The organism is Pseudomonas sp. CFBP2511 (assembly GCF_030209255.1).
Lineage (GTDB): Bacteria > Pseudomonadota > Gammaproteobacteria > Pseudomonadales > Pseudomonadaceae > Aquipseudomonas > Aquipseudomonas avellanae.
Map to the genome: position 1 here is coordinate 164,714 of NZ_JARVSI010000006.1, position 115,343 is coordinate 280,056.

The window sequence follows — 115,343 nt, forward strand, 5'->3', positions numbered from 1 at the left end:
GCGTCATGAACTGTAAACAGGACATCGACCCAGACGGAAATGACTACTCGCCACAGGAACTGTTCGCCGGGCTCTGGACGATGATCAACGGCGACGGCTCATGGCGATCGAACCCGTGGGTCTGGGTCGTCGAGTTCAAGCGCGTGACGCCGTGAGCCTACCGCACGATAAAGATCAGCTCTCCCCTGTCAGTCATCGCCATACCGTACTTGAGCCGGCCCAGGTACTGCTCGTGCATTGAGTAGACCCGGTCGTCGATGATTCTGAAAATCAGAATTCTGCCCGACCAAATGTTGCCGTCAGCACCGCGCTGACCCAGCTTGGCGTTATACGGCCCGTAAACCTCGTTCGTGGTTGTGGTGCATTCCATGACCATGCATCTCCTTGATGCTACCCCAGCTCCTGCTGGCTGCCTGGACGATAGCAGTGATCGGCAACACCTGCCTGATATCCCCTTTCCCTTTACAGCCTGCCGCATCGGCGGGCGAGGTATTTTTATGGCCAGTCCAAAGCACCACCTGCGCGAAGCAATCATAAATGCCCTTCCTGACATTGCCGTGCAACTCCCACTCGACTGCGAGCTGTTCGTAATCGCTGTTCGCCCAGGCAGTGACGACTTCGACCTGGTCCTGCCATCGCCGGAAGCGAACCTGAACAACGCTTTTGATGCTCTCCGCCGAAACGGTCTGAGCATTGACGGAGACAACGCGTACAAACGCGATCTTCTGGATGCGGCAGTGGGCGCGATGGGGTTTGGCTTTCAAGGCACGAATCCACCACCTCCCGGCCACTGGGGTGAGCGCTTCTATGATCTTGGACGCGCCGAGGCGGAGTTGCGTGAAGAACTGGTGGCAGCACTAAAGCTCACACGAGAAAACCTCCGCGCATGCCAGGCAACCATCCACCTGCGCGGCGGCTTCGATCCCGCCTACGTCAACGATGCGCAGGCGGCCATGAAAGTGGCTGACGCCGTGCTGAGCAAGACACCTCAATAATCCTTCCCTACAGAGCCTGCCGGTGATCGGCGGGCGAGGACTCCACATGCCTACCATGCAAATGGCCTACATCATCCCTGCCGCGATCAAGTGCCCGAAGTGCGATTACAAGGGGCACGGCCAGCTTATTACGACCCGCGCCGTTTACTGCCCTCAATGCTTCGACGACTTCATCCGTCAGCACGTACCCGTACTGGTGCCAGACCCCGAAGGCAAGCCGTTCGATCCGAGCAGCCTAACCGTCAATCTGTAACCCCTTCCGCCGCCCAACGCGGCCCGGAGCAATATCATGAGCAAAGTTACCCTCGACGAGTGGGCGGCAGACCAGTTCCGGACGCCGCCCAGTCTAAACACACTGCGAAAGTGGGCCCGCGAAGGCCGGATAGCGCCAGCGCCTGTGAAGCATGGCCGCAGCTATTATGTCGAAGCCGAGGCGCAATACAGCGAGCCTGAAAAACCCGTTGTCCGTATTACGGGCGGCAGCCTGATAAGCCGAATAGAGAGTGCACGTAATGGTCCCAAGGCCGCGTAACGCTGGGTCGAAAGACCTGCCGCCCAACCTTTACCGTAAAACCGATAAGCGTAACGGGCACACCTACTACACATACCGAGATCCGGTTACCGGGCGAATGTTTGGCCTGGGCAAGGACAAGGCGGCAGCAATCATGGAGGCTGTTGCCGCTAATCATGCCGATGTGCTTAAGCCGACGCTGCGAGAGCGTCTTGCCGAGCCTATTGCAGAGCAGGACCGAACATTTGCCGATTGGCTTGTTGAGTACGATCTGATCTACCCAGAAAGAGGATTGAGCTCGCATACGACTCGCAGCATCAAAAGTAGGCTCAAAGCACTCAAAGATGCATTCGGTAGCAGATACTTGCGCAGCATACGGACGATGGATATTGCTACATTTCTCGCGACCTTCACCAAGGCAGGGAAAGCGCCAATGTCCAAGGCTTTACGGTCGCTACTGCGAGATGTTTTTACCGAAGCCATTGCAGCTGGATGGTGCGACCTGAATCCGGTTGATGCGACGAAGGCGGCACGCTCAAAGGTGAAACGCTCACGCTTGAGCCTTGAGCTCTGGAAAGCTGCGCATGCGGCTACCGATAGACCTTGGCTGAAAAGAGCAATGGAGCTTGCCCTGCTAACGGGCCAGCGCAGGGATGATATTGCTTCGATGCTGTTCAAGGACGAGTACGACGGCTTCTTGCACGTCGTTCAATCAAAGACCGGCGCTCGTCTGCGGATCAGCACGGCCCTCAGACTCGAGGCGATAGACCTTGATCTGTCGAGCGTCGTGCGAATGTGCCGAGACAGGGTTTTGTCAAAGCACCTGGTCCACCACACGAGGACAGTCGCAGTTGCAAAAGCAGGGAGCCCAATAAAGCTGACCACGTTGACTCTTGCGTTCGCTCAGGCCAGGGACAAGGGTGCCGCAGCTCTCGGAATAGACCTTGGGGAGAACCCGCCAAGCTTTCACGAAATGCGCTCGCTTGCTGCACGACTCCATTCGGCAGAAGGCCGTGATCCTCAGAAGCTGCTGGGTCACCGCAACGCAGCGATGACTGAGATGTACAAGGATGGTCGCGGGTCTGAGTGGATCGACGTCGCGTGATTCGTTTTAGGGATATATTGGGGGAGTTTTGGGGAGGATTTTATGCCCTTTAAAATCAATTAGTTACGCCATCGTGATGTTCCCGACTGCAACATGCCGATCATGAACGGCTATGACATGACCTCGGCACTGCGCACTCATGAAAGCGTGACGGAGCAGCCACGCTGCCCCGTGTGGGGTTTCACGGCCAATGCCCAGCCTGACGAGATCGAGCGCTGTCGCGCAGCAGGCATGGACGACTGCCTGTTCAAACCCATCAGCCTGTCGATGCTCAGCGAGCGGTTGACGGCGATCTCTCCACTGGCACGTGCGCATCCTCCGTTCAGCCTAGACAGCATCAGCAGCCTGACCGGCAACCGCCCGGAAATGGTCGAGCGCCTGATCACGCAATTGCAACACAGCAACCATGAAGATCGGCTGGTGCTCGCCAGGCTGATGCCTGACAACGACCGTATCGAAACACGTGAGCTGGCCCACAGAATCAAGGGCGCTGCGCGCATTATCAGTGCGGCCAGCGTGGTACGGGCCTGTGACGCGCTTGAACTGGCCTGCGAACCGGACGTGCCGGATGAGCATTTCCACACCTGCAAGCAGATTGTCGAACTGGCGATGATCGAACTTGAGGACGCGCTGATGCTGCAACAGGCGAAGACCTGACTGCAAAGCGCTGGAGAAGACGTAAAAAACGTTGAAACGGCGGGCTTTAACGGGGGGGAGGAACAGCCAGGGAAGCAGGCGTTGGCCTGCTTCCCTGTTACATCAGGCGGCCGGATTGATTTCTTTTTCCGGGTACCAGACGTCGATCAGCGGGCTGACAGTAACTTCTGTCAGTTCGCTGCGGCCTTTGAGCCAGGCTTCAACAGCAGCACGCTGCTCTTCGCTGACCGAGCCGCGCTTGCTCAGGCAAACCAGACCGAAGTCGTCGCCGCCCACATAACCAAGACCGTTGGCTTCCATTGCTTCTTTCAGGAAAGCATCAAGGAACGCATCGATTGCCTTGTCATCCAGCTCTTGCTTGAAGTCCAGGTTCAGTTCAAAACCCAATTCCTGGAACTCGTCCACACATAGTTTTTTGCGCAGACGGCGGGAGCGGTTAGTGGCCATGGGACAATCCTCATCAATAAATATCGGGCGGCACTTTACCAGCTTGGCGACTTAAAAGCCCGACAATTGCGGTGTACAACGCACACAGACCATTTTCGGGGCCATGCAAGCGGGCTCGATAAAAAATAGCGTTAACTGGGGTGCCCCACGTCACAAGCCTGCCCCGCTTGGGGCATAATGCGGCTCGTTTCATGCGTGGCATTCGGTGTTACAAAAAAATCGCCGCGCATTCACTACTATAGTTGCCGATATCGACGAAAAAGTTACCGAGGGAATTCATCCATGCCCTCTTTTTTATCCCCCTCTTTGCAGTAGGGTTTTATTCAATGATCAAATCGCTCCGTCCATTGTTGCTCGCCTCGATGCTTCTGCCACTGGCTCTGCCCTCCTACGCCGCCGTCATCAACACCACGCTGCCCCCAAAGGTTCAGCAGGCCCTGAAAGCCAGCAAGCTTGGCGATGATGCGCTCTCGCTGGTCATGTTGCCGCTCAATGGTCCCGGCACACCCACCGTGTTCAACGCCGATGTGTCGGTGAACCCGGCGTCGACCATGAAGCTCATCACCACCTACGCCGCGCTGGAAATGCTCGGCCCGACCCATCAGTGGAAAACCGAATTCTTCACCGACGGCACCCTGAGCAACGGCGTGCTGCGCGGCAACCTTTACCTCAAGGGGGGCGGCGACCCCAAGCTGAACATGGAAAAGCTCTGGCTGCTGATGCGTGACCTGCGCGCCAATGGCGTGCAGCAGGTGACCGGCGACCTGGTGCTGGACCGCAGCCATTTCGTGCAGCCGCAATTGCCTGAGTTCAATGACGACGGCAACGATGAAAACAAGCCGTTTCTGGTCAAACCCGACGCATTGATGGTCAACCTCAAGGCGTTGCGCTTTGTGACGCGCAACGATGACGGCAGAATCCTCGTGTCTGTGGAGCCGCCAATTGCCACCATTCGTGTCGATAACCAGGTCAAGGCCATTGCCTCGAAACAATGCACGGGCGATGTGCGTTACAACCCGGTGACTCAGGCTGACGGCAGCGTCAATGTGACCGTGACTGGCCAGTTGGGCAACGGCTGCAACTCCCAGACCTACCTGTCGCTGCTCGACCACCCGACCTACGCCGCAGGCGCGGTGCGGGCCATCTGGCAGGAACTGGGCGGCACCATTCTGGGCAAGGATCGCGTCGGCGTCGTGCCGACCAACACCAAGCTGCTGGCCAAGGCGTTCTCCCCGGACCTGGTCGAAGTCATTCGCGATATCAACAAATTCAGTAACAACACCATGGCCCAGCAGCTGTTCCTGAGCCTGGGCGAAGAATTCCGCAACGAAGCCGATGGTGACGACGGCAAGGCCGCGCAGCGGGTGATTCGCCAGTGGCTGGCGAAAAAAGGCATTACCGCGCCGCATCTGGTCATGGAGAACGGCTCGGGTCTTTCGCGTGCGGAGCGGGTCAGTGCCCGCGAGATGGCGATTATCCTGCAGGCCGCCTGGCGCAGCCCGTATGCCGCCGAATTCATGAGTTCGATGCCGCTGGCAGGGCTTGACGGCACCATGCGCAAACGCCTCAAGCGTACGCCGCTACTGGGCGAGGCCCACATCAAGACCGGCACCCTGAACACCGTTCGCGCGATTGCCGGTTTCAGCCGCGACAGCAATGGCAACACCTGGGCAGTCGTGGCGATCCTCAACGATCCGCGTCCGTTCGGGGCGTCTTCGATTCTGGATGAGGTGCTGATCGACCTGTATCGCCAGCCCAAGCTGGCCAACACCACGGTCTCGATCCAGCAGTAGCAGCCGCGGCAACCCGTTCACATATCGGGTTGCCGGCAGTTGCTCAGAGCTGCTCGGGCTCGACCCGATCCCGACCAGCCTGCTTGGCGGCGTACACGCCCGAATCGGCGCGCAGCAGCATCGTGTCGATCCCCTCGCCTGCGCGCCAGCTGGCAATCCCGAAGCTGGCCGTCACCACCTGATCAACGCCTTCGATCACCTGATTGCGCAGCCCTTCGCGCAAGCTCAAGGCCAATTGATAAGCCTGCCCGCCTCGGGTGCCTGGGCACACCACCATAAACTCTTCGCCACCCAGACGACAGAACACATCGTCGCTGCGCAGGCGCTGACTGATCTTTTCCGAAATAGCCTTGAGCACCTGATCGCCTGCGGCATGCCCGAAGCGATCATTGATGCGTTTGAAGTGGTCGATGTCGAGCATGATGATCGACAGGTTGCCCCCGTGCCGGTCGATTCTTTTCAGTTCGGCCTGCATGCGGTCCTGGAAATAGCGCCGGTTATAGGCACCGGTCAGCACGTCAGTCACCGACAGCGCTCGCAGTTCCTCTTCGACGCGCTTGAGGTCAGTGATATCGGACACAAAACCGTGCCACAGCACACTGCCGTCCGCCAGTTGCTCCGGCGTGGAAGCCGCGCTCAGCCAACGCGCGCCCTTGCGTGGCAGGTCGACACGGTACTCTTCGCTCCAGGGCGTCAGGTGCCTGGCGCTGGCAAGAATCGAGCTTCTGACCCGTATCAGATCCGCCGGCTGAATACGCCGCAGCACCGCCTCGGAGTCGCCCAGCAACTGCGCTTCTTGCACCTCGAAGAGTTCGCACATGCCCGCGCTGGCGTACCTGAAACGCGCACTGCCGTCCACAGCCAGGTGGTACTGATAAATACCGCCGGGCACCTGCGAACCCAGCTTCTTCAACAACTGCCCCTTCGCGGCAAGGGCTTCGTTGACGCGCTTGTGCTCGGTGACGTCGATGCACACGGCCAGATACCCGGTCCACAGTCCTTGGTCATCGCGCACGGCAGTGACCAGCATGTCCACCACCAGCGTGCTGCGGTCGCTGCGTTGCAGCGTCCACTCCTGCGACGGGTGAGTGCCGTCCTGTACGGCATCGAGAAACATAAGTTGCGAGGCGCTGATCGGCCGACCACGGTCTTTGCTCAGGGCGCTCGCGCGTGCCTCGAGTTCGGCGGACTGATAGAGGTCCATGAGCCGCAGATTGCCCACCACATCTTCTTCGGTGTACCCGAGCATTTTCTGGGCGCCGACATTGAAGGTGTTGATCAGCCCGTCCAGATCAGTCGCGATGATTGCCACTTCGGTCGCAGCATCGAGCACATTGCGCAGTTGCCCATGTGCGGCCCGCAACTGCTGCTCGCGCTGGCGCAGCTCACGGGTGCGTTGCGCCACACGCTGCAAGGCGCGCTGGCGCTGGCTGATCAGGCTGTACAACAAGGCACTGAGCATCAGGCTCAATAACCCGCCAAGCCACAGGACCCGGCCCGGCATGATGGTCTGATTGCTGAGGCTGAAAATTTCCGTAGGGCGAACCTCAACCAGATAATCCCTGTCGCCCAGGCTCAGCAGGCTGCTGGCATACAGTTGATTGTGCAGGCCGGCAATCGGCGACTGGTAAACCTGCTCGGGTTTTGCTGGCGAACTGAGGTCAAGCATGGTCACTGCGAGGTTGTCCTGCTCGGCGGTACCGACACTCATCAGTTGCGCCAGGCTGATGACCGCAGAGACATACCCTCTGAGCTCAGATGGCCGTTCAGAGGAGAACACCGGCGCGACCAGCAGGATCCCGTAAATGTCGGAAGGGTCCAGGGCCAGCAGACTGATGCGCGGCGTCGCGACAATGCGCTTGAGCAGCCGCGCACGTTCCAGCGCGCAATGGCGGATCGGCTCGGAGAACACATCGAAACCTGACGGTGCCGGAATTTTGCTGAGGGTCTGGATGAACCGCACCGGAAAATACTCATTCCGGACACCGGCCACTTTTAGTGCACCGTTCTCGTCCAGCTCGCGGATGGCGTACCCGGCGGCGCCTTCCTTACGCGCCTGCTCTTCAAACGCAGAACGCTCGGCCAGGGTCACTTTGGGGTTCCAGGCATACGCCTGGGTGCCGAGCAGCAACGGAGCGACGAAGCCGTTGAATTCCGACTGTTCTACCTGATGGGAAAAGACAAAGAAGCGGCCCAGTGTATCGAGCCGGGTGACCTGACGGTCCAGACGCTCCTGAAGACGGCTGAAGCGCTCCGCAGCCAACATGTCGAAGCGCTGACGCAGTTGCCGCTGATACAGCTCGTTGTCAGCGAGTGCCAACATGACGGTGAGCGCCGCGCCGACCAGAAATGCCAAAACCGCTACTGGCCACGCAGAGAGCTGGCCATTGATGAAGCTCAGCATTCTGAGCCTGAAACGTCTTGCTACCATAAACAGAAACTCATGACGCCAAGCTACTGAAGCGTCAGGCTGGCCATGAGTTCTGTTATAGCTACTCGCCAGTAATTTGCCTAGGGGACGATGAACAAACCTGTACAAATAGGCTACACATCAGTTCATCGCCCTGCGCTCCTTGCTCAGGCGCGCGCCGTGATTTTCCAGGCGCGGTGAATCTTGCCGTTGCGGGCGAAATCCGGGTCGATAGTCTGCGCGGTAATGTCCTCGACCGCATAGCGCTGGCCAAGGTTCTCATCGAGCACAAACTTGCGGAAGTTATTGGAAAAATACAGCACGCCACCCGGCGCCAGACGCGCCATCGCCAGGTCGATCAGCTCGACCTGATCGCGCTGCACGTCAAAAATACCTTCCATACGCTTGGAGTTGGAGAACGTCGGCGGGTCGATGAAGATCAGGTCGTACTCGTCGCGGTTGGCCTGTAGCCAAGCCATCACATCGCCCTGCTCCAGACGGTTCTTGTCGGAGAAACCATTGAGCGACAGGTTACGCCGTGCCCAGTCAAGGTACGTACGCGACAGGTCGACGCTGGTGGTGCTGCGCGCGCCGCCCTTGGCTGCATGCACACTGGCGGTCGCGGTGTAGGCGTACAGGTTGAGGAAGCGCTTGCCCGCGGCCTCGCGCTGAATGCGCATACGCATTGGCCGATGGTCGAGAAACAGGCCGGTGTCCAGGTAATCGGTCAGATTGACCAGCAGCTTGACGCCGCCTTCACTGACTTCCAGAAACTGCCCCTGCGCGCTCTGACGCTCGTACTGTTTGGTGCCGCTCTGACGCTCGCGACGCTTGATCACCACACGGCTCTTGTCGATGTTCAAGGCCTGAGGAATGGCGGCCAGTGCGTCGAACAATCGGGCCGAAGCCTTTTCCGGGTCGATGGACTTGGGCGCGGCGTATTCCTGAACGTGAACCCAGTCATGGTACAGGTCGATCGCCAGCGAATACTCGGGCATGTCGGCATCGTAGACGCGGTAGCAATCGATGCCTTCACGGCGTACCCATTTGCCCAGCAGCTTGAGGTTCTTTTGCAGGCGATTGGCAAACATCTGCCCGCCTTCGCTAAGACGCGCCTGCTCGACCACCACCGGCTCTGGCTTGATCGGGTTGCCGTTCTTGTTGAGCTTGCGCTCAACCACTTCGACTTCGACCGGGTTTTCGCGCTCGACCTGACGCTGTTCAGGCGTGCGACGCTCGCCCGTCACGAACTGGTCAGGCGTGACCTTGATCAGCAGCAGCTTGCACGGCAAGGCGCCGTTCCAGAACGAATATTGTTTGTGGCTGCGAATGCCCATGCGCTTGCCCAGATCAGGCGCACCCGTAAACACTGCGGCTTCCCAGTTCAGGCAGGCCTGACGCAGGCGCTCGCCGAGGTTCTGGTAGAGGTACAGCAGGCTGGCTTCATCACCCAGACGCTCGCCGTAAGGAGGGTTGCAGATTACCAGGCCTTTCTGGTTCTGGTCCGGGCGCGGCTCGAAGGTCGCCACTTCGCCCTGATAGACCTTGATCCAGTCGCTCAGCCCGGCACGCTCGATGTTGTTGCGGCCGGGCTGGATCAGACGCGGATCAGCCTCGTAACCACGAATCCACGACGGCGTTTTGGCCAGCCCCGCTTCGGCACGCGCCAGTGCTTCATCGTGCAGCTTGCGCCACAGCGTCGGAACGTGACCGAGCCAGGCCGAAAAACCCCAGCGCTCGCGTTTGATGTTCGGTGCGATGTCGGCGGCAATCATGCCAGCCTCGACCAGGAACGTACCCACACCGCACATCGGGTCAGCCAGTGCGCCACCTTCGGCAGCGATGCGCGGCCAGCCGGCTCTGATCAGAATGGCAGCGGCAAGGTTTTCCTTGAGCGGCGCAGCCCCCTGCTGCAGACGATAGCCGCGCTGGTGCAGGCTGTGCCCGGAAAGGTCCAGCGACAGAATCGCTTCACCACGATCCAGGCGCAGGTGAACGCGCAGGTCCGGGTTGATCTTGTCTACCGACGGGCGCTCGCCTTCGGGCGTACGCAGTTTGTCGACGATCGCGTCCTTGACCTTCAATGCACCAAAGTGGGTGTTGTCGATGCCCGAGCCGTGGCCGCTGAATTCCACCGCAATGGTGCCTTCCGGTTCGAGATGGTCATGCCACTCGACATCGAGCACGCCGTGGTACAGATCTTCGGCGTCCTTCATCGGGAAGCGCTTGAGTACCAGCAGCACGCGGTTGGCCAGACGCGACCAGAGACACAGCCGGTAAGCGGTCTCCATGTCGGCCGAGCCGCGAATGGCCGAGGTGTGCTCGCGGGTTTCTTGCAGACCCAGCGCCGTGGCTTCTTCGGCAAGCAGACCTTCGAGGCCTTTGGGGCAAGTAAGGAAAAGTTCGTAGCGATCCGACATGTGTCTTCCAGGGCCTGAGCCGTCAGCGGCGGGCAACGCATTGCCCGGCCAGATTTGAACAGGCGTCTTTCGTGGAGAACGCCTGGGTGGCACATGATGTGTGCCGGTCCACCGCATGATCCTGTCATGTCATTGCGGCAGTTATGGCGCGTATTAGAACAGATATCCGCCCGGACCATGTCGCCAATAAGCGGGCGATGGGTCGGCGATCAATGCGTGTCGAAAGCCATGAACGAAAAGTTGTGACTGAAAAGTCACATTTCATCGGCGCGCAGAGTGACCCTTCGTCGCCTTAACAGCCAAGGCATAGAGCCAGTATCTGAGCCTGATAAGCAATCTCAATCAACGCTCAAACCCCTATGTCAAAAGGGTTACGTCAGAAATCAGTCCTGAAACACTCGATTGCTTATTGCTCGACAGACCTGAATGTGACGTGCTTATGACAAAACGATCATTCACATCACCCTGCGCTTTGGTTAGAAATCAACTCAGGTCATTTCCGCAATGGTTATGGCATCAAGGCCCGCCACGCCGGCAGCGGGCCCCAACGGCAGAAGACTCTGCCCGACCCCACCACGGGGTCTCAGGGATATTACAGTCAACAGACGAGGGCATTACCCTATGAGAAGACTTAAGCGTGATCCGTTGGAAAGAGCTTTTTTACGCGGATATCAATACGGCGTTCATGGTAAATCCCGTGAGCTTTGCCCTTTTACTCTACCGTCAGTACGCCAGGCATGGATCAATGGCTGGCGCGAAGGACGCGGCGACAACTGGGACGGTATGACCGGCACTGCGGGCATCCACAGACTCAACGAACTTCACGCGGTCGGATGAGGCGATTCAAAGACTGAAAGACTGTCAGGCCTCGACGGGCCACTCACATGATTGACTGATTCACACCTGTACCATGCACGCCCGACCCGGGCGGCGGGCCAAAGCCCAGGGGCTCTCTCGAAGAGCCCCTTTTTTTGCCTGCGATTCAGCTCGCTGTGCGTGGCATCGCCGCGATGGCATCCACCGACTGGCGAATCAGCGCCGGGCCTTTATAGATGAAGCCCGAGTAGATCTGCACCAGGCTGGCGCCTGCGGCTATCTTCTCGGCTGCATGCCGGCCTTCGGTGATACCGCCAGCGGCAATGATAGGCATTCGGCCTGCCAGTTCGCCGGCCAGTACCTTGACGATGTGCGTGCTTTTCTCGCGAACCGGCGCGCCCGACAAACCACCCGCTTCGTCACCGTGCGGCAAGCCTTCGACACCCTGGCGGCTCAGTGTGGTGTTGGTGGCGATCACTGCGTCCATGCCCGACTCGATCAGGGCGGCGGCGACCAGCACGGTTTCTTCATCGGTCATGTCCGGGGCAATCTTGATCGCCAGCGGCACGCGCTTGCCGTGCCGCTGCGTAAGTTCCTGCTGGCGCAGGCTCAGAGCTTCAAGCAGTTGCTTGAGCGAATCGCCGAACTGCAGACTGCGCAGCCCCGGCGTATTCGGCGAGCTGACGTTGACGGTGACGTAGCTGGCGTGGGCATAGACCTTGTCCAGACAGATCAGGTAATCGTCCACCGCGCGCTCGACCGGCGTGTCGAAGTTCTTGCCGATATTGATGCCCAGAATGCCGCGATACTTTGCCGCTTCGACCCTCGACACCAGGTTATCGACACCCAGGTTGTTGAAGCCCATGCGGTTGATAATGGCTTCTGCGTTGGGCAGGCGGAAAATACGCGGCTTGGGGTTACCCGGCTGCGGACGGGGTGTCACAGTGCCGATCTCGACAAAGCCGAAACCCAGTTGCGCAAACCCGTCGATGGCGGCGCCGTTCTTGTCCAGGCCGGCGGCCAACCCTACCGGGTTAGGAAACTCAAGGCCCATGACGCTGACCGGCAACTTCGCCGCAGACTTGCTCAGCAAGCCGTTGAGGCCCAGCCGTCCACCGGCACCGATCAGGTCCAGCGAAAGGTCGTGCGAGGTTTCCGGGGAAAGTTTGAACAGTAACTGGCGGGCCAGGTTATACATGGCGGGATAGGCTCGTGAGCAGCTGAATTCAGGGTGGCGATTATAGACGTGTGTGGACGGCGCAGGCGAGGCACTCGATAAACTTCATGGCGTTGACGCTGGCATATGCCTTGCTTGAACCCGTTATCGGCACTCACTCCAACGACGGAGAGGTGCATGGACAACGGCGTCGTTTCGGCATTTGCACTGGCAAAGCGTCGAACGACGCCTTTTTTCTGGATGGACCTTTTATGAAGCACGCGCAATGAACGAACGAACCGGCAATGCACTGGACTGGGTGGCTGGCAGTGACGCCCCGGAAATGAACAGCCTGGACGTGGGCTTCATGGCACTGACCGACTGCGCCCCGCTGGTGGTCGCTGCCACCCAGGGGTTTGCCCAGCCTTACGGGCTGAGCCTGAACCTGAAACGCCAGACCTCCTGGGCCGGGCTGCGTGACAGGCTGGTCAGCGGGCAGCTTCAGGCGGCACATAGCCTGTATGGTTTGATCTATGCCGTGGAGCTGGGCATCAGCGGCGGCCCGGCGACCGACATGGCCATCCTCATGGGCCTCAACCAGAACGGCCAGTGCATCAACCTGTCCCGCGAGCTGCAGGATGCTGGCGTGATCACTCCTGAGGCACTGGACAAACGCGCGCACCAAAGCGGCTCAAAGCTGACCTTCGCCCAGACCTTTCCCACCGGCAACCACGCCATGTGGCTCTACTACTGGCTCGCCAGCCAGGGCATTCACCCGCTCGATGACGTTACCAGCGTGGTGGTGCCGCCCACACAAATGGCGCAGCACCTGCAGGCCGGGCGTATCGACGGGTTTTGTGTCGGTGAACCCTGGGGTGCCAGCGCGGTGCAGCAGCAACTGGGTTTCACCATGGCGACCAGCCAGGCGATCTGGCCTGACCACCCCGGCAAGGTGCTGGGCTGCACCCGCGAATTTGTCGAGCAGAACCCCAACACCGCCAGGGCGTTGATCATGGCTGTGCTCGAAGCCAGCCGTTTCATCGAACAAAGCGACCACAACCGGCGCAGCACCGCGCAACTGCTCAGCGGCGTGGATTACCTGGATGCCTCGCTGGACTGCATCGAACCGCGCCTGCTCGGCCAGTACAGCGACGGCCTGGGCAATCACTGGCAGGACCCGCATGCGGTGAGTTTTCACGACCAGGGTCAGGTCAACTACCCGTGGCTGTCGGACGGCATGTGGTTCATGACCCAGTTCCGGCGCTGGGGCCTGTTGCGCGAAGACCCGGATTACCTGGCCGTCGCCAGCCGCGTTCAGCAGCTGGACCTGTACCGTCAGGCCGCCAATGCACTGGGTATCGATGCCCCCAGCGCGACCCTGCGCAGTAGCCAGCTCATCGATGGCAAGGTCTGGGACGGCAGTGATCCCGCAGGCTATGCGCGAAGCTTCAAACTCCACTCGCTGGCCGATACCGCGCCTGCTGTTGCCAGTCGTTGACGGAGAACGTGACCATGCTGCGTATCCTGCTTATCAATGACACCGCCAGAAAAGTCGGACGCCTCAGGTCGGCGCTGACCGAGGCCGGGTTTGAAGTTATCGACGAATCCGGACTGATCATCGACCTGCCCGCCCGTGTCGAGGCCGTGCGCCCGGACGTCATCCTGATCGACACCGAATCGCCCGGCCGCGACGTGATGGAACAGGTGGTACTGGTTAGCCGCGACCAGCCGCGCCCTATCGTGATGTTTACCGACGAGCACGATCCGGGGGTGATGCGCCAGGCAATCAAGTCAGGGGTCAGCGCTTACATTGTCGAAGGCATTCAGGCGCAACGTCTGCAACCGATTCTCGATGTGGCCATGGCCCGCTTCGAGAGCGATCAGGCCTTGCGCGCCCAGTTGCATGCCCGCGATCAGCAACTGGCCGAGCGCAAGCGCATCGAGCTGGCCAAGGGGCTGTTGATGAAGATGAAGGACTGCAACGAGGAAGAGGCGTACACGCTGATGCGCCGACAGGCGATGAGCCGTCAGCAGAAACTGATACAGGTGGCGGAGCAGATCATTGCGATGAGCGAGTTACTGGGATAACCACGCAAGAACGCCTGCACGGGCAGGCGTTCTTTATGGGTCAGCGTCAGCAGTGTATTAGCTCAACGTAATATCCTTCATCGCCGGAATATAGCCATAGTCATACACCTCCTGCACGAACGAGCGGTCGCCTTTCAACAGGATCCGTACCGTCGGCGCCTCGGTGCCACCAATACGATAATCTTCGCCTGTGGTGGGCACGCTGTCGATGAACGACGTCACCAGACCGTTCGGCATCACACAGTGGGAATAGGTCTGAAACGGCTGCGCAGGCGGATTGCCGAGCACCAGACCCGAAGCGTTCATTGGCCGGTAAGGCCCGAACAGATGCTCGCCGACAAAACCGTACACGCCATCCGGCCCGGTTACACCATCGGCATAAGTGAACTTGTGGCTGATGGTAAACAAGTAATACTTGCCGTCCTGAAAGACATAATGCGGCCGCTCGGTCTGATCATTGACGCCCAATGCAGTGACCAGCGGCGGAAGTATTTCCCACTCTTCGCCACTGAGGTCTTTTGCAACCGCCAGACCAATACAGCCGACTTGAAACCTGGCACCGCCTATCTCTTCATGACCCGGTGGCACAGGGCCAAGTTCAGCGGCACCGACAGTATGTGAACCCCGCTCACCGGCCACATTACCTTCAAAGACCATGTACAACTTGCCATCATTGGGGTCGATGAATGGACTGGGATCGCGAAAGTTCCAGGTCGAGTTTTGCGCTTCGGTCTGATAGTAAGTTCCGTCGGCCTGGAAAAGAATCTTGACGTCGGTAAAGTCTTTCAATTCCACGCCTTTGTCTGACGTGACAATACGGCCGCGAACTTTGGCGATGGCCGCACCTGGCGTCACGCAGGTGTAATACAGGTCGATATCACCGTTGTCGTTCAACAGGATGGGCGTGCCTGCCCACTCGCGGGTGGTGGGCGATACGCCTTCGGCCATGACCCGGCCGCCGAAGATCCAGTCCTTGCCGGTGCGCGAATACCAGTAGCACATGCGTGCCCGGCCATGGCGGTCTTCCCAGTCGCGCTTGATGTCGTAGCGGCCATTGGCGCCCAGGTACTGCGGGTCGTCCGGGTGGCGGTCGGCTGTCAGGGTGATGATCACCGACCAGCCATTGACCGAGACAATAGTGCCGTCGAGCTGTCGCAACGGCATGGTGTCCCAGATGAATACCGTATCACTCATGACCGGAAAGTCCGGGCTGACCAGCGGCTGTGTGGTGGTCGGGTCATTTTCATTGACCTTCAGCGCATCGGCGCGGGACCAGACAGTAGGTGCGTAGTTGATGTTACTCATGATGAAGGTGTCCTTTATTGGCGCCTGTACAAGCCGCGCGGAGAGGAAACAAACCGGCATGCAGGTTGCATGACCAGAGTGTATTTAAAGCAGGCCTTTATTTATCAGGCATGGCGCATCAGCAACAGCGATGCTGATAAAAACAAGTGGATCGTCGGATTACTGTACTGCAGCAATCTTTCATTTAAATTGACAAGCAGCCTGAACGTGCCAGTTGCTTAATGGGAGAGTGAAATTACCATGATGAAATCAATGGCCCGTGTTGTTCACGGCAGGACGAATGCTGTCAGAGATCCTTCTGAAAGTAAATTAAATATTTGCCGACATCTGCACGACGATAAGTGCATATCTTATTTTAATAAATATTCACACGCGTTGATCACACCTATTAAGAGCGTCATACCAAGGCATCGAAACAACATCATTGCGACAGTACAAAACAGGTTGATTAGTGGCACCCGGAAAAATAATACATAAACAGTCAATCATCATAAAATATAAATAAATCATACTTTATCTGTTCATTATCGAACCGGCTGATCGTTGTCTCAGTCGCGACCATTGTTGCGCCGCTGCGCCTGAATGACGCGCAAGGGCCGGGGTTGCGGAGCGATCCAGGCACTCGCCCCCTTTTGCAGCGCCTTGGCTGCCCATCGCCCGATTCAAGGTCATTGGCCAACACGCCAAGGAGCACACCATCCGCTTGCAGCTTGCCGCTAACCGCTTGCAGCTCATCTGGCCCATCTCTTGCTTTAGCAATCCCACGGTAGCCAACGGCGGCTATCACCTTTACGACAAAGACGTCGCTTATCTTTTTCCGCTCACGTGGACAGAGAGGCGACGTTTTTGCGTTTTGGCCCCGGTGACGGGGCCGGTGGAGTCGCCGTCATTCGGAACACTCCACCACAGCGTCTGGAATACCCCGCGTCGCGCTCATGGCCCGACTGACTAACTAGCAGATGATGAGGTGTGCACATGGATACAAGCTTCTGGAAGGCCGGTCACAGACCGACCCTGTTCGCAGCCTTTCTGTATTTCGACCTGAGCTTCATGGTCTGGTACCTGCTTGGCCCGATGGCGGTACAAATCGCCACCGACCTGCACCTCACGACTCAACAGCGCGGCCTGATGGTGGCCACGCCGATTCTGGCCGGTGCCGTGCTGCGCTTTTTCATGGGTCTGCTGGCCGACCAGTTGTCCCCCAAGACAGCCGGCATCATCGGTCAGGTGATTGTGATCGGTGCCTTGTTCACTGCCTGGCAATTGGGTATTCACAGCTACGAGCAGGTCTTGCTGCTAGGCCTGTTCCTGGGCATGGCCGGCGCGTCGTTCGCCGTTGCGTTGCCGCTGGCCTCGCAGTGGTATCCGCCACAGCACCAGGGCAAGGCGATGGGTATTGCCGGTGCCGGCAACTCCGGCACCGTGCTGGCGGCATTGATCGCACCGGTGCTGGCGGCCAGTTTTGGCTGGGGCAATGTGTTCGGCCTGGCGCTGATCCCGCTGGTTCTGACGCTGATTGCCTTCACCCTGATGGCGCGCAACGCGCCGGAGCGCAGCAAACCCAAATCCATGGCGGATTACCTCAAGGCACTGGGCGACCGTGACAGCTGGTGGTTCATGTTTTTCTACAGCGTGACCTTCGGTGGCTTCATCGGTCTGGCCAGCGCCCTGCCCGGCTACTTCAACGACCAGTATGGCCTGAGCCCGATCACGGCCGGTTACTACACCGCAGCCTGTGTGTTCGGCGGCAGCCTGATGCGCCCGCTCGGTGGCGCGCTGGCCGACCGCTTTGGCGGGATCCGCACCCTGACGGTGATGTACACGGTAGCTGCTGTCGGTATCGCGGCAGTGGGCTTCAACCTGCCGAGTTCGTGGGCAGCACTGGCGCTGTTCGTTGCAGCGATGCTTGGCCTGGGTGCCGGTAACGGTGCAGTCTTCCAACTGGTGCCGCAGCGGTTCCGCAAGGAAATCGGCGTGATGACCGGCCTGATCGGGATGGCTGGCGGTATCGGCGGCTTCCTGCTGGCAGCCGGTCTGGGCGCCATCAAGCAAAATACCGGTGATTACCAGTTGGGCCTGTGGCTGTTCGCAGGTCTGGCGGTACTGGCCTGGTTCGGCCTGTTGAACGTCAAGCGTCGCTGGAGAACCACCTGGGGTTCGGCGGCCGTGACCGCGGCGCGGGTCTGAGCCGCCGATGACGCTGCAATTGCGCTTTGCCGAATTCAGCGCCAGCGGTCCGCGAGCGGAGAACCAGGACGCCCTGCGCATGGTCACTCCGGCCCCGGCACTGGCGGCCAGCAAGGGCTATCTGTTTGCCCTTGCCGACGGCGTCAGCCAGTGTGCCGATGGCGCGCTGGCCGCGCAGTCGACGCTGCAGGCGCTGGCACTCGACTATTACTCGACGCCGGAAACCTGGGGCGTGGCGCAGTCGCTTGATCGCCTGTTGCTGGCGCAGAACCGCTGGCTGCTGGCCAACGGCCTGCTGACCACCCTCAGCGCTCTGGTGCTGCGCGGCAGGCGCTTCACCCTCGCCCATGTCGGCGACTGCCGGGCTTATCGCTGGCAGGCCGGCACGCTCAAACGCATCAGCGAGGACCACGTCTGGGAACAGGCCGATATGCAGCATGTGCTCAAGCGCGCGCTGGGCCTGGATCAATACGTGGTCATGGATTATCTCGACGGCGAGCTGTGCGAAGGCGAGCGTCTGTTGCTGGTCAGCGACGGAATATGGGCAACCCTCGGCGACGCCAGCATCCGCTCGATTCTGACCGAGCAGGACGACCTCGACTCAGCGGTGAAAACCCTGGTCAGCGCGGCGCATCTGGCTGGCAGTCAGGACAATGCCAGCGCCCTGCTGATTCAGGTCGACAGCCTGGGCACAGACGATCTGGGCGACACGTTGCTGCAATTGCAGCAGTGGCCGCTGCCGCCAGCACTCAAGGTCGGTCAGACCTTTGAAGGCTGGAACGTCGGCGACATCGTGGCGCAATCGCGGCAGTCGATTCTCTATCGGGTAAAGGACGCCCACGGCCAGCCTTGGCTGCTGAAGACCCTGCCGGCCAGTCGTCATGACGAAGCCGGTGCCGGGCAAGGGCTGTTGCTCGAAGAGTGGTTTCTGCGCCGGGTCGCCGGGCGGTTTTTCCCCGAGGTTCATTCGCTTGCGCAGCGTCAGCACCTGTATTACGTGATGCGCGAATACCCCGGAAGTACGCTGGCTGAGGTCTTCAGACGCAACGGGCCGTTGCCACTGGTGCAATGGCAGGACCTGGCGACTCGTGTGTTACGGGCCACCGGGCTGTTGCATCGACGCAATATCATTCACCGCGACATCAAACCGGAAAACCTTCTGCTGGGTAACGACGGCGAGCTGCGCCTGCTGGATTTCGGCCTGGCGTTCTGCCCGGGCCTGTCAGCCACCAATGCCGAGGACCTGCCCGGTACGCCGAGCTACATTGCTCCGGAAGCCTTCAACGGTGCAGAAGCGCACCCCAGGCAGGACTTGTATGCCGTTGGTGTGACGCTGTATTACCTGTTGACCGGTCATTACCCCTACGGCGAAATCGAAGCCTTTCAACATCGCCGCTTTGGCACGCCGATTCCCGCCAGCCGCTATCGACCCGACCTGCCGCAATGGCTGAGCCAGAGCCTGGACAAGGCCTTGCAGGCCGACCCGGATCAGCGTTACGAAACCTCGGAACAATGGCTGCTGGAACTGGAGCAGGCCGAGCATCGCCCACTGGTTGCGCGCCCGCGCCCGTTGCTGGAACGCGAACCGCTGAAAGTCTGGCGCACGCTGGCGCTGGTCTCGTTGCTGTGCAATCTGCTGGCGGTCATCTGGTTCATGGGGCGCCACTGATTCAGCCGCGCCCGCCCCGCTTCTGTGCAGCACGCCTCAAGCCAGTGCAGAAATAACCGCGACTATCGCCAATACACCCGTTTATGCGCGTGAACACGAGTTGGCACAAGCGCTGCATAGTCCCTTTCAGATCATTCATAACGCGCAGCCTTCAACGATGAAGGCTGCGCCTCCCGAGAGAACGGGACCGGACAAAGGCGTCCCCGTCAGGCAACTGGCGGGACGCCTTTTTTTGTTTGCGCACACTGTGTCGAGCCCGCTCTCTGGCGACTCGGAGGCAAGATGAAAAAACTCAAACTGGTGATGATTGGCAACGGCATGGCCGGCGTGCGCACACTCGAAGAGTTGTTGAAGCTGAGCGAAGACCTGTACGACATCACCGTCTTCGGCGCCGAGCCACACCCCAACTACAACCGCATCCTGCTGTCGCCGGTGCTGGCCGGCGAGCAGAACTTCGAAGACATCGTGCTCAACGATCTGGCCTGGTACCAAGGCAACGGTATCCAGCTGTTGCTGAACCGCCGTGTGGTCAAGATCGATCGCATCAAGCGCCTGGTGATCGCCGATGACGGCACCCAGGCCCATTATGACCGACTGTTGATCGCCACCGGGTCACGCCCTTTCATTCTGCCGATCCCCGGCAACACGCTGGACGGCGTGATCGGCTATCGCGACATCGGTCACACCCGGCAGATGATCGACACCGCCGTCACACACAAACACGCAGTCGTCATCGGCGGCGGCCTGCTAGGGCTGGAAGCGGCCAACGGCCTGAGCCTGCGCGGCATGCAGGTCACGGTCATTCATAACGGTCAGACCCTGCTGGAACGCCAGCTGGACAAGACTAGCGGCCTGATGCTGCAAGCCGCGCTGGAGCTGCGCGGCCTGAGCTTTCGCCTCAATGAACAGACCCAAGCCCTGCTCGGCGATGACCAGGGTCGCGTGCGGGCCGTGCAATTGAAGAACGGCGACGTCATTGACGCAGACCTGGTGGTCATGGCAGCAGGCATACGGCCCAACACCGAGCTGGCCGAACAGGCGGGCCTGCCGTGCAACCGCGGAATTCTGGTCAACGACACGCTGCAGACCTTCGATCCGCGCATCTATGCCATCGGCGAGTGCGTCAGCCATCGCGGCATCGCCTACGGGCTGGTCGCGCCGCTGTTCGAACAGGCCCGGGTCTGCGCCAATCACCTCGCCCAGCTCGGGTTTGCCCGCTATCCGGGCTCGGTCACCTCGACCAAGCTGAAAGTCACGGGTATCGACCTGTTTTCGGCCGGTGATTTTCTGGGTGGCGAAGGCACTGAAAGCATCACCCTCTCGGACCCCATCGGCGGTGTCTACAAGAAGCTGGTGATCAAAAATGACATTCTGGTCGGCGCCTGCCTGTACGGCGACACCGCCGACGGCAGTTGGTACTTGCAACAGATCCGTGATGGCCAGGGCATTGATGCCATCCGCAATCACCTGATGTTCGGCAAACCCGCTGCCACACCGGCTGCTTGCGCATGACCAGCCTGGCCATCCAGACCACTCAGGTGACGGCATCCACCTGCTGCTATTGCGGCGTCGGCTGCGGGGTGCTGATCGAGCATGACGGGCAGCGCATTCTCGGCGTCAGCGGCGATCCCCAACACCCGGCGAACTTCGGCAAGCTGTGCAGCAAAGGTTCGAGCCTGCACCTGACCGGCGATATCGAAGCACGGGCGTTGTACCCGGAGCTGCGCCTGAGCAAAGGGCTGGCGCGCAGCGTGACCGATTGGGACACCGCACTGGAGCACGCCGCCACCGTGTTTGCCGAGAGCATTCGCGAACACGGCCCCGACAGCGTGGCGTTCTACATTTCCGGCCAGCTGCTGACCGAGGACTACTACGCGTTCAACAAGCTGGCCCGCGCACTGGTCGGCACCAACAACATCGACAGCAACTCGCGGCTGTGCATGTCTTCGGCCGTGGCCGGCTACAAGCGCAGCCTGGGGGCCGATGCGCCGCCGTGCAGCTACGAGGACCTCGAGCTGAGCGACTGCGTGATGATCGTCGGCAGCAACATGGCTTACGCGCATCCGATTCTGTTTCGCCGTCTGGAAGAAGCAAAAAGCCGCCGTCCCGCGATGAAACTCATCGTCATCGATCCGCGTCGCACCGACACCTGCGAACTGGCGGACCTGCACCTGGCGATTCAGCCCGGCACCGACGTCGCGCTGTTTCACGGCATCCTGCACGTATTGATGAGCGAAAACCTGATCGACCCGCAATTCATTGCCGCCCACACGCTGGGCTATGACGAACTGGCAGCGCTGGTACGTGATTATCCGCCTGAACGCGTGGCAAACATCTGCGGTATTTCTCAGCAACACTTGCACACCTGCGCCCGCTGGGTAGGCAAGTCGGCGGGCTTTCTGTCGCTGTGGTGCATGGGTTTGAATCAGTCCACTGCCGGCAGCGCGAAAAACAGCGCGTTGATCAATCTGCACCTGGCCACCGGGCAGATTGGCCGACCCGGCGCCGGCCCTTTCTCGCTCACCGGCCAGCCCAACGCCATGGGCGGTCGCGAAACCGGCAGCCTGTCCAACCTGCTGCCAGGCCATCGCGATGCCGCCAATCCCGAACACCGCGCCGAAGTGGCCGAGTACTGGGGCATCGACAGCCTGCCGGCTACTCCCGGCCTGCCCGCCATCGAGCTGTTCGAGCAACTGCAAAACGGCACGATCAAAGCCTTGTGGATTGCCTGCACCAACCCGGCACAATCACTGCCCGACCAGAACAGAATCCGTCAGGCGCTTGAAACCTGCCCGTTCGTGGTGCTTCAGGAAGCCTTCAAGACCACCGAAACCGCACGCTTTGCCGACCTGCTGCTGCCCGCCGCCAGTTGGGGGGAAAAGGAAGGCACGGTCACCAACTCGGAACGGCGCATCTCCAATGTGCGCAAAGCCATTCAGGCACCCGGTGAAGCCCGTTCCGACTGGGCCATTACCGTGGATTTCGCCCAGCGTCTGCAAAAGCGCCTGCAGCCAGAAGCTCCTGCACTGTTCGACTTCCAGACGCCAAAATCGCTGTTCGATGAGTTCAAGGGCCTGACGGTCGGGCGCGATCTGGACATGTCCGGTATCGACCGCGAACTGATTGACCGCCAAGGCCCGCAGCAATGGCCGTTCCCGATAGGCGCCAGCGTGGGCACACCGCGTCTTTATCTCGATGGTATTTTCCCGACGGCTTCGGGCCGCGCACAGTTTTTGGCCGAGCCCTATATCGCCGCCCGAGAATTGCGTGACGCTGAATATCCACTGACGCTCAACACCGGCAGGCTGCGCGATCAATGGCACGGCATGAGCCGCACCGGCACCGCCGCGCGCTTGTTCGGGCATGTCAGCGAGGCGCTGTTGAGCCTCAACCCACAGCAAATGCTTGGCCATGACCTGCAGAACGGCGATCTGGTCAAACTGATCAGCCGACGCGGCGAACTGCTGCTGCCGGTCAGCAGTGATGACAGCGTTGTCGCCGGCCAGGCTTTTTTGCCGATGCACTGGGGCGACCGGTTTCTCAAGGGCGGCGTGAACGTCCTGACCCAGCCTGCCTTCGACCCGCTCTCCAAACAGCCGGAGCTCAAGCACTCCGGGGTCAGAATCGAAAAAGCCCGGCTGCCCTGGCAGTTCTTCGCCTTGATCGAAGGCAATGTGCAACAGCACATGGAGCGCCTGCGACCGCTGTGCGAAGCGTTCACCTACCTGAGCATGGGCCTGATCGGGCGAGAACGACCGGCACTGGTGGTGCGCGCGGCCAGCACCGAAGCGCCAGACTCGACGCTGCTGCAGCGCATCGACAGCCTGCTTAACCTCGATGAAGGCCCGGTCATGGCCTACGACGACCCCAAGCGTTCAATCGGCAAACGGGTGCGGATCGACAACGGGCGCATCACCGCCATCCGCCTGGCGGGAGAAACGCTCGCCCAGCACTGGCTACAGACGTTATGGCTGCAAGAGCGTGTCGATCCCGCGCTACGGCGCTGGCTGCTGGCGCCTTTGAGCAGCGAGCCCGGCAAAGACTCGACCCTGTCTCGCGACAAGACCTTGTGCAACTGCATGAACGTCAGCCAGAGCACGGTGATGAGCGGTATCGAGCGAGGCCTGAACCTGAATCAACTCAAAACCCAATTAGGCTGTGGGACGCAGTGCGGTTCGTGTGTCCCGGAAATAAAAAGACTGATCAACGCCGTGGCAGTGACTGAATGAGGAATGCAGCATGAGCGCAAAAGTATGGCTGGTAGGCGCTGGCCCGGGCGACCCGGAATTACTCACCCTCAAGGCAGTTCGCGCCTTGCACGAAGCCGACGTGGTGTTGATCGATGATCTGGTCAATACCGCAGTGCTTGAGCACTGCCCGCAGGCGCGAGTGATTGCCGTCGGCAAGCGCGGTGGCTGCCGCTCGACGCCACAGGAATTTATCCATCGCCTGATGCTGCGTTACGTGCGCCAGGGCAAATGCGTGGTCCGCCTCAAAGGCGGCGACCCGTGCATCTTCGGGCGTGGCGGTGAAGAGGCACAGTGGTTGCAGGAGCGCGGTGTCGCGGTAGAACTGGTCAACGGCATTACCGCAGGCCTGGCCGGGGCAACTCAATGCGGGATCTCGCTGACCCTGCGCGGTATCAGTCGCGGCGTGACGCTGGTGACCGCCCACACTCAGGACGACAGCAGCCTCAACTGGCAAGCGCTGGCACAAGGCGGGACGACGCTGGTGGTGTACATGGGTGTGGCGAAACTGGCGGAAATTCGCGAAAGCCTGCTGGCAGGCGGAATGATTGGCGACATGCCGGTGGCGATGATTGAAAACGCTTCGCTGCCCTGGCAGCGTGAATGCCGCAGCACACTGAATGCGATGCAGCGTGACGCAGCCGCATTCGAGCTGAAAAGCCCGGCGATCCTGGTGATCGGCGCGGTCGCGGCGTTCAGCAACGAGCTGCTGAATCAGACCCTGGTAGAGCAAGCACAGCTGCGAGCCAGCTGACCCTGCCGGATCCTGACGCTGTACCTGACTAAATCGCAGACAAAGAAAAGCCCGGCCTAAGCCGGGCTTTTCAGTACAAGCGGCTAATTACTTAGCTTGAGCTTCTACTTCTGCTTCTACGCGACGGTTTACTGCACGGCCAGCGTCAGTTGCGTTGTCAGCAACTGGGCGGGATTCGCCGTAACCAACCGAGTTTACGCGGCTAGCGCCAACACCGTACTGGTTAACCAGAACCTGTTTAACGGCGTTTGCACGACGCTCGGACAGTTTTTGGTTGTAAGCGTCAGGACCGACGGAGTCAGTGTGACCTTCAACAGTGGTGGTGGTCTGTGGGTACTGCTGCATGAAGTCAGCGAGGTTCTTGATGTCGCCCATGCTGTTAGGCTTGACAACAGACTTGTTGAAGTCGAACTTCACGTCCAGCTCAACACGAACCACTTCAGCAACTGCCGGGCAGCCATCAGCGTCAACAGTTACGTTGGCTGGGGTGTCTGGGCACTTGTCGACGTTGTCGCACACGCCGTCGTTGTCGCTGTCGGAGCACACTTCAGCTACTGGAGCTGGTGCTGCTTCAACTTTCTTGCTGCCGCCACCGAAGTTTACGCCGATACCGACGCTTGGAGCCCACTCGGTGTCGCCTTGGTCGATGTTGTACTGAGCTTCAACGCCAGCACGAGCATAGAAATTGTCGGTGAAGTACAGCTTGGCACCGCCGCCGATGTTGGCGAAGGTGGAACCGTTACGACCGTTGCGACCGTTCTGGCCAATGCTCTGATCGGAGAAACCGGCAGAAACGTATGGACGCAGCATGTCGCCTGGGTTGTTGAAGTGGTACAGAGCGTCCAGAGCGGTGTTTGCGCCCTTGATGTTCTTGCCATCATCGCTACGAACGTTGTGAACTTCGTCGTAGCCCAGACGCAATTCAACGTCGTCGGTCAGGAAGTAGCCAATCGAGCCGCCGAACAGGTTGCCGTTGTTTTTGAAGTCACGGGCGCTGTCGTACATTTCTTTCTTGGCGAAGCCTTCGATTTCGACTGCGCCTTGGCCTTGAGCCAGCGCGCCGAACGAAGTTGCGGCAACAATAGTACCAATGGCCAAGCCCAAGGTGTTTTTCAGTTTCATCCGTTAAATCCCCATCTGATGATTATAAAGCAGTCCCACAAGGTGGGGACAACTCGTCGGCAAGTGTACCAGACCTTGCCAGTTCGTTAGAGATATTTGCACCGTATTAAGTTTCGGCGATTCCCGCAAATTTCTCACGTAATTTATCCAAAGCCCGCTTGTAACGCATTTTCGTTGCGCTCAAGCCCATGTGCATGATGTCTGCGATCTCCTGGAATTCAAGTTCTGCAACAAAACGCAGTACCAGAATTTCCCGATCGATCGGGTTCACATACACAAGCCAGCGATCAAGTCCGCCCCGCTCTTCAGGTTTGGGCGTCTTTTCTTCCGACGCTTCCTCAAGTGGATCCAGACTCAACGCGTCCATCAAGCGACGCTTACGCCGTTCCTTCCTGTACTGCGTGATGCATTCATTGTAGGTGATGCTGTACAGCCAGGTCTTAAATTTAGATTTACCTTCAAAATTTTTCAACCCGTACAACACTTTAAGCATCACCTCCTGACAGACATCGTCAGCATCGCGATCGTTCCCCAGATATCGTGCACACACGTTAAAAAGCGTTCGCTGGTAACGGCGCATCAATTCTTCATAGGCCCGCGTCACATTGAAAAGCTCGACGTGGGCCCGCGCGACCAGCTCCTCATCAGAGAGCTCGCGGGGATCGTAACGCGTCAAAAACGGTTGAGGTTTATTCAAAACAAATCTTGCCGACAGTCAGTTCAATGTCCGCCACGGCCTGTATCGGCAAACTGGCGGCATAGATTAGCAGGTTAGCCGCTTAACGGCTGATTACTCTCTGCTCCAGGAGAATGCGGTTGGAAAACGACACCAGCTCCCCCTCGTCTGTCAACAGCGTTGTCTTGACCGTACCGATTTCTTCGATCTGCCCCTCTGTATCGCCTACCTGTACCTGCTGGCCGACTTGAAAAAGCTCGCGAACATAGATCCCGGCAATGATCTGACCGGCGATTTCACGACTGCCCAGGCCTAAAGCCAGCGCCACTGTCAGACCAACGGTAATCAATGCAATCACAATAACGTGGTTCAGCAGGTCGGTCTTGACCTCAAGCTGGCTGATCGCAACCGAAATACTGATGATGATCACCAGGCCCTGAGCAATTCGCCCCAGACCTGCGGAATAATCGATGCCTACCCCTTCGGCCGCGCCGCGCACCAGCCCATTGACCAGTTGCGCGAGCAATACGCCAACCAGCAACACCAGTGCCGCACCAAATACCTTCGGCAAATACAGCGCCAACATGTCCAGCGTAGCTGACACTCGCTGCAAGCCAAGCGATTCGGCTGCAGAAACGAGGAAGATCAACAATACGAACCAGTAGACGATCTTGCCGATCAACGTGGAAATCGGCACCTTGACGCCAGCCCGCCCGATGATCTTGGTCAGGCCGGTGCCACCGACCAGACGATCAAGGCCCAGCTTGGCCAGCAATTTGGACAGCAGTGCGTCTAGCAGCTTGGCTACGACAAAACCCAGCAGCACCACAACCAGGGCACCAAACAGGTTGGGGATGAAGTTTGCAACCTTGGTCCACAACGCAGTCATTGCAGCAAGAAGGCTCTGGGTCCAGAGATTCAATTCCATGCTCAATCAGCCTTATCGATAGAACGCGCACCCGACACAGTGCGGCGAGAAACAGGAGAAACGTGGGCGGAGCCGTTGTTCACGGCAATCATCAACGCCTCCGACCAACGCCCCAGCAGACCGAACAACACACCGGCACCCACCTGGCGATTGGCGGTCTTCAGGACACGCCCCAGACATGCATCGTCATCCCGGCTGGAGGATGAAGAATTGAGCATGTCGCGTAAAGATTCTTCAAACGGATCGTGCATCAGGCACCTCACGTAATGTCAGTCAAAGACGCGACGCAAAAACAACAAGTCACACAAAGCCGTCAAAAAAACGGACGAGCCGCCTCTACACCCAGCGCAAACGCCTGAACAACCACCACTGCCCTGCGGCCAGCGCGACAATCAGCGAGCACGCCACCAAAAAGCCGTACGAGCTGTCCGAGCCGGGGATACCGCCGACATTTATGCCCAGCAAACCGGTGAGAAAACTCATCGGCAGAAATATGCCGGTAATGATGCCGAACCGGTACATGGTGCGGTTCATGTGCTCGCGCAGACGCCGGTCTTCGGACTCCAGCAACAGCCCGACGCGCTCGCGAGTCAGTTCCAGCTCTTCCAGATAGCGGGTCAGGCTATTGTTCAGCTCGTTCCAGTAATCTGCGTCGTCATTGGCAAACCAGGACAATTTGATTCGCGAAAGCTGACCATAAATGTCCCGCTGTGGCCCCAGAAACCGGCGCAGACCTGCCGCGCGTCGGCGAATATGCAACAGTTTGCCGTGTTCAGGGCTGTACCGTTCGTCGGCGTCCGTTTTTTCTTCCTCTTCATCGACCGATTCAGTCAATTCGCCCACCAGATCCTGAACCTTGTCGGTCAGGTACTGAGCCAGATAAAGAATCAGCTCCGAGGCGCTGGTAGGGCCTTTGCCCTGCCCCAACAGCTCGATCAGCTCTTCGGTGGCCCGCAACGGGCGCAGGCGCAGCGAGATCACCCGTTGCGCGGCGGCAAAGATGCGCACCGAAACCATGTCTTCCGGCTCGGCACCAGGGTTCAGGTTCACACCACGCAGAAACAGCAGCAACTCCTGATCCGGCAACGGCAGCAGACGCGGCCGGGTGTTTTCCTCAAGCAGCAGGTCGCAGGCAAATTCACTCAACCCACTGCCGGTGCGCAGCCAGGTGTGGGTCTGGGGATGGCTGCGATCCCAATGCAGCCACAGACTTTCCTGTGGCTGCAGTTCAAGCCCTTGCAACTCGGTTCGAGCAATGAAACGCGCCCCACCCTTACCGTCCAGAACCAGGGCATGAACCAGCCCCCACTGCGCGTTTGCTTCATCGAACATGGATACTTCGCTTATTCCGGCATGGTCAGAGGTGATGGGGAAATGATGACGCCATTGTTGTCGGCATACAGGTACTCACCCGGACGAAAGGTCACGCCGCCAAAGGTAACCGGCAAATCCAGCTGCCCTACGCCGCGTTTTTCCGAGCGCTTTGGGTAACTGGCCAGCGCCTGGACGCCCAGATCGGTCTGGGCCAGCATGTCCACATCGCGCACGCAGCCGTAAATCACCAAGCCTTCCCAGCCATGTTTGGCGGCTTTTTCAGCCAGCATGTCACCCAGCAAGGCGCAGCGCAGCGAACCGCCACCATCGACCACCAGCACTTTGCCCTTGCCGTCGAGTTCAACCTGCTCCTTGACCAGCGAGTTATCCTCGAAACATTTGAGGGTGACAATCTGGCCGCCAAACGAATCGCGTCCGCCGAAGTTGCTGAGCATCGGCTCGACGACTTGCACCAGTTCCGGGTAGGCGTCGCACAGATCGGGGGTGATGTAGTGCATGGGGTCAGCTCCTGTAAGTCGCGATGGGTACAGATCCGGTATTGAACCAGAGACAACCGGATGACGCTAACCATAGCGACTTTAACCGCTAACTGCCCACCGCCACCTGAAACTCTGCAACCTGTTCAGGAACGCTGCGCTCACGCAGCCAGTCAATCACACGCGGCCAGACCTGCTGTTGCGCAGCCTTGCTGACCAGCATTTGCACATGACCGAAGTCTTCGCTGAAACCATGCTCACGACCCAGGCAGAGAAACCGTTTGGGCTGGTCGCCGCCGATCTGATCGAACAGCATGCGGCAGGCCCACTCCGGGTCCTGTTGATCACCCACCGCAGCCACTGCAAGGACCGGCACCTGAACCTCGCCAAGCCCCGCCCACCAGTGGTTGTCACGCTCGCCAAAGCGCCCGAACAGCCCTTGCCAGCGCAGGCTTTCCAGTACCAAACCCACCGGCTCGTCTTCCGGGCCGCGCTTGAAACGTGGCCCGGACACATGCGTGAAGGACCTGAGCAGCAAACGGGCCGACCATTGCAGCGGCGGAATTTTCAGTGGCCAGTAGCTGCGGCTGACCTGACTGCCGAACAGCGCCACTGATGCTGCGTTTTGCGGGCCGAGGTACTGACCGCCCAGCGCGGCTGCCAGGGTGGTGCCACCCAGCGAATGGCCGATCCAGTGCGGCGCCTGACCGCTCTGCTCGACGACAAATGCGCCAATGGCCGGCAGGTCGAAGCGGGCGTAGTCGGCCACACAGTTGGCGCGATAGTTCTGGTTGCGCGACGACAGCCCGTGGCCGCGCATCTCCGGGATCCACACGTCATAACCGGCACGGGCCAGATACGGCCCCAGGCCGATACCCTTGGGCGAATACCAAAAGCGCCGATTGGAAAAGCTGCCGTGCAGAAGAATCACTGGAACGCCGCGCGTAGCAGGCTGATCGACCAGCCCCAGGCGCGTGACCACCAACTCGACACTCGGGTCAGGGCTGTTGGCCGGTTTGAGACGGTAGACGTCCTCGACCAGGTCGCCACGACGCTCGGCACTGATCAAGGCAACGGGAAAAAGCTGGCTACTGCTCTGCATATCACTCTTTATCTGGCTGGACAGACTGGATACAACAACGCGCTGGGGCGCCTTGTGGCGCTCTCATAAACGGGTGGTGCACTCATAAAAAAAGCGGCTTCCGAAGAAACCGCCCTTTCAAACACTTGATCCACAAGACGGCTCAGGCGGCCATCGCGTCACAAGCGCAAAGCCACCCAACAGCCGCGTCACATCAGACCGGCGCTTGCGCCTCGGCCAGGAAGAACCAGGTTTCCAGAACCGAATCAGGGTTGAGCGACACGCTCTCGATCCCTTGATCCATCAACCAGCGCGCCAGATCCGGGTGATCGGAAGGCCCCTGCCCGCAGATGCCGATGTACTTGCCGGCCTTGTTGCACGCCTGAATGGCATTGGACAGCAGCTTCTTGACCGCCGGGTTACGCTCGTCGAACAAGTGCGCGATAACGCCGGAGTCGCGGTCCAGGCCGAGGGTCAGTTGGGTCAGGTCGTTGGAACCGATGGAGAACCCGTCGAAATATTCCAGGAACTCGTCGGCCAGAATCGCGTTGGACGGCAGTTCGCACATCATGATGATGCGCAGGCCGTTTTCGCCACGCTTCAGGCCGTTGGCCGCCAGCAAATCGATAACCTGGCTTGCTTCGCCCAGGGTGCGCACGAACGGCACCATGATCTCGACGTTGGTCAGGCCCATTTCTTCGCGTACACGCTTGAGCGCACGGCACTCCAGCTCGAAACAGTCGCGGAAGTTTTCGCTGATGTAGCGCGACGCGCCGCGGAAACCCAGCATTGGGTTTTCTTCTTCAGGCTCGTAAAGCTTGCCGCCGATCAGGTTGGCGTATTCGTTGGACTTGAAGTCCGACAGGCGCACGATGACCTTTTTCGGCGTGAACGCGGCGGCCAGGGTACTGATGCCCTCGACCAGCTTCTCAACGTAGAAACCGACCGGGTCGTGGTAACCGGCAATACGCTTGTCGACGCTGTCCTTGATTTCCGGTGGCAGCACCGAATAGTTGAGCAGCGCCTTGGGGTGCACGCCGATCATGCGGTTGATGATGAATTCCAGACGCGCCAGGCCGACACCGGCGTTGGGCAACTGGGCAAAATCGAAGGCACGGTCCGGGTTGCCGACGTTCATCATGATCTTGAAGGGCAGGTCAGGCATGGCATCGACCGAGTTGGTCTTGATGTCAAAACCTAGTTCGCCTTCAAAGATGTAACCGGTGTCACCTTCGGCGCAGGAAACCGTCACGCCCTGGCCATCCTGCAAGGTGTGCGTGGCGTTGCCGCAGCCCACTACGGCCGGAATGCCCAGCTCGCGGGCAATGATCGCCGCATGGCAGGTACGACCGCCGCGGTTGGTGACGATAGCGCTTGCGCGCTTCATGACTGGCTCCCAGTCCGGGTCGGTCATGTCGGACACCAGCACGTCGCCGGGCTGAACCTTGTCCATCTCGGACACGTCCTTGATGATGCGTACCTTGCCGGCGCCGATGCGCTGACCGATGGCACGACCTTCGACCAGCACCTTGCCGGTTTCCTTGAGCAGGTAACGCTCCATAACGTTGGCCGACGCACGGCTTTTCACGGTCTCTGGACGCGCCTGCACGATGTACAGCTTGCCATCGTCACCGTCCTTGGCCCATTCGATGTCCATCGGGCACTTGTAGTGCTTCTCGATGATCATCGCCTGTTTCGCCAGCTCGGACACTTCGGCGTCGGTCAGGCAGAAGCGCGCCCGGTCGGCAGGCTCGACGTCGATCACCTTGACCGACTTGCCAGCCGAAGCTTCTTCGCCGTAGATCATCTTGATCGCTTTACTGCCCAGGTTGCGACGCAGGATCGCCGGGCGGCCAGCGGCCAGGGTGTCCTTGTGCACGTAGAACTCGTCCGGGTTGACCGCGCCCTGCACCACCGTTTCGCCCAGGCCGTAGGCACCGGTGATAAACACTACATCACGGAAACCGGATTCGGTGTCGAGGGTGAACATCACCCCGGCTGTACCGGTTTCGGAGCGCACCATGCGCTGCACACCCGCCGACAGTGCCACCAGCTTGTGGTCGAAGCCCTGGTGCACTCGGTAGGAAATCGCCCGGTCGTTGAACAGCGAAGCAAAGACTTCCTTGGCCGCGCGGATGACATTATCGACGCCGCGAATGTTCAGAAAGGTTTCCTGCTGGCCCGCAAAAGAGGCGTCAGGCAGGTCTTCGGCGGTGGCGGAAGAGCGCACGGCCACGGCCAGATTAGGGTTGCCTGCGGACAGTTCGGCAAAGGCGGTGCGGATCTCGGCGTTGAGCTTCTCGGGGAACTCGGCTTCCATGATCCACTGACGGATCTGCGCGCCGGTGCGGGCCAGCGCGTTGACGTCATCGACATCAAGGGTGTCCAGCGCCGCATGAATCTGATCGTTCAGACCGCTGAGTTCGAGAAAATCACGATAAGCCTGGGCTGTAGTCGCGAAGCCGCCAGGCACAGAAACACCAGCACCTGCGAGGTTGCTGATCATCTCGCCGAGGGACGAGTTTTTGCCCCCCACGTGCTCTACATCATGGACGCCGAGCTTATCGAGGGAAACTACGTACTCTACCAAGGTGATCTCTCCACTAACCGTGTGTGTTGTTGGGAAAAGCTCATGCACCCGGGCCGCGTGTGTCGTGGTCTCGGGCGTGTCTGGTCGGGCGCAAGCCTGAACCTTCAAAAAAGGTGCGCCTGCAGGCCCTCAGGGCAGGCAAGCACGCCTATGATAGCCAGAATTCGTCAACTGCTTAAGGCCTGGGACAAAAATGAAACGATCTGCTTTCTTCATCTCGGATGGCACCGGTATCACCGCCGAAACGCTGGGCCAGAGCCTGTTGGCACAATTTGAAAACATTACATTCAACAAGTTCACCAGGCCCTATATCGACAGCGTCGAGAAAGCGCGGGCGATGGTACAACAAATCAATAATGCCGCCGACAAGGACGACGTGCGACCGATCATCTTCGACACCATCGTCAATCAGGACATTCGCGAGATTCTGGCGACGTCCAACGGCTTCATGATTGATATTTTCTCGACCTTCCTGGCGCCGCTGGAGCAGGAGCTTAGTTCACACTCCTCGTATTCGGTGGGCAAATCGCATTCCATCGGGCACAACTCCAACTACATGGAGCGCATCGAGGCGGTCAACTTCGCGCTGGACAACGACGACGGCGCACGTACGCACTATTACGACAAGGCCGACATCATCCTGGTGGGCGTATCACGCTGCGGCAAGACCCCGACCTGCCTGTACATGGCCATGCAGTTCGGCATTCGGGCGGCCAATTACCCGCTGACCGAAGACGACATGGAGCGCCTGCAATTGCCGCCAGCTCTCAAGCAGCATCGCGAAAAGCTATTCGGCCTGACCATCGACCCTGACCGCCTTACCGCGATCCGCCATGAGCGCAAGCCCAACAGCCGCTATTCGAGCTACGCCCAGTGCGAATTCGAGGTGCGCGAAGTGGAAAGCCTGTTCCGCCGCGAGAACATCCCCAACATCAACTCCACGCATTTTTCGGTGGAAGAAATCTCCGCCAAGGTGCTGGTCGAAAAAGGCGTGGAACGACGCTTTAAATAGAGGCTTCAGTCGCCCTGCTGCGGCACGCGCACCCAGCCTTCCATCAAGACTCTGGCGCTGCGACTCATCAGGGCTTTGGTGACTTTCCAGCCGCCCGCGTCCTGAACGGCTTGTGCCCCGACCCGCAACGTACCGGACGGATGACCAAAGCGTACTGCGCTGCGCGCCTGACCACCGGCGGCGAGGTTGACCAGCGTGCCCGGGATGGCGGCGGCGGTGCCAATCGCCACGGCGGCGGTGCCCATCATCGCATGGTGCAGCTTGCCCATTGATACGGCGCGCACCAGCAGGTCGATATCCTGCGCGGCGACAGGCTTGCCACTGGAGGAAACGTAGTCAGCAGGCGCCGCAACAAAGGCGACTTTGGGCGTGTGCTGGCGCGTGGCGGCTTCATCGACGCTGCCAATCAGGCCCATGCGTACGGCACCGTAAGCGCGGATGGTCTCAAGCCGGGCGAGCGCAAGCGGATCGGCGTTGATATCGCCCTGCAACTCAGTGCCGGCGTAGCCGATATCAGCGGCATTGATGAAAATGGTCGGAATGCCCGCGTTGATCATGGTCGCTTTCAAAGTGCCGACACCGGGCACTTGCAGGTCATCGAGCAGATTACCGGTGGGGAACATCGAGCCGCCTGCACCCTCTTCATCCGCCGACGGGTCAAGAAACTCAAGCTGCACCTCTGCGGCCGGGAAGGTCACTCCGTCCAGCTCGAAATCGCCGGTTTCCTGAACCTCGCCATTGCTGATGGGCACATGAGCGATGATGGTCTTGCTGATATTGGCTTGCCAGATACGCACGATGACGACGCCGTTCTGCGGCACACGGCCGGGGTCGAGCAGGCCGCTGGCGATGGCAAACGAGCCCACGGCTGCCGACAGGTTGCCGCAATTGCCGCTCCAGTCCACGAAAGGCTTGTCGATGGACACCTGACCGAACAGGTAATCGACATCGTGATCGGGCCTGCTGCTGCGCGACACAATCACCGTCTTGCTGGTGCTCGATGTCGCTCCGCCCATGCCATCGATCTGCTTTTCGTAGGGGTCGGGGCTGCCGATGACCCGCAACAACAGCGCATCCCTTGCCGGACCGGGGGTTTGCGCAGCTTGCGGCAGATCATTGAGCCTGAAAAACACCCCCTTGCTGGTGCCCCCGCGCATGTAGGTGGCGGGGATTCGGATCTGTGGTGAGTGAGCCATGAATTCGTTGTCCTGTTCGAAAAGCGCGCCGAGCGCTCAAAGTCGGACGCAGAGCGTCCAGAACGGCATGCCCACGCGGAGCATGGGCACGATAGTGTTTTTCCGTAAGCTTATCGTTCCTCACGCACCAGTCGTGGCCTCCAGGAAATCCTGAGCAAAACGCTGCAGTACGCCGCCAGCCTCATAAATAGAGAGCTCTTCAGCGGTGTCCAGGCGACAGGTCACTGGCACTTCCAGGCGCTCGCCATTACTGCGCTGGATCACCAGCGTCAAGGTCGCACGGGGTGTGCGCTGGCCGGTCACTTCAAAGGTTTCACTGCCGTCAATGCCCAGGGTCAGGCGGCTGGTGCCCGGTTTGAACTCCAGCGGCAACACGCCCATCCCCACCAGGTTGGTGCGGTGAATACGCTCAAAGCCTTCTGCCGCAATCGCTTCGACACCGGCCAGCCTGACGCCCTTGGCCGCCCAGTCGCGGGACGAGCCCTGGCCGTAATCGGCACCGGCGATGATGATCAACGGCTGTTTGCGGGCCATGTAGGTTTCAATGGCTTCCCACATGCGCATGACCTGGCCTTCCGGCTCTATGCGGGTCAGCGAGCCTTTTTGCACCTTGCCATCGACCACAGCCATTTCGTTGATCAGCTGCGGGTTGGCAAACGTGGCGCGCTGGGCGGTCAGGTGATCGCCGCGGTGGGTCGCGTAGGAATTGAAATCCTCCTCCGGCAGGCCCATTTTCGCCAGGTATTCACCCGCTGCGCTGTCCAGCATGATCGCGTTCGACGGCGAAAGGTGGTCGGTGGTGATGTTGTCCGGCAGCACCGCCAGCGCGCGCATGCCCTTGAGCGTGCGCTCTCCGGCCAGCGCGCCTTCCCAGTAAGGCGGGCGACGAATGTAGGTGCTCATCGGACGCCATTCATACAGCGGCTCGACCTTCGGCCCGGTGTGCTCGTCAATAGCGAACATCGGGATGTACACCTGACGAAACTGCTCCGGCTTGACCGATGCTTGCACGACGGCGTCGATTTCTTCATCACTCGGCCAGATATCCTTGAGACGGATCTCCTTGCCGTCGGCGATGCCCAGCACATCGTTTTCAATATCGAAACGGATGGTCCCGGCAATCGCGTAAGCCACCACCAATGGCGGCGAGGCCAGAAATGCCTGCTTGGCGTAAGGGTGAATGCGCCCGTCGAAGTTGCGGTTGCCAGACAGCACCGCCGTGGCGTACAGGTCACGGTCGATGATTTCCTGCTGAATCAGCGGGTCCAGTGCGCCGGACATACCGTTGCAGGTGGTGCAGGCAAACGCCACCACGCCAAAACCCAGTTGCTCCAGCTCGGTCGTCAGCCCCGCGGCATCGAGGTACAACGCCACGGTTTTCGAGCCCGGTGCCAGCGAAGATTTCACCCACGGCTTGCGGCTGAGACCCAGGCGGTTGGCATTGCGCGCCAGCAGGCCCGCCGAAATCACGTTGCGCGGGTTGCTGGTGTTGGTGCAACTGGTGATCGCGGCGATGATCACTGCCCCATCCGGCATCTGCCCCGGCACCTCGTCCCACTGCCGGGCAATGCCCTTGGCGGCCAGATCGGCAGTCGCGACCCGCGCGTGGGGGTTGGACGGCCCGGCCATGTTACGCACCACGCTAGACAGATCGAAGCTCAGTACGCGCTCGTATTGCACCTCGCTCAGGCTTTGCGACCACAAACCGGTGTGCCGCGCGTACAGTTCGACCAGCTTGACCTGCTCGTCTTCACGGCCGGTCAGGCGCAGGTAATCGATGGTTTGCGAGTCAATGGAAAACATCGCCGCCGTTGCGCCATATTCCGGCGCCATGTTGGAGATGGTCGCCCGGTCCCCCAAGGTCAGGCTCGATGCCCCCGCGCCGTAGAACTCCAGATACGCACCGACGACTTTCTGCTGGCGCAGGTATTCGGTCAGGGCCAGCACCACGTCAGTGGCGGTGATGCCCGGCTGACGGCGGCCGGTCAGCTCGACGCCAATAATGTCCGGCAGGCGCATCCACGAAGCGCGACCGAGCATCACGTTTTCAGCTTCGAGGCCACCGACACCAATAGCGATCACGCCCAGCGCATCCACGTGCGGCGTGTGGCTGTCGGTGCCGACCAATGTGTCGGGGAATGCCACACCATCGAGCACCTGCACCACCGGCGACATTTTCTCCAGATTGATCTGGTGCATGATGCCGTTGCCCGGCGGGATCACCTCGACGTTCTTGAACGCCAGCTTGGTCCAGTCAATGAAGTGGAAGCGGTCTTCGTTGCGTCGGTCCTCGATGGCGCGGTTCTTCGCCAGCGCCTGCGGGTCGTTACCATCAGCCTCAACGGCCAGCGAGTGATCAACGATCAACTGCACCGGCACCACCGGGTTGACCAGCGCCGGGTCGCCGCCCTGCGAGGCAATCGCGTCGCGCAGCCCGGCCAGGTCCACCAGCGCGGTCTGCCCCAGAATGTCATGGCAGACAACACGCGCCGGGAACCACGGAAAGTCCAGGTCACGCCTGCGCTCGATAAGCTGGTTCAGCGAAGCGTTCAAGGTCGCCGGATCACAGCGGCGCACCAGATTTTCGGCCAGCACCCGCGAGGTGTACGGCAACGTGGCATATGCGCCAGGCTTGAGGGCCTCAACGGCCGCGCGCGCGTCGAAATAGTCCAGTTGGGTGCCAGGGAGCGTTTTGCGGAATTCACTGTTCATTACGGGACTCGATCACGGAGTGTTCGGATGCGGATGCGGGTGGGGAGCTCTTCAGCGGCTCCCCTGCCCCCTCTTCAGCGCTGTTCGATGGGCACGAAGCTGCGCTGTTCGACGCCGATGTATTCGGCACTCGGGCGGATGATGCGGTTATTGGCGCGCTGCTCGAAAACGTGAGCGGCCCAGCCGGTCAGGCGCGAGCAGACGAAAATCGGCGTGAACAGCTTGGTCGGGATACCCATGAAGTGGTACGCCGAGGCGTGATAGAAGTCGGCATTGGGAAACAGCTTCTTCTGCTCCCACATGACCTTGTCGATGGCCTCGGACACCGGAAACAACACGCTGTCGCCAGCCTCGTCGGCGAGTTTTTTCGACCAGCCCTTGATGACCTCGTTGCGCGGGTCGGACTCCTTATAGATCGCATGACCGAAGCCCATGATCTTTTCCTTGCGCTCCAGCATGCCCAAGGTGCCTTGAGTGGCCTCATCGGCAGAGGCGAAACGCTGAATCATTTCCATCGCCGCCTCGTTGGCGCCGCCATGCAGCGGGCCGCGCAGGGTGCCGATGGCTGCCGTGACGCAGGAGTAAAGGTCCGACAGGGTCGACGCGCAAACCCTTGCGGTGAACGTAGACGCGTTGAACTCGTGCTCGGCGTACAGAATCAGCGACACGTCTATGACCTTGCGGTGCAATTCGCTGGGGGTCTTGTCCAGCAGCAAATGCAGAAAATGCCCGCCAATGGACGACTCGTCCGTGGTGCAGTCGATGCGTTGGCCGTCATGGCTGAAGCGATACCAGTAGCACATGATCGCCGGAAAGGCCGCCAGCAGGCGGTCGGTGGCGTCGCGCTGCTGATCAAAGCTCAGCTCCGGCTCAAGCGTGCCGAGCATGGATGCCCCGGTGCGCATGACGTCCATCGGATGGGTATCTGCCGGAATGCGCTCCAGCACTTCTTTCAAGGCCTGCGGCAGATCACGCAGCCCCTTGAGTTTGCTCAGGTAAGCTGCCAGTTGGCTTTGCGTTGGCAGCTCGCCATACAGCAACAGGTAGGCAACCTCTTCAAACTGCGCCTCGGCGGCCAGTTCGCGCACGTCATAACCGCGATAGGTCAACCCGGCACCGGCCATGCCCACCGTCGACAGCGCCGTCTGCCCGGCAACCTGCCCGCGAAGCCCGGCACCACTCAATACTTTTGCTTCAGCCATGGTGTTCTCCCATTTTGTTTTGGTGTGGCGGGACGCGAAGACTGTGGTTCAGACGATACATCTTCGGAGAATATACCGGCCCTTTCGCGAACAAGTTCGCTCCTACGGCCTGCGGCCAGAAGCCCGGTATTTCGCAGGTATCAGCCCTTCTTCTGCGCAAACAACGCATCCAGTTTCTTTTCGAAGGTGTGGTAATCGATGGCGTCGTACAGCTCCATGCGGGTCTGCATGCTGTCGATCACGTTTTTCTGGCTGCCGTCGCGGCGGATCGCGCCGTAGACGTTCTCCGCCGCCTTGTTCATGGCGCGGAAGGCTGAAAGCGGATAAAGCACCAGCGACACATCCGCCTCGCGCAATTCATCAACAGTAAACAGCGGCGTGGCACCGAATTCGGTGATGTTGGCGAGGATCGGTACGCCCGCCCGGTTGGCAAATTGCTTGTACATCGCCAGTTCGGTGATCGCTTCCGGAAAGACCATGTCTGCGCCCGCTTCAATACACGCCGCAGCACGTTCCAGCGCCGACTCCAGCCCTTCGACCGCCAGCGCATCGGTGCGCGCCATGATCACGAAACTGTCGTCGGTTCGCGCATCGACGGCAGCCTTGATGCGGTCGACCATTTCTTGCTGCGAAACGATTTCCTTGTTCGGGCGATGACCGCAGCGCTTGGCACCGACCTGATCTTCAATATGAATCGCCGCTGCGCCCGCCTTGATCATCGAGCGTACGGTGCGCGCCACGTTGAAGGCCGAAGAACCGAACCCCGTGTCGACATCCACCAGCAGCGGCAGATCACACACATCAGTGATGCGCCGCACATCGATCAGCACATCCTCCAGACCGGTGATCCCCAAATCCGGGATACCCAGCGAACCCGCAGCCACCCCGCCACCCGACAGGTAAATAGCCTTGAACCCGGCGCGCCTGGCGAGCAGCGCGTGGTTGGCGTTGATCGCGCCAACCACTTGCAACGGCTGTTCGCTGACGACTGCATCACGGAAACGGTGGCCGGGAGTAGTGTTGCTGGAACTCATGGTTGACCTCGGTCGGAAGTTGCCTGGGAAGCCGCCTGATAATGGCGCTCGATGTTGCGTCTGGACGCGCCGATGTGACGGCGCATCAACAATTCGGCCAGCTCGCCGTCGCGCTCGGCGATGGCGTCGAGAATCCGGTGGTGTTCGGCAAAGGCCTGCCGGGGCCGGTTGGGCGTGGTGGAGAACTGGATACGGTACATGCGCACCAGTTGATAAAGCTCACCGCAGAGCATCTGACTGAGGGTGCGGTTGCCGCTGCCCTGAATGATCCGGTAATGAAAGTCGAAATCACCTTCCTGCTGGTAGTAACCGATGCCCGCCTGGAACGCCGCATCGCGTTCATGGGTGTCGAGCACGCTGCGCAGCTCATCAATCTCGGCCTGGGTCATGCGTTCGGCGGCCAGGCGGCAGGCCATGCCTTCCAGGGATTCACGAATTTCATACAACTCGATCAATTCGGCGTGGCTGAGCGCGACCACACGGGCGCCCACATGCGGCACACGCACCACCAGCCGCTGGCCTTCAAGCCGATGGATCGCTTCACGCAACGGGCCGCGACTGATGCCATAGGTGCGCGCCAGCTCCGGCTCGGAAATCTTGCTGCCGGGGGCGATTTCGCCTTTGACAATGGCCGACTGAATGCGTCGGAAAACGTTCTCGGAAAGGGTTTCCGGGTCGTCTTCCGTTGTCAGCAACCTTTCTGCTCCGACCGACATTGTCGACACCTTTAGACTAGACAGGTGTAAATCTAGCCATTAAAGGCACATCAGTCAAAAATAAATCAAAGACTGTCGACAATCACACAATCCCCTGACTATCGACAGTCATAGCCAACCTGAACAGATGCGCGGGTAGACGACTGGCACCTGCAAGGCTTCATGCTAGAATGCGCCTCGTGTTCGCACAGCGCGCTTCGTACCGCATTCACTGCCGGCGACCGCACTGCACCACTATCATCAGGTCCATCCCGCTTGCGCCCTGACCCTGAAGTTTTTCGCTCATCGCGCCAGGATTTATGAGACTGACTACCCTCCCCCCGCTGTTCTGCCTGCTGTTTTTGTCAGGCCTGCTTTTTTCCGCACCTGGCCTGGCCGCCAACAAGACAGTCTATGGCCTCAACGAATACGCCAGACTCATCGAAATCGACGTCGAGATCGCCGCCAAGCTCGACACCGGCGCCAAGACTGCCTCGCTGAGCGCCCGTGATATCAAGCACTTCAAGCGCAATGGCGAAAGCTGGGTGCGCTTTTATCTGGCCAGCGACAGCAAGCATGTCCACCCCATCGAACGCCCGCTGAGCCGGGTCAGCAAAATCAAGCGGCGCGCCGATGATCTCGACCCGGATGACGAAAACAAGTACTCCTCACGCCCGGTGATCAGCCTCGATATCTGCATGGGCGAAGCTTTACGCACCATCGAAGTGAACTTGACCGACCGAAGTGCTTTCCAATACCCGCTTTTGATCGGCTCCGAAGCGTTGAAACGCTTTGATGCGCTGGTCGATCCAAGTCTTAAATATGCGGCAGGGAAGCCCGGCTGCGCTTCCGTCGCTCAAAACGCAGAGTAAATCCATGCGCTCACTTACACTCCATCTGAAAATCCTGATCACTGCCCTCGTGACCCTGGGCATTGCGATCACGGCTTATCAGATACTGGCGCTCGGCATACCCGTGAGCGAAGACGAAACCGATGACTTGTGGAACATCGACGCCAAAGTCGAATTCATCGCCAACCCCAAAGACTCGGTAAAGATCCAGATGTTCGTGCCGCCACTGGCCCACGACTACATCAGCCTCAACGAAAGCTTCATTTCCAACAACTATGGCGTCAGCGTCAACCGTGCTGACGGCAACCGCAAGGTCACCTGGTCCGCCCGGCGCGCCACCGGCAACCAGACGCTTTACTACCGCCTGGTACTGACCAAGCGCTACAGCGGCGAGAAGCCCAAGGTCAAAGGCCCCATCTTTCGCGACAGCATGACCATCGAAGGGCCTGAAAAAGTGGCCGCAGAGGCCTTGCTGGCGCCGATTCGCCAACATTCGGCCGATGTGGAGACCTTCATCACCGAAGCCATCAAGCGCGTCAACAACCTTCACGACGACAACGTCAAGCTACTGCTGGCGGGCGATACATCGCCCTCCAACAAAGCCCGGATCACCGAGCTTTTGCTGTCGATTGCCCACGTGCCCATGGAAAAAGCCCACACCATTCGCCTGGAGGCAGAACAACAACAGACGCCGGAGCTCTGGCTGCGCAGCTTCAACGGCAAGGAATGGCTGTACTTCAACCCCGACACTGGCGAAGCCGGTTTGCCGGATGATCGCCTGCTGTGGTGGACCGGTGAAGAGAATCTGGTCAGCGTCGAAGGGGGCAAGAAAGTGCAAGTCACCTTCAGTCTCAACAACAGCGAAATGAATGCCATGCGTCTGGCCAAACTGACCGACGCCAGCACCGACTCGGATTTTCTCGCCTACTCGCTGTACGGCCTGCCGCTGCAAACCCAACAGACCTTCATGGTCATGGTGATGATCCCGATTGGCGTGCTGGTCATCCTGATTCTGCGCAACCTGATCGGCCTGCAGACCCTGGGCACGTTCACCCCGGTACTGATCGCCCTGGCGTTTCGTGAAACGCAACTGGGCTTCGGCATTGCGCTGTTCACTGTAATTACGGCGCTGGGGCTGTCGCTGCGCTCCTATCTGGAGCACCTGAAGCTGCAAATGCTGCCACGCCTGTCGGTGGTACTGACCTTCGTTGTGGTGCTGATCGCCGCCATCAGCCTGTTCAGCCATAAACTGGGGCTGGAGCGCGGCCTGTCGGTGGCGTTGTTCCCGATGGTGATTCTGACCATGACCATCGAACGCCTGTCGATCACCTGGGAAGAGCGCGGCGGCAGCCACGCAATGAAAGTCGCCATCGGCACGCTGTTCGCGGCGTCTCTGGCGCACCTGATCATGAGCGTGCCGGAATTGACCTATTTCGTCTTCACCTTCCCGGCGGTGCTGCTGGTACTGGTCGGGTTCATGCTGGCCATGGGCAGATACCGTGGCTATCGCCTGACCGAACTGATGCGCTTCAAGGCCTTCCTCAAAGAAGAGGAAAAAGCCAAGTGATCGGCTGGTGGAAGACCTGGAAGGCACTTGAGGCTCGCGGCATCATGGGCATCAACCGGCGTAATGCCGACTACGTGCTCAAGTACAACAAGCGCAGCCTGTACCCGGTGGTCGATGACAAGATCATCACCAAGGAACGGGCCATTGCAGCGGGCATTCATGTGCCGGAAATGTACGGGGTCATTTCCACGGAGAAGGAAATCGACAGACTCGACGAGATCATCGGCGGGCACAACGACTTCGTGATCAAACCGGCCCAAGGCGCAGGCGGCGATGGCATTCTGGTCATTGCCGACCGTTTCGAGGAGCGCTTTCGCACGGTCTCGGGACGCATCATCAGCCACGCAGAAATCGAGCATCAGGTGTCCAGCATCCTCACTGGCCTTTATTCGCTGGGCGGGCACCGCGATCGGGCGCTGATCGAATACCGGGTCGTCCCGGACCCGATCTTCAAGAGCATCAGTTACGAGGGCGTGCCGGACATCCGCATCATCGTGCTGATGGGTTACCCGGTGATGGCCATGCTGCGCCTGCCCACTCGCCAGTCAGGCGGCAAGGCCAACCTGCACCAAGGCGCCATCGGCGTCGGTGTGGACCTGGCCACCGGCGTGACGCTGCAAGGCACCTGGCTGAACAACATCATCAGCAAGCACCCGGACACCACGCACTCGGTAGACGGCGTGCAATTGCCCAACTGGGACGGCTTCATGAAACTCGCGGCCGAGTGCTACGAGCTGTGCGGCCTGGGCTATATCGGTGTCGACATGGTGCTGGATAAAGACAAAGGCCCGCTGATTCTGGAACTCAATGCCCGCCCCGGTCTGAACATCCAGATTGCCAACGACAGCGGCCTGACCCATCGCACCCAGGCCGTGGAGGCACGCCTGCAGCAACTGGCGCTCGAAGGACGTCAGGAGTCCGCGCTGGAACGCGTCGATTTTGTCCAGCAACTGTTCGGCCACGTGCCCAGCGCCTGAGAGTTGTGCCCAATACCGACATACCGCTAGGAGCGCCTCATCGGCAAGGCTACAATCGCCGACCGCGCGCCCAAGACTGACGTTTGCCGATGCCCACCTGTTCGATACATCCCCTGCCCTATAGCGCCGACCCGGCCGTGTTTTTCTCGCGGATCTGTCAGGCGCCGGGGGCCGTGCTGCTCGACAGCGGCAGACCGGTTGCCGAGCGCGGCCGCTACGACCTGCTCAGCGCCTGGCCACGGCAGGAACTGACGATTGCGGATGGCGAGAGCGGCACGGCTTACCTGCAACGATTGCGCGACAGCCTGGCGTCGCTGGGAACGGCGACCTTGCCGGCGGGCTGCGAGCTGCCCTTTGCCGGCGGGCTGATCGGCTACCTGAGTTATACGTTCGGGCGACGCCTCGAACCGCTGCCTGAACAGGCCATCGACGACCTGCAATTGCCCGAAGCGCGGCTGGGGCTCTACGCCTGGGCGCTGATCAGTGATCATCAGGCGCAGACCAGCCAACTGGTGTTTCATCCAGACTTGGCCGACACCGAGCGCGAGCGGCTGGTTGACCTGTTCACTGGCAGCATCAGCGAGGCGCCATCGCACTTCAGGCTCAGCCAACCGTTTCAGGCCAGTATCAGCGCCGACGACTACCAGGACGCTTTCGAGCGAATTCAGGCTTATATTCAGGCAGGCGACTGTTATCAGGTCAATTTCGCACAACGCTTTCAGGCGCAGTGCACTGGCGATCCGTGGGCAGCTTATTGCGCGCTTCGAGCAGCCTGCCCGACGCCGTTCTCCGGCTACCTGGGCCTGTCGGGCGCCGATGCGATTTTGAGCCTTTCGCCGGAGCGTTTCGTCAAGATCAGCGCGAGGCAGGTGGAAACCCGCCCGATCAAAGGCACGCGCCCGCGCAGCCAGGACGCTGTGCAAGATGCCGCTTTCGCCCAAGAGCTGCTGGCCAGCGAGAAGGATCGCGCCGAAAACCTGATGATTGTCGACCTGCTGCGCAACGATCTGGGACGCAGTTGCACAACGGGATCGGTGAAAGTGCCCGAGTTGTTCAGCCTGGAAAGCTACCCCAACGTGCACCATCTGGTGAGCAGCGTGACTGGCGAGCTGGCGGCCGGCAACGATGCTCTGGACCTGATCGCCGGCAGCTTCCCCGGCGGCTCCATCACGGGTGCGCCGAAGATCCGCGCCATGCAGATCATCGACGAACTGGAACCGACTCGCCGCAGCCTGTACTGCGGGTCGCTGCTGTATGTGGATGTACGCGGCGAGATGGACAGCTCCATCGCCATCCGCAGCCTGCTGGTCAAGGACGGGCGCATTTCCTGTTGGGGCGGCGGCGGCATTGTGGCGGACTCCCACTGCGAGGCCGAATATCAGGAAACCTTCACCAAGGTCCGCGTGCTGCTAGAAACGCTTGAGGCACTTTGATCCGCCACGCGGCACAGATGTGACTCAGAGCTTGATGAACAAGAAATGTCCGGTCGTGCGCTGATTATCGTTCCCATGCTCCAGCGTGGGAATGTCGCTTTGGACGCTCCGCGTCCGATCTTGCACACGAGGATAGATGTAAGCCTCGCGCTTAAAGCACCAGCTCCCGATTCGACGCCTTGATGAACTCTTTTTTCAGCTCATCGAACGTGTGCACCGCCGGAAACTGCGGAAACTCGCGGATCACGTTGTCGGGCGCATGAAACAGAATGCCGGCGTCGGCCTCGCCCAGCATGGTGGTGTCGTTGTAGGAGTCGCCCGCTGCGATGATTCGGTAGTACAGGCTTTTAAACGCCAGCACCGACTGACGCTTGGGGTCTTTTTGACGCAATTGGTAACTGACTACGCGATCGGTTTCATCAGTGATCAGCCGATGACACAGCAGCGTCGGAAACCCCAGTTGACGCATCAGCGGCTGGGAAAACTCGTAAAACGTGTCCGACAGAATCACCACCTGAAAACGCTCGCGCAGCCAGTCGACGAACTCCACAGCGCCCTCCAGCGGCTTGAGGGTGCTGATAACTGCCTGAATATCCGCCAGTTTCAGCCCGTGCTCATCGAGAATACGCAGGCGCTGCTTCATCAGCACGTCATAGTCGGGAATGTCCCTGGTCGTCGCGCGCAATGATTCGATACCGGTTTTTTCGGCAAAGGCGATCCAGATTTCCGGCACCAGCACACCTTCCAGGTCCAGACAGGCAATTTCCACAGCACACTCCCCAACGGCATTCACGATCAAAGGAAGCGGCACTCTAGCCTCTGGCAACGGCCACTGAACAGCAGATTTTGTTACCATTGCCGCCATCACGAGCGCTTAAGCGCCACTCTTGCATTTTAGGAAGCCGCCTGATGAGCCAACCTTTCGACGTCGCTGCACTGGCGACGACTTATGCGAACAAGTCTGCACAGGACATTCTGAAACTGGCGTTCGAGCATTTCGGTGACGAACTGTGGATCTCCTTCAGCGGCGCCGAAGACGTCGTGCTGGTGGACATGGCCTGGAAACTGAACAAAAACGTCAAGGTCTTCAGCCTCGACACAGGCCGTCTGCACCCCGAGACCTATCGCTTCATCGAACAGGTCCGTGATCACTACAAAATCGACATCGAGATCATCTCGCCGGACCAGCGCGCGCTTGAACCTTTCGTCAAGGAAAAGGGCCTGTTCAGCTTCTACCGGGACGGGCATGGCGAATGCTGCGGCATCCGCAAGATCGAGCCGCTGCGCCGTAAGCTGTCCAGCGTCAAGGCCTGGGCCACCGGCCAGCGCCGCGACCAGAGCCCCGGGACGCGCAGTGCTGTTGCGGCACTGGAAGTAGACAGCGCATTCTCAACGGCCGAAAGCACGCTGTACAAGTTCAACCCGTTGGCGCAGATGAGCAGCGAGGAAATCTGGGGCTACATCCGCATGCTGGAACTGCCTTACAACAGCCTGCACGAGCGTGGCTTCATCAGCATCGGCTGCGAACCCTGCACCCGCCCGGTCCTGCCCAACCAGCACGAACGCGAAGGCCGCTGGTGGTGGGAAGAAGCCACCCAGAAAGAATGCGGCCTGCATGCGGGCAATCTGATAGTGCGCGACTGACGTCGCGAGCTGCAAGCTGCAAGCTGCAAGCTAGAGTCTTCGGGCGTCTACTTGCAGCTTACAACTCGAAACTTAAAGCTGCCTCTCAAGCTTTTACTTGCAGCTTGTAGCTAAAAGCTTGCCGCTGCTCCTAATGCACCGGCAGTTCGACATTGGCAAACAGTTCTTCCATTTCCTGTTTGTTATGGCACTGGATCGCCTTGGCCATGACTTCGCGGGTAAGGTGCGGGGCGAACTTCTCGATGAAGTCGCACATGAAGCCACGCAGGAAAGTGCCGCGACGGAACGCGATCTTGGTGACGCTGGACTCGAACAGGTCGCTGGCATCGAGTACCACCAGGTCGCTGTCGACCTCTTCGTCCACCGCCATTCTTGCCACAATCCCCACACCCAGGTTGAGCCTGACGTAGGTCTTGATCACGTCCGCATCCGCAGCAGTAAAGACGACCTTGGGCACCAGACCGCGATGACTGAACGCTTCGTCCAGCTTGGAGCGACCGGTGAAACCGAACACGTACGTCACGATCGGGTATTCCGCCAGCAACTCCAGGGTCAGCTTCGGCACCTTGGTCAGCGGATGGCCTTGGGGCACCACCACACAGCGGTTCCAGCGGTAGCACGGCATCATCACCAGATCGCTGAACTGCTCGAGCGCTTCGGTGGCGATCGCGAAATCAACCGTTCCGTCAGCGGCCATTTCGGCAATCTGCATCGGCGAACCCTGGTGCATGTGCAACGCAACATCCGGGTATTGCTTGATGAAGTTGCTGATGACCGGCGGCAATGCGTAGCGCGCCTGGGTGTGAGTGGTAGCGATCGACAGCGTGCCCTTTTTCTCGTTGGAAAATTCCTGGGCAATTTGCTTGATGCTCTCGACCTTGCGCAGAATTTCACCCGCGGTGGTGATGATGCGCTCGCCAGCAGGCGTCACACGTGTCAGGTGCTTGCCACTGCGGGCGAAAACCTCGACACCCAGCTCATCCTCGAGCAGACGGATCTGCTTGCTGATGCCTGGCTGGGAGGTGTAAAGGCTCTGGGCCGTCGCGGAAACGTTGAGGTCGTGGTGCGCCACTTCCCAAATGTAGCGCAGTTGTTGGAGCTTCATATGTATCCCTCAAAGCAGATAAACCCTATGGGTATCAGCGACGGTATATAACTGGATTAATGGTGAGATGAATAATTCTAGAACTTTTTATCACCTTTGTAAGGCGATGGCACGCTCGATTTCATTAAAACCGCCAATTGAACCTTTCCCTACCTCGCCCGTTCTTCAACATCCCTTCTGACATAACGCTTTCGACATAATGGGCACCATGTACACCGGCACCCCGGAGGACTGCAGAACCCTGGCGGCCGTTCGACCTATCGACGCGCCCTCTTGCGCGCTGGCGCTGTGACGGCCGAGCACCAGCAAATCCACGTCCAGTTTATGTGCCTGCTCGATGATCACGCTGGCCGGCTCTCCCTGAACGACACGCACTGTGCGGATCAGGGACAAGTCGCTGTGGCCTTCCCCCAGCTCTTCACGAAAACCGTCGAGCATCCGCTGCTCAATGCCCTCCATGAACGCATGGGCACCCTTGCCGTGCAGTTCCTGCAACGCCTCCTCGCCCAGATAACTCTGCAGCACCGACTCGGCAAACAGGCCCATGGGCTCAACGACATGGACAACGTACAACCCGGCATCGAACGTTCGAGCCAGCGCCAGCGCGTGTTGCATGACATAAGGCGCGTACAGACCGAGGTCTGTGGCATACAGCATCGAACGAACCATAGACAACCTCCCGGACAACAAGAATGGCGGAGATCGATTGAGCTTAGCAGGGCATCGCCGGCGACGACGGCAGGTTACTCAGCCCCCGCCATTGAACGGAATTATCTCGTTACTGATGCCATGCGGAACGTGGCCTGTAGCGACCACCTCACGCGCTTTTTCACAGTGACCGGGCTGATCATCGAAAAACACATCGGCGGCGAACGCCTCAAGGAAGGCCGACTTCTGCAAGCCGCCGAGAAACAGCGACTCGTCCAGACGGATGTCCCATTCGCGCAAGGTGCGAATCACCCGTTCGTGGGCGGGTGCCGAGCGCGCCGTAACCAGCGCCGTGCGGATCGGGCAGCTTGCGTCGGGAAACTCGCGTTGCAATTGATTGAGCGCAGCGAGAAACGGCTTGAACGGCCCGCCGCGCAAGGGTTCGCGAGCCGATTCACGCTCGCTGGCCTGGAACGCAGCCAGGCCGCCACTCTGGTAGACCCGCTCCGATTCATCGGAAAACAACACCGCATCGCCATCAAAGGCAATGCGCAATTCGGCGCTGGCAGCACGCCTGGCGCCGCCGGAAAGAATGGTCGCCGCTGCAAACCCTGCATCCAGCGCGCTGCGCACGTCTTCGGCATGTGTCGAGAGAAACAGGTGGCAGCCAAACGCCGCCAGGTAGGGATAAGGACTGCGCCCGCCGGCAAAGGCTGCACGGGCGATGTCCAGCCCGTAGTGCTGGATGGAATTGAAGACCCGCAAACCGGTGTCGGCACTGTTGCGCGACACCAGCACCACTTCGACGCGTGCCTTGCTCAGGCTGGCATTGAGGTTGAGCAGTTTTTCCACCAGGGTGAAGGCATCGCCGCGCTCGAGAATCTCGTCTTCGTGCTCGATCTGATACTTGCGGTACGCCTCAACCCCTTCGGCCATGTAAACAGCATGGCTGTCGCGCAGGTCAAACAGCGCCCGCGATGAAATCGCCAGTACCAGTTTGTGATCATCTGATTCTGTCATTCATCATTCCTCGCGTGCTTGACGGTTGCCACGATCTATAAATGCCAGTGCCTGATACAGCGCGCGAACGCGGGCCATGTCAAAACCTGCAGCCTGCGCTGCCGCAAGGGGACGGGCATAAATCGCCTCCAGCTCCAGCGGGCGCTTTTCGGCCAGATCGTGGTACATGCTGGGTTTGTAGTCCGACATGCTTTCGGTGACTGATAACAGGTGCTGGGCGAAATCGGCCGGCAACGTATGGCCACAGGCTTGTGCGCCCTGCACCACTTCGTCCATCAGTGCGCGGATCAGCGCGCGACTGTCAGGGTCGCCCATCAACCCGGTCGTACCCGCCTGCAACAACGCCGACAAACCGTTGTAGGGCACATTCCAGACCAGCTTCTGCCAGCGAGCCTGTTGCAGACTGGCCATCACGGGGGCGTCGATTCCGGCAGCCTTGAACAACGCTGCGCATGCTTCGACAACGGCCAGGCGACTCGCCTCATCGCCTGCCGGGCCGCTGTGATAGCCCACGCTGACCGCGCCGAATGCCTGGTGGGCAACCACGCCAGGCGCAATGCGGTTCACGCAGACAAAGCACAAGCCGCCCAGTATGTGCAGGCCATCAGGCAGCACAGCCCGCAGTTGATCTTCAACGTCCAGACCGTTCTGCAACAGCAGTACCCTGGCATCCGGCGCGGCGACCTGGCGGATGATCGGGCCCAACGCGGCATTGCCGGTGCTTTTGGTGCCCACCAGCAACCAGTCGCAGGGCGGCATGTCGGTGGCAGAGCGGTAGGCCTGCACAGGCTGGAGGTGTAAATCACCGTGTACGGCGCTTTTGACCTGCAAACCTTCGTGCGCCACGGTCTCAAACTCGCTGCGCAGCAGAAAATGCACGTCGAAACCGGCCCGCGCCAGCATCAGTCCGTAAAAACCGCCGATGGCACCGGTACCGATGATGCCGATACGCGGCCGATGGGGCTCAGTGGTCATAAAAACTCCCTTGGCTGTCCGGGTATTCAAGGCCACACACTATCCGTGGCGGCGGTTTGTCTTGCAACACAGAGGCGCAACTCGGCCGGCAACCACGTCGAACCTGCCCGATACCTCGTTTACTTATTGTCGAACAGCGCGATAACGCGCTAAGGTTCCGCTCCCCGCTGCGCTCAAACCTGCTGGGCACCGCCGCACGGGGGACCGTTGGCGGCCAGTACCCGCGACCTGATGAGTAACACGATGGCTGATTTACCGATTAACGACCTCAACGTTGCCTCCAACGAGACTCTGATCACACCGGATCAGCTCAAGCGCGACATCCCGCTGACCGACGCTGCACTGCAGACTGTCAGCCAGGGTCGCGAAGTGATTCGCAACATTCTCGATGGCAATGATCACCGCCTGTTCATCGTGATCGGCCCGTGCTCGATCCACGACCTGAAAGCGGCCAAAGAGTACGCCGAGCGCCTCAAGGTACTGGCGGCGGAAGTTTCCGACACGCTGTATCTGGTCATGCGCGTGTACTTCGAGAAGCCTCGCACCACAGTGGGCTGGAAAGGCCTGATCAACGACCCGTACCTGGATGACTCGTTCAAGATCCAGGATGGCTTGCACATCGGCCGCCAACTGCTGCTGGACCTGGCTGAAATGGGCCTGCCGACCGCAACCGAAGCGCTGGACCCGATCTCCCCGCAATACCTGCAGGACCTGATCAGCTGGTCGGCCATCGGCGCGCGCACCACCGAATCGCAGACCCACCGCGAGATGGCTTCCGGCCTGTCTTCGGCCGTCGGCTTCAAGAACGGCACCGACGGCGGCCTGACCGTTGCCATCAACGCTCTGCAGTCGGTCTCAAGCCCGCATCGCTTCCTGGGCATCAACCAGGAAGGCGGCGTGTCGATCGTGACCACCAAGGGCAACGCCTATGGCCACGTCGTGCTACGCGGTGGCAATGGCAAGCCCAACTATGATTCGGTCAGCGTCGCGCTCTGCGAGCAGGCGCTGAACAAGGCCGGCATTCGCCCCAACATCATGGTCGATTGCAGCCACGCCAACTCCAACAAGGACCCGGCCCTGCAACCGCTGGTGATGGAAAACGTCGCCAACCAGATTCTGGAAGGCAACGAGTCGATCATCGGCCTGATGGTCGAGAGCCATCTGAACTGGGGTTGTCAGGCGATTCCCAAGGATCTGTCGGAATTGCAGTACGGCGTCTCCATCACCGATGCCTGCATCGACTGGGAAAGCACTGAAAAAACCCTGCGCAGCATGCATGCCAAGCTCAAGGGCGTACTGCCGGCGCGCACGCGTAAATGATCGGTATCTAGTCGATCTAATGCAGTAACGAAAACGCCGAGCAGATGCTCGGCGTTTTTCTGGGTGCCAGCAGCAGAAAAGCCGGATCAGAGCTTGGCCGCTTGCGACTGCAGGTCATGAAGTTCCATGTAGCGCTCGACATAAGAACAGGACGGTATGACCGAATAGCCAATGCTGTCGGCGTAGTCCAGTGCCTGTTTGGTGAGGGCAGCGGCAATACCGCGACCACGCAAGGCGTCGGGAACAAAGGTGCGGTAAAAATCCAGGGTTTGTTTACCGAGATCCATATACGTCAGATAGGCACGGTGGCCGTCGATAATGATTTCAAAATGATGGCCGGTCTCGTCATGGTGGATGGACAACGCCTCGCTCATCGCTACTCCTCGCGGGTCTTGGAATTTGACCCCTACCTTACCGATCTTTTTCCGGCGAAGGAACATCTACGCCACCCAGTGCCTGTTTTTGACACCGGAAAGAGCATTGCCGATCTCGACAAACAGCACGCTTGGATAGTAGGCACCAATGCTGAAGATGCTCAAGCGCGGTAGAGGTAAAAACACATGAAAATGACAATCCGCCGACCGGCAGTCAAACACAGTGACGGCAGAAAACACGTTCTGGCGTGACCACGGAACGCCTGAAGTGAACCGGAGCCCAGTAAAAGTGGATAGTTTTTGTACAGAACGCTTGAGAAGTAACGCGGAACACTTTCAAAGCAGGGAATTTTAGCAGCTTCTTGCGCTGGGTCCGTTTACTTACTACAAACAATGGGTACTATGTACGCCGGTCGTTTTCTCATTTTCGAGAGATGACTAATTTGAACAAAATTCCTTGAAGGTGAACACGATGAACAACGTTCTGAAATTCTCTGCTCTGGCTCTGGCCGCAGTTATGGCTACCGGTTGCAGCAGCGTATCCAAAGAAACCGAAGCTCGTCTGACAGCTACCGAAGACGCAGCTGCTCGTTCGCAAGCACGTGCCGACGAAGCCTACCGCAAGGCTGACGAAGCTCTGGCTGCTGCTCAAAAAGCTCAGCAGACTGCTGACGAAGCCAACGAGCGCGCTCTGCGCATGTTGGACAAGGCTAGCCGCAAGTAATAATCCTCCGGGGTTATTGAAAGCCGATCCGGCAACGGGTCGGCTTTTTTTATTCTTTTTTTGACGGGGTGGTTGCTCGCGGACGGCTGAGCTTTTGATTCTCGTTCCACGCTCCGCGTGGAAATGCATTTCGTGACGCTCTGCGTCACACGGCGGCTCTGCGATTTCAGTGAGATTTCGGTTCGACTTGAGGCACCTTTTCGCCCCTCGGCGAGTGACTTTGAAGGATCAAAGTAACCAAAATCCAGGCTCCGTTTCCGGCCCGACTTCGTCGGGTTCCTTCGCCCTGACGCTGATCCGGGGGCCGCCCTACTGAAAAATCACCGGTTCTTCCGCTCTCGCAGAGGCGACCCCCGGCACTGCAATCTCCACCGGCATGCCGTCTTCGGCTGCTACCACGTCACGGACCATGTCCCAGTTCATGCGCAGGTTGTTGGCCAGATCGTCACGTTTGAGCAGCGCGTTGATGACGGCGGTGTGTTTGTCGACCACGGACGGGTTGCCCAGGTCGTCGACTGGCGTGTGCGCTTCAAGATAGACCTTGCCGCCGCTGAGGCCGAATTTGTAGGGCTCGCTGATGATGCGCACCGTGGTGCCGACCGGGGCCATGTCGGCCAGTTCCAGTACGTTGTTGTTGTACATGCGGAAACAGCCGTGGCTGGTGCGCATGCCTATGCCGAACTTCTTGTTCGAGCCGTGGATCAGGTAACCGGACAGGCCCAGACCAAACTTGAACGGACCCAGCGGGTTATCCGGGCCAGCCGGCACGACGTTGGGCAATGGATCGCCGTCGGCAGCATGCTCGGCTTTGATCGAGGCAGGGGGTGTCCAGGTCGGGTTCGGGGTCTTGGCCGTTACCTTGGTCACACCGATAGGCGACCCCCAGCCTTCACGACCGACGCCCAGCGGGTAGGTGTGCACCACATTCTGCCCCTTGGGGTAGTAATACATGCGGTATTCGGCGAGGTTGATGACAATCCCTTCGCGCGGGCCCGGCGGCAGAATGAAGCGGGTCGGCAGCACGATGTCCTTGCCGGCACCCGGCAGCCACGGGTCCACGCCCGGGTTGGCGGCGATCATTTCCAGATAGCCCAGGTCGTATTTAGTGCCCAGGTCAGCGAAGGTATCTTCGTATTTGGCCTGAATGACCTGCACCTGACCAACGATGTCCTCGCCAGGCGGCGGCAATGGAAACTCCAGAGCATGGACAGAGCTCGCCGCGCACAGAGCAGCAAGCGACAGACAGCGGGTAACGGCTGGAATGCGCGACAACATCCGGGAAGATCCTTCGGGTAACGATACTGTGGAGACAAGCGCTGAAGTGTACACCGGCACTTGCCGGATCGGGGATATCTGCGCAAGGCCCGTGCGCGGCGTCGACAGCTAAAGTTCAGGCCAGATCGGATTCATCCCCCTGCGCTGCGCGTCCATGATGGCCTTGCACAACGGGCACAGGCGCTCATCGCGCATGGCTTGCAGCTCGACGGCGCGCATTTGCGGCTGCGCTGGCAACAACGTGCCACACAATGTTCTATCAATCGAGCCGCCCAGCTCCAGTTGGCGAGCGATCAGATGGACGCGCACTTCCTGACAGGCGAACAGATCCAGCTGTTCATGGGGCTCAAGCATTTGATAGGCATACAGGGACCAGGCGGGACGCGGCATGGGGGGCTCCAGATCGGGGGCGCCACATTAGCCGAAAGCCCCCGCCCGGGAAAGCCTCAAAGCAGCGGTTTCAGGCTCGGCCAGACATTTTCCAGCAACTTGCCCTGCACCGCTGCGGCGGGATGCAGACCATCGGCCTGCATCAACCCGGGCACCCCGCCGACACCTTCGAGAAAGAACGGCACGAACGGCACCTTTTTCTCTTCGGCCAGATGGCTGTAGACCTCTTTGAAGGCGGTGGTGTAACGCGGGCCGTAATTGGGCGGTATCTGCATACCGAGCAATAGCACCCTGGCACCGGCCGCGCGTGAGCTGTCGATCATCGACGAAAGGTTTTGTTGCAATTGAGCTGGCTGCTGGCCACGCAACCCGTCGTTGCCACCCAATTCGAGAATGACCAGCGCGGGCTTATGCTCTGCAAGCAGCGCAGGCAGACGCGCCTGGCCCCCGGCACTGGTGTCGCCGCTGATCGACGCATTGACCACCTTGTCGGTGTATCCCTCGGCCTTGAGCCGCTGTTCAAGCAGGCTGACCCACCCCACACGGGTATCCAGGCCGAAAGCCGCACTGATACTATCCCCAACGATCAAGACTGTGCCCGCCATCGCCCCCTGTGACAGCAGCAACAACCCCAGGCCAGCACTTAAAAACCACGCACGCATCGGATTCTCCATGAGTGAAAGTATTCTCAGTGCCCAAAACCTCAGCAAAGTGGTCCCCAGCACCGAAGGTGACCTTACCATCCTGCACGAACTCTCCCTGGAACTAAACAAGGGCGACACGCTGGCCATCGTCGGTGCCTCCGGCTCGGGCAAATCTACGCTGCTCGGGTTGCTCGCCGGGCTCGACCTGCCCAGCGCCGGTTCCGTCATCCTGTCAGGCCGCAACCTCAGCGAGCTGGATGAAGACCAGCGCGCCAGAGTGCGCGCCGAGCACGTCGGGTTTGTCTTTCAGTCATTCCAGTTGCTCGACAGCCTGAATGCACTGGAAAACGTCATGCTGCCGATGGAGCTCGAAGGCCGCAAGGACGCCCGCGAAAAAGCCCGCGACCTGCTGGAGCGCGTGGGGCTGGGCAAGCGCCTGAACCACACACCACGCCAGTTGTCCGGAGGCGAACAGCAACGCGTGGCGATTGCCCGCGCTTTCGCCGCCGATCCGCACGTTTTGTTTGCCGACGAACCTACCGGCAACCTGGACAGTCACACCGGCGAGCGCATCAGCGACCTGCTGTTCGAACTGAACAAGGAACGCAACACCACGCTGGTGCTGGTCACCCACGATGAGCGCCTCGCCCATCGCTGTCGCCGTCTGATCCGTCTTGAAGGGGGTCGCCTGGTCGCCCCGCAGGAGCCTTGATGGCACGTTTGCCTTTTGCCCGTCTGCTGAGCCTTGCCACACGCCAACTGTTGCGCGATGCCCGCGCCGGTGAATTACGTGTGTTGTTCTTTGCATTGCTGGTGGCCGTGGCTGCCAGCACCGCCATCGGCTACTTCGGTGCGCGCCTGAACGGCGCGATGCTGTTGCGGGCGACCGAGTTTCTCGGCGCTGATCTGGTTGTCGAAGGCTCAAGCCCGGCACGCGCAGAGCAGATTGAAGAAGGCACACGCCTGCAGCTCAAGCATGCGCAGATTGTGGTCTTTTCCAGTGTGATCGCCACCGATGCCGGGATCCAGCTGTCGAGCATCAAGGCCGTGGATGATGCCTACCCGTTACGCGGCGAACTGAAAAGCGCACCGGACCTGTATCAGACCGAGCAGGCCGGCAGCGGCCCGAAACCCGGTGAAGCCTGGGCCGAGGCGCGGCTGTTTCCTGCGGTGGACTTGAAGATTGGCGACGACATCGACGTTGGCGCCAAGACCTTGAAACTGACCCGCGTGCTGACCTACGAGCCGGACCGCGCCGGCAACTTCTACAGCCTCACCCCACGGGTAATGATCAACCTGCAGGATCTGGCCGCCACCGGTGTGGTGCAGCCGGGCAGCCGGGTCAGCTACCGGGAAATGTGGAGCGGCCCGCCAGAGGCGCTGGCCACCTACCGCAAGGCCATCGAACCAGGCCTTGAACCGCACCAGGAAATAAAAGACGCCCGCGACGGCAGCCAGCAGATTGGCGGCGCACTGGGCAAAGCCGAACGCTACCTGAATATGGCGAGCCTGGTCGCAGTGCTGCTGGCAGGCGTCGCTGTTGCACTGTCGGCGTCCCGATTCGCTGCACGGCGTTTCGATGCCAGCGCCCTGCTCCGCTGCCTGGGCCTGTCGCGCGGCGAAACCATGACATTGTTCAGCCTGCAACTGGCGATCATCGGCCTGCTGGCCAGCCTGAGCGGCGCACTGCTCGGCTGGCTGGCACAATTGGGGCTGTTCGCCCTGTTGCAAAACCTGCTGCCGGCCAGCGTGCCACCGGGAGGCCTCTTGCCTGCGCTGGCAGGCATGGGCACCGGGCTGGTGGCGCTGGCCGGTTTCGCCCTGCCGCCACTCGCGGCATTGGGCCGCGTGCCGCCTTTACGCGTTTTGCGCCGGGACATGCTGCCGATTCCCGCCAGTTCATGGCTGGTGTATGGCGCGGCGCTGCTCGCGCTGGGCCTGATAATGTGGCGCCTGAGCCTGGACCTGGTGCTGACATTCGCCCTGCTGGGCGGTGGCGTGGTCGCTGCGCTGATACTGGGCAGCCTGTTGCTACTGGCACTCAACAGCCTGCGCCGCTTGCTGGCCGGGGCGTCGCTGCCGTGGCGATTGGGTCTGGGGCAACTGCTGCGTTACCCGCTGGCCGCTGCCGGTCAGTCGCTGGCCTTCGGGCTGATCCTGCTGTCGATGGGCTTGATCGCGCTGCTGCGTGGCGAGTTGCTCGACACCTGGCAGAACCAGCTGCCCAAGGATGCGCCAAACTACTTCGTGCTCAATGTGCTGCCCGCCGACAAGGACAACTTCGCCCAGACGCTGAGCAAGCTGTCCACCCACTCTGCCCCGCTGTATCCGGTGGTACCGGGACGCCTGACCAGCATCAATGGCGAACCGGTGAGCAGCTTCGTCACCAAGGACTCGCGTGGCGAGAACGCCACACGCCGCGACCTGAGCCTGACCTGGGCTGCCGACTTGCCCGAGGGCAATACCCTGACCGCTGGCACCTGGTGGAAAGACCTGCCCGCTGACGGCCAGAACAACGTGACGCCTGGTGTGTCGATTGAGGCCAAACTGGCCGACAGCCTGCAGATCAAACTGGGCGACCGTTTGAGCTTCATCGTCGGAGGACTGACCCGCGAGGCGCAGGTCACCAGCTTGAGGGAGGTGAACTGGGACACCTTCCAGCCCAACTTCTTCATGATCTTCCAGCCAGGCACACTGGCCGATTTGCCGACCACTTACCTGACCAGCTTCTATCTGCCGCCCGGCCAGGACAAGCAGATTGTCGAGCTGTCACGGGCCTACCCGTCAATCAGCATTCTGGGTGTCGAGGCGCTGCTGGCGCAGGTGCGCAGCATTCTCGATCAGGTCACCCTCGCTGTGCAGTTCGTGCTGCTGTTTGTGCTGGCGGCAGGTATTGCCGTGCTGTTTTCAGGGTTGCAGGCGACCCTGGATGAGCGCATACGTCAGGGCGCGCTGCTGCGGGCGCTGGGCGCAAGACGGGCATTGCTGATCAAGTCGCGACGCATCGAATTCGGCTTGCTGGGTGCTGCCAGTGGCGTGCTGGCTGCGCTGGGTTGCGAGCTGGTGAGCTTCGTGTTGTACCGCTACGCCTTTTCCCTGGAATGGCAACCGCACCCCTGGTTGCTGCTGTTGCCGGTGATCGGCGCGCTGCTGGTCGGCGGCGCCGGCGTATTCGGTACTCGACGCGCGCTGAACGTCAGCCCGCTGACCGTGCTGCGCGAGGGTTGAGTTGAGGCGAGAAGCTGGGCGGTGCTCCGCGTTATGCGCAACGCGTCAGGAATTGACTATCGTGCCGATGCTCCGCGTCGGTATGCAGTTCGTGACGCTCTGCGTCACACAGCGGTTCTGCGATGTCAGTGATGTTTGTTTACGGCTCAAGTCACCTTTTCGCCCCTGAGCGACTGACTTTGAAGGATCAAAGCAAGCAAAATCCCAGCTCCGTTTCCGGCCCGACTTCGTCGGGTTCCTTCGCCCTGACACTGATCCGGACACTCTGCGTCCAGCCTCACCGCTCATAAACAATCGAATTCACAAACCAGAGCTTCTCGCCCTCCGGCGTGTTGACCAGCACCTCGTCGCCCACTTCCTTTTTCAACAAGGCGCGGGCCATGGGCGAGTCGATGGAAATGTAGTCGTTGCGACCGTAGATCTCGTCGTAGCCGACAACGCGAAATTTCTTCAGGTCGCCCGCTTCGTTCTCGATCTCGACCCAGGCACCGAAAAATACCCGACCCTCCTGTTCCGGCGAATACTGGACCACGCGCATGTCTTCCAGGCGCTTGCGCAAGTAGCGCACACGTCGGTCGATCTCGCGCAGCAGCTTCTTGTTGTACTGGTAATCCGCGTTTTCGCTGCGATCCCCCAGCGACGCTGCCCAAGCGACTTTCTGGGTGATGTCGGGCCGGTGCTCTCGCCACAGATAGTCGAGTTCTTTCTTCAGGGCTTCGTGTCCGCCCTGGGTGATGATTTTTGTACTCAAGACGTTCTCCGGCCCCGCAACAATCAATTCAACGGGCAATCAAGGGTTAACGACGCGCCACCTCGTGCTGGATGCAGCCATCGTAGTACACCTTGCTGACCGCATCAGGCTTCAGACGCGATTCGCTGTCGTAGGTCTGCTCGGTGATGCGTAAGGCCATAGGGCGCATCCACTGTTTGACGAACTTGCGCGCCTGAAGCTTCTGCCGCGCGCCATAGCGCGTGACGCCCGACAGCTTGGAAGCCTGCGCACCGCCGGCAATGGTCGAACCCCAACGGCACAGATAACGCTCGTTTTCCGTCGCGTTTCTGGCCTGAACGGAAAAAGCCAGCCCGCAAAGCGTCAAGCACGCTACAGCACAATAAACCAAACGCATGCGATAACCACCTAATCCTTTGATAAGGCGGCGATTTTGCCTGTCAGATCAAACGCCGGGGGCCAGCAATATGCCTTCTACGGCAATTGCACACCTCAGCCTGTTCAGCCGAAGGTAATCAAGCCCTGACGAGCAATGCGCGTCAGGTCACGAATGACCTGCTCGACGTTGTCCGTTTGTGGTGACTGCACCACAGCGAGGTCGAACTGGTCATTGGCAAAATGGCTTAGCGATTGCTGAGGATCGATGAACTGGATCAGAAACGCGCAGGAACCGCCGCGCCGACGTGGCCAGCCATCCAGATAACGTAACAGCGTGGGCTGATGAGAACCGCTCAGGAGGATTTTCGGATTCTTGCGGGACAAGACCGTGCTGATCGGGGAAAGACGAATGAGGGGGCGCAGGTTGTTCATGGTTTTTTCTCTGCCTCGCAAGATCCGCTGGGCAGCGGTGAGAGGCAACACCGAACCAACGTTTTAGCGGTATTTCGACAAGGCATGAGCCTTGCCAGGCGCCCCGCAAGTAGTTGTTAAATCGGCGCTTGAGCACGCATCCTAGAGAAACGCCCCATTCGTTGTCAATTGCCATCCGTGCCAGTGCAGCTGATGGACAGGTGCCTGCAAACGCACAAAGCCCGCAGCAAGCGGGCTTTGTGGATCAAGCATAGCCGATTATCGAGCGATGACGCGGTCCAGCGACAGTTTGCCCGCGCCCTCGATGAGCACCGCCAATGCGCCGCCGAGCAACGCCAGTGCGTACTCGTAGCCGTTGTTGGCCATGAAGAAGCCGTTATGGATATGCACGGTAAAAATCGCCACCAGCAACAGCACAATAACCACCACCGCGGCCGGCCGGGCCAGCAGGCCAAGGAGCAGGCCCACACCGCCGAAGAACTCGGCACTGCCGGACATCAGTGCCATCAGGTAGCCGGGCGTCAGGCCCAGGCTTTCCATGTACTGCGCCGTGCCTTCCAGGCCGTAGCCGCCAAACGCACCAAACAGTTTCTGGCTGCCGTGGGCAATGAACGCGATGCCGACAATCACCCGCAGGAGAGTCAGACCGTAGCCAGCGCGGGTAGTAAGGACCGATTTGATCAATGTGTTCATGCGGGCAAATTCCGGAATTGATTAGAAGAAAGTGACGCCATCATAATCAAATCGACTCATGTAAACATCGCAAATAACGGCGCATAATCATCTAAAAAATCGATACCTAGCGTTTTACCACCGTTTTGTTGCCGCTCTTTTCCAGCGAATCACGCTCGCGATCAAATGCCAGGTAGTACTTGTTCACACTGTTCACGAAAGCAACCACATTGGCCCCACCCTGCTCCATCGCCACGCGCTCGGTCTGAAAGAACCATTGGTTGGGATTGAGTCCGCGTCGCCGCGCTTCCTCGCGCATGCCTTGCACGCGCTCCGGCCCCAGGTTGTAGGCCGCCATCACGAAGGCCATGCGCTCGCGCTCGTTGACTCGGGAGCTGGAAAAATATTTGCGCTGGATCTGCGCCATGTAACGCGACCCGGCGCGGACATTGTCGTCGGCGCTCTGAATGCTCGACACGCCGACACTTTTCGCCGCAGACGGCGTGATCTGCAACAGACCTGTCGCGCCGCCGCTGCCTTTGGCGGCCGGGTCGAGCCTGGACTCCTTGAATGCCAGCGCTGCGAGGTCCAGCCAGTCCATGCCTTGCGCATCAGCGTGGCGTTGCAGCATGGGGCGCAGTTGCTCAAGACGCTGGCGATTGTTGCTGACCAGTGGGTTATTCACCTTGTAGGTGTTCTTGTACGCCTTGGCGAAAACCAGGTCCTGCTGGGCCGACGGTTTATATCCCTTGAGAAAGTCGTCGACACTGGCGCGCAGCAGGGTGGCGTTGTCACGCACGAACCAACTGATGTCACCGTGAGTCGGCAAGGTCAGGCCGCGATCAATGCGCAACTCAGGCATGATCTTCGCCCAACGTTCAGCAATGGGTTGCTCGACCAGGGTCATCGGGTAAATACCCGCCTGGACCATTTCCAGCACGTCCTCGACGGCCAGGCTGGGGTCGACCCATTCGATTTTCGCCAGCGGCAATTTGCGCAGCTCCAGTTGCCGGTTGACCTGATGCAAGGCTTCGTCGGCGGCGCTGCCGTTGGGCAGGCTCAGCGTGCGCCCGGACAACTGATCCACACGGCGCAGGCTGCGCTGACCGCGAACGCCGACCAGCACCAGCGGCACGTCATGCACGATCGGCGCGCTGGCCTTGATGCCTTTGGCCCCGCTGACATCGAGCAATTCGCCAGGCGCGATCATGTCGCCTTCGCCGCGCTGCAACGCCGTCAACAGCTGGTTCTTGGCTTTGGGAATGATCTTGAACGTGACTTTCTGTCCGTCGCGGGCATGGCTGTTGAGGTATTGCTCGAAGGCTTGCAGGCGATGATATTCGACGCCGATTTCCTGTCCTTTGACGTCGCCGGAACTGTTGCGGCTCTGATTGACCAGCACCTTCAACACTTTGCTGCTGCGAATGGTCGGCAGATCGCGGACCTGCGTGCTGTGCTGGACCGCATCGGGGCCAGACTGACGTGCAGACACCTGCAACGGCAAACAGGCCAGCAGACAGATAAAAGACACAAGCGCGGATCGGGTCATTCACTTCCCCAGGGCAATGCCGGAAAAAAACAGGAAAAAGGAATCTTGAGGTCACGCAGCCGCATCGAACAGCGAAGAAAGTCGTCGAGCGTTCTCGCTCAATCATTTGAATACCCAGCTTTTTCTTGGCTATTTCTTATTGCAACTGCGGCTCTGGTATGCTCCGCAGCCTTCAGCTGGAGGTAGCACCATGCAACTCATCGACATCGGCGTCAATCTGACCAACGCAAGCTTCGCCTCGCAGCGACAGGCGGTACTCGACCGCGCCTATGCCGCAGGCGTCGATCAACTGGTGGTCACCGGCACCAGTGTCGAAGGCAGCGAACAGGCCTTGCAGCTGTGTCACGAACTTGATGAAAGCGCGCAACGCCTGTTTTGTACCGCAGGCATACACCCGCACTCAGCGAGCGATTGGACCGGCGACACCGAGAAACAGTTGCATGCCCTGCTCAAGGAAAATCGCGTGCGTGCCGTGGGTGAATGCGGGCTGGATTTCAACCGTGACTTCTCCCCTCGCCCTCAGCAGGAAAAGGTGCTTGAAGCGCACCTGGCCATGGCCGTGGAACTGCAACTGCCCGTCTTTCTCCACGAGCGCGATGCCAATCAGCGTCTGCTGGACATTCTGCGCGACTACCGCGACCGCCTGCCTGCGGCCGTGGTGCATTGCTTCACCGGGGAGCGGACGGCGCTGTTCAGCTACCTGGACCTGGACCTGCACATTGGCATCACCGGCTGGATCTGCGACGAACGGCGTGGCACTCACCTGCATGCGCTGGTGGGCAACATCCCGCGCGGTCGATTGATGCTGGAAAGTGATGCGCCCTATCTGCTGCCTCGCAGCCTGCGCCCCAAGCCGAAAAATGGTCGCAACGAGCCCGCCTATCTGCCGGAAGTATTGCGCGAAGTGGCGTTGCACCGGGGCGAAAGTCAGGAAGACCTGGCGCGTCATAGCACGGCCTGCGCACGGGCGTTTTTCGACCTGCCGACCGTGCAACCGACAGAGGAAGAAAATCTGCAGCTTTGTTGACCCGCATCAAGGGCGGCGTTGATGGATGAGGCATCGTGATGGCATCTTGCTGCTACTCCACACGATCATCAAAGAAGACCGCTCATGGGCTCATGGCTTGGCAACCTTTCACTGAAGTACAAATTCTGGGCCGTCAACGCGGTCGCTTTTTTCACCACGCTGTTGCTGGTGCTGTTCGCCCTGCAACTCGAACAACAGGCACGCGCAGAAACCTCACGCCAAGCTGCGCAAGCCCAGGCGCGGCTGCTGAGCGCCTGGCCTGCCGACAAACCGCTGCCCTCCAGCGACACTCTGCTGGTCTACACCCAAGGTCAGGCGCCCGTGCTGAACGGGCTGGCGCTGCCAGAACTGGCAAACGGCAGCGGCTGGGTTGCCCTGGATAAACCGTCTGGTGGCCAATGGCTGAACGGGGCCTGGCTTGCGCCCGCCAATAAGGGTCAGCAGCTTGCCGTGCTGGCCTTTACCCCGACCTTCAAGCAAATACTGCTGGATCGCTTCACGCACTACGCCGCCGCCGTTTTTGTGCTGATGTTGCTGATGCTCTGCGCCTCGCAACTGTTGATCCGTTTTTTGCTCAGCCAGCTCAACGCGCTCAAGGACGTGATGCTGCATGTCGAGAAAAGCGGCGACCTGTCAGCCCGCGTAGCCAACCGCAGTGACGACGAAGTGGGGCAGATGGCCAAGGCCTTCAACGCTATGCAGGCCGGATACCAGCGGGTGGTCAACACCGTTTCGCAGACCGCCAGCCGCCTCGATGAGGGCGCCGCGCATCTGGCCTCGGGCATGAAGGATGTGCGCCAGGGCATGCTCGGCCAGCAAAGTGAAACCGATCAGGTGGCCACCGCGATCAACGAGATGACGGCCACTGTCCACCACATCGCGCAGCACGCTACGGCCACCCGCGATCAGTCGCAGACCGCCGATGCGCTGGCGGTCACCGGCAAGGGCGTTGTTGATCGTGTGCAGGTGTCGATTGCCGGGCTTTCCAGCGGTGTGCAGCAGACGGCTGAAATGATCCAGCGCATGGCCGAAGACAGCCAGAAGATCAATAGCGTGGTCAACGTGATCCACAGCATTGCCGAGCAGACCAACCTGCTGGCCCTGAACGCCGCCATCGAAGCCGCACGCGCCGGGGAGATGGGTCGGGGCTTCGCGGTGGTCGCCGACGAGGTGCGCAATCTGGCCAGGCGCGTGCAGACTTCGACCGACGAAATCACCACGATGGTCTCGACCCTGCAAAGCGGCACCCGCGATGCGGTGGATTTCATGCAGGACAGCTCGTTCAAGGCCGATGAATGCGTGCAGCAGGCCAGGGAAGCCGGCGAGGCGCTGGCGGCGATTGCCAGCGCGGTGGCACAGATGCGCGAAAGCAATACCCAGATCGCCGTCGCAGCGCAGCAGCAGAGCCAGGTGGCAGAGGACATGAACCGCGCGGTGGTGAGCATCCGCGATGTCACCGAGCGCACGGTGATTCAGACGGTGGATTCCGCCAGCACCAGCGACCAGCTCGCCACACTGGCGGGCGAGCTCAACAGCGCCATCGGCCAGCTCAGGCTGTAACAGGCTATCGATACGATAGACAGGCTTGACTCGCGGACGACCGGAGGCAGGCCTACTCTTCAGCCATTGAACGACACACTGAAAGTCGTCCTGAATACCGTGTTGAAGAGGACATCAATATGAACATGAACAAGCCACTTGATCTGCACCACAACCAACGTCATGACAACATCGATCATCAAGAGCAATCAGCCAGCGTTACTCTTTATCTGATTGCCGTCCCCCTGTTCATACTTGCGTCCTTGCTGATACTCAATGGCATGTTTTCCGAAAGCCTTTCATCAATGGCTATCGGTGTGATCGGGCTGGCGGCGGCGCTGGGATTCCAGCGCAAGGACGCCGCACGGCTCGCTCAGAAGCCTTAACCGGCCTGTTCAGCCAAACACCGTCACCGTCTGGCGACTGATCGCAATCAACTCGCCTTCAGGGCTCCACAAAGCTGCGGCCGTGTGACCATATCCGTCGCTGGCATGCTCGATGACCGCGCGATAGCTGCACCATTGCAGCGTATCGAGCGCGGGCTGTGGCTGAACGAACTCGATGGTCCAGGTCAGCGAACTGCCAGGCGCGGGTTTATTCAGGTGCGGCAATATCGCCGGCGGCCAGGTGTCAACCAGCGCCAGAATGTACGCTTCACTCAAGGGCCTGGCCTGCTGCTCATCACGAAACCGCACGTAACCGCCAATCGCCGGTGAGGGTGTATTGCTGTAAGGCATGCCACCCAACGCCCAGCGAACGTCCATGAAGCGCAGGTAGTCGGGCATCAGGCCGCTGACGAAAGGCAGCTCCGGGCAGTGTTCAAGCGGTGTGAGGTCTGGTGCGGGCTGGGCGGCCACGGCAATCATCGACCCCCGAGCCGCGCCGAAGCTGCCCTGAATCAGCGTCATCACCTCGCCATTCTGCACGGCACGCCCCAGCACCTGGCTGACGCCCTTGCCGTGGCGCAGAATTTCGACCTCGAAAGCAATCGGCACGCCGGGCGCTGCCGGGCCAACGAAAGTGATCGCCAGCGAACGGATTGGCCGCCCTTCCGGCACCTGTTTGCGCATTGCCTCATAGGTCAGCGCTGCCATCAACCCGCCAAAGCAGGCGCGCCCCTGGGACCATTCGGCAGGAATGGTCACCGAGTGCGGGTTGTCACGGGCGGCATCGATCAATTCGGAAAAGGTCATGGTCACTCCAACGGCTCAGAATTCGTTACTCAATATTCAATGAAGGATTCAGTGATTGGATGATAACCATCCTCTTTCTGAGCCGCATGCTTCATAGTGGCCATTAGTGCGGCTTGAATGGCACTTTTTCGCGAAAAGACTGCCACGGCCTGCCAGATCAGAAACAGGCTTTGGCCAGCCGTTTGAGTGACGCTTCGGCCTTGCGCTCGGCCTGCACGATACCGATTTGCCAACCGGGCACGCAGGGTGCCAGGTCCGCCTGCTCTTTAGCCTGCGCCAGCCACTGCAAGTGATCGTGCCAGTCGCCGAGTTCGCCCTGTGCGGACTTGAGCCGGGCCTGCATGTTTTTCGGTTGATGGCTGAGTTCCGGGTAGGCTTCGGCGGCGTAACGCACGCGCTTGATCAGCAGCCGCAGATCGTGACGGTCATGCCCAGGCTCGGCGATGGCCACGCGCAGTTTCTTCCACTGCTTGTCCATGCGCTTTTCGATGGTCTTGCGCAGCCCGCGCAACAGCCCCTGCCGCTGCTGCACGCGCAGCGTTTGCGGAAAGCGGTCGATCAGCGCCAGCAAACCGGCCAGCTCGGCTGAGGTGGCGACTTTCGGGCAGGCATCTCCCAGGTACTGGTCGCGTTTGAACGCGGCCTCGTTCAGGCCCTGTTCTTCGAGAAACGCGGCCAGCACCTGCATGTCCCGCAACGGCGTGGTCAACTGGCCTACCGCCTTGGCGGCTTCTTCCAGTTCTGCGGCAGCCGGAATCTCGCGCAGAGGGCGCAACACGCTGCGCAGACGCCGCACGGTGGTACGTAAATCATGCAGCGCTTCACTGTCGGTCGAAACCGCCAGACGCGCCTGACAAGCGAGCAATTTGACATCCAGCGCCAACACTTCGGCAACCAGATGATTGACCATTGAAGACATGCAATTCCCCTTCGACAAGACGACTCATGAATGCCTGTCCCTGACGGCTGACACTCTCCACGGCAAACGCCGACGCAGCGCCCTCAACGCCTCTCTCAGGCGACTCGCCGAGGCCAGTCGTCCAGCGTAGCGCTGCGCCTGAAACTCGCGAATGAACGCGGTGATAGCCTCGGCATGCTGCGGAAAGAACAACACCGCACGACGGCAGAACGCATCAGCGCCCTCACCCGGCATACGACGCAGACCATGGCGGGCCAGCAAGCGTTCAAATGCGCCGAACACGCGCAGCTGCGAATCGCTCTCGCGCTGCCATGGCTTGAACAGCCACAATGCAATCAAACCCAGTGAAAGCACGATGCCCGCTACAAAAACCGGTGCCTGAAACCCAGAAAACCAGCGGCCGAGAATTTGTAACTGTTGTTGTCCCTGATAGCCCAGTACCCAGCGCTGCCAACCGTAGTTGAGGTTGTCCCAGCTCAGGCGCAGGGTGTTGAGCCAGGGCACGTTGCGATAGCGCAGCGCTGACAGCGGCGAATCCTGCAGGAACGCTTCGTCAGCCGCCAGTGCCTGCTCCAGACCTTGTTCGATACGTTGCGGCGCAACGGCCGCCGTCGGGTCGACACTCCGCCAGCCCGCGCCCGGCTGCCAGTATTCGACCCAGGCGTGGGCATCGAACTGACGCACCGTCAGGTACTGCCCGTCCGGGTTCAGTTCGCCGCCCTGATACCCGGCCACCACCCGCGCCGGAATGCCTGCAGCACGCAGTACAAAGGTCATGGCCCCGGCGTAGTGCGCGCAGAAGCCGCGGCGACTGGCAAACAGGAACTCGTCAATGCTGTCGTTACCCAGCGGCATCGGCTTGAGGGTGTAATGAAACGGCTGGTCGCTGAAATAGCCGAGCATGGCCTCGACCAACGCGTCCGGCTTCGCATAGCGACGGCGCAGGTCAGCGGCCCATTGGCGAGCCTGCTCATCGCCTCTGGCGGGCAGTTGCAGGTTCTGCCGCTGAATCTGCTCGCTGGACTGCGGGTCGCGAAGGCTCTGCGGCCAGGAACTGACGGCATACAGCAACGACTGCTCGATGGGCCGTCTGCGTTGCAGGCGAAAATCGCTCATCTGGCGCACGTCTGGCAACGTGGTTTGCGCCACGTCGAGGCTCGGCATCCAAGGTCGACCGCTGGCCTCCATGACAATGCTGTAGGCCAGCGCAGGGCCACGTTTTTCCCACTGCGGCACCTGCACGGTCTGCGCGCGTGCCGACTGCGACCAGCGACGTCCGTCGAACTGCTCAAGGGTCAGGCCGCGCCAGTACAGCTGATTGCGCGCCGGCATCGGCCCCTCAAAACTGGCACGAAACACCAGCGCGGGGGATTTGCTCAGTTCGGCCATGTCGCCCGGCGCCATGTTGTCGGACAGCCCCGTGACACCCTTGTTGCTCGGTTGCGGCAAGGACCAGAGCGGGTCCAGGCGCGGAAAAAACACAAACAGCAGCAGCATCAGCGGCACGGCCTGGGCCATCAGCTTGAAGGCCAGCTTGAGCGTATCGGCGGATTTGCCGGCCAGATCCGATTGTTGCAGGCCGATCAACGCAGCCAGCAACGCCCCGACCGGTAACAAACTGAAAAGCGCCCACAGCAGGTTGTCCTCGAACAGATAGCCAACCGCCACGCAAAAAAAGCCGAGGAAGATCAGCACTCGTGCGTCGCGACGGTTGTTCATCTCCAGCATTTTCAGGACGAAAGCAGCCACCAGCAGCGCAGCGCCCGCATCCAGACCGACCAGGCTGCCACGGGCCAGGTACACGCCACCCGCAGTGCCCACCAGCAACCCGGACTTGATCCAGGTACCGGGCAGCCGGGCGCGCATGCGAAACACCTGAACCCGCCAGAACGTGCAGCCCAGCCACAGGAGGGTGATGGAAATCGGCACGTGCTGGACAAATGGCAGCACCACCAGCGCCTGTGCCAACAGCAGCCAGGTGAGGCTGACACGCGCAATGGGCGCGGCGGTTATCGACACGGCGGCAATGGCATCGGCCCTGTTGGTCATGGTCGGTGACCATAAAGCGCAAGCGCGCGCAGGCAGGCTTCGCGATGCGCGTCACCGCTGTCCACCGTCGAGAGAAAACCCGGCAGGTGCAAGGCAAAAGGCTGATGACGCTGGGACAACTCCAGCACCCAGTAACACAAGCGCGACAGGCGCTCCTCAATGTCGCCGCCGAGTGCCATGAAGTCCAGGCACAGGTCATGGCCGCTCAAGTCAGTGAAATCCTTTACCAGCAGGCCCTGCCCTCGGGAGTACGCTTTCCAGTGCAGACGGCTGCGGTTGTCGCCCGGCTGGTAACTGCGCAGGCCTTGAAAATCATCGACACCGGCACCCTGAGTCGCTTGGCCGTCGTCTTCAGCATGGGGCTGCACACCTTTGCGCAGCGGCAGGGTCCCGGACAACGGCCGTGGGTAGATCAAGGCGCTCTGCTCCAGGTCCAGCCAGCTCCAGGCGCGAAAAACGCCCAATGGAAAGACGCTCTCGACGCGTAATCTGGGCGCACGCAGCCAGCCACGTTTCTCGGCAGGCAGAGTCAGCGCGAGGTCAGTCAGCCCGCGTGGCAGTACATCGCCCGATTGCAGGGCTGTTGCGCTCCAGCCCAGGCCCAACGCGTGATGGGCCTGCCCGGCGCTTTCCAGACGCAGGCGCAGTTGCACCGGCTCGCCGACAAACACCGAACGCGCCACACCGGCACTGAGAATCAAGCCGCTGAGGTTGCGATACGTGTGCAGGATGGCCAGTACACCGACTGACAGCAGCAGAAAGGTCAGGCCGTAAGCCAGGCTGTTCTGGTAGTTGATCGCCACCAGCAGCATGAGCACCAGCACGATCGCAAAGGTCATGCCGGTGCGCGTCGGCATGATGAAGATGCGCCGATGGTCAAGGGTGATGCGCGACGCCGGGGGAATACGTCGTGCCAGCCAGCGTTGCCAGCGCGGTTTGAGCGGTTCGATCAAAGCACCGGCACCTCGCGCAACAACCATTGCACCAGCGCCCCGCCGCCATGCCCGGTCGGGTCACTGCGCTCACGCAGCCGATGGCCAACCACCGACGGCAGCACCGCCTGCACGTCTTCGGGAATCACGTAATCGCGCCCCAGCAACATCGCCCAGGCCCGCGCCGCCGCCAGAATCGCCAGGCTCGCTCTGGGCGACAGGCCGTAGGCAAACTGCGCCTGGCTGCGCGTCGCATCGACCAGCCGCAACACATAATCGACCAGCGCATCACTGGCGCGCACCTGCCGCGCCTGCGCTTGAAGCTGACCGAGCAGGGCGTGATCCAGAATCGGTTGCAGGCGCGGTAACAGCTCACGGCGCGACTCGCCGAGCAGTAAAGCTTTTTCTGCGGCTCTGGCGGGATAGCCCATGGAAATACGCATCAGGAAGCGGTCGAGCTGCGACTCGGGCAGCGCAAAGGTGCCACCCGAACTGAACGGGTTCTGAGTGGCGATCACAAAAAACGGATCGGGCAACAGTCGGGTCGCACCTTCGATGGACACCTGCCCTTCTTCCATTGCTTCCAGCAAAGCGCTCTGACTTTTGGGCGTGGCGCGGTTGATTTCATCGGCGAGCACCAGCTCGGCAAAGATCGGCCCGGGGTGGAAGGTGAATTGCCCACTGTCGCGATCAAAGACCGAGGTGCCCAGAATATCGCCGGGTAACAGGTCGGAGGTGAACTGAATGCGCTGATAACTCAGGCCAAGAATTTTCGCCAGCGCATGGCTGAGGGTGGTCTTGCCCATGCCCGGCAAGTCCTCGATCAGCAGATGCCCGCCGCCGATCAGGCAGGTCATGGCCAGCCGCACCTGCGCTTCCTTGCCCAGAATCACTTCATTGATGGCGCTCAGGCACGCATCGAGTTTTCTACCCATCGAAAGCCCCTTCCGAAAACAGCTGCATGACTGCGGGACTGCAAGCGATGCAAAACGTCTGAACACTCTACGGTGAGCGTAGGCCGTTTCGCTAGAGTCGGTAGGGATTTGATGTGATGCGCGCGGAACGAAAAACCCGACTATCGTGCGACGCTCCGCGTCGGTATGCCGTTCTGGACGCTCTGCGTCCGGTCTTGAATGCTCGGCGCGGCGCAAATTTGTGACGCAGAGCGTCACCCAGGGCATTCCTACGCTGGAGCGTGAGGAACGATAATCTTAATTATCGTGCGACGCTCCGCGTCGCCATGCCGTTGCGACGCGGTGCAGGATCAGCTATCAGCGGCCAGCGCGGGATTCGCGGATGTAGAAGCGGGCTTTTTCAGCTTTTTCGGTGCAGCCTTCAAAGGCTTCGAACTGTTGCTGGGTCTTGGCGCCGGTCAGCAGCGACAGGGCCTTGGAGTAACTGACGGTTCCGGCAAAGCCTTCGGCCTTGGCCAGATCGAGCTCATGCCAGGCGGCGTCGATCTGGGTGCCGCAGCTGTCGCGATACCCGGTCTTGCCGGCGCAACCTGCAAGAACAAAGACCAGCAATGGCAGACAGATAAAGGCTTTCATGCGGTGTTACCTCAAGGATCAATGTGGGGTGTGCGGCTTTGACGGTCGGGCGCACTAAAAGTGCCGTGGCCCGGACGCCGCAATCGTTGTTTTCATGTTCAGGCCATCAACTGTCCGCGAGCAATCGATAGCCGATCCCGGCCTCGGTGATGATGAACCTCGGCGCGGTCGGGTCATCGCCCAGTTTCTGACGCAAATGCCCGACTACGATGCGCAGGTAGTGGCTGTCTTCGGCATGGGTCGGACCCCAGATATCCTTGAGCAGTTGCTGCTGGGTGATGACCCGTCCAGGGTGCCGGGCCAATTGTGCCAGCACCGAGTACTCCTTGCGAGTCAATGCCACTTCCAGGTCATCAAGCAGCACACGACGATAGGCCAGATCCACCGTCAGCGGACCGAACCTCAAGGCCGACTCGGGCTTGTCGCTGCCCGAGACCTGCCTGAGCAAGGCCCTGACCCTGGCCAGAAATTCCTGAATGCCGAAAGGCTTGGTCACGTAATCGTTGGCCCCGGCGTCCAGCGCCTGGACCTTCTGCGCTTCGCTGGCGCGCACCGAGAGCACCAGTACCGGCACCGCCGACCACTCGCGAAACTCGCTCAATACCTGCTGACCGTCCATGTCAGGCAGCCCCAGGTCCAGCACCAGCAAGTCAGGCTTGTTCAACGCCGCCTGGGTCAGCCCCTCGGTCCCGGTCGCCGCCTCCAGAACCTTGTAGCCCTGCGAGACAAGGCTGATGCGCAGGAATTTGCGAATCTGCGGTTCGTCGTCGATCACCAGAATGGTTGCCGTCTGACTCAAGCGGGTTCCTCCATTTCAGCGTCAGGCTGGGCCTGTAGCGGCAGAAACAACGTGATGCGCGTACCCAGCCCGTCGATGCCTTCCTCGACCGTGAGCCGTCCGCCATGCGCGCCGATCATGCCCTGACAGATTGCCAGGCCGAGCCCGGTGCCCTGCCCGCCGCGATCACCGCGAGCGGCGGTGTAGAACATGTCGAAAATCTTCGCCCGCTCATCCTCGGGGATGCCAGGCCCTTCGTCACTGACCGAGAAGAACAGCTCGCTGTCGACCACGCCGGCCGTTACTTGCAAGCGCCCGCCGAGGGGTGAAAAACGTGCCGCGTTCTCCAGGACGTTGACCAGCGCCTGCTCGATCAACGCCGCGTGGACATACAGCAACGGCAAGTCGCCGGTGACCTGCGTGCTGACCTGCAACGGCGTCAGCACCGCACGCAGGCGGTTCAGCGCGCTGCCGACAATATCGGCAGGCGACACCCAGTCGCGCGCCAGTTTCAGCGCTCCATGGCCCAGACGGGTCATGTCCAGCAGGTTCTGGATATAGCGGTCCAGGCGCTCAGCCTCGTCACGAGTGCCTTCCAGCAGCTCGCGGCGATCCTCCAGCGCAATGGCTTCGCCCAGCGCCAGCAGGCTGTCGATACTGCCGCGCATCGAGGTCAGCGGGGTACGCAGGTCGTGCGACACCGAGGCCAGTAAGGCGCTGCGCAGTTGCTCGGTTTCGCCGTGCAGACGCGCCGCCTCAAGCTCCTGCGCCAGTTGCGCACGGGCCAGGGCCTGGGCGAGTGGCTGAGTCAGTGCGGCCAGCAGCCGTCTGTGCTGATCGGTAAACGACTGCCCTTCCCGTGCACACACACCCAGCAATGCCAGTGGCCCTTCTTCTGCGGTAATCGGCCACCACCACCAGCGACCCGAAGGTAGCGTACCGGTGCCGCTGCCTGCCGGTTGATCGTGCTGCCACGCCCAGTCGGCCGCTGCCCGTTCGGCTTCCGAAAACGTCAGCGGCCCGCCGGTTTCGACCACCAGGCCGCCCTGCGTATCGCGATCCACCAGGCACAGGTACAGCTCCTTCCAGCCGGAAAAATGCTGTTCGGCGGCGTTGAGTACCGCTTTGCGGTCAGTGGCGGCGGTCATCTTGCGCGACAGGTCGAGCAGCTCGCTGGTCTGTTCCTGAGTATCACGCAGCGCCTGCAATTGCCTGCGCTGGCGAGCAGCCAGTTTGCCGGTCAGCGCCGACATCAGCAGGAAGAACAACAGCGTCAGCACGTCCTCTTCGCGCTGGATGTTCAGGGAAAAACTCGGCGGTATGAACAAGAAGTCGTAAGCCAGAAACGACAATCCGGCACAGGCCAGCGCCGGCCCCATGCTGCTGCGCACGGCGACCAGCAGCACCGCGGCGAGAAAGATCAGGGAAATATTGGGCAGCGCCAGCACCCCCGCCACACCCCAGGCCACCAGACTGGCGATCAGCGTGGCGACGAAAGCCAGGCCGTAGTCGAACCACACCACTTCGCGCGCCGGGCGCGCACGCGGCGGTTGATCAGGCAGCTCTTCACTGTCATCGAGCACCGAGATTTCCAGCCCGTGCCCTTCGCGCAGCAAACGCGCCGCGACGCCACCACCGAACACCCGGCGTCGCCAGTGCCGCCGCGATTGCCCGACCAGCACCACGCTGGCACGCCGTTCGATGGCATGCTGCACCAGCGTTCTGGCAACCTCCCCGGCGCGCAACGAAACCGCTTCACCACCGAGTCGCTCGGCAAGTTGCTGGGCGCTTTGCAAGCGTGCCCGCGATTGCTCGTCGAGGGTTTGCCCGTCATCCACATGCACCGCGCTCCAAGGCAGATGACGACGCTGGGCCACCCGGCTGGCGTGGCGCACCAGACGCTCGGCATGCATGTCGCCATCAATGCCCACCAACATCCGCCCGCGCACCGCCGGGGCAGACTGGCCCAATTGCCGATAGCCCTGCGCCAGATCGTTATCGACCTGCGCCGCTGCGGTCTGCATGGCCATTTCGCGCAGCGCGGTGAGGTTGGTCTGGGTGAAGAAGGCGTCGATGGCAGCGCGCGCCTGCTCCGGTACGTAGACCTTGCCGTCGCGCAGGCGCTCGAGCAGCTCGCGCGGCGGCAGGTCGATCAGCACCAGGTCGAAGGCTTCCTGCAACACCCAGTCGGGCAGTGTTTCACGCACCTGCACGCCGGTGATGCCGCGCACCTGATCATTGAGGCTTTCCAGGTGCTGGACGTTGACGGTGGTATAGACGTCGATGCCGGCTGCGAGCAATTCCTGAATGTCCTGCCAGCGTTTGGTGTGCCGGCTGCCGGGCGCATTGGTGTGCGCCAGTTCGTCGACCAGCACCAGGCTCGGCGCCGCCTTGAGCAGCGCGTCGAGGTCCATTTCTTCGAGGGTCATACCGCGGTATTCGGTGCGCAGCAAGGGCTGTTGCGGCAGGCCGTTGAGCAACGCCTCGGTTTCCGCGCGGCCGTGGGTTTCCACCACGCCCGCCATCACCCTGACGCCCTGGCGTAACTGCGCGTGGGCTGCCTGGAGCATGGCGTAGGTTTTGCCGACGCCAGGCGCCGCGCCGAGAAAAACTTTCAGCCGCCCACGGCCTTCGCGGGGCAACTGGGCCAACAATGCGTCAGCTCGACCGGAATCACTCAAGTTGGTTACCACCCTCTCTTTATTACTGACAGCTTAGTTAAGCGATTGCTGGCACGGCGCAATTTGTTACAACTGCGCGTTACGCGGTGCAGAAGGTAACTGATTCAGGCTCATATTCAAGGTCAACACGTTGACCACCGGTGGGCCGATCAGTGGGCGCTGGGTGCTGGCGTCGATCAGCGCCTGCACCTTATCCAGCGGCAACTGCCGGGCCGCCGCCACGCGACCGGCCTGCCAGGCAATGGCCTCAGGTGACAAGTGCGGGTCCAGACCGCTGCCGGACGTGGTCAGCAAGGCCAGTGGCACGGGCCCTTGCGCGGCGTTCGCCAGCTTGGCGGCATCCTCGGTGACGCGGGTCGCCAGTGCCGGGTTGCTCGGCGCGAAGTTGCTCGCGCCACTGGCTACCGTCGCAAAAGCGCCCGCCGAGGGGCGCGACTGAAACCACTCGTCGCCGGTAAACGACTGGGCGATCAGTGCCGAGCCGCGCACCTTGCCCGCCTCGTCATACAGCAGGCTGCCATTGGCCTGCGCGGGAAACGCCACTTGCGCCACTCCGGTAACCACCAGCGGGTACGCCACGCCGGTAATCAGGCTCATCAACACGATCAGGCTCAAGGCCGGACGCAATACACTGGACATCTGCACATCCTCAATCAGGTAAGGCTGCATGCCGACCGGCATGCAGCACAGGTTTCACACAAGGCCGAGACCGACCAGCAACATGTCGATCAGCTTGATACCGATAAACGGCACCACGATGCCGCCCAGGCCGTAGATCAACAGGTTGCGACGCAGCAGATGAGCCGCGCTGGCCGCCTGCACACGCACGCCGCGCAGGGCCAGCGGGATCAGCACGACGATGATCAGTGCGTTGAAGACGATGGCCGAGAGAATCGCGCTCTGCGGGCTGGCCAGCTGCATGACGTTGAGCACGCCGAGTTGCGGGTAGATCGAGGCAAACAGCGCCGGCAGCACGGCGAAGTATTTGGCCACGTCGTTGGCAATGGAGAACGTGGTCAGCGCGCCACGGGTGACCAGCAATTGCTTGCCGATCTGCACCACGTCCAGCAGCTTGGTGGGGTCGCTGTCGAGATCGACCATGTTGGCCGCTTCGCGCGCCGCCTGGGTGCCGTCGTTCATCGCCATGCCGACGTCGGCCTGGGCCAGCGCAGGCGCATCGTTGGCACCGTCGCCGCACATCGCCACCAGTCGGCCTTCGCCCTGCTCCTGACGAATCCGCTCCAGCTTCTTCTCCGGCGTGGCTTCTGCCAGCACATCATCAACGCCCGCTTCGGCAGCAATTGCCGCGGCGGTCAGCGGGTTGTCGCCGGTCACCATGACGGTCCGAATGCCCAGTTTGCGCAGTTCTTCAAAGCGCTCACGAATGCCCGGCTTGACCACGTCCTTGAGGTGGATGGCGCCCAGCAGCCGACCGTTGGCGCAAACCAGCAACGGCGTACCACCGGTCTTGGCGATCTTGTCGACTTCGCGTGCCAATGCCGGCGGCAGCTCGCTGCGCTGCATGTTGATGAACGCCAGCAGCGAATCCACCGCGCCCTTGCGGTACACATGGCCTTGATAGTCCACGCCGGACAGCCGTGTGTCAGCACTGAACGGCACGGCCGTCACCGACCCCAGGGTCGGCTCGTTCATCGGGTGCTGCTCGCGCAGAAACTCGACGATGGATTTGCCTTCCGCCGTGTCGTCGGCCAGCGACGCCAGCAACGCGCCCTCGCCCAGCTCTTTGGGGGTCACGCCAGGTGCTGCGTAGACGGCAGCGCAACGGCGGTTGCCGAACGTGATGGTGCCGGTCTTGTCCAGCAACAGCACGTGCACATCGCCTGCGGCTTCCACGGCACGCCCGGACTTGGCGATCACGTTGAGGCGCACCAGGCGGTCCATACCGGCGATGCCGATGGCCGACAGCAGGCCGCCGATGGTGGTGGGGATCAGCGTCACCAGCAGCGCCACCAGAAACACCAGCGGCAGGCTGCCGCCGGCGAAATGGGCGAACGGCTGCAAGGTAATGACCACCAACAGGAAGATCAGCGTCAGGCCGATCAGCAGGATATCCAACGCCACTTCGTTGGGGGTTTTCTGACGTTTGGCGCCTTCGACCAGCGCGATCATGCGGTCCAGCGTCGATTCGCCGGGGTTGCTGCTGATGCGGATCAGCAGCCAGTCGGACACCAGCCGGGTGTTGCCGGTAACCGCCGAGCGGTCGCCGCCGGATTCGCGAATCACCGGCGCGGATTCACCGGTAATCGCCGCTTCGTTGACGGCTGCAATGCCTTCGATGACTTCGCCGTCACCGGGAATCATTTCGCCGATTTCGACGCGCACCACATCGCCCTTGCGCAACTCGCTGGCATTGATCGTGCGCAGGCTGCCGTTTTCGTCACGGATGCGCGCCTTGAGCCCTTCGCTACCGGCCTTGAGGCTATCAGCGCGCGCCTTGCCACGGCCTTCAGCCAGTGCTTCGGCAAAGTTGGCGAACAACACCGTGAACCACAGCCACAGGGCAATCTGCACGCAGACCGAAGTCGGCACCTGCGGGTCGGGGATGACACACAGCACGGTGGTCAGAATGGCAGTCAGTTCCACCACCAGCATGACCGGCGAACGCTTGAGCTGGCGGGGGTCGAGCTTGACGAAGGCCTGCACCAGCGCCGGACGCCACAGGGCGGCGATGCCGGTTTTCGCTGATTCGTTGACGGCCTGTGGATCAGCGGCTTTTGCAGCAGCATTTCTTGAAACTTCAGTAGTGCTCATGATCGGTTCCTCAGAAACCCAGGCTCAGGTGTTCGGCAATCGGACCCAGTGCCAGGGTCGGCAGGAAGGTCAAACCACCCACCAGCAAAATGGTGACAGTCAGCAACGTGACGAACAGCAGACCGTGGGTCGGGAAGCTGTTCTGGCCCTGAGGCGCGGTTTTCTTCATGGCCAGGCTGCCAGCCAGTGCCAGCACCGGCAGGATGTAACCGAAGCGGCCAATGAAGATCGCCAGGCTGAGCATCAGGTTGTGGAACACGGTGTTGGCACTAAAACCGCCGAACGCCGAGCCGTTATTGGCCGTGGCCGAGGTGTAGGCGTACAGCAACTGGCTGAAACCATGCGGGCCGGGGTTGCTGATCGCACCTGCCGGGCCAGGCAGACTGGCGGCAATCGCGCCCAGCACCAGCACGCCGACAGGCATCACCAGCAAGGTCGCGACCAGCAGCCGGACCTCTTGCGCTTGAAGCTTCTTGCCCAGGTATTCCGGGGTGCGGCCAATCATCAGGCCGGCGAGGAACACAGCGATCAGTACGTTGAGCAACATGCCGTTGAGGCCGACGCCGACGCCACCGAAGATCACTTCGCCGACCATCATGTTGACCAGCGCGACCATGCCGGCCAGCGGGTTGAGGCTGTCATGCATGCCGTTGACCGAACCGTTGGACGCCGCCGTGGTGGCCACGGACCAGAGCACCGTGCCGGTGGTGCCGAAGCGGGTTTCCTTGCCTTCCAGCGGCGCAGTCTGTTCGACGCCTGCGATATTCAGCGCCGGGTTGGGCTGGTACTCGGCCCACAACGACACCGCGCCGCCGATCAACAGCAAGGCCAGCATGCAGCCGAGAATCGCGCGGCTCTGGCGCATGTCCTTGACGTAGTGGCCGAAGGTGAACACCAGCGCAGCCGGGATCAGCAGGATCGACACCAGTTCGAACAGGTTGCTCCAGGCGGTCGGGTTCTCGAACGGATGCGCCGAGTTGACGCCGAAGAAGCCGCCACCGTTGGTGCCCAGTTGCTTGATCGAGATCTGGCTGGCAGCAGGGCCCATCGGCAGGCTTTGATCCGCGCCTTGCAGCGTCAAAGCGTCGATGTAATGGGCGAAGTTCTGCGGTACGCCCTGCCAGACCAGAAACACCGCCAGCACGATACTGATCGGCAGCAGCGCGTAAAGCGTGGCGCGGGTCATGTCGGCCCAGAAGTTACCCAGGCTGTGCGACGAACGACGGCTGATGCCGCGACACAGCGCAACCAGCACGGCCAGGCCAGTCGCAGCGCTGACGAAGTTCTGCACGGTCAGGCCGACCATCTGGCTCAGGTAGCTGAGCGACGCTTCGCCGCTGTAGGCCTGCCAGTTGGTGTTGGTGACAAAGCTCATCGCCGTGTTGAACGCCAGCGACCACTCCATGCCCGGCAGCTGCTGCGGGTTGAGCGGCAGCAGGCCTTGCAGCATCAGCATCGCAAACAACACGACAAAACCTGCCAGGTTGAACGCCAGCAAGGCCCAGGCGTATTGCTTCCAGGATTGCTCGGTTTTCGGGTCAACGCCGGAGATCCGGTAGCAGGCCCGCTCGACCGGCCCCAGCACCGGGCTCAGCCAGGTGCGCTCGCCTTCCATGACCCGATAAAAGAAACGCCCCAGCCACGGAGCAGGCGCCAGCAGCAGGACCAGAAAGGCCAGGATCAACAGATAATCGTAACTGTGCATGATCACTCCTGGCTCTGGTCGGCGCGCAACAGCGCCACCAGCAGATAGATGAACAGCCCGACCCCCATCAACAGAGAGATACCATCCATAACGCTCATTGAAATTTTCCCCATCAGGCAACAACCGGTTACGGCGCAGGCCGCGTGGGGTGATTGTCTGCAGCAAGGCTGTAAAGACGCGAGATCGACAACGGGCGCCGAGCGTAAAGAAGCTGTAAAAAAACGCTACAGGCCAGACCCTGCGGCGCATGCAAGGCCGTCAGCGCTGTCATTTATGTCAGGTTCGCGATGTTGACGGCGGGGGTATCGTGATGCAGCGATCTTCAGGGAAAGGACTTCACTATGCTTCGCGACAAGGGCAAACCACCCGGCACTCCACCGCCCTCTCAGGAAACGCCCCCCGCTGTCCAGTTGACGGTCAAGGAACGACAAGTCCTGGAGTGGGTGGCGATCGGCAAATCGGCGTGGGAGATATCACGGATACAAGGCTGTTCGGAAGCGACCGTGCACTTTCATACCAGCAATATTCGCCGCAAGTTCGGGGTGACGTCGTTGAAGGCGGCGTTGGTGATGGCGATCAGGCAGGGGGTTATTTTGGTGGAGTGAATCATTTTTTATACGAAAGGACGTAAGTAATGAAGGCTTTGAATTATATCGAAGCCTTCATGCAGCCCCTATTAACTCCTCCTGATATTACTATTCGCGCCATTAGAACTCTGAACAATAGGGCTTACGTTGTTGCTAGCTGAAAATCTTTGCGAAACATCCAAAACCCACTGTTCAACAAGCGCCTGTGTATCAATTTTTGTTGCCATCGCGACTTCATCAAATACCACGCCAGAAGAAGACCCCGAGCTACTTGAGTTCGCGTCACTGGCCCCCCTAGGGATAAGTACTGCGTTTCGGCGCCCTGCTTGTCCTAATTGAGCACTTTCAGACGTGCTAGCAACAAGGACTGCCTTTCTCGGCGCCACTGGTTCTGATGAAGCACTTTCAGACGTCTTAGCAACAAGGACCGAGTGTCTTGGTTTACGTGACGTTCCTGGCTGATTGCCGCCTGCGTCAACGGTGCTGCCCTGAGAATTTGAGATTCCCGCACGGCTATTCGCCTCGGGTGTCTCGAACCTCACATTTTTCTTTACGTTGTTTTGTTGGGGGCTTCCTGAACGTAGGCTGCTTTTAAGAGGGGGGCTTGTTGGTCTACGGAGCATATGTCCCGTTGGATCCACTCCATTCACCGAATCCCCCTCCCCATACGCATAAGCATTCATCCCGCCCTCGCCAAACGGGCTCAGACTGTCCGGGTTGTGAAAGCGCATCAACACCGGGTTATACGCCCGATAGCCATTGCCCAACAATTGCCAGCCGGTTTCGGTCTCGTGCAATTCGCCGTTGTACCCCAGCCTCCCGGCCGGAGGATTATCACCGCTGCTGTGACCGTATACGGTATAAGACCGGTTGCTGACCCCGTCAGGATGAACTTCGCTCAACACGCTGTTGCTGATGCTGGTGGAAAACAGCAGCGCGTCACTTCCCTGTTGCTCAGCCAGGAGGTAGCCGTCGCCACGCATGTACGTGCTGTTCTGACTTGCGCCCAGTTGACTGGCCAGCACCCCGTCGCGATAAAAGCGCTGCTCACCGGTTTCACCTGCCAAGCGGTCCTGCGGGTCGTAACGATAACGAACATCACCGGCAGGCATACTCACTTCAAGCAGTCGGCCAAGCGGATCGTAGCTGAGCAGGCGGTCAGCCTCGTCGGTAATCAGGTTGCCGTCCGGATCATAGGTCAGCCTGATTTCCGGCGGATAGGTACTGTCATTTTTGTTCACCGGGATCAACCGGGCATTCACCCACGCAAGTTGTGTATTGGTCACCCGGGTCAATTGCGCCGGGTCGATGCCTTCGTAAAAGTAACGCGCCCGGTTGCGTCCACCGTCAAACGTAGTCGTGACCAAGGTCAGATTGTTCAGGCCATCAAAGCTGAACACCTGGCGGCTAATCGTCATGCCATAGGGGTCCACCGGCCGCTGTTTACCTGAACAATCGTATTGCGTCAGGCGGCCACACAGATCGTAACCATAGCGCTCTTCGCGAATGATGACCGCCCCCTCGCTGAGGGTTCGCTCGACCATCTGGTCAACATCATCGTAAACCTGAACCATTTGCTGGTTGGCGCCATTGATCGTAAACGTACGCTGCGCTTCACGCCCTTGAGCGTCATATTCCAGGCTGATCACCACCTGGCCATTGCTCGAACTGTCCAGCGTGGCGATGCTGGCCGTACGGCCGAACGTGTCATAGGTGAAATCCGAAACCACTTCCCCCAGCGAAGTCTGAGCCAAACGCCCGAAATCGTCGTAGACGCTGAGTTGCTCCTGGCCCAGCACATCGATATAGGACAGCGGCAGACCCAGCCGGCTGTAGCGGTAGTGCATCGTGTTTTCAATACCTTGGGAGGTACGCTGCTCGCTCTTCAGTGACCCGGTGCTGTAATACTCACGCTGCAACTCTTCACCCTGTTCGGAGGAACCGATAAGGCGCGCATTTTGTGGGTCGTACGTGTAGTCGGCGGTCAGTTTCAGCCTGGCAACGGTGTCGGACTGGGTACGCTTCAGCGGTTCATCACCCAGCTCAGGCAGGTAGTCATAATCAATCTGTCGTCCGCTGGGCAGTTTTACTGTCTTGGGTTGCATCAGGTCGGACGTGTAGCTGAGCTCACGCTCGCGTCCTCCGGTGATGGAGGTGACGATGCGATCCAGCCCGTCGAACTTCTGCTCGCCCAGTACACTGCTCTTGCCGTTATGATCGACACCGATCCAGGCCGGCAAGTCTTCGCCGCTGTGGGGCGCATAGCGGCGACGCACGACCGCCCCGTCTGGCAACGTGTTTGCCGTGACTCGATCAAAAACATCATAGCCGTAGGTTGTGCTCCGTTCCCGGGTTGGCAAACCGGAGACTTCCTTGACGAGGCGCCCCAGCCCGTCGTACTGGTAACGGCTCAGGCTGACCGGTTCACTCAACCAGTCCAGCCGATCCAGGCGAACGCTACGAGTCGGCTCATCGAACAGATTGAGCCAGGTTTCGCTGACCTCGCTTGTCTGCAGCCCGTCATTGCTTTCAGTCCAGCGGCGCTGGATCGGGCCGTTGGAAGCCTGCGTGCCGACGGGGTCGGTTTGCTCGATTGTCGTTACACCGTCCGGCCCCGTGACGCTTAGCTGCTGGTCCCAGTCGTCATATTCGAAATAGTTGGTCAGGGCCCGTTTCTGCTGGTCCAGCCAGTCGTAACTGGTTTCCTCAACCTTATCTCCCCAGGCGTCATACGCAGCTTCATACGTCTGACGCAGGTCAAGCCGGCGGTGAACATCAGGATTATCGGCGTCGGCGCGAGCCTCATAAATGACCCGACCAAGACCATCAAAGCGGCTTGTAGTCTGCACATTCTTGACATCAAACAACCTCTGCTCGGCCTGATCGGTCTTCACGGCGCAAAGCTGATACTCATAGTGTCTGGTTGCCTTGTACTCCTCCTTGTTCGGCGAGACTGTTTCACTGACTACGCGCCGCAGATTGTCGTAGTCATAACGAATTTCCACATCGTTGTCATCGCGATTGAGCAAAGGCTCGCCGGTGAACAGCGAGTGTTCCAGCCTGATGACTTTCTGTGTCATGTCAAAACCGGTGACGATCTGTACGGTTTGCTGCACGGTCTGGTCAAAATCGGGATCTTGCAGAAGGTCGTAACGATAGTCAGTCGTGGTACTCAGCCCCTCCAGGGTCACCGACTGGTGACGGATGCGCCCGTACTGGAACGCGTCGTACGGGTTATCTTCGATATACGTGTACGTTGTCTGTTGCAGCTCTTTCTCGCCATCAGTGGTTTGCTGCAGCAGCGTTTCGCTCTCTGCTGCAAGCCACAGGTTTTGGCCACTGCCTGCAAGCGCAGGCAAAGCCTTGTAGCGATAGCGGGTGACGAGGACAAGCGCGTGGCCATAATCAGATTGCGCCGGAACAACGCTTTTTGCCTTGAGGGTACGCACAAAGCCATCGGGGTCTGGCGGGCAGCCGTCTTCACCGCTGACCGAGTACCATTCACTCGTCTCGGTCACCCCGTTAGCCTGAGTCTGAGCCAACAGATTGCCGTAACTGTCATAGTCACTGCTGACGATCTCGGTACGCGGCACGCTGCCATCTGGTGACAATCGCCAGGTCGTCCTGACCTCTTTGGGCAACTGACAATAGTTGGGTTGCTGGTCAAACGGCTTCCCCTCTTCAATGTAGTAGCGAGTGTCCACTTCCAGGATGCTGAGATTCTGGCGCGTGGTTTCCAGGGCCAGCAGGTGAAACTGGTTGAATACACGCTCGATGCTGCGTACGTCCACATCGTTGACACGCAGGGTTTCAGTCGATGAATACAGGTATGGCGCTGCGCCAAGGTATCGATACAGGTTATCCAGACCATTATCTTCCCAGGCGATATCCAGGCCCGCCCCCAGAAAGTTGCGCTCGCGCCCTGCGCCATCCTTGTAGGCGTAGCGCACGTCGACCTCAGGCTGCAAAAACCCGGGCGTTGTCAGGTGGCGAGTAACCCGCGGCAGCGGTTCACGGCCAGCACTGAGGGGAAACTGATGCCCGGAGTCCTGATAGAAGACATCTTCATGCCCCCCGACAGGCGTATCCATCGAGGCAATGCATGAATGGCCGCGAATAATGCTGTAGGTAAAACGCCAGGAAGCCTTGTTGGCGGTCGGCAATTCGATCCTTGCCACGTTACGGTTCGAGCCGCTCAGAATCATCACAAACTCTGCGTCGGCTTTCGGGGCCCCATAAAGCAGTAACCGCACCGAGGTACTGTCGCGAGTGATTGTGAGAATCACCTGACCGTCATCATCCACAACTTCGCTGAGCATTTGATAAGCACCGAAGGACGCATAGTGCAGCGTAATACCATGCCCCTCGGGTGAATAGATGCGGACCGGCAAGGCAATGCGATTACCCAGACTGCCAAGTACCTCAAGTTCTTCCACCTGACCGGATTTGTGCACCACCCGGTAACGGGTGTCGTCCTGTTTGTAGAAGTGAAAGCTGTCGAGCTTCTTTTCAGGCATCCACAGTTGGTCCCCGAGGGAGCCTTCTACCTTGAAGGTTTCTCCACTGCCCAGAGATACGATCCGGGTGCCCGGATCGTATTGTGACAGTTGTAGGTTCCAGCCAAGGCCGAACCCGCTGTCCTGCACATTGAGCGGGTTATAACTCAGTACCAACGGTACAACCGGGCCGCGCAGCCCGTTGCTTTTGACCTCGGGCAAGTTAATGGACACCGTGTACTGCCCGGTGCGCGGGTCCACACCACTTTGCAGGTAACTCATGAAATTGAAGGCATTGGAATGAACGGATGTCGAGGTGGTCATGTCCAGAACTCCTGGCGCTAAATGAATACGTGGTCACACGTCGGCAGAGCAGGCATATAACACTTCATGCCTGCTCAGCCGAACTGATTATCAAGTTGATTCAGTCACATTAACGCAGGACAACTTGCCTGTTATATTCTCGTCGCCACTGTAGCCCTCGACCAGTAGCACACCCTTTGCGACGATGGTATTGGCGGGTTGGCCCCTGAGTTGATCGATGGATATCCAGAGCGTCGTAATAGGCTCAATGTAGGTGCGCAACGTGAACGTCCAGCCTTTGTCTTCGTTGCAGTCATTGGAGCGGAGTTGTATCAACACCGCAGAGCGAACATTATCCAGCTTTATGTAGCTCATTTCGTCGTTCTTGCACGAATGGTCTTCTTTATTAAGCCAGACCGATTCGGTTTTTACGGTAAAACTGCAGTTGTTACCTCCACCGTCGCTATTTTCTGCAAGTCTGATCGTGCGACTGGGCACAGGGTCAGCGGCAGGAGGCTGACTACCGTCAAACACAAGCGTGCAACTTGCCAGGCTGGCCAGCGCCAGACCTGCAAGGGTTTTGATCAGCGTATTCATGGGTATGACTCCCTGTCATCGGATTGTTTAAACGTCTCGTTTCTGTCGGGCGGCGAATACTGGGTATGCTGAAGTCGATTACGCCTGCCTACCTGGCCTTGCGGCAGAAAACTGATCATTCGCTTGTGGACATTACCCTGAGTATCGAGCAGCCTGACCGCCAGCGAGCCAGACAGGTAATCCCGCGCCGGAGCCTCGGGTAGCGGATTCGGCGGCGTGGGGGGCGGAGGCGGAGGACTTGCCGGGATAAATACAACCGGGTATGTCCGATGCAAGCTGATCACCAACTTGCCCGTTTCGAACTCGGTAACCTTGACGGGAACCGTCAGATAAGTGTCTTTATTTAATAGCTTTTCCAGCTGTGTGTCGAAGCCGATCATGCGCGCATCATCTTTCACCGCTGCATCGTCGAATATATAACCTGTCCAGCTGAACATGATTTCTGCGGCCTGCTCGCTTTCCCATAGAATCATTGACCGCCTGCGTTTCGCCGCTTCGTTGGGCCGCTGACTGTCAATGACCGCAAGAAATTCCAGCGTCTCGAATTTGACCCACTGTCCGGTGTCGGGATAGCGGACGCTCAGCGCCCAGTAGTCAACCGTTTTCAGCTCGAAATCGAATGGATCATCTGGATCGCCCGCCGGTGGCGGCTCGGGCAGAGGATTGCCCCCCGCGCCTGTAGCGCGTGTAGGCACAAAGATATAATTGAATTTATCGAACTGTGGAAGCTGTCGCGGGGTTATCTGCACCAGGCTGTTGATGTCCTCCAGTTCAAGCGAAGTCTTCCATTGGCCGTCGTCCTTCTGGAAGGTGGCGTAGAAATTTCCGATAAACGCAGTGTCTTCCCGGCTGTGCAGGTAGAAGTTCTGAGTGACAATCACCGGAGCGTTCAGGTCCGACTCCTCTGCGCCAAGCCCCGGCCCGGCCAGCTCGAAACGGTTGCGTAGCAAACTCACGCGCCAGGCTTTTGTGTCCTCTTCGGATATACCGTCGAGCTCAGGGCTGACTGACTCAAGGTTCTGGTTGCCGTCTTCATTGACCAGGAGCATGGACGCCCTTTCAATGACGCTCAGTGGGTAATCGATACCATCAACCGGCATGGTCTGAGTCTTGACCTGCAGCCTGAGCTGCTGATAGCCGTTGGGGTAAAGGCGCCCTTCGCGCTGATTATCGGTGCCGCCTGGCACCAGAATGATGAACATCGAGAGCTCTTTCCAGCTAGGCTCCTCATCCATCTCGGACAGCTCGATCACACTGTAGCCGCACGCCAGGACTACGCCGTTGTTCACCACCTCACAGCTCACCACACTACTGGCAACCACCGACACATCGGGCGGCATGAATAACCCTTGCGGGTCCACAGTGCCAGCGCCGCCAATGACCTTCCAGCGTCGCCGCAGACCTGGCAACAGTGCGCTGTCGTCTTTCAACTGCACCGCTTGACGTCTGCGCGCGCGGGCCACGAAAGGGGGCTCGACACGCAACAGCTGTTGACCATTGGCTATCAATACGGTAGCAAGGCCGGTCTCGCTCCCCAGCGCATCAATATGCTGCGCGACCAACGCTTTTTTTCCGGATCTGGCATCTGCGACAAACCTCACGCCGCCATCCATGCCGAGTTCGCCATACTGCGGACCGCTCAGCCGCCATTGGACCGGGATTGCGTCCAGCGTCGAAGCGCCCAGCGATACGGGGTGCATGGACTCAGCGCCACCCGCAACGACCGCCACCCGTGGCACCAGTGCCATGCTCTCGAACACCACCCCCAACAACGCCGAAGCAGTGCGCGTGACACCTGAATCATTATAGGTAGCGGTAATCACGACGCGCAGCAGGTCATGGCCAATCGTTTCGGGAGCTGGTGCAGTGTAGAGGCCGTCAGCCGAGATGCTACCGTGCCCGGCAGTTGTATGGCTTTGCAGGCTGACCGCGCTCCAGTCCGTCAACGGTATCACCTGACCTTGACCGTCACGCAGAATGAAGCGCTGGGTCTGCCCTGCCTTGATGGTCGTGAATAAGGGTGTGACGCTGGCCAGCGTTGCACGCAGAGTGCCGAACACCACAAGATCATCGTGCCAGTAGCGTTCGAGCGCTGTAAATGTGTCGCCGCTGGTAAAACGCAAACTGTCGAGAATGGGCAAGCGTCTGGTATCAACGTCCGACATCGCTTCCCGGGAAAGGATCAGCACGGTGCCATATTTGCCCTGATTGCCAGTGCCGTGTTCGTCAGGTATCGGATATGGCAGTGTTTCTGATGGCGGGAATTGCCCTTGGTCGAGATGGCCGCTCAAGCGCATGAGCAGCAGCAACGCGCCTTCACCGAAGTTCTCCGCGCCCGGGACGTCTGCACCGGGCGCAACCACGGGATGTATCTGAAAACTTTCAACGGCCTGCGCCGAATATCGTGCAAGCTGCACCTGTACAACCGAGAAGACACCGCGGTGCAGCGCAATCTGCTGAAATCTGTCGGCAAAGAGTGTCGCCAGGCGCTGGTTATTGGCCTCATCAAGCCCCGCCAGGTTGCAGCCAAAGTCATACCCTTCAGCAAGGTTGAACGTCACTCGGCCAGTGTCATCGGTTGAAAGCCGGACACTCAGCGTCAGCATGAACCCCATTGACTTGGTAACCCTGGAGCTTGCGGACACGGTCGTTGCACCGCCCGACACATGGTGAAGACTGCTGTAGCGCCCGGCGACGATACTCATCGCCACGACAACACTGACCTCTCCTGACAGTTCATACTGAAATGAAAGGGTTGGTGCACCCAGTTCGACGCCCGCAAGCGTCAGGGTATCGAGCATGGGGTCGTTCGCACCAACCTCGCCGCTGAACAGCGGCACAAAGGCAAGGCGCTGGTAACGTTCTACGTATTGCTGTTGCAATTGCTGGTTGATATCACTGCGACTGATCGCGGCAATAGCCCCCCAGCCCTGAGTGCCATTGCCGGCGCTCAGTTTATCCAGAACATCTCTCATGGAGTTGGACATTACATTACCCTCCGCGCAGCACTCTGGCTGCGCTTTGATTAGCGGGCCAGCGCCTGCAATACGGCAGGAGAATCACTCAATGGCAGCGGCAGAATCAGATGCCCCTGCATCGTGCCGAACCCCCAGGGGTCCTCGTAACTGGCGAAGATCACGACAAAACGCTCCGGCTCCCCGGGGAGGCTGGTGTAGACACCGTTCAAACCATCGGTTTCTAAACAACCCGGACCGTCAAGACGCCACTCGACCTCAAGCGCAACGTTATTGCCGGAAGCCTGCATGATGACCTTTCCTCCAGAGGAGGTGACCACCCTGACCACCAGCGTCGGGGCGTGTCGACGTACCAGCACCTTGATCCCCTGGATACTTTGCCCGTTGCTGACGGTGATCTGATCCAGTACGTAAGTCTTGCCCTGCCCTGCTGGCCCAGCTACGTAAAACTTGCCACCCTGCGGATCATCTTCCAGGGTGCCGCTTTCAGGCGTGCGATTGGCTATATCCCACTTCAGGACACCTCCACGCGAATGACTGGCCGAAAGCTTTACTCTTTCATCGTGATTACACACTTCAATCAGCGGGTTGACGCTAATGGCGCTGGTTACAACGGTGATCAACACGGTGCTGCTCGCAAGGGTCACAGGATCCACCGCCTCAACCAGAACACGCTGAAAGTGCTGAGGCATGTTTTGTAACTCTGGTGCCTTATACAGGCCTTGCTTACTGATGGAGCCGTAGCTGCCCGCGATGCCATCCGGCGGAATTTTCACATCCCACTCCAGCCCCTCGCGAGCCGGCTGGGTGGTCAGTTGCAGGGTTTCTCCAGCGATGACCACCGCCTGTTGCTCGACGACGCTGAACGCCGCCGGTGCTGCAACGATTCGACCGAACACGGCCAGGTCATAAGGCATTTGCCGGCGCAAGGGCTGCAGGCTCTGCTCCCCCGACAATTGCCAGTTGTCCAGAAAACGCTCGGCCCCACCGGCGTCCAGTGTCTGGCTGAACCCTTTAAGTAGTGCGTGCTTGACGGTGTAAGCCACGAATCCGTTGATCTGCCGCTCCTCCCCGGCACTCAGGTCGTCCAGCAGACCTGCAACCGGGGTGACGTGCTCGTCATAAAGATAGGGGGTGTAGAGATGCCCTTCCATCGCCTGCGCTTCAGAGTCGTCGGCAGTCAGATGAAACTCATGTTTGAGACTCACGTTGAACGTTGCATTGCGCGACTGCCACTGGCTGCCACTCAGCGCCCGGTAGCTGAAATCCAGGGTGCAGGGGAAACTCCAGTTCTGCGTGACCTGGTTGTACTCAAAGTCAATGGTCAACGGGTGCTGACGGTTGAACGCCTGAACACTGAACGTTTCTGACCTGAAGGCAAAATCCGCACTCTCGTACTCGCTTTTCGGTACAGCGAACACACCAGCTTGAGCGATCATCCGCTGTAGCGGTCTGTCGTCAGAAACGATGAATTCAAAATCATTGGTTTGCAGCAGCTGCATAACGGCATGCCCGAATGCGGCACGGTGCAGCGCATGTGCGGAGAACACCGCGGTTGCCGTATACCCGGCCTTGTCGTCATTGGGGATCAGGTAACGGAAATCGGCATCTTCATCAGGCAGCCCGCCTGTCACGCCATATGCCATGGTGGTGAACAGCAGCAGGGCGCCTTTGCTGGAACCAGGCTCGGCCTCCGGGCTTTCCAGCTGTGAGCGCACGTCTATCCTGCGGACCTGGAGCAATTCGTTGCTCTGGTCGCTGAACACGCTCAGCTTGAATACGCGTTCCTGATTGTCTGGGCTGCTCAACCAGCTCTGGAAAAACTCGCCGATCGCGCGTTGTTCAACTGGCGTACCGGCAAAATCCAGCGTCGCGTTGGCCCCTTGGCCGAGGTCGAGCAGCAGGTTCGGACCTTGACTGTCCAGCGCAAGATCCAGATTCAGATGAGGAGCGTCGAGCGGCTGGTAGGCGGCGATTCTCTGAATGATGTGCTGCCCATGAATATCTTCCACGACGGTGTGCAAGCCGCCGAGCAATGACAGTTGCCATGCAAGTGCAGCGCGCTCCATCGGGATGTGCTTGAAAAACAAGGCTGGCGCACCGAGTACACAACCCGAAAAAAAATGGGATGTCTGGGTATCGGGAATGGTGACGCTCCCATTCGGCACGGGGCGGGACCGCCCCTGCTCCACTCCGAGCCGATACGTCTCGTCGAGCATACCGTTGACCTTTGCGCCATCCAGCGCGATGACCGCATCCCAGCCTCGCAACCGGGTTGTATCTTTCATCCATGCCAATAGACTTTCGGCCGTGTGACCTGCCATGACATCACCTCCTGTGATGTTGATGTACCTGTGACCCTGATGTGCTTAATGCGCTCAGGGTGCTGTCTTGTCGCTCATCATGCCCAACTCCTGGGCAAACCGGCCCAGTGGTAACGGAAGGATGATATGCCCCTCCAGCTTTCCAAACAGGGGGTGCATGGCCCAGGCAAAAATCAGCACGAATCTGTCGGTCGTGTTCTGCGCGACGCTATAGAGCCCGGTCTCACTGATTTCCCCGGTGAGCTTCGCGCCAATGTCCCAATAGACCTTGAACAACGCCGGGTCGAGAGGGTTGCCATTGGCGAACGCCTGCAGTTGCACCTGACCGGCAGCTACCTGCGCAGACGCTGCGAGCTTGATGGTCAGGAAAGGGATCTTTTGCGTGACCAATACCCAGGCAGAAGCATGGGCCTGGGGGTTGCTCTTGCCGGTGACGATGATCTCGTCCAGCACGTAGGTTTTATCGTGCAACGCGGGTCTGCGGGGAACATAGGTATGATCACCATCGGGCAGTGCACTGGGGCGCAAGTCGCCGCCTTCGCCAATCACGGTCTCTTTGAGCGACCAGAGTAATTGGCCACGATTCACTTCCCCCGCCGCCAGTTCCGCCGTTCGGGTCACCTCGCAGATCTGAATCAGGGGGTTGAGAGTGGCGTAGCTGGCCACTACCGTGACAAGCGCCGAACTGACAACGCCCGACGTGTCATGAGTGGCAGTGACGCGCATCCGGTTGAAGGACGTATCGCCTGGCAATGTCGGAGCGTAATAAACGCCCGTCCCATTAATAGCGCCATAATCCTCAGGATTGCCCTGCAAACACTCAACATCCCACTTAACATTCGTACCTGCCGGTGCCACGACAAATTTGTGGGTGCTGCCGGAAACCATCACCTGCTCGACGGGGCTAATAGAAAAATCGGCCCTCAGAGGGTTGATACGACCGAACACGGCGATATCTCTGGGCGCACGGAGCACATCAGCAACAATGGTCTGATTGTAATTCAGATGAATATGCTCATGGATAAGCGACGTGACCGACAGGTAAGGCGTGAGCGTATGCTGGAATGCTTCCCGGATCCTGGATTTATGAGCGTCCAGATCTGCGTCCGATGATTCGGCTTTCAACCGTGCAATCAGGTCGAACAGGAAAGGGCTGTTCACCGGCTTGCCGTTAAAGACCGGTGGGTACTCTAGCGTATTCAGGTTCACCGCACTCGACGTGATGTCCAGAGAAGGCGTCAGAACGAAGCCCTCTTCATCATCTTCCGCAAAACGGTAGGTGCATTTCAGCTCTGTTATCGCATTCCGAAAAATAACCAGAACATTATTGTTATCACCCGGCAACGTGAGATATAAGCCGTCCATCCATTTTACTGTCCAGCTAAACGCAGCGCTGCCATGGTCAGTCAGTTCTATCAGGAGAGGCTCGATAGTCCCGATATTCCATCCAGGTTTGACACTCTCTACGTCAAACCAGAACCCGGTATGGAGAACAGAGGCAATGATCTTTTCACCGCCGCTGTAGAAAGTATGCTCTTCACTGACACTTGGGATTACCAACTGACCGCTGATACCTTGCGCCTTGATCATGTTGCCGGTGCCATCGAACTCTTCCCTGAGGACGAGGGAATCGAACAAAGCACGCAACGCTTGTGTAACTGGCTTAATGGGAAGCGCAATGCTGGCCAGACGTGTTGAATCGAACAACACAGTGGCGGAATACCCCTTGCCCGGGTCATCCGGTATCAGGTATCGGTATTGCGCCGGGATGTCGCCGCCCTCGTCATTGCCTTGCATGCGAATGAACACAAGAACAGCGCCGTCGCCATAGTCAGGCGCAGTTGGGTCCAGCGAGCCCGCAGGATTGGTCTGGGTACGCATCTTGAACGACTCGGGGCGCACCTGTGCAACGTTGCCCGCGCTAATGAACCCCAGCGTCCACACACGCTTGTTGTCCGGGAGTGTGTTGAACCAGTCCTTGAAAAAATCCCCGCCCAGTTTCCGGTCGTCGATCGTCTCGGCGAACGTCAGGATGAAGTTGTCACTTTCCTTGAGGTCCAGCTTGACCCGGCCATCCAGATCGACAATCCCCGGGACCCTGTCCAGGCTCAGGTCGAGCGTCAGCCTCGGCCCCTGCAGTGGATCGACACGAATGACCCTGACCGCCTCCCAGGTGTCGACATTGTTGGTCATCGTCACTTGGGTTCCGCTCAGAATGGCGCAGGTCAATGACGCATGGGATTTGCTCAAGTCGTTGTCGGAGAACGAGAGACGGGGGGCGTCCAGAATAAAATCATGGATGCTTTCCTTCGACCTGCCACCGACCTGTGGTACCTCACCACTTATCGGACTCAGATACGTGTTGGATGAGAAGCGGGAAATGTACTCCTCAAGCAGCAGGTAATTGACTTCGTCCCGAGCCATCACCGCGATTGAGTCCCAGCCCAACATCACATCAGTGAGAGGGTCTTTCATCCAGGCAGTGATACTTTCCAGTGTGTTATTAGCCATGGGGCCACCTCCATGTGGCTGCTGGTGAACGGTCGCATAGATGCGACCGGCATTTTATTGATATCAGTACCGCTACCGCGAAGTCATGTACGGGGGCCTCGTGGCGTTGCGCAGCCTGTCTAGTCCACCAAGGTAAAAGTAATGGGCGGAAATTGGGTGTAACTCAGGCCGTCATCGAAGCTGACATCAACGGTCACGCTGTTGGTTTCACTGTTTCTTTGCAAGCGCTCCAGAAACTCTCTTGGAATGCTCACCGGCACGCGCCGGGCCTGATACTCAGCCTCGGTAACCGGCTCCGCTACGCCGATGCGAAGGCCCAGCGTCAGCGCCGTGCCAGATGACTGCAGCAGTCCGACAGTCTTTATTCTTACTCGCTGCCCCGGTGCCATGTAGACCCAGCCAGGCAGTTCCAGACCGGCACCACCTGGAGGTACCTTGGCGAGTGAAAGCCGCGCATCCAAAACAGGAGGGTTCACGAACTGGATGAACGGCCAGCCACCGTCTAACTTCCTCACTTCCAGATTGAACACTCTGGAGGTCCCTGCGGGTTCGAGCACCGGCGTGACTTTGTAATACACGTCCAGGCGTTTACCCATGTTGGCAGGCACCGCCTCGGGCGGGATATGGAACATCCGGGAGTCGTTCGGCGAAGGGTCGGCAATGAAACGGCCAGTGCTCCCGTGGCCATCCCAGTACATCTGCACCTGATCTCCTGCACCGATGAAGGCCTCTTTGGGTATGCTGATCGTCACACCCTGCGTCAGTTGCCGGGCAAATATATGCCCCTTGACCATCGTGTCACCGGGTTCATCAATGATCGCGTCTTTGATAACGGGCGCTGGAAGATCGAGAGGCCGCCGCAGAATGACATCGCGCGACAACGACCTCTTCGCTTCGCCCAAACGGGCATATTCGTACATGAATTCTACTTGCCTGCCGTTATTGGCGATTAGCCAGGACGAGGCTAGCCGGAACTGCACAATGCCACTTTCAACGCTCGACAGGTCAGCCCTCAGTGACTGCGCTACCCGAGTGTCGCCGCTGACGTAAAGCATGACGTCGTCATTGACCTCCATACCCGGATAGGGCCCGACTATCAGCGTTATACCATCGGGGTAGGCGCCCGGATCCAGCGAGCCACCGCTGAAATCCTTGATCGTCAGTGCTGGCAACAAGTCGTCATCATGCTCGACGATATCGAGGGTCTGAATGGATGACTGGCTGGTTATTGAGGTGCCAGCGTAGGTAACGCTATAGCTCATCAGCACATAGCCACCTTCAATCTGAAGCAGATCGCTAGCCGTCACGCGCCACTGCACAGGCAGTCCTACATCGCTATTGGTCAGGGTCTTCGATTGCGACAAGGGTTGAAACGGATCATTTTCGCCAAAAAACAAGTCCAGCGTCAGGGTGATCGTGTCACCCATGCGCATGGCGTGATACGGCGGCGTCACAAACAGGACTTCTCCACCCAGTTCCAACAGCTCTGGATCAAGCTTGAGATCGTGCGACTCCTTGCATTGCGGCGCCCCCAACCCGCCAGATAAAGCGGGCCGTTTACCGACGTTGAAAAATATTCTCAACGACTCTTCGCCGCGATTACCCTGTACGTTGGGGTCATACAGCTGATACGAATAAAACACCCACCCCTGATCGAGTTCGTGCAGAGGCTGGTTGAGAATGATTACAGCCACACCCTTGGGATTATCCTCCTCGACCACCACGAGGTCTTCGAAGAAATCCACCAACTGACCCTGCAAACCGCAACCCCGCCAATTGGGAAACAAACGATCTCCCACACGCATTCCCGGATAATTGATCCAGGTCTCCAATGCCTGACCCATCAACTGATCAAGGTCGAGGTAATTCTCCGGCTGCTTCAGGTAGGGAACCTCGGGCGGCGGCAGGTCCAACTGTAGAGAGGGTTTTACGTCCAATGCCATGTCGGTCACTCCGGTCTCGTTTCACTTGAGATGAATATCCGGCAAGGCTTGGCCGTGCGACAACGGATTAGCTTTTTTACGCCAATGAAAATCTCCCGCCCACTAGCACAAGTACTAGGTTGCCGCCTGGGGCAGGCGTGTCTAGGGTTTGAACAAGACCTTAAGTCGCAAGGGTTTCCCTGAAAGCCCCGCATTGACAGGTCGCCAACCGAACAGGCGCATGGACTGCATAACGGTCAGGCATTGCTGCGCCTGCCACGTATCAACAGCGAGGCCTGCGCCATGGCTGCTTCTACTTCCGTACACTCCAATGCACTCAACTTCATGAGCTGTCTGAAAAGCGGCGTTGATCCCCGTACCGGGCTGTACAACGTATCGATCGCCCTGCCTGAACTGCAAAGTAATGATTTGCGCGGCCCGGGCTTCAACCTCGACCTGTCCTATAGTCAGCTCAACAGCATCGACAGCGGCTACGGGCTAGGCTGGAATCTACAACTGTCGCAATACAATCCCGGTACCCATATCCTGAGCCTGAGCACCGGCGAAACCTTCTGTATCGATGGCACCCGCGAAGTTTCCTGTCTGGACGGCACCCGCCGAACCGAACTGACGATGTCCGAGAAAAAACTCGACACTTTTCACTTCTACGAACTGGACGCAACGCATTACCGGGTGGCTCACAAGTCCGGCCTGGTGGAGATTCTTGAGGTCCACTACAGCGGCAACAACAAAATGGCCTGGCCCGTGCAGATTATCGCTGCCTCTGGACACGGCATCCGCCTCAAACACAGCCCCTTCAACAGCACCCGGTTCATGCTTGACTCGATTACAGACGACCTGGGCGACGCTCTACTTCAGATCACCCGCAGCAGCACATCAATCAATCTGGCAATGCACCCCTCTGCCGGGCCGGAGGGTAAGCCGCTGGCGCTGTTTGTCATGAAGCTGAGCACCAGCGATAAAATAGTATCGAGCATCGTCCTGCCTACCGGGGACAACCCCGAGACTAACGCTTCCTGGCGGTTTGAATACCAGTTGAAGGAGGGCAACCAGCGGTGTATCAAGAGCGTGGACACGCCTTCTGGGAGTCACGAAGATATCTTCTACCTTGATGCAGGTCATCCGTTCCCCTCGGGTGCCAACCGAGTCAGGATACCTCGAGTGACTCGGCATATTGTTAATCCGGGCCTTGAACAGGCAACGATTGATGTCCGCTATACCTACCTGGACGGTCAGCAGCGCCAGCGAAATTTTCTGGGTGCCGGGCTGTCGATCAAGTGGGACGACGATGGTCTGGATAATCTTTACAAGTACCTGCAAGACTACGATTACGTCTGTACCGAGAGCCTCTGGGTGGATGAGAAACCGGTGCGCAGTATCGAGAGAACGTTCAACCGCTTTCATCTGCAGACCCGGGAGGTCACCGCCCAGAACGGCCATCAGAAGACTGTAACCACCGCTTACAATTATATAGCGGGCGTCCACTATGCCGAGCAGCCCGCTGACTGCCAGTTGCCCCGGGAAACCGTTACCAGTTGGCAGTTACTGAACGAACCTGCCCGCACCCGCAGTGAAACCGTCACCGACACCTATGACAATCAAGGCAACGTGCTGGTGCATCTACGAGCCGACGGGATTGAAGAAATCAGCAGCTGGTATCCCGCCGGAGCGAGCGATGGCTGCCCGGCCGATGCCGAAGGATTTGTCTGCCGACTCAGAGAAAAGATCATCAAGCCCGCAGCCTCGATGCAGGCGGGTGCCCCGACCCTCAGCACACGTTATCGCTACGCATCGATAGGTACGCTGACAGGCAGCGAGGCCTCTTACTGGATCGTGCCTGAAAGCGAGACGCTGGTGCAGATCGACGGCGATACGGAAGTAGAGCTGCAGCAGATCCGGATCGAACTCATCGACAATCCGGCAGACCCCTTCGCGCATGGACGTACCGTTCGACACACTCAGACACTCAATGGCAATTCCACCTTCACCCGGTATGCCTACAGCAAATTCAACGAATGGCAACCGGGCGGGACGATGCTGTCGATCAGCCAGACCACTGAAACAAATTTCGACGCAGCGCAAAAAACCGTCGAGCATCAGCTATCAGCCTTGACCGGCCACAAACTGTTGATTGAAGAAGATGGCGTGGAAACACGATATGTCTACGACGCACTCAACCGGCTGACCCTGGAAACAGTGGCGGCGGAAACGCCTTATAAGGCCAGTCGCAAGTTTGAATACACCCTTTGCAATGCTCCCGGGCAGCAGGCAGAACAAACGCTGACCCACGCCAGCGGCGTCAGGACACGCTCGCTCATGGATGGGCTGGGACGCACTGTCAGCGAAGAAAAGGACCGTATCGAGGGCCCCACGTCGCAGGTTATGAAGCCAATCCATACTGCCCGATACAACGCCTGGAATCAGTTGGAGCAGGAGACCGCCCATGACTGGCTGGGGGCCAAACCCTTGGCCAGCAGCACCCTTGGCTACCGCTACGATGACTGGAACCAGCGATGCTGCACCACGACCGATGACAACGTACAGACTTATGAGTATTCAGACCCGATCGGCAGCGGCGTACATAAAGGCCCAATCCAGAAAACCTGGAAACAGAGTGGCGACCCGGAGGGCCGCATCAGTGGCCGCAGTGAAACCTGGCTGAATCTGTTCGGCAAACCGGACCGGATCCGGACGCTGACCGCTGGTAAAACGGGTCGCAGCCGCACGCACAGCATGAGCCGCAGCCGGAACCTGACCACGACTGAGCAGGAACTGAGCAGGCAGACCTTTCTGTACGACGGGCTGGGACGCTGCACCGAGCAGCGCGATGCACTCCAGCAAAGCACCCTGTTCAGCTACGACAACTGGTCACGCATGGTCTCCTCCACGCTTGCAGACGGCAGCGTCATCAACCGGAGTTATGCGCCGCAAAGCAGCAGTGAGCTGGCAACGATGCTCGAGGTCGTGCACCAGAACGGCACCACCAGAACCGTGGCAGGTACACAGAAATTTGACGGGCTTGAGCGTGTGACGCAGACCAAAACAGGTGACCGCGTCGAACAGTTCAACTACGACGCCGGTGAGATGCAGCCCAGGTCGCGCACAACAGCCGGGCTGGACAACATCAACTTTACCTACACTCGGGCGCTCACTGATCAGATTTTTTCCAGCACGGCTCCGGATGAAACGGCCAAATTCGATTATGACAAGACCAGTGCCCGCCTCATCGAAGCGACGAACCCGCAAGGCACGCGCACTTACCGCTATGACGTGCACAATCAACTGACGGGAGAGACCTGGGACAATCTGCTTGCTCAGGCTTGGGAAACCCGACACCAATCATCGCTGCTGGGTCGGCCGATCAAGCGCACCGATCTCAAAAAAGGCGAGGCGGCGGGCGCAGAGACCCGTTACGACTACGACACGCTCGGCAGAATCAGGTTTATCAACCAGAGCAACCTGCGCACCACAATCGACTATGACGTGCTGGGCCAGCTCTGCAAGGTGGCCACCGAGGACCTGCAGGCCGGAACTGGCGTGATCATCGACATGGAATACGACGACCAGGGACAGGAAATTCTCAGAACCCAGACCGCAAGCAACCAAGCGGCGTTGACCTTGACTCAAACGTGGGCAGTGGACGGGCTTTTGAAAACCCGCGACCTGCAACAGGCGGGTAGCAGCCTGCTGCACGAAACGTTTAGCTACGACCCCAGAGGCCGCCTGACACTGGTGAATTACCTGGGTAGCAGCTTGCCGAGAGACGAACTGCAAAGGGAGATGACCAGACAAATATTCACCTTCGACGAGCTGGACAACATTACGCTATGCCAGACCAGGTTTACCGATGGCACCTCTGAGCGAGCAGCTTTCAAATACGGCAGCCCCGGCGACGATAAGCATAAAGACCGCTGCCAGCTTTTGAGTATTGCCTACACGCCGCCCAGAAAAACACCAGACCCGACATTCAGTTACGACGCCAACGGTAACCAGCTTGAAGACGAGCATGGCAACAGTCTGCATTACGATAGCCAGAGCCGCCTGCTGCAGGTCGCAGAAACCGGCGGTGCCCCTATCAGCCAATACCGTTATGACGGCCACAATCAACTGGTCGCCACCAGGGATGGCAATGAAAGCGAGATTTTGCGGTTCTATGAGGGTCATCAACTGAGCAGCACGGTGCAGGAAGATCAACGCACTCAGTACCTGCATCTCGGCGAACAGCCGCTGGGCCAGCAGATTGTGGACGACGCCGAGCAAACCCTGTTGCTACTGACTGACGCAAACCAGAGCGTTATGGGTGAATTTCAACAAGGCCAGCTGCGCAAGGCGGTCTACAGTGCCTACGGGGAGCGCCACAGCGAGGAGGCGCTGCTGAGCACTGCCGGGTTTAACGGTGAAGTACGCGAAGCCGCCAACGGCTGGTATCTGTTGGGCAATGGCTACCGGGCCTACAACCCTCTCCTGATGCGCTTCCACAGCCCGGATTTTCTCAGCCCCTTCGCCGAAGGCGGCGTCAACCCCTACACCTACTGCCTGGGCAACCCCATCGCCCTGCGCGACCCGACAGGACATGATGCCAGCGGTCAGACCGGCCGGTTGAGACGGCCCGATGAGGGGGCTTTGCCAATGCAACAAGGTGGCGGAGATATCATGGGTTGGGTGGGTGTAGGAATAGGCGTTGTTTTCACCGTACTGGGCGTTGCCGCTACCATAGCCACGTTAGGAACAGCCACACCGGTTACCGGCCCGGTAACTGTCCTGGGCATTTCCATGACCGCCAGCGCTGCCGCGGCCGTTTCGACAGTCTCGACCGGTGCGCTGATCGTCGGTACGGCATTGACAGCGGCTTCAACTACGGCCAATACAGTTGCCATTGTAAATAACGATCAGACGGCCGGAGAAGTCGGCGGCTGGTTGGGTATTGCCGCTGTGCCCGTTGGCTTGGTAGGGTTTGGCGCGGGGGCTGTGGTGGCGAGGGCAGTTGCGGCTGCGGCTAAAGTTGCGGCGACCGCTGGCAGCAGGGCCGGCAGCGTCGTCGGCAGCGTCGGCAGCAGCTTAAGGAGCATCAGCAGCGCAAGAAGCGCAAGAAGCGTGGCAGGAGGCAGCATGGCAGGCGTTGCTCAAAGCTCATCTGGCAACCTGGCCCCGGTCGCAGCGTCAAGTACTGCTACAACTGCGGAGCGAGGTAACTGGATAGTTACAACACTTAATCGCTTGGGCGCAGAATTCGGGCCAACCGTAACGCGTGCTAGAAACCTTGCCCCTATAAATAATCCTGGCCCAGAGCTAATGGAGCTCATGCGGGTTACACGAGTTTAGTACCGTTCGCCACGGAACCACATACCCATCCGCCACCGACACGACTTCATACGCGCCTGTCGGTGGCGCCCTGTTCATATCCGTGAAACAGACCCGTACTCGCTATCCCACCCCCCGCCTGCCAGGTAAACCAACACGTGTGGAGTTTACGTTGTAGGTGGCCGCAAAAGATCACAGTTCATCACACGTAATGAAAATTCGCCTCACCTCATACGTCAGAAAAACCAATAACACTAAAACATTAGCCCCCACATTCATTTCGGAAATTTCCTACAACAACTGCCACCAATTAACGAGTTTCAGAAACACCTTATTCCAGATCTTCTCTATACACTCTCGCCCCGTCATGACACGCATCACAAACACGCTATCCAGATGCACTACATAGTTACATTCCCAAACTTTTCTACCAAACCAATCAATAAGGTTATCATCGTGAATAAAACGCTATCCGCACTCGGTCTTGCTCTGGCCACTGCCCTGACTGGCACCGCCGTATCTGCCAACACCGGCACTATCAACTTTGAAGGCCAGATCACCGGCAGCACCTGCCCTATCGAAGTGGTCAACCCAGGTGACGGTGCAGTTGGCAACCTGGTGAAAATGGGCTCTGTCGACGCTGGCCGCTTCAACGCCGTCGGCCAGGAATACAGCGGCAAGAGCTTTGCCCTGCGCGTCAAAGACAATGGCAGTTGCGGTCTTACAGGCACCGCCGATGTTGCAACTGTAAAGTTTGACGGTGCCGCGGACGGTTCCGGCAACTACTTTGCTGTCACACCAACGGCAGATGGCGCAACGGGCGTCGCCATTGCCATTCGTGACTTTAGCGGAGACTCTATCGAGCCTGGAACCGAGTCTGCCCCCTACCCTCTGGTCGTTGGCGGTGTCACCGACATGACCTTCGACGCCTACTATCGCTCGACAGCCGCCACAGTGACGCCGGGCACTGCCTCGGCAGATATCAACTTCACCGTCGCCATCAACTGATACAACACCCGGCCACTGTGTAACGGTCAAAAGACCTGTCGCAAGCCGCACCATTGTCAACGCATCCAGGCCCTTTTACGGGCCTGGATGTTCAAGGTAAAACAACCATGATCGGCACTATCTGCCAACAGGCCGTTGCGAAGTCCGCGCTCGGCTTAGGCATGGCTCTCGCCGTGCTCAGCATTCACATCCCGGTTGCTGAAGCTGCGCTCACCGTCAATGCCACCCGCGTGGTGTTCGCCAGCGAAAAACGCAGTACTTCGGTGGTCATTTCCAACCCGAGCGATCGCCCGTTCGCGGTTCAGACCTGGGTCAACACGACAGTCGACGACACAGTGACCGCAGTGCCTTTTGCACCCTCTCCACCGTTGTTTCGCCTGAACCCCGGCAAACAGCAGCAAGTGCAGATCAATGGCCTGCCCAACGACCTGCCCGCAGATCGCGAATCGCTGTTCTTCTTCAATGTGCAGGAAATCCCCCAGGCCGAAAGTTCGCAAGGCAATGTGCTGAATATCGCTCTGCGGACCCGACTCAAACTGTTCTACCGCCCGGCCGGGCTGACTGACAACCCAATTGCACGCCTCAAGGACCTGCAATGGTCAATCGAGCAGTCCAACGGTAAAACCCGGCTGGTGGGGATCAACCCAACCCCTTTCCACGTGTCGTTCATACGCCTTGAAGTCACGGCCAACGGCAAGACCGAAAAGATCGCGCAGGCAGCCATGCTGGCACCTTTTGCCTCGCAGGCCTATGAGCTTGGCGAAACGAAAGCAGAGCCGGGCGTTCAGGTGGTTTTTTCAGCGATAAACGATTACGGCGGCTACAGCGTTCCGCTGACCGTTCCGGTCACGCTGGCTCATTAAACCGCTTCGGCCAGCTTTCACCCCCCCAGGACATTGACCATGACCCTATTACCCGACTCCGGGCTCATACCGGTGCGCCTGCGTTTTATGCAGTTGCTGATTGTCTGCGGCAGCGGAGCCCTGCCACTGGAGCTGATTCAGGCCGCAGACCTCGTCAATTTCCAGTCCGGTTTTCTGCGCCAGGGCCAGGGCTACGATATCGACGCTGCAAACAAAGCGCTGAATAACCTCGCAGAGGTCGAAGACCTGGCACCCGGCAACCACTGGGTCGAAATTCACATCAACACGCGTTACTTCGGTCAGCGGGAACTGCGCTTCGATGCCAACCCGCAAGGCAACGGTCTGCTGCCATGCCTGTCAAAAGAGCTACTTGAGCAAATGGGCGTACGCATCGAGAGCCTGGCCGAGCAGACATTATTGCAGGCCTCCTGCGTCGACCTGTCCCGGCTGATTCCCCAGGCAACCACCAAACTGGACGGCGGCAGGCTGCAACTGTCGATCTCCATACCGCAGATCGCCATGCGCCTGGATGCCATCGGCAGGGTTGATCCGGCGCTCTGGGATTACGGCATCAATGCCGCATTCGTCAGTTACCAGGCGTCCGCGCAGCAAACCACGCGTACCGACACCGGCACAGGCAACAGCGCGGATCTGTACCTTAATAGCGGTATCAACCTTGGCGCATGGCGACTGCGCAGCAATCAAAGCGTGCGTCACGACGAAGAGGGTCGTCGTGAATGGACAAGGGCCTATGCATACGCCCAACGTGACCTGCCCGGCACTCACGCGAATCTGACCATCGGCGAGGCGTCCACCGACAGCAATGTTTTCCGTAGCGTACCGATCAAAGGCGCACTGATCAAAACCGATCAGGAAATGCTCCCCGACACCGCACAGGGGTACGCCCCGGTGATTCGCGGTGTGGCGCAGAGTCGGGCGAAGCTTGAAGTGCTGCAGAACGGCTACCCGATCTATTCCACCTATGTCAGCGCCGGCCCCTACGAAATCGACGATCTGGCGGCTACGGGCAGCGGCGAACTGGAAGTGGTACTGACTGAGGCGGACGGTCAGGTGCGGCGCTTCAGCCAGCCCTACGCAACCATCGGCAACCTGTTGCGTGAGGGCGTCTGGAAATACAGCACCGCACTGGGCCGCTATAACGGTGCCAGCGCAATCGAGCAGCCCTGGATTTGGCAAAGCACGCTGGCCATTGGCACCGGCTGGAACGCCACCCTTTACGGCGGCTTGATGGCCAGCGACATGTACCGCGCCACCGCGCTGGGCATCTCGCGGGACCTGGGCGCTTTGGGGGCCGTGGCATTGGACGCAACGCAGTCGGACGCGGACATTGATCGTGCCGGAACGACCAGCGTGCAAGGCATGAGTTACGCCCTCAAGTACGGCAAGATGTTTACCACCAATACCAACCTGCGCTTCGCCGGTTACCGCTACTCCACTCAAGGCTATCGTGATTTCGACGAGACCATGCGTCAACGCGATAACAACAGACCCTTCACCGGCAGCCGCCGTAGCAGGCTGGAGGCCTCCGTTCACCAAAAGGTCGGAAGCCGCAGCAGCGTCAGTCTGACAATGTCCCGGCAGAATTATTGGGGCAGCGCTGCCGAACAGCAGCAGTATCAATTCAACTTCAATACTCAGCATGCCGGGGTCACCTACAACCTGTATGCCTCACAATCGCTGACCGACACACGCAACCAGAAAAATGACCGGCAGTTGGGGCTCAGCATCTCGCTGCCTCTGGATATCGGGCATTCGAGCAGCGCAGCCTTCGACCTGCAGAACAGTGGTGATCACTACAGCCAGCGGGCCAGTCTGAGCGGCAGCCTCGACGATAACCGCCTCAATTACCGAACCAGCCTGAGCAACGATGACGGCCGCCAGCAAAGCGCAGGTCTCGCGGTCGGCTATCAGGCGCCTTTTGCAAGTTTCGGAGCGGGCCTGACCCAAGGCAACGATTATCGCAGCACGTCAATCAATGTTAGTGGCGCCCTGTTGATGCACGCAGGGGGTATCGAACCCGGTCCGAGTCTGGGCGATACCATTGCGCTGATCGAAGTGCCCGACACACCGGGCGTCGGTGTACAGAATGCAATCGGGGTCGAGACCAATAGTCGAGGGTATGCACTGGTGCCCTACCTGCGGCCTTACCGTTACAACCACATCGAGCTGCAAACGGATCAGCTCGGTCCGGAGATCGAAATCGATAACGGCAGCGCTCGAGTAGTGCCGGCTCGCGGGGCCGTGGTCAAGACCACTTTTGCCGCACGCACCGTCACACGCCTGGTTATCACGGCGCTTACCGACAGTGGCAAGCCGCTGCCGTTCGGTGCTCAGTTCAGCGACGCCGAAGGAAACATCATGGGCATTGCAGGCCAGGGCGGATTGATTTTGCTGTCCACCGGCATGCAGGCACAAACCCTCGACGTAAGCTGGGGTGAACAGACGGAATCCCGATGCCGACTGCACATAGACCCGACCAATATGCCGCTGACCAAAGGCTACCGAATACAGTCATTGACGTGCAGCCAATGACCTCTGGTCTGACGCACATGTGCCACCGACCTTTCAGGAACCCCTTATGAAACATGTACTGAATGCACTGGCGCTTGCCGTGACTGCCGCCAGCCTCGTTCATGGCACAACCGCTATGGCCGAGTCTTACGATTCGGATCCGGGCGACAGCTGTTACTGGCTATCCAGCCCCGGGATGAAAGAATTCCGCCGTGACATTGGCACGATCTACATCCCCCGAGATGCCAAAATCGGCAGCGTTATCGGCAAGATCGATATGGAGGCATACACCCCCGACCTGGCAAGACTATCGGCCGCTTGCGCCAATGACGGCACCGCTCTACTGGAGTTCAGGGCGACGGCAACGGCCCCTATCCATTCTGGTGGTCTGGAACCGATCAATGGTGAAGACATCAACGGCAAAGTACTTAAAACCAATATTTCAGGAGTCGGCATAAGGGTAAAACTGGAGCATCCGTACTCAGGTGGGTGTAACAATTGCTTCACACCGGTCGACGGAAATCCTGTCGTACCGTTTTTGGCTCTCAATGAATATAACAACCTGCTCGTGCCAATCAGCATCGTGGGCCTGAGAAACTTTATCACGCTGGTCAAGATCGGGCCTATACCTCCCGGCCCTAATGTGCTGGATGGCAGCGAGCTGTGGTCAGGAAGCCTTACTGCGCTGGGCAAAGTCATGAGATACGGCGTCACCGGCACGGTGATTCAGGCTCAATGCACAGTAGGCGCTCCAAGCAGCGCAGCCCCGGTACAACTGGGTGACTGGGACCGAGCAGAGTTTACCGGGCCCGGTTTCACCACTACGAAGGTCCCCTTCCATATTGCCCTGAGTAATTGCGAGACCGACACCGGCGCCGGCTTTATAGCAACAGCCCACGTCCAGCTCGACGGCGTCGACGGCTCGGCGCCGGTCGGCCCCGTCAATAGCGGCGTTTTCAGCCTGACGACCGATTCGCAGGCTCGTGGCATGGGGATTCAAGTGCTCAAGGCCGACGGCTCGACGCCCATGGAACTGCAAACCGAAGTCCCGTTGATTGCTATCACGCCAGGTAACATGTCACTCAACTTTTATGCGCGCTTCTATCAGACCGAAGCCAGCAGCGAAGTCCGCCCAGGCAAAGCCAAAGGTGCGCTGAGCTTTACCCTTACCTACAAATAGCAGAGCAACCCGCAGATGCCTGCACGCTATGCCGACGTCAGCCATACAACGTTGGTGCCAGTGAAGGAAACGACTGCCAGCTGAGTTTCTGGTCGAAGCTCACGCGCACTCTGATCTCCAGCTGGGTGCCAACCTTGAAGCGCTGCAGATCCGCCTTGCTGATATGACCGGCGCTGATTGTTGCGCCGGTCGACGGCACCGGATACTCACTCAGTACCGGAACAACCACCAGTTGACTGGCGTTGTTCACCCCGCGCACTTCAAGATTGACGAACTGGTCCGTCGCCATGAAGAGCCAACTATTCAATGTGAACACTGCGCGCCCTCCATCGGCGATGCTGCTCAGCGGCAACCGTCCACCCGACACCTTGTCGCATTGCACCACCGGAAAACCGCTGACCCTGGATACCGTGAGGTTATGCCTGCTTGAAACATGCAGCTCCACTACGCTCGGCTCCGTGACCTCGTAATAAACAGGGATCGTTTTACCAAAATGCTGGGGAATCCGACTGGCCGGAATCCTGAACTCGAGAGGGCTGGCAGCTTCCGGCTGGTCTGTTCGGTAGGCCCCGGTACTGCCTGGCTCGGCCCACTGGACAGCAATAACGTCACCAGGACGAATGTCAGCCTGGGCAGGTATTGTCACGATAGCGCCATTGATAGCACTCAACGGATTGAGTGTGCTGTAGCTCGCCGAGCCGGACGCCCCCTCGATTCTCGGTGGCGGTAGTACTCGAGGAACAGGCTGAGCTGCAACATCAAGCCTGAACGCCAGTGAATAAGAAGACGCGTTCCCTGCACGATCTGTCAGGCGATAAAACGCATAGCGCACTCCGTCACCACGTGCCCGAACCATGTCGCCATTGAATACCAGCGTCACAGAATTGCCGATCTCGGGCGCAGCCAGCGACCTGGTCGAAACGATATCGTCATCGCTGAATGCAAAGGGATCGCGGCTCCAGTACCAGGTCACGGCGTCACCGGGAGCTCCTCCACGGTATGACTCAATAGTGGCAGTAACTCTATCGTCGTGGCTTGCCAGATACCCGGAGGTAATCTTTGAGGTATCAAACCTCAGTTGCCCCTGATTGGCAGCCAGCATCGGGGCAGTCAGATCGATGGTAACAGTCTGGGGCACAGACCAGTCGCTATTGCCCGAATACTCCGTCACCTCATAGCGTATCGAGTGGATTCCAGCCGTGAGATGATATTCCGGCAAGTCGAACAATAGGTCTTCAAGGGGGAGTGAGGGGAAATCTTCGCCTGGCCAGGTTTTCTGATAGACCAATGTAGTGTTGTCCCAGTAAACCGTAAGAATGACGTCATAACGGGGCTCATTGTAGTAATCCCACGCGGGAATCTGTATCGGCAGTGGATTAAATACATCGTCTACGGGCAACAACCCCTCTTCGTCCCATTGCGGATCGTCGGGAAGAAGATAGGCAATAAAAGGCGGTGGATAGCCGGGATCCTGCCTGAACAGCGCTGTGAATCCCCTCCTCAGCCAGTGGCGAAAACGGTCATACAGTCGAGTCGTTATCATGTTCAGATCCTTGAAGTCCGCTTCTGCTTCGTGAACATCCATATTCACACCTGCTTACTTCAACACATCTGTGCCATTGCCACGACTCGCAAAACTGCTAGTTGACAGACACTGCCGATAAACTGAGGCCTATAAAAAAGGAGGTCATCGTGACCTCCCTTTTGCCTTTCGTTTTGTTTACCAGCTGTAACGAATACCTACGCTGGCACCCCAGGGTTGCTCGACTTTATCGCCATTGCTGTGCTCGAAATCGGCATGCACCTGAAAGCGCTCCGACAGGGAGGCGGCTATACCAATGCCCAACTCGCCACGCGAACCCGACAAGTCGTTGTTGAAGACGTTGTCGTTCACCTGAACCTCGTTGTTTTTTGCAAACTCGTGAACCCAGGCCGTACGCACATAAGGCTGGACCGTCCTGCCTTGCCCAAGATCGAAGTTGCGCCCGGTCGTCGCACCGAGTTTGCCCACCAGCGAACGCGTCAGGTCGTTTTCGGCACGCATGCCGTTGTCCAGCTCATAATCCTTGCCTTCGACGACCACGCCGGCCAACTGGCTGTAGGGCTCGACAAAGTAACCATTGTCCAGCTTGATATGGCGTCCGAACTCCAGCGACGCACCGACACCCGAGTTGCTGTAATCGCCTTTTGTACGGATGCCATCGCTCAGATTGACGCGGGCTTTGTTATTGAAACGGTTGAACTTGAGCACGCCGTCGAAGTAGTAGCCCGTATCGCTGTCCAGCCATGTGCTGTAGGCACCGACGTAGTAGCTGTCGACTTTGCCACTGGCACCACGGTCCAGACTCAGGTCTGAACTGCTTTGCCCTGCCATCACACCCGCCAGCCATTGCCCGTCACCCATAGGGACTTTGCCGTCCGCGCCCAGCGAAAAGCCCTGCTGAGTTTGCTGATAGCCGAAACCTGACGCATCGGAGACGTTGAACTTGTTGCCGTAGGTGCGCATCCACGCGCCCGACTGGCCACCGTTGTGACGCAACTCACCCATTCGCGTACGCAGCGAGCTCAGCTCGCCGTACCATACGGTGGGTGCCGTGTTGAACAGTGCGACGACCGAGGCGGCAGCAGGGCTGACCTTGCGGGTCTGCGCGTCAAGATACCAGTCATTGGCACCCTGCTTGACCAGATCGTAGGACCAGGCACCGAGGTCGACCGCCCCGCCAACCAAGGAAAAATCCGCATCGCCGGCGGCAGCGCGCACCACATGCAGGCTGGTGTCGGCAGACGGGTCAGTGCCGGTGCTGCCGATCAGCAGCGAGTGACTGCCGGTCGCACTGCCGGTGATGTCGAGAAAGTCTGTGCGACCCGCGCCAAAATCCACATCCATGATGAACGTGCCATTGCCGGACAGATTGGCGACCGACAGTGTGTAAAAACCGGCAGCGTCGCCAAAGCGGACCGAGCCACCGTTCAGGGTCAACTCAGCAAGGTTGCCGTTGCCGATCATGGCCCACTGCGCGCCATTGTTGATGGCGACGCTGCGGGTGTTTTCCAGGTGCCCGGTCAGCACTGAGTTGTTGTCGAGCAGTACATCGGCGAGCGCACCCGACTCGGCAAGTACATCCCCCGTCATGCTGCTGTTGTCGAGATTGAGTGTGACAGCGCTCGCGGACTCGACCTGCACGTTGCCACTCAGGCTGCTTGCCGACACATTCATCACGGCCGAGGAGCCGCCGGTGACTTCCAGCATATTGCCGTTGCCACCCGTCAGGCTGGAACCATTACTGACATCTAACGCCACAACGGAGCCTGGCAACCTTGATATCAATGGGGCAATCCGGATAGCGGCCCCCGTCTGCCCGACCACCTGCGTGCTGTCCAGCTTCAGTGACGCCTCTGTGTAGACTTCCTCGGAGCTGATCGCAACGCCATTCACCGTGCCGACGATACTGCTGGCACTGGCCTGCGCTGCACCGGCATTAAGGCGCAAACCTACCCCGTCGACGCCGGTGCCTGCCAATTGCGAGCCCGTCAGACCGAGCTGACTGAAATGCGTGACCACTGCACCCGCCAATGCGCCGCTGCTGGAGCTGTTGGTCAGGTTCACGCTGGAGCCGGTTGTCAGGTCCAGTAATCGATTGACGCTCAGACCGATACCGCTGGCATTGGCGATGGTGCTGTTGGAAACAGTCCCGAGACTGTTAGTGACTCTAAGGCCATTGCTGATCGCAGCGCCATTCATGGTGAGCTCGGAACCGCCACGCAACGTGGCAGCCACAAGGGCCGACCCGGCCGAGATATTCAGCATGGAGCCCGTCGATTCAACCCTGCCGTGCTGGCTTCCGCCATTCACATTCAGCGTTGCGTCGCTGGACAACACGTAATTATTGACGGGGCTGGATTGATCGATGTCCATCACCTCGTCTTTTACCGGGACAATAGCGGCAAACACTTGATTGCTGATCAATAGCGCAGGAACAAGTGCCAGGCACTTTATGGCAACGGGCAAAAGATGCAGGGCGCAGGGGGGGCGGAGCATCATGGCAGCTTCCTCGATCTAGGAAATATGTAAGCCCGTTCGATATCTGTCTTAAGAAAAAGAAAAGCGAGCTGTAGGACGTCTGCGGATCCTACCGACGTATATCCGACAAAAATGCAAGGCAATTCCGACATTACTGTAGGAATATTCCTACCAACACTGCGAGTGGCGATTCCCCCTGCACTGCTGTTACACCACAACTGCAATGTCCTTAGAGCACGGTCCCAAGGTCGGCACCCTGAAAGATGCCGACCTACTGAAACCCACACCCCTGCGACGCTATAAAACAGCGCTATCTATTACTGAGCATCGCCAGTTTCCAGCCCGCTGTCCTCACCGGATATACAGGTCGTGCGAGAGCTTGCAGAGCAAAAGGTCGAGCCCGTTTTTCGACTGATCCGGACGCGTGTTGAATGAGAGCCTCGCTGTCCGCTGTCTTTGGACAACTCATAGGTAAAAAGTCCGCTGCCGTTGGTAACAGGCTCTACAAGATCCGCATAAGGCACCTTGAATTCAATACCCTGTGCCACGTGCTCGGGAGTCACGGTAATCGGATCAAAGGTAAACTCCGTTCCGGGTATCAGCATCGTGCCATCCCTATCACTGTATCCCCGCCAACTGAACACGACGGTATCACCCGGTTGCATGTCGGCAGCATTGCCTGGCATCACAACATCGATACCCTCCCACGGCTTGCTACCACAGTTGATGAACGGTTCGTCTGCCGGACTTCCACTCCAGCGTCCAGGAAACTCCACATCGACCAATCCCTTGATGGGAATGATAGTGACACTCACCTCGGTGAGGGCGGATTGCTGTACGTTTATGCCGTTCGAAGTGGTGTAGTAGATCGGCAGCTTCTCGTTGTATCCCCCCCTGACAATATCCGCCCACGCAACTTCAAAGGCGACCGTTGCACCGGGCGACTCAGTGGTCAGCGTTATTTCACTGACAGGATCACTCAAAGTACCCCAGTAAAGTTTCAACACCTGCCCTGCTTGGACTTCGTTATAGAGTTGCAGTTGCGCCGTGGCAGACAAACCCAGATCGGCCTCCGTCAGTTGATTATCCGGCGCAGACGAATTCCGACTTTTTACGACCACCGGGGGGAGATTTATGTTTACAGGATCAAGCCCGACAGGGGGCGGGCCAGCCACACTGAAGTTAACGTTCACTGTCAGTCTCGGCGAAGGAGTCTTCGACACTCCACGCACGACGTTGTAGCCAACCTCAAAGGTGCGCGCATTGTCTGCACCTTGCGCTGACAACGTGGCCCAATGGATCGGGAAAACCATCGGAAAGCTAGACACCGGCACCAGCGGTAGCCGGGTGTTTTCCCATACAACTTCTATCTGGTCTGCTTCAGGTTTCGCATTTTCATAACTGGGCGCAGGAATCTCGACCTCAACGCCTAACAGAGCGTCGGCTCTGTCGATCCACCCATCGAACGCCAAGTCGACCTCTGGAGTTTGAAGCCCAGCAGGGCCAGGATTGAGATCAACCTCTATATAGGTCGCACCCGAATAAGCCCCAAAGTTACCCGTGCGATCTTGATAACGGTAGACAACCGCTATTCTTCCCTGAGACAGCGTTTTGACAAAGTCGGCTTCGAGGCGGACAACCGGATCACCCGCTTCCGGGACTACATCGTCTACCGTAATTGGTTTGCTCGTAATGGGTTCAAATGGATCACTCTGGCGGGAAGTGAGCAATGAGGGCACCCATGAAATAAAAAAATTATCACCCGCTAACATGTCCTTGGTGCGCGAGACCGAAATATCCAGGTAAGCATTGTCGTTCAGGTATTGAAGCGTCAGACCGTTCGTCACCACCTCGACAGGCAGTGTAGGAGGCGGGCCTTCGTCGCCCTCATTTGGCGGAACTTTATCAACGGTGAATTGGAGTTCTGACGAGTCAGCCTCGTTGCCATCATATTGGGTATAGTGATATGAAAATAAATAACGCCCTGCCTCTTTAATGACGTCCACGGGGACTATAACTTCAACATCGGAGGGGCTGTCCAGCACGTTTGTCTGAAGGTGACTGCCGTTAACCTTATACTCGAGTGTTTCACCATAACCGTATTCTATGAAATCAGATCTTGGAAGAGTCAGCGTCAGAGGGTTTTCCCATTGAGTCTTTGGCCACAGGGTTCGATCATCGCCCGAAATTGGTAGCAAAGCACCCAATGCCACTGGCGCAGCTTCCAGCCTATAATTTCTTTCGCGAGAACGCTCAAGGCGCTTCTTGCGTACCGCCTGGCGGACCTCTTCAGCCGTTTTTTTTTCTTCGTGCAAGTCCATTTGTCGTTCTCCATAACGATCAGCCGCCATCAAGCCCTGGCGGCAACAGGCACAACCGCAACCGCAACCGCTCACCGGACGTTTAAGCCAGCCGAAACCGGAGAGATCACGGGTTTCCGTCATGCTAGCTAGCAACCTAAGGCTTAATCAGGGCACCGCGATACTGGTAGAAGTGCTAGCTAGACAATCTTCGTTTTAAGGCGTAAGCGTCGTGGTTCGTTCACTCATCTCTATGTATCCGTATCGATACATTCACGACATCCGCCTGACATCGGCCAGCGTCACCCTACCGCCGAGCCTCACGGCGAAGTAGCATGAGCGGCAGCGTTGATCTTCAACAGCGGCCAGACAACGGCGGCACACGCAGGCGACAGACGCACTATGCAAGCACTTCCCGAGAACACCCTTGATGCCACATCGACCGACCAGCGCTGGAGCGTGCGGGCGCTGATCGTCGATGACGACGTGGCCATTCGCGAACTGCTTTGCGACTACCTGACGCGCTTCAACATCAATGCCCGCGGCGTGACCGACGGTTCGCAGATGCGTCAGGCACTCACCGATGAAACCTTCGATGTGGTGGTGCTCGACCTGATGCTGCCCGGCGAGGACGGCCTGTCGCTGTGCCGCTGGTTGCGCAGCACTTCGGACATTCCGATCCTGATGCTGACCGCACGTTGCGAACCGACTGACCGGATCATCGGCCTGGAGCTGGGTGCCGACGATTACATGGCCAAACCGTTCGAACCGCGCGAGCTGGTCGCGCGCATCCAGACCATCCTGCGCCGGGTACGCGACGAACGCAGCGATCAGCGCACGACCATTCGCTTTGACGCCTGGCGCCTGAACAGCGTCCTGCGTCAATTGACGGCCGCCGACGGGCTGGTGGTGCCGCTGTCCAACGCCGAGTTTCGCCTGTTGCGCGTCTTTCTCGAACGACCGCACAGAGTCTTGAGCCGCGAACAGTTGCTCGATGCTGCAAGAGGCCGCTCGATAGAGGCGTTTGATCGCAGTATCGATTTGCTGGTTTCGCGCCTGCGCCAGAAACTCGGCGACGACCCGAAGAATCCGCAACTGATCAAGACCGTACGCGGTGAAGGCTATCTGTTCGATGCCAGGGAGCTGGGTTGATTCGCAGGTTCGACACCCTGTTTGCGCGGCTGTTTGGCGGTGCACTGCTGGCTATTCTGCTTGCGCACTTGCTGGCCTTCATCTGGTTCACGCAATACGGCATGCGCCCCATGCCGCCGCCAAGGCCTGACTTCGAGCCTGCGCACGGCCAATTTGATGACAGGCCGATGCACAGGCCGCCGATCCTGGGGGGGCCGGCGATAGTGCTGTTCTTTCAGTTCATCACTATGATCATCGCCGCGTGGTATGGCGCCAAGGCACTCAGCCGTCCGATACAGCGACTCAGTGACGCCGCCGAGCGCCTGAGTGAGGACCTCGACAGCCCGCCATTGGAAATCAGCGGCCCCAGGGAGGCGCGTCAGGCCGCGCAGACGTTCAACCTGATGCAAAGCAAAGTGCGCGACCAGATGCAGCAACGTGGACGCATGCTGGCGGCGGTGTCCCATGACCTACGCACACCGCTGTCGCGGCTTAAACTGCGCGTTGAACAGATCGAGGAACCCAGACTGCACGGCCAGATGACACAGGACCTCAACGACATGATCAGCATGCTCGATGCCACGCTCGCCTACCTCAACGAGCATCGGCGCACCGAGGGCTTGCAGCAGTTTGACCTGCAGGCGCTGATCGAGTCCCAGGCCGAAAATGCCCAGGACAATGGCGACGACGTGCAGTACGAGGGGCAGTGCAAACCGCTCAGGACGCAACCGATGGCGCTGCGCTCGTGCCTGCAGAATCTGGTCGACAATGCGCTGCGCTACGCCGGTAGCGCGCGCATCGTGATTGAAGACAGCGCAGATCACGTGCGCGTGTCGGTGGTTGATCACGGACCGGGCATTGCGCCGGAGTTTCACGAGACGGTGTTTGAACCGTTCTACCGCCTGGAAAGCTCGCGCAATCGCAACTCCGGCGGCATCGGCATGGGCATGAGCATCGCCCGCGAGGCTGCGCGCCGCATCGGCGGGCAGTTGTCGCTGGCGCAGACCCCGGGCGGTGGTCTGACGGCGGTACTGGACCTGCCGCGCCTTTGACGCACTGAGTATCGCGCCCTGTACAAAGCCTACATCACCACGACAACTGACAGCAGCCGACGGGTATAAAACTCCGCGGGAGTGAGCGTGCTCACGAAAGCGATTGTCCATGCGCCCTGTTTCTTAGACGTGTGTGACTATCGTACCGATGCTCCGCCTCGGCACGATCGTCAGTTAGATTTGCATATAATGATAAGTGCTTAGCGCGGGTTACGCGCCCGTTCACTGCCAACCCAGTCCGTCAACAGGCTGTACGCCACCGCCAGCAGGGTCGGGCCGATGAACAGGCCGATGAAGCCGAACGCCAGCAGCCCGCCAAACACCCCCAGTAACACAATCACCAGCGGCAGATTGCCGCCCCGACTGATCAGGTAAGGCTTGAGCACGTTGTCCACGCCACTGATGACGAACATGCCCCAGATGCCGAGAAATATCGCCATACCATACTCGCCATACCATACTCGCCCTGCCAAACCAGCCAGGCGGTTGCAGGCAACCAGACCAACGGCGGGCCCATCG

At 59.4% G+C, this 115,343-nt stretch carries 88 protein-coding genes and 3 pseudogenes (2 of these 91 running past the window's edge); 36 read left to right on the forward strand and 55 right to left on the reverse strand.

The window, feature by feature from the left end; genetic code table 11:
- Positions 1 to 155 carry the 3' end of a hypothetical protein gene (locus QRN38_RS05570; RefSeq protein WP_054090917.1) on the forward strand. Its footprint begins 556 nt before the window's first position, so 155 of the gene's 711 nt are visible here — the last part of the coding sequence; the start codon falls outside the window, past its left edge; the stop codon is at positions 153 to 155.
- A gap of 2 nt (positions 156 to 157) precedes the next feature.
- Here the strand turns inward: QRN38_RS05570 and QRN38_RS05575 are convergent, their stop codons facing one another.
- Positions 158 to 376 (reverse strand): hypothetical protein, encoded by a 219-nt coding sequence (locus tag QRN38_RS05575; RefSeq protein ID WP_057418045.1) that lies wholly within the window; start codon positions 374 to 376, stop codon positions 158 to 160.
- Positions 377 to 497: 121 nt separating this feature from the next.
- Here QRN38_RS05575 and QRN38_RS05580 point away from each other — a divergent pair, with 121 nt between their 5' ends.
- From QRN38_RS05580 to QRN38_RS05600, 5 genes and pseudogenes are all read left to right on the forward strand, one after another.
- Complete coding sequence (locus QRN38_RS05580; protein ID WP_054090916.1) at positions 498 to 995, forward strand: hypothetical protein; 498 nt, start codon at positions 498 to 500, stop codon at positions 993 to 995.
- A gap of 46 nt (positions 996 to 1,041) precedes the next feature.
- Positions 1,042 to 1,248 carry a hypothetical protein gene (locus tag QRN38_RS05585; protein ID WP_375233349.1) on the forward strand — a complete coding sequence of 69 codons (207 nt, stop codon included), beginning with the start codon at positions 1,042 to 1,044 and terminating at the stop codon, positions 1,246 to 1,248.
- Positions 1,249 to 1,284: 36 nt separating this feature from the next.
- Positions 1,285 to 1,527 (forward strand): excisionase, encoded by a 243-nt coding sequence (locus QRN38_RS05590; RefSeq protein WP_007244695.1) that lies wholly within the window; start codon positions 1,285 to 1,287, stop codon positions 1,525 to 1,527.
- Positions 1,508 to 2,611 carry a phage integrase Arm DNA-binding domain-containing protein gene (locus tag QRN38_RS05595; RefSeq protein WP_007244696.1) on the forward strand — a complete coding sequence of 368 codons (1,104 nt, stop codon included), beginning with the start codon at positions 1,508 to 1,510 and terminating at the stop codon, positions 2,609 to 2,611. The genes QRN38_RS05590 and QRN38_RS05595 overlap by 20 nt, the downstream gene beginning before the upstream one ends.
- Positions 2,612 to 2,689: 78 nt before the next feature.
- A pseudogene (locus tag QRN38_RS05600) lies at positions 2,690 to 3,268 on the forward strand (response regulator); the annotation flags it as partial.
- Positions 3,269 to 3,370: 102 nt separating this feature from the next.
- Here QRN38_RS05600 and QRN38_RS05605 read toward each other — a convergent pair.
- Positions 3,371 to 3,715 (reverse strand): YggL family protein, encoded by a 345-nt coding sequence (locus tag QRN38_RS05605; protein WP_003346101.1) that lies wholly within the window; start codon positions 3,713 to 3,715, stop codon positions 3,371 to 3,373.
- A 326-nt stretch (positions 3,716 to 4,041) separates the two neighbouring features.
- Between QRN38_RS05605 and dacB the strand changes: the two genes are divergently transcribed.
- Complete coding sequence (gene dacB, locus QRN38_RS05610; RefSeq protein WP_010206370.1) at positions 4,042 to 5,508, forward strand: D-alanyl-D-alanine carboxypeptidase/D-alanyl-D-alanine endopeptidase; 1,467 nt, start codon at positions 4,042 to 4,044, stop codon at positions 5,506 to 5,508.
- A 43-nt stretch (positions 5,509 to 5,551) separates the two neighbouring features.
- Here the strand turns inward: dacB and QRN38_RS05615 are convergent, their stop codons facing one another.
- On the reverse strand, positions 5,552 to 7,939 hold the full coding sequence (locus QRN38_RS05615; protein ID WP_054090913.1) for a sensor domain-containing diguanylate cyclase: 2,388 nt from the start codon (positions 7,937 to 7,939) through the stop codon (positions 5,552 to 5,554).
- 146 nt (positions 7,940 to 8,085) lie between these two features.
- Positions 8,086 to 10,338, reverse strand: a complete 2,253-nt coding sequence (gene rlmKL, locus QRN38_RS05620) for a bifunctional 23S rRNA (guanine(2069)-N(7))-methyltransferase RlmK/23S rRNA (guanine(2445)-N(2))-methyltransferase RlmL (protein WP_017709633.1) — start codon at positions 10,336 to 10,338, stop codon at positions 8,086 to 8,088.
- 621 nt (positions 10,339 to 10,959) lie between these two features.
- Between rlmKL and rmf the strand changes: the two genes are divergently transcribed.
- A complete protein-coding gene (rmf, locus tag QRN38_RS05625; RefSeq protein ID WP_002553055.1) occupies positions 10,960 to 11,175 on the forward strand; it encodes a ribosome modulation factor in 216 nt (71 codons plus the stop codon).
- Positions 11,176 to 11,320: 145 nt separating this feature from the next.
- Here rmf and QRN38_RS05630 read toward each other — a convergent pair whose 3' ends face one another.
- The gene (locus QRN38_RS05630; protein ID WP_005617422.1) at positions 11,321 to 12,352 is read right to left on the reverse strand and encodes a quinone-dependent dihydroorotate dehydrogenase; all 1,032 of its coding nucleotides are present in this window, start codon (positions 12,350 to 12,352) and stop codon (positions 11,321 to 11,323) included.
- 244 nt (positions 12,353 to 12,596) lie between these two features.
- Here QRN38_RS05630 and QRN38_RS05635 point away from each other — a divergent pair, with 244 nt between their 5' ends.
- Positions 12,597 to 13,808, forward strand: coding sequence for a CmpA/NrtA family ABC transporter substrate-binding protein (locus tag QRN38_RS05635; protein ID WP_007244702.1), 1,212 nt, complete (start codon positions 12,597 to 12,599; stop codon positions 13,806 to 13,808).
- A gap of 14 nt (positions 13,809 to 13,822) precedes the next feature.
- The gene (locus tag QRN38_RS05640) at positions 13,823 to 14,398 is read left to right on the forward strand and encodes an ANTAR domain-containing response regulator (protein ID WP_005765699.1); all 576 of its coding nucleotides are present in this window, start codon (positions 13,823 to 13,825) and stop codon (positions 14,396 to 14,398) included.
- Positions 14,399 to 14,455: 57 nt separating this feature from the next.
- Here QRN38_RS05640 and QRN38_RS05645 read toward each other — a convergent pair whose 3' ends face one another.
- On the reverse strand, positions 14,456 to 15,703 hold the full coding sequence (locus QRN38_RS05645) for a glycoside hydrolase family 68 protein (RefSeq protein ID WP_054090910.1): 1,248 nt from the start codon (positions 15,701 to 15,703) through the stop codon (positions 14,456 to 14,458).
- Positions 15,704 to 16,678: 975 nt separating this feature from the next.
- Here QRN38_RS05645 and QRN38_RS05650 point away from each other — a divergent pair.
- From QRN38_RS05650 to cobA, 5 genes and pseudogenes are all read left to right on the forward strand, one after another.
- The gene (locus tag QRN38_RS05650) at positions 16,679 to 17,890 is read left to right on the forward strand and encodes a nitrate/nitrite transporter (protein ID WP_044393155.1); all 1,212 of its coding nucleotides are present in this window, start codon (positions 16,679 to 16,681) and stop codon (positions 17,888 to 17,890) included.
- Positions 17,891 to 17,897: 7 nt separating this feature from the next.
- Complete coding sequence (locus QRN38_RS05655; RefSeq protein WP_054090909.1) at positions 17,898 to 19,559, forward strand: bifunctional protein-serine/threonine kinase/phosphatase; 1,662 nt, start codon at positions 17,898 to 17,900, stop codon at positions 19,557 to 19,559.
- A gap of 282 nt (positions 19,560 to 19,841) precedes the next feature.
- Positions 19,842 to 21,047, forward strand: a pseudogene (locus QRN38_RS05660) (NAD(P)/FAD-dependent oxidoreductase); the annotation flags it as partial.
- A gap of 20 nt (positions 21,048 to 21,067) precedes the next feature.
- Positions 21,068 to 23,788: a nitrate reductase gene (locus tag QRN38_RS05665; RefSeq protein WP_057417815.1), complete on the forward strand. Its 2,721-nt coding sequence runs from the start codon at positions 21,068 to 21,070 to the stop codon at positions 23,786 to 23,788.
- Between the two features lie 10 nt (positions 23,789 to 23,798).
- On the forward strand, positions 23,799 to 24,560 hold the full coding sequence (gene cobA / locus QRN38_RS05670) for a uroporphyrinogen-III C-methyltransferase (protein ID WP_057417814.1): 762 nt from the start codon (positions 23,799 to 23,801) through the stop codon (positions 24,558 to 24,560).
- Between the two features lie 87 nt (positions 24,561 to 24,647).
- Here the strand turns inward: cobA and QRN38_RS05675 are convergent, their stop codons facing one another.
- From QRN38_RS05675 to ppsA, 8 genes are all read right to left on the reverse strand, one after another.
- Complete coding sequence (locus tag QRN38_RS05675; protein WP_003382460.1) at positions 24,648 to 25,682, reverse strand: OmpA family protein; 1,035 nt, start codon at positions 25,680 to 25,682, stop codon at positions 24,648 to 24,650.
- Positions 25,683 to 25,788: 106 nt separating this feature from the next.
- Positions 25,789 to 26,379, reverse strand: a complete 591-nt coding sequence (gene sigX / locus QRN38_RS05680) for an RNA polymerase sigma factor SigX (protein WP_005738001.1) — start codon at positions 26,377 to 26,379, stop codon at positions 25,789 to 25,791.
- Positions 26,380 to 26,461: 82 nt separating this feature from the next.
- Positions 26,462 to 27,286: a mechanosensitive ion channel family protein gene (locus tag QRN38_RS05685; RefSeq protein WP_003382463.1), complete on the reverse strand. Its 825-nt coding sequence runs from the start codon at positions 27,284 to 27,286 to the stop codon at positions 26,462 to 26,464.
- A 2-nt stretch (positions 27,287 to 27,288) separates the two neighbouring features.
- The gene (locus tag QRN38_RS05690; RefSeq protein WP_003382465.1) at positions 27,289 to 27,537 is read right to left on the reverse strand and encodes a crfX protein; all 249 of its coding nucleotides are present in this window, start codon (positions 27,535 to 27,537) and stop codon (positions 27,289 to 27,291) included.
- Positions 27,538 to 27,622: 85 nt separating this feature from the next.
- Positions 27,623 to 28,618, reverse strand: a complete 996-nt coding sequence (gene cmaX, locus QRN38_RS05695; protein ID WP_003382467.1) for a divalent cation transporter CmaX — start codon at positions 28,616 to 28,618, stop codon at positions 27,623 to 27,625.
- An 11-nt stretch (positions 28,619 to 28,629) separates the two neighbouring features.
- Entirely contained in the window at positions 28,630 to 29,118 is a 489-nt protein-coding gene (gene rraA / locus QRN38_RS05700; protein ID WP_005765718.1) for a ribonuclease E activity regulator RraA, read from the reverse strand.
- An 88-nt stretch (positions 29,119 to 29,206) separates the two neighbouring features.
- Positions 29,207 to 30,199, reverse strand: a complete 993-nt coding sequence (locus QRN38_RS05705) for an alpha/beta fold hydrolase (RefSeq protein ID WP_005765719.1) — start codon at positions 30,197 to 30,199, stop codon at positions 29,207 to 29,209.
- 193 nt (positions 30,200 to 30,392) lie between these two features.
- Complete coding sequence (gene ppsA, locus QRN38_RS05710; RefSeq protein ID WP_010213679.1) at positions 30,393 to 32,768, reverse strand: phosphoenolpyruvate synthase; 2,376 nt, start codon at positions 32,766 to 32,768, stop codon at positions 30,393 to 30,395.
- A 193-nt stretch (positions 32,769 to 32,961) separates the two neighbouring features.
- Here ppsA and ppsR point away from each other — a divergent pair, with 193 nt between their 5' ends.
- A complete protein-coding gene (gene ppsR / locus QRN38_RS05715; protein WP_003382474.1) occupies positions 32,962 to 33,780 on the forward strand; it encodes a posphoenolpyruvate synthetase regulatory kinase/phosphorylase PpsR in 819 nt (272 codons plus the stop codon).
- Positions 33,781 to 33,785: 5 nt separating this feature from the next.
- Here the strand turns inward: ppsR and prpF are convergent, their stop codons facing one another.
- From prpF to QRN38_RS05740, 5 genes are all read right to left on the reverse strand, one after another.
- The gene (gene prpF, locus QRN38_RS05720) at positions 33,786 to 34,976 is read right to left on the reverse strand and encodes a 2-methylaconitate cis-trans isomerase PrpF (protein ID WP_057417813.1); all 1,191 of its coding nucleotides are present in this window, start codon (positions 34,974 to 34,976) and stop codon (positions 33,786 to 33,788) included.
- A 120-nt stretch (positions 34,977 to 35,096) separates the two neighbouring features.
- The gene (gene acnD, locus QRN38_RS05725) at positions 35,097 to 37,688 is read right to left on the reverse strand and encodes a Fe/S-dependent 2-methylisocitrate dehydratase AcnD (protein ID WP_057417812.1); all 2,592 of its coding nucleotides are present in this window, start codon (positions 37,686 to 37,688) and stop codon (positions 35,097 to 35,099) included.
- A gap of 74 nt (positions 37,689 to 37,762) precedes the next feature.
- Positions 37,763 to 38,890 (reverse strand): bifunctional 2-methylcitrate synthase/citrate synthase, encoded by a 1,128-nt coding sequence (gene prpC, locus QRN38_RS05730; RefSeq protein WP_057417811.1) that lies wholly within the window; start codon positions 38,888 to 38,890, stop codon positions 37,763 to 37,765.
- 140 nt (positions 38,891 to 39,030) lie between these two features.
- On the reverse strand, positions 39,031 to 39,924 hold the full coding sequence (prpB, locus tag QRN38_RS05735) for a methylisocitrate lyase (RefSeq protein WP_057417810.1): 894 nt from the start codon (positions 39,922 to 39,924) through the stop codon (positions 39,031 to 39,033).
- Positions 39,921 to 40,640 carry a GntR family transcriptional regulator gene (locus tag QRN38_RS05740; protein WP_005765725.1) on the reverse strand — a complete coding sequence of 240 codons (720 nt, stop codon included), beginning with the start codon at positions 40,638 to 40,640 and terminating at the stop codon, positions 39,921 to 39,923. The genes prpB and QRN38_RS05740 overlap by 4 nt, the downstream gene beginning before the upstream one ends.
- A gap of 299 nt (positions 40,641 to 40,939) precedes the next feature.
- On the opposite strand from QRN38_RS05740, the gene rloA reads away from it, so the two are divergent.
- The 4 genes from rloA to pabB all read left to right on the forward strand — a co-directional run bounded on the left by rloA (position 40,940) and on the right by pabB (position 45,447).
- Positions 40,940 to 41,491 (forward strand): retropepsin-like aspartic peptidase RloA, encoded by a 552-nt coding sequence (rloA, locus tag QRN38_RS05745; RefSeq protein WP_005765726.1) that lies wholly within the window; start codon positions 40,940 to 40,942, stop codon positions 41,489 to 41,491.
- Positions 41,492 to 41,495: 4 nt separating this feature from the next.
- A complete protein-coding gene (rloB, locus tag QRN38_RS05750; protein ID WP_005765727.1) occupies positions 41,496 to 43,037 on the forward strand; it encodes an osmotic stress tolerance membrane protein RloB in 1,542 nt (513 codons plus the stop codon).
- A complete protein-coding gene (locus QRN38_RS05755; RefSeq protein ID WP_162491793.1) occupies positions 43,037 to 44,014 on the forward strand; it encodes an alpha-L-glutamate ligase-like protein in 978 nt (325 codons plus the stop codon). The genes rloB and QRN38_RS05755 overlap by 1 nt, the downstream gene beginning before the upstream one ends.
- Positions 44,015 to 44,103: 89 nt before the next feature.
- On the forward strand, positions 44,104 to 45,447 hold the full coding sequence (gene pabB / locus QRN38_RS05760; protein ID WP_057417808.1) for an aminodeoxychorismate synthase component I: 1,344 nt from the start codon (positions 44,104 to 44,106) through the stop codon (positions 45,445 to 45,447).
- Between the two features lie 151 nt (positions 45,448 to 45,598).
- Here the strand turns inward: pabB and thrH are convergent, their stop codons facing one another.
- A complete protein-coding gene (thrH, locus tag QRN38_RS05765; RefSeq protein ID WP_005765732.1) occupies positions 45,599 to 46,216 on the reverse strand; it encodes a bifunctional phosphoserine phosphatase/homoserine phosphotransferase ThrH in 618 nt (205 codons plus the stop codon).
- 140 nt (positions 46,217 to 46,356) lie between these two features.
- On the opposite strand from thrH, the gene QRN38_RS05770 reads away from it, so the two are divergent.
- The gene (locus QRN38_RS05770; RefSeq protein WP_057417807.1) at positions 46,357 to 47,091 is read left to right on the forward strand and encodes a phosphoadenylyl-sulfate reductase; all 735 of its coding nucleotides are present in this window, start codon (positions 46,357 to 46,359) and stop codon (positions 47,089 to 47,091) included.
- Positions 47,092 to 47,221: 130 nt separating this feature from the next.
- Here QRN38_RS05770 and cysB read toward each other — a convergent pair whose 3' ends face one another.
- The 4 genes from cysB to QRN38_RS05790 all read right to left on the reverse strand — a co-directional run bounded on the left by cysB (position 47,222) and on the right by QRN38_RS05790 (position 50,839).
- Positions 47,222 to 48,196, reverse strand: a complete 975-nt coding sequence (cysB, locus tag QRN38_RS05775) for an HTH-type transcriptional regulator CysB (RefSeq protein ID WP_003382487.1) — start codon at positions 48,194 to 48,196, stop codon at positions 47,222 to 47,224.
- 165 nt (positions 48,197 to 48,361) lie between these two features.
- A complete protein-coding gene (locus tag QRN38_RS05780; RefSeq protein ID WP_057417806.1) occupies positions 48,362 to 48,865 on the reverse strand; it encodes a universal stress protein in 504 nt (167 codons plus the stop codon).
- 78 nt (positions 48,866 to 48,943) lie between these two features.
- The gene (locus QRN38_RS05785; RefSeq protein WP_057417805.1) at positions 48,944 to 49,864 is read right to left on the reverse strand and encodes a 5'-nucleotidase; all 921 of its coding nucleotides are present in this window, start codon (positions 49,862 to 49,864) and stop codon (positions 48,944 to 48,946) included.
- Between the two features lie 3 nt (positions 49,865 to 49,867).
- Positions 49,868 to 50,839 (reverse strand): putative 2-dehydropantoate 2-reductase, encoded by a 972-nt coding sequence (locus QRN38_RS05790; RefSeq protein WP_057417804.1) that lies wholly within the window; start codon positions 50,837 to 50,839, stop codon positions 49,868 to 49,870.
- 243 nt (positions 50,840 to 51,082) lie between these two features.
- On the opposite strand from QRN38_RS05790, the gene QRN38_RS05795 reads away from it, so the two are divergent.
- Complete coding sequence (locus QRN38_RS05795; RefSeq protein WP_003382491.1) at positions 51,083 to 52,159, forward strand: 3-deoxy-7-phosphoheptulonate synthase; 1,077 nt, start codon at positions 51,083 to 51,085, stop codon at positions 52,157 to 52,159.
- Between the two features lie 86 nt (positions 52,160 to 52,245).
- On the opposite strand, the gene QRN38_RS05800 is transcribed toward QRN38_RS05795, so the two are convergent.
- Positions 52,246 to 52,533, reverse strand: a complete 288-nt coding sequence (locus QRN38_RS05800) for a GNAT family N-acetyltransferase (protein ID WP_003382493.1) — start codon at positions 52,531 to 52,533, stop codon at positions 52,246 to 52,248.
- A gap of 472 nt (positions 52,534 to 53,005) precedes the next feature.
- Here QRN38_RS05800 and QRN38_RS05805 point away from each other — a divergent pair, with 472 nt between their 5' ends.
- Positions 53,006 to 53,257 carry an Lpp/OprI family alanine-zipper lipoprotein gene (locus QRN38_RS05805; protein ID WP_057417803.1) on the forward strand — a complete coding sequence of 84 codons (252 nt, stop codon included), beginning with the start codon at positions 53,006 to 53,008 and terminating at the stop codon, positions 53,255 to 53,257.
- A 309-nt stretch (positions 53,258 to 53,566) separates the two neighbouring features.
- Here QRN38_RS05805 and QRN38_RS05810 read toward each other — a convergent pair whose 3' ends face one another.
- The 3 genes from QRN38_RS05810 to QRN38_RS05820 all read right to left on the reverse strand — a co-directional run bounded on the left by QRN38_RS05810 (position 53,567) and on the right by QRN38_RS05820 (position 55,584).
- Positions 53,567 to 54,532 (reverse strand): L,D-transpeptidase family protein, encoded by a 966-nt coding sequence (locus tag QRN38_RS05810; RefSeq protein ID WP_003373395.1) that lies wholly within the window; start codon positions 54,530 to 54,532, stop codon positions 53,567 to 53,569.
- A gap of 108 nt (positions 54,533 to 54,640) precedes the next feature.
- On the reverse strand, positions 54,641 to 54,922 hold the full coding sequence (locus QRN38_RS05815) for a hypothetical protein (RefSeq protein ID WP_002553016.1): 282 nt from the start codon (positions 54,920 to 54,922) through the stop codon (positions 54,641 to 54,643).
- A gap of 56 nt (positions 54,923 to 54,978) precedes the next feature.
- Positions 54,979 to 55,584, reverse strand: a complete 606-nt coding sequence (locus tag QRN38_RS05820; RefSeq protein ID WP_057417802.1) for an arylesterase — start codon at positions 55,582 to 55,584, stop codon at positions 54,979 to 54,981.
- A 10-nt stretch (positions 55,585 to 55,594) separates the two neighbouring features.
- Between QRN38_RS05820 and QRN38_RS05825 the strand changes: the two genes are divergently transcribed.
- Both QRN38_RS05825 and QRN38_RS05830 read left to right on the forward strand, forming a co-directional pair.
- A complete protein-coding gene (locus QRN38_RS05825; RefSeq protein ID WP_057417801.1) occupies positions 55,595 to 56,278 on the forward strand; it encodes an ABC transporter ATP-binding protein in 684 nt (227 codons plus the stop codon).
- Complete coding sequence (locus QRN38_RS05830) at positions 56,278 to 58,794, forward strand: ABC transporter permease (protein ID WP_005765750.1); 2,517 nt, start codon at positions 56,278 to 56,280, stop codon at positions 58,792 to 58,794. Before QRN38_RS05825 ends, QRN38_RS05830 begins: the two co-directional genes overlap by 1 nt.
- A 277-nt stretch (positions 58,795 to 59,071) precedes the next feature.
- Here QRN38_RS05830 and greB read toward each other — a convergent pair whose 3' ends face one another.
- The 5 genes from greB to QRN38_RS05855 all read right to left on the reverse strand — a co-directional run bounded on the left by greB (position 59,072) and on the right by QRN38_RS05855 (position 62,555).
- Positions 59,072 to 59,545, reverse strand: coding sequence for a transcription elongation factor GreB (gene greB, locus QRN38_RS05835; RefSeq protein WP_005617338.1), 474 nt, complete (start codon positions 59,543 to 59,545; stop codon positions 59,072 to 59,074).
- A 46-nt stretch (positions 59,546 to 59,591) separates the two neighbouring features.
- A complete protein-coding gene (locus tag QRN38_RS05840; protein WP_003379830.1) occupies positions 59,592 to 59,921 on the reverse strand; it encodes a hypothetical protein in 330 nt (109 codons plus the stop codon).
- A gap of 104 nt (positions 59,922 to 60,025) precedes the next feature.
- Positions 60,026 to 60,334 carry a class I SAM-dependent methyltransferase gene (locus tag QRN38_RS05845; RefSeq protein WP_017702703.1) on the reverse strand — a complete coding sequence of 103 codons (309 nt, stop codon included), beginning with the start codon at positions 60,332 to 60,334 and terminating at the stop codon, positions 60,026 to 60,028.
- Positions 60,335 to 60,592: 258 nt separating this feature from the next.
- Complete coding sequence (locus QRN38_RS05850) at positions 60,593 to 61,027, reverse strand: DoxX family protein (RefSeq protein ID WP_005765767.1); 435 nt, start codon at positions 61,025 to 61,027, stop codon at positions 60,593 to 60,595.
- A 106-nt stretch (positions 61,028 to 61,133) separates the two neighbouring features.
- Positions 61,134 to 62,555, reverse strand: coding sequence for an MltF family protein (locus tag QRN38_RS05855; protein WP_057415423.1), 1,422 nt, complete (start codon positions 62,553 to 62,555; stop codon positions 61,134 to 61,136).
- 190 nt (positions 62,556 to 62,745) lie between these two features.
- Between QRN38_RS05855 and QRN38_RS05860 the strand changes: the two genes are divergently transcribed.
- From QRN38_RS05860 to QRN38_RS05870, 3 genes are all read left to right on the forward strand, one after another.
- Positions 62,746 to 63,582, forward strand: a complete 837-nt coding sequence (locus QRN38_RS05860) for a TatD family hydrolase (protein WP_024666973.1) — start codon at positions 62,746 to 62,748, stop codon at positions 63,580 to 63,582.
- Between the two features lie 84 nt (positions 63,583 to 63,666).
- The gene (locus tag QRN38_RS05865; protein ID WP_057418998.1) at positions 63,667 to 65,142 is read left to right on the forward strand and encodes a methyl-accepting chemotaxis protein; all 1,476 of its coding nucleotides are present in this window, start codon (positions 63,667 to 63,669) and stop codon (positions 65,140 to 65,142) included.
- 125 nt (positions 65,143 to 65,267) lie between these two features.
- Complete coding sequence (locus QRN38_RS05870; RefSeq protein ID WP_057418999.1) at positions 65,268 to 65,507, forward strand: hypothetical protein; 240 nt, start codon at positions 65,268 to 65,270, stop codon at positions 65,505 to 65,507.
- Between the two features lie 9 nt (positions 65,508 to 65,516).
- On the opposite strand, the gene QRN38_RS05875 is transcribed toward QRN38_RS05870, so the two are convergent.
- The 12 genes from QRN38_RS05875 to kdpF form a co-directional block, all read right to left on the reverse strand.
- Positions 65,517 to 66,314, reverse strand: a complete 798-nt coding sequence (locus QRN38_RS05875) for an acyl-CoA thioesterase (protein ID WP_057418997.1) — start codon at positions 66,312 to 66,314, stop codon at positions 65,517 to 65,519.
- Positions 66,315 to 66,471: 157 nt separating this feature from the next.
- Complete coding sequence (locus QRN38_RS05880) at positions 66,472 to 67,224, reverse strand: CHAD domain-containing protein (protein ID WP_057418996.1); 753 nt, start codon at positions 67,222 to 67,224, stop codon at positions 66,472 to 66,474.
- Positions 67,225 to 67,257: 33 nt separating this feature from the next.
- On the reverse strand, positions 67,258 to 69,282 hold the full coding sequence (locus QRN38_RS05885; protein ID WP_057418995.1) for a transglutaminase TgpA family protein: 2,025 nt from the start codon (positions 69,280 to 69,282) through the stop codon (positions 67,258 to 67,260).
- A complete protein-coding gene (locus QRN38_RS05890; RefSeq protein ID WP_057418994.1) occupies positions 69,279 to 70,262 on the reverse strand; it encodes a DUF58 domain-containing protein in 984 nt (327 codons plus the stop codon). The genes QRN38_RS05885 and QRN38_RS05890 overlap by 4 nt, the downstream gene beginning before the upstream one ends.
- The gene (locus tag QRN38_RS05895; RefSeq protein WP_005738027.1) at positions 70,232 to 71,149 is read right to left on the reverse strand and encodes an AAA family ATPase; all 918 of its coding nucleotides are present in this window, start codon (positions 71,147 to 71,149) and stop codon (positions 70,232 to 70,234) included. Before QRN38_RS05895 ends, QRN38_RS05890 begins: the two co-directional genes overlap by 31 nt.
- 336 nt (positions 71,150 to 71,485) lie before the next feature.
- Positions 71,486 to 71,764, reverse strand: a complete 279-nt coding sequence (locus QRN38_RS05900; RefSeq protein WP_005765788.1) for a lipoprotein — start codon at positions 71,762 to 71,764, stop codon at positions 71,486 to 71,488.
- A 106-nt stretch (positions 71,765 to 71,870) separates the two neighbouring features.
- Positions 71,871 to 72,563 carry a response regulator gene (locus tag QRN38_RS05905; RefSeq protein ID WP_005765790.1) on the reverse strand — a complete coding sequence of 231 codons (693 nt, stop codon included), beginning with the start codon at positions 72,561 to 72,563 and terminating at the stop codon, positions 71,871 to 71,873.
- Positions 72,560 to 75,223, reverse strand: a complete 2,664-nt coding sequence (locus tag QRN38_RS05910) for a DUF4118 domain-containing protein (RefSeq protein WP_005765793.1) — start codon at positions 75,221 to 75,223, stop codon at positions 72,560 to 72,562. The genes QRN38_RS05905 and QRN38_RS05910 overlap by 4 nt, the downstream gene beginning before the upstream one ends.
- A gap of 66 nt (positions 75,224 to 75,289) precedes the next feature.
- The gene (kdpC, locus tag QRN38_RS05915; RefSeq protein WP_032639330.1) at positions 75,290 to 75,862 is read right to left on the reverse strand and encodes a potassium-transporting ATPase subunit KdpC; all 573 of its coding nucleotides are present in this window, start codon (positions 75,860 to 75,862) and stop codon (positions 75,290 to 75,292) included.
- 54 nt (positions 75,863 to 75,916) lie between these two features.
- The gene (gene kdpB, locus QRN38_RS05920; RefSeq protein ID WP_011103911.1) at positions 75,917 to 77,995 is read right to left on the reverse strand and encodes a potassium-transporting ATPase subunit KdpB; all 2,079 of its coding nucleotides are present in this window, start codon (positions 77,993 to 77,995) and stop codon (positions 75,917 to 75,919) included.
- Positions 77,996 to 78,005: 10 nt separating this feature from the next.
- Positions 78,006 to 79,700: a potassium-transporting ATPase subunit KdpA gene (kdpA, locus tag QRN38_RS05925; protein ID WP_005765800.1), complete on the reverse strand. Its 1,695-nt coding sequence runs from the start codon at positions 79,698 to 79,700 to the stop codon at positions 78,006 to 78,008.
- A 2-nt stretch (positions 79,701 to 79,702) separates the two neighbouring features.
- The gene (gene kdpF / locus QRN38_RS05930) at positions 79,703 to 79,798 is read right to left on the reverse strand and encodes a K(+)-transporting ATPase subunit F (RefSeq protein ID WP_003406089.1); all 96 of its coding nucleotides are present in this window, start codon (positions 79,796 to 79,798) and stop codon (positions 79,703 to 79,705) included.
- A gap of 243 nt (positions 79,799 to 80,041) precedes the next feature.
- Here kdpF and QRN38_RS05935 point away from each other — a divergent pair, with 243 nt between their 5' ends.
- A complete protein-coding gene (locus QRN38_RS05935; protein WP_005765803.1) occupies positions 80,042 to 80,305 on the forward strand; it encodes a helix-turn-helix domain-containing protein in 264 nt (87 codons plus the stop codon).
- A 71-nt stretch (positions 80,306 to 80,376) separates the two neighbouring features.
- Here QRN38_RS05935 and QRN38_RS05940 read toward each other — a convergent pair whose 3' ends face one another.
- The 6 genes from QRN38_RS05940 to QRN38_RS05965 form a co-directional block, all read right to left on the reverse strand.
- Positions 80,377 to 85,107 carry an RHS repeat domain-containing protein gene (locus QRN38_RS05940; RefSeq protein WP_057418993.1) on the reverse strand — a complete coding sequence of 1,577 codons (4,731 nt, stop codon included), beginning with the start codon at positions 85,105 to 85,107 and terminating at the stop codon, positions 80,377 to 80,379.
- Positions 85,108 to 85,197: 90 nt separating this feature from the next.
- Positions 85,198 to 85,683 (reverse strand): lipoprotein, encoded by a 486-nt coding sequence (locus tag QRN38_RS05945; RefSeq protein WP_005765807.1) that lies wholly within the window; start codon positions 85,681 to 85,683, stop codon positions 85,198 to 85,200.
- Positions 85,680 to 88,670 (reverse strand): hypothetical protein, encoded by a 2,991-nt coding sequence (locus tag QRN38_RS05950; protein ID WP_057418992.1) that lies wholly within the window; start codon positions 88,668 to 88,670, stop codon positions 85,680 to 85,682. The genes QRN38_RS05945 and QRN38_RS05950 overlap by 4 nt, the downstream gene beginning before the upstream one ends.
- A 38-nt stretch (positions 88,671 to 88,708) precedes the next feature.
- Positions 88,709 to 90,982, reverse strand: a complete 2,274-nt coding sequence (locus QRN38_RS05955; protein ID WP_005765811.1) for a hypothetical protein — start codon at positions 90,980 to 90,982, stop codon at positions 88,709 to 88,711.
- 54 nt (positions 90,983 to 91,036) lie between these two features.
- Positions 91,037 to 93,493: a hypothetical protein gene (locus QRN38_RS05960; protein WP_005765813.1), complete on the reverse strand. Its 2,457-nt coding sequence runs from the start codon at positions 93,491 to 93,493 to the stop codon at positions 91,037 to 91,039.
- 119 nt (positions 93,494 to 93,612) lie between these two features.
- Positions 93,613 to 95,436, reverse strand: a complete 1,824-nt coding sequence (locus QRN38_RS05965) for a hypothetical protein (protein WP_057418991.1) — start codon at positions 95,434 to 95,436, stop codon at positions 93,613 to 93,615.
- Between the two features lie 282 nt (positions 95,437 to 95,718).
- On the opposite strand from QRN38_RS05965, the gene QRN38_RS05970 reads away from it, so the two are divergent.
- From QRN38_RS05970 to QRN38_RS05990, 5 genes are all read left to right on the forward strand, one after another.
- Positions 95,719 to 100,758, forward strand: coding sequence for an RHS repeat-associated core domain-containing protein (locus QRN38_RS05970; protein WP_235814759.1), 5,040 nt, complete (start codon positions 95,719 to 95,721; stop codon positions 100,756 to 100,758).
- Positions 100,759 to 101,193: 435 nt separating this feature from the next.
- Complete coding sequence (locus QRN38_RS05975) at positions 101,194 to 101,745, forward strand: fimbrial protein (RefSeq protein WP_057418990.1); 552 nt, start codon at positions 101,194 to 101,196, stop codon at positions 101,743 to 101,745.
- 107 nt (positions 101,746 to 101,852) lie between these two features.
- The gene (locus QRN38_RS05980; RefSeq protein ID WP_005765821.1) at positions 101,853 to 102,608 is read left to right on the forward strand and encodes a fimbrial biogenesis chaperone; all 756 of its coding nucleotides are present in this window, start codon (positions 101,853 to 101,855) and stop codon (positions 102,606 to 102,608) included.
- 39 nt (positions 102,609 to 102,647) lie between these two features.
- Entirely contained in the window at positions 102,648 to 105,161 is a 2,514-nt protein-coding gene (locus QRN38_RS05985; RefSeq protein WP_057418989.1) for a fimbria/pilus outer membrane usher protein, read from the forward strand.
- Between the two features lie 46 nt (positions 105,162 to 105,207).
- On the forward strand, positions 105,208 to 106,320 hold the full coding sequence (locus QRN38_RS05990) for a fimbrial protein (protein WP_005765826.1): 1,113 nt from the start codon (positions 105,208 to 105,210) through the stop codon (positions 106,318 to 106,320).
- A gap of 37 nt (positions 106,321 to 106,357) precedes the next feature.
- On the opposite strand, the gene QRN38_RS05995 is transcribed toward QRN38_RS05990, so the two are convergent.
- From QRN38_RS05995 to QRN38_RS06005, 3 genes are all read right to left on the reverse strand, one after another.
- Positions 106,358 to 107,905 (reverse strand): hypothetical protein, encoded by a 1,548-nt coding sequence (locus tag QRN38_RS05995; RefSeq protein WP_081025478.1) that lies wholly within the window; start codon positions 107,903 to 107,905, stop codon positions 106,358 to 106,360.
- A 135-nt stretch (positions 107,906 to 108,040) separates the two neighbouring features.
- Positions 108,041 to 110,362 carry an autotransporter outer membrane beta-barrel domain-containing protein gene (locus QRN38_RS06000; protein WP_007244754.1) on the reverse strand — a complete coding sequence of 774 codons (2,322 nt, stop codon included), beginning with the start codon at positions 110,360 to 110,362 and terminating at the stop codon, positions 108,041 to 108,043.
- Between the two features lie 296 nt (positions 110,363 to 110,658).
- Positions 110,659 to 112,785 carry a hypothetical protein gene (locus QRN38_RS06005; protein WP_226992691.1) on the reverse strand — a complete coding sequence of 709 codons (2,127 nt, stop codon included), beginning with the start codon at positions 112,783 to 112,785 and terminating at the stop codon, positions 110,659 to 110,661.
- Between the two features lie 258 nt (positions 112,786 to 113,043).
- On the opposite strand from QRN38_RS06005, the gene QRN38_RS06010 reads away from it, so the two are divergent.
- Together QRN38_RS06010 and QRN38_RS06015 are read left to right on the forward strand one after the other, a co-directional pair.
- A complete protein-coding gene (locus QRN38_RS06010) occupies positions 113,044 to 113,793 on the forward strand; it encodes a response regulator (RefSeq protein WP_007244755.1) in 750 nt (249 codons plus the stop codon).
- Complete coding sequence (locus QRN38_RS06015; protein ID WP_005765836.1) at positions 113,790 to 114,824, forward strand: sensor histidine kinase; 1,035 nt, start codon at positions 113,790 to 113,792, stop codon at positions 114,822 to 114,824. The genes QRN38_RS06010 and QRN38_RS06015 overlap by 4 nt, the downstream gene beginning before the upstream one ends.
- Before the next feature lie 200 nt (positions 114,825 to 115,024).
- Here the strand turns inward: QRN38_RS06015 and QRN38_RS06020 are convergent.
- A pseudogene (locus QRN38_RS06020) lies at positions 115,025 to 115,343 on the reverse strand (AI-2E family transporter) (it continues 745 nt past the right edge of the window).

Excerpts from the sequence above, each read along its gene's own strand:
- QRN38_RS05575 (WP_057418045.1), bottom strand. The coding sequence starts at position 376 with ATGGTCATGGAATGCACCACAACCACGAACGAGGTTTACGGGCCGTAT.
- QRN38_RS05580 (WP_054090916.1), top strand. The coding sequence starts at position 498 with ATGGCCAGTCCAAAGCACCACCTGCGCGAAGCAATCATAAATGCCCTT.
- QRN38_RS05585 (WP_375233349.1), top strand. The coding sequence starts at position 1,042 with ATGCCTACCATGCAAATGGCCTACATCATCCCTGCCGCGATCAAGTGC.
- QRN38_RS05590 (WP_007244695.1), top strand. The coding sequence starts at position 1,285 with ATGAGCAAAGTTACCCTCGACGAGTGGGCGGCAGACCAGTTCCGGACG.
- QRN38_RS05595 (WP_007244696.1), top strand. The coding sequence starts at position 1,508 with ATGGTCCCAAGGCCGCGTAACGCTGGGTCGAAAGACCTGCCGCCCAAC.
- QRN38_RS05605 (WP_003346101.1), bottom strand. The coding sequence starts at position 3,715 with ATGGCCACTAACCGCTCCCGCCGTCTGCGCAAAAAACTATGTGTGGAC.
- dacB (WP_010206370.1), top strand. The coding sequence starts at position 4,042 with ATGATCAAATCGCTCCGTCCATTGTTGCTCGCCTCGATGCTTCTGCCA.
- QRN38_RS05615 (WP_054090913.1), bottom strand. The coding sequence starts at position 7,939 with ATGGTAGCAAGACGTTTCAGGCTCAGAATGCTGAGCTTCATCAATGGC.
- rlmKL (WP_017709633.1), bottom strand. The coding sequence starts at position 10,338 with ATGTCGGATCGCTACGAACTTTTCCTTACTTGCCCCAAAGGCCTCGAA.
- rmf (WP_002553055.1), top strand. The coding sequence starts at position 10,960 with ATGAGAAGACTTAAGCGTGATCCGTTGGAAAGAGCTTTTTTACGCGGA.
- QRN38_RS05630 (WP_005617422.1), bottom strand. The coding sequence starts at position 12,352 with ATGTATAACCTGGCCCGCCAGTTACTGTTCAAACTTTCCCCGGAAACC.
- QRN38_RS05635 (WP_007244702.1), top strand. The coding sequence starts at position 12,597 with ATGAACGAACGAACCGGCAATGCACTGGACTGGGTGGCTGGCAGTGAC.
- QRN38_RS05640 (WP_005765699.1), top strand. The coding sequence starts at position 13,823 with ATGCTGCGTATCCTGCTTATCAATGACACCGCCAGAAAAGTCGGACGC.
- QRN38_RS05645 (WP_054090910.1), bottom strand. The coding sequence starts at position 15,703 with ATGAGTAACATCAACTACGCACCTACTGTCTGGTCCCGCGCCGATGCG.
- QRN38_RS05650 (WP_044393155.1), top strand. The coding sequence starts at position 16,679 with ATGGATACAAGCTTCTGGAAGGCCGGTCACAGACCGACCCTGTTCGCA.
- QRN38_RS05655 (WP_054090909.1), top strand. The coding sequence starts at position 17,898 with ATGACGCTGCAATTGCGCTTTGCCGAATTCAGCGCCAGCGGTCCGCGA.
- QRN38_RS05665 (WP_057417815.1), top strand. The coding sequence starts at position 21,068 with ATGACCAGCCTGGCCATCCAGACCACTCAGGTGACGGCATCCACCTGC.
- cobA (WP_057417814.1), top strand. The coding sequence starts at position 23,799 with ATGAGCGCAAAAGTATGGCTGGTAGGCGCTGGCCCGGGCGACCCGGAA.
- QRN38_RS05675 (WP_003382460.1), bottom strand. The coding sequence starts at position 25,682 with ATGAAACTGAAAAACACCTTGGGCTTGGCCATTGGTACTATTGTTGCC.
- QRN38_RS05685 (WP_003382463.1), bottom strand. The coding sequence starts at position 27,286 with ATGGAATTGAATCTCTGGACCCAGAGCCTTCTTGCTGCAATGACTGCG.
- QRN38_RS05690 (WP_003382465.1), bottom strand. The coding sequence starts at position 27,537 with ATGCACGATCCGTTTGAAGAATCTTTACGCGACATGCTCAATTCTTCA.
- cmaX (WP_003382467.1), bottom strand. The coding sequence starts at position 28,618 with ATGTTCGATGAAGCAAACGCGCAGTGGGGGCTGGTTCATGCCCTGGTT.
- rraA (WP_005765718.1), bottom strand. The coding sequence starts at position 29,118 with ATGCACTACATCACCCCCGATCTGTGCGACGCCTACCCGGAACTGGTG.
- QRN38_RS05705 (WP_005765719.1), bottom strand. The coding sequence starts at position 30,199 with ATGCAGAGCAGTAGCCAGCTTTTTCCCGTTGCCTTGATCAGTGCCGAG.
- ppsR (WP_003382474.1), top strand. The coding sequence starts at position 32,962 with ATGAAACGATCTGCTTTCTTCATCTCGGATGGCACCGGTATCACCGCC.
- prpF (WP_057417813.1), bottom strand. The coding sequence starts at position 34,976 with ATGGCTCACTCACCACAGATCCGAATCCCCGCCACCTACATGCGCGGG.
- acnD (WP_057417812.1), bottom strand. The coding sequence starts at position 37,688 with ATGAACAGTGAATTCCGCAAAACGCTCCCTGGCACCCAACTGGACTAT.
- prpC (WP_057417811.1), bottom strand. The coding sequence starts at position 38,890 with ATGGCTGAAGCAAAAGTATTGAGTGGTGCCGGGCTTCGCGGGCAGGTT.
- prpB (WP_057417810.1), bottom strand. The coding sequence starts at position 39,924 with ATGAGTTCCAGCAACACTACTCCCGGCCACCGTTTCCGTGATGCAGTC.
- QRN38_RS05740 (WP_005765725.1), bottom strand. The coding sequence starts at position 40,640 with ATGTCGGTCGGAGCAGAAAGGTTGCTGACAACGGAAGACGACCCGGAA.
- rloA (WP_005765726.1), top strand. The coding sequence starts at position 40,940 with ATGAGACTGACTACCCTCCCCCCGCTGTTCTGCCTGCTGTTTTTGTCA.
- rloB (WP_005765727.1), top strand. The coding sequence starts at position 41,496 with ATGCGCTCACTTACACTCCATCTGAAAATCCTGATCACTGCCCTCGTG.
- pabB (WP_057417808.1), top strand. The coding sequence starts at position 44,104 with ATGCCCACCTGTTCGATACATCCCCTGCCCTATAGCGCCGACCCGGCC.
- QRN38_RS05770 (WP_057417807.1), top strand. The coding sequence starts at position 46,357 with ATGAGCCAACCTTTCGACGTCGCTGCACTGGCGACGACTTATGCGAAC.
- cysB (WP_003382487.1), bottom strand. The coding sequence starts at position 48,196 with ATGAAGCTCCAACAACTGCGCTACATTTGGGAAGTGGCGCACCACGAC.
- QRN38_RS05780 (WP_057417806.1), bottom strand. The coding sequence starts at position 48,865 with ATGGTTCGTTCGATGCTGTATGCCACAGACCTCGGTCTGTACGCGCCT.
- QRN38_RS05785 (WP_057417805.1), bottom strand. The coding sequence starts at position 49,864 with ATGACAGAATCAGATGATCACAAACTGGTACTGGCGATTTCATCGCGG.
- QRN38_RS05790 (WP_057417804.1), bottom strand. The coding sequence starts at position 50,839 with ATGACCACTGAGCCCCATCGGCCGCGTATCGGCATCATCGGTACCGGT.
- QRN38_RS05795 (WP_003382491.1), top strand. The coding sequence starts at position 51,083 with ATGGCTGATTTACCGATTAACGACCTCAACGTTGCCTCCAACGAGACT.
- QRN38_RS05800 (WP_003382493.1), bottom strand. The coding sequence starts at position 52,533 with ATGAGCGAGGCGTTGTCCATCCACCATGACGAGACCGGCCATCATTTT.
- QRN38_RS05805 (WP_057417803.1), top strand. The coding sequence starts at position 53,006 with ATGAACAACGTTCTGAAATTCTCTGCTCTGGCTCTGGCCGCAGTTATG.
- QRN38_RS05810 (WP_003373395.1), bottom strand. The coding sequence starts at position 54,532 with ATGTTGTCGCGCATTCCAGCCGTTACCCGCTGTCTGTCGCTTGCTGCT.
- QRN38_RS05815 (WP_002553016.1), bottom strand. The coding sequence starts at position 54,922 with ATGCCGCGTCCCGCCTGGTCCCTGTATGCCTATCAAATGCTTGAGCCC.
- QRN38_RS05820 (WP_057417802.1), bottom strand. The coding sequence starts at position 55,584 with ATGCGTGCGTGGTTTTTAAGTGCTGGCCTGGGGTTGTTGCTGCTGTCA.
- QRN38_RS05825 (WP_057417801.1), top strand. The coding sequence starts at position 55,595 with ATGAGTGAAAGTATTCTCAGTGCCCAAAACCTCAGCAAAGTGGTCCCC.
- QRN38_RS05830 (WP_005765750.1), top strand. The coding sequence starts at position 56,278 with ATGGCACGTTTGCCTTTTGCCCGTCTGCTGAGCCTTGCCACACGCCAA.
- QRN38_RS05840 (WP_003379830.1), bottom strand. The coding sequence starts at position 59,921 with ATGCGTTTGGTTTATTGTGCTGTAGCGTGCTTGACGCTTTGCGGGCTG.
- QRN38_RS05845 (WP_017702703.1), bottom strand. The coding sequence starts at position 60,334 with ATGAACAACCTGCGCCCCCTCATTCGTCTTTCCCCGATCAGCACGGTC.
- QRN38_RS05850 (WP_005765767.1), bottom strand. The coding sequence starts at position 61,027 with ATGAACACATTGATCAAATCGGTCCTTACTACCCGCGCTGGCTACGGT.
- QRN38_RS05855 (WP_057415423.1), bottom strand. The coding sequence starts at position 62,555 with ATGACCCGATCCGCGCTTGTGTCTTTTATCTGTCTGCTGGCCTGTTTG.
- QRN38_RS05860 (WP_024666973.1), top strand. The coding sequence starts at position 62,746 with ATGCAACTCATCGACATCGGCGTCAATCTGACCAACGCAAGCTTCGCC.
- QRN38_RS05865 (WP_057418998.1), top strand. The coding sequence starts at position 63,667 with ATGGGCTCATGGCTTGGCAACCTTTCACTGAAGTACAAATTCTGGGCC.
- QRN38_RS05870 (WP_057418999.1), top strand. The coding sequence starts at position 65,268 with ATGAACAAGCCACTTGATCTGCACCACAACCAACGTCATGACAACATC.
- QRN38_RS05875 (WP_057418997.1), bottom strand. The coding sequence starts at position 66,314 with ATGACCTTTTCCGAATTGATCGATGCCGCCCGTGACAACCCGCACTCG.
- QRN38_RS05880 (WP_057418996.1), bottom strand. The coding sequence starts at position 67,224 with ATGGTCAATCATCTGGTTGCCGAAGTGTTGGCGCTGGATGTCAAATTG.
- QRN38_RS05885 (WP_057418995.1), bottom strand. The coding sequence starts at position 69,282 with ATGACCAACAGGGCCGATGCCATTGCCGCCGTGTCGATAACCGCCGCG.
- QRN38_RS05890 (WP_057418994.1), bottom strand. The coding sequence starts at position 70,262 with ATGGTTGTTGCGCGAGGTGCCGGTGCTTTGATCGAACCGCTCAAACCG.
- QRN38_RS05895 (WP_005738027.1), bottom strand. The coding sequence starts at position 71,149 with ATGGGTAGAAAACTCGATGCGTGCCTGAGCGCCATCAATGAAGTGATT.
- QRN38_RS05900 (WP_005765788.1), bottom strand. The coding sequence starts at position 71,764 with ATGAAAGCCTTTATCTGTCTGCCATTGCTGGTCTTTGTTCTTGCAGGT.
- kdpC (WP_032639330.1), bottom strand. The coding sequence starts at position 75,862 with ATGTCCAGTGTATTGCGTCCGGCCTTGAGCCTGATCGTGTTGATGAGC.
- kdpB (WP_011103911.1), bottom strand. The coding sequence starts at position 77,995 with ATGAGCACTACTGAAGTTTCAAGAAATGCTGCTGCAAAAGCCGCTGAT.
- kdpA (WP_005765800.1), bottom strand. The coding sequence starts at position 79,700 with ATGCACAGTTACGATTATCTGTTGATCCTGGCCTTTCTGGTCCTGCTG.
- kdpF (WP_003406089.1), bottom strand. The coding sequence starts at position 79,798 with ATGAGCGTTATGGATGGTATCTCTCTGTTGATGGGGGTCGGGCTGTTC.
- QRN38_RS05935 (WP_005765803.1), top strand. The coding sequence starts at position 80,042 with ATGCTTCGCGACAAGGGCAAACCACCCGGCACTCCACCGCCCTCTCAG.
- QRN38_RS05940 (WP_057418993.1), bottom strand. The coding sequence starts at position 85,107 with ATGACCACCTCGACATCCGTTCATTCCAATGCCTTCAATTTCATGAGT.
- QRN38_RS05945 (WP_005765807.1), bottom strand. The coding sequence starts at position 85,683 with ATGAATACGCTGATCAAAACCCTTGCAGGTCTGGCGCTGGCCAGCCTG.
- QRN38_RS05950 (WP_057418992.1), bottom strand. The coding sequence starts at position 88,670 with ATGTCCAACTCCATGAGAGATGTTCTGGATAAACTGAGCGCCGGCAAT.
- QRN38_RS05955 (WP_005765811.1), bottom strand. The coding sequence starts at position 90,982 with ATGGCAGGTCACACGGCCGAAAGTCTATTGGCATGGATGAAAGATACA.
- QRN38_RS05960 (WP_005765813.1), bottom strand. The coding sequence starts at position 93,493 with ATGGCTAATAACACACTGGAAAGTATCACTGCCTGGATGAAAGACCCT.
- QRN38_RS05965 (WP_057418991.1), bottom strand. The coding sequence starts at position 95,436 with ATGGCATTGGACGTAAAACCCTCTCTACAGTTGGACCTGCCGCCGCCC.
- QRN38_RS05970 (WP_235814759.1), top strand. The coding sequence starts at position 95,719 with ATGGCTGCTTCTACTTCCGTACACTCCAATGCACTCAACTTCATGAGC.
- QRN38_RS05980 (WP_005765821.1), top strand. The coding sequence starts at position 101,853 with ATGATCGGCACTATCTGCCAACAGGCCGTTGCGAAGTCCGCGCTCGGC.
- QRN38_RS05985 (WP_057418989.1), top strand. The coding sequence starts at position 102,648 with ATGACCCTATTACCCGACTCCGGGCTCATACCGGTGCGCCTGCGTTTT.
- QRN38_RS05990 (WP_005765826.1), top strand. The coding sequence starts at position 105,208 with ATGAAACATGTACTGAATGCACTGGCGCTTGCCGTGACTGCCGCCAGC.
- QRN38_RS05995 (WP_081025478.1), bottom strand. The coding sequence starts at position 107,905 with ATGGATGTTCACGAAGCAGAAGCGGACTTCAAGGATCTGAACATGATA.
- QRN38_RS06000 (WP_007244754.1), bottom strand. The coding sequence starts at position 110,362 with ATGATGCTCCGCCCCCCCTGCGCCCTGCATCTTTTGCCCGTTGCCATA.
- QRN38_RS06005 (WP_226992691.1), bottom strand. The coding sequence starts at position 112,785 with ATGACGGAAACCCGTGATCTCTCCGGTTTCGGCTGGCTTAAACGTCCG.
- QRN38_RS06010 (WP_007244755.1), top strand. The coding sequence starts at position 113,044 with ATGCAAGCACTTCCCGAGAACACCCTTGATGCCACATCGACCGACCAG.